Source organism: Microcella flavibacter (assembly GCF_012530535.1).
Lineage (GTDB): Bacteria > Actinomycetota > Actinomycetes > Actinomycetales > Microbacteriaceae > Microcella > Microcella flavibacter.
This window is the reverse complement of record NZ_CP051299.1, coordinates 677,348-789,433: the sequence shown is the minus strand read 5'-3', so window position 1 is coordinate 789,433 and position 112,086 is coordinate 677,348. Positions and strand designations below refer to the sequence as shown.

110 protein-coding genes, 3 tRNA genes and 1 pseudogene (2 of these 114 only partly in view) are annotated in these 112,086 nt (G+C 71.8%); 35 read left to right on the top strand and 79 right to left on the bottom strand.

Going from position 1 to position 112,086, the window contains the following annotated elements; translation table 11 throughout:
• A protein-coding gene (locus HGB54_RS03750) for a hypothetical protein (protein ID WP_168915266.1) crosses the window boundary here: on the bottom strand, positions 1-146 show its 5' portion. It extends 142 nt beyond the left edge of the window; 146 of the gene's 288 nt are visible here — the first part of the coding sequence; the start codon lies at positions 144-146; its stop codon lies off the left edge, out of view.
• Positions 147-175: 29 nt separating this feature from the next.
• Positions 176-889 carry a ferritin-like fold-containing protein gene (locus tag HGB54_RS03745; RefSeq protein WP_168915265.1) on the bottom strand — a complete coding sequence of 238 codons (714 nt, stop codon included), beginning with the start codon at positions 887-889 and terminating at the stop codon, positions 176-178.
• 125 nt (positions 890-1,014) lie between these two features.
• Here HGB54_RS03745 and HGB54_RS03740 point away from each other — a divergent pair, with 125 nt between their 5' ends.
• Both HGB54_RS03740 and HGB54_RS03735 read left to right on the top strand, forming a co-directional pair.
• Positions 1,015-2,481, top strand: coding sequence for a DEAD/DEAH box helicase (locus HGB54_RS03740; RefSeq protein ID WP_168915264.1), 1,467 nt, complete (start codon positions 1,015-1,017; stop codon positions 2,479-2,481).
• A gap of 148 nt (positions 2,482-2,629) precedes the next feature.
• Positions 2,630-4,144 carry an MDR family MFS transporter gene (locus HGB54_RS03735; protein WP_228545922.1) on the top strand — a complete coding sequence of 505 codons (1,515 nt, stop codon included), beginning with the start codon at positions 2,630-2,632 and terminating at the stop codon, positions 4,142-4,144.
• Positions 4,145-4,210: 66 nt separating this feature from the next.
• On the opposite strand, the gene HGB54_RS03730 is transcribed toward HGB54_RS03735, so the two are convergent.
• Positions 4,211-5,062 (bottom strand): PHP domain-containing protein, encoded by an 852-nt coding sequence (locus HGB54_RS03730; protein ID WP_168915263.1) that lies wholly within the window; start codon positions 5,060-5,062, stop codon positions 4,211-4,213.
• 263 nt (positions 5,063-5,325) lie between these two features.
• On the opposite strand from HGB54_RS03730, the gene HGB54_RS03725 reads away from it, so the two are divergent.
• Positions 5,326-6,330, top strand: a complete 1,005-nt coding sequence (locus HGB54_RS03725; protein WP_228545921.1) for an endonuclease/exonuclease/phosphatase family protein — start codon at positions 5,326-5,328, stop codon at positions 6,328-6,330.
• A gap of 68 nt (positions 6,331-6,398) precedes the next feature.
• Positions 6,399-7,994 (top strand): aminopeptidase P family protein, encoded by a 1,596-nt coding sequence (locus HGB54_RS03720; RefSeq protein ID WP_168915262.1) that lies wholly within the window; start codon positions 6,399-6,401, stop codon positions 7,992-7,994.
• A 2-nt stretch (positions 7,995-7,996) separates the two neighbouring features.
• Here the strand turns inward: HGB54_RS03720 and HGB54_RS03715 are convergent, their stop codons facing one another.
• From HGB54_RS03715 to HGB54_RS03675, 9 genes are all read right to left on the bottom strand, one after another.
• Complete coding sequence (locus HGB54_RS03715; RefSeq protein WP_168915261.1) at positions 7,997-8,146, bottom strand: hypothetical protein; 150 nt, start codon at positions 8,144-8,146, stop codon at positions 7,997-7,999.
• A 9-nt stretch (positions 8,147-8,155) separates the two neighbouring features.
• Positions 8,156-8,941 (bottom strand): LON peptidase substrate-binding domain-containing protein, encoded by a 786-nt coding sequence (locus HGB54_RS03710; RefSeq protein WP_168915260.1) that lies wholly within the window; start codon positions 8,939-8,941, stop codon positions 8,156-8,158.
• 137 nt (positions 8,942-9,078) lie between these two features.
• The gene (locus HGB54_RS03705; RefSeq protein WP_168915259.1) at positions 9,079-9,222 is read right to left on the bottom strand and encodes a GPGG-motif small membrane protein; all 144 of its coding nucleotides are present in this window, start codon (positions 9,220-9,222) and stop codon (positions 9,079-9,081) included.
• Between the two features lie 140 nt (positions 9,223-9,362).
• A complete protein-coding gene (locus HGB54_RS03700; RefSeq protein WP_168915258.1) occupies positions 9,363-10,019 on the bottom strand; it encodes a GNAT family N-acetyltransferase in 657 nt (218 codons plus the stop codon).
• Between the two features lie 135 nt (positions 10,020-10,154).
• A complete protein-coding gene (locus tag HGB54_RS03695) occupies positions 10,155-13,157 on the bottom strand; it encodes an alpha-mannosidase (RefSeq protein ID WP_168915257.1) in 3,003 nt (1,000 codons plus the stop codon).
• 24 nt (positions 13,158-13,181) lie between these two features.
• Entirely contained in the window at positions 13,182-14,075 is an 894-nt protein-coding gene (locus HGB54_RS03690; protein WP_168915256.1) for a carbohydrate ABC transporter permease, read from the bottom strand.
• The gene (locus tag HGB54_RS03685) at positions 14,072-14,989 is read right to left on the bottom strand and encodes a carbohydrate ABC transporter permease (protein ID WP_228546053.1); all 918 of its coding nucleotides are present in this window, start codon (positions 14,987-14,989) and stop codon (positions 14,072-14,074) included. Before HGB54_RS03685 ends, HGB54_RS03690 begins: the two co-directional genes overlap by 4 nt.
• A gap of 2 nt (positions 14,990-14,991) precedes the next feature.
• Positions 14,992-16,356: an extracellular solute-binding protein gene (locus HGB54_RS03680; protein WP_168915254.1), complete on the bottom strand. Its 1,365-nt coding sequence runs from the start codon at positions 16,354-16,356 to the stop codon at positions 14,992-14,994.
• A 106-nt stretch (positions 16,357-16,462) separates the two neighbouring features.
• A complete protein-coding gene (locus tag HGB54_RS03675; protein ID WP_168915253.1) occupies positions 16,463-17,677 on the bottom strand; it encodes an ROK family transcriptional regulator in 1,215 nt (404 codons plus the stop codon).
• A gap of 122 nt (positions 17,678-17,799) precedes the next feature.
• Here HGB54_RS03675 and HGB54_RS03670 point away from each other — a divergent pair, with 122 nt between their 5' ends.
• Positions 17,800-18,096 carry a hypothetical protein gene (locus HGB54_RS03670; protein WP_168915252.1) on the top strand — a complete coding sequence of 99 codons (297 nt, stop codon included), beginning with the start codon at positions 17,800-17,802 and terminating at the stop codon, positions 18,094-18,096.
• On the opposite strand, the gene HGB54_RS03665 is transcribed toward HGB54_RS03670, so the two are convergent.
• The 4 genes from HGB54_RS03665 to HGB54_RS03650 all read right to left on the bottom strand — a co-directional run bounded on the left by HGB54_RS03665 (position 18,093) and on the right by HGB54_RS03650 (position 20,450).
• On the bottom strand, positions 18,093-18,752 hold the full coding sequence (locus HGB54_RS03665) for a DUF2461 domain-containing protein (RefSeq protein WP_168915251.1): 660 nt from the start codon (positions 18,750-18,752) through the stop codon (positions 18,093-18,095). The genes HGB54_RS03670 and HGB54_RS03665 overlap by 4 nt on opposite strands.
• A complete protein-coding gene (locus HGB54_RS03660; RefSeq protein WP_168915250.1) occupies positions 18,749-19,345 on the bottom strand; it encodes a hypothetical protein in 597 nt (198 codons plus the stop codon). Before HGB54_RS03660 ends, HGB54_RS03665 begins: the two co-directional genes overlap by 4 nt.
• Positions 19,346-19,428: 83 nt before the next feature.
• Positions 19,429-19,860, bottom strand: a complete 432-nt coding sequence (locus HGB54_RS03655) for a DUF1761 domain-containing protein (protein WP_168915249.1) — start codon at positions 19,858-19,860, stop codon at positions 19,429-19,431.
• A 41-nt stretch (positions 19,861-19,901) separates the two neighbouring features.
• Positions 19,902-20,450, bottom strand: coding sequence for a DUF1697 domain-containing protein (locus HGB54_RS03650; RefSeq protein ID WP_168915248.1), 549 nt, complete (start codon positions 20,448-20,450; stop codon positions 19,902-19,904).
• A 41-nt stretch (positions 20,451-20,491) separates the two neighbouring features.
• Between HGB54_RS03650 and HGB54_RS03645 the strand changes: the two genes are divergently transcribed.
• Positions 20,492-20,809, top strand: a complete 318-nt coding sequence (locus HGB54_RS03645) for a YciI family protein (RefSeq protein ID WP_168915247.1) — start codon at positions 20,492-20,494, stop codon at positions 20,807-20,809.
• 41 nt (positions 20,810-20,850) lie between these two features.
• Entirely contained in the window at positions 20,851-21,150 is a 300-nt protein-coding gene (locus HGB54_RS03640) for a Dabb family protein (RefSeq protein WP_168915246.1), read from the top strand.
• 20 nt (positions 21,151-21,170) lie between these two features.
• Here HGB54_RS03640 and HGB54_RS03635 read toward each other — a convergent pair whose 3' ends face one another.
• The 3 genes from HGB54_RS03635 to HGB54_RS03625 form a co-directional block, all read right to left on the bottom strand.
• Complete coding sequence (locus HGB54_RS03635; protein ID WP_168915245.1) at positions 21,171-21,782, bottom strand: dihydrofolate reductase family protein; 612 nt, start codon at positions 21,780-21,782, stop codon at positions 21,171-21,173.
• Between the two features lie 98 nt (positions 21,783-21,880).
• Positions 21,881-22,201 (bottom strand): HigA family addiction module antitoxin, encoded by a 321-nt coding sequence (locus tag HGB54_RS03630; protein WP_168915244.1) that lies wholly within the window; start codon positions 22,199-22,201, stop codon positions 21,881-21,883.
• Complete coding sequence (locus tag HGB54_RS03625) at positions 22,176-22,457, bottom strand: type II toxin-antitoxin system RelE/ParE family toxin (protein ID WP_168915243.1); 282 nt, start codon at positions 22,455-22,457, stop codon at positions 22,176-22,178. Before HGB54_RS03625 ends, HGB54_RS03630 begins: the two co-directional genes overlap by 26 nt.
• Positions 22,458-22,529: 72 nt before the next feature.
• Between HGB54_RS03625 and HGB54_RS03620 the strand changes: the two genes are divergently transcribed.
• Positions 22,530-23,108 carry a 1-acyl-sn-glycerol-3-phosphate acyltransferase gene (locus HGB54_RS03620; protein WP_228545920.1) on the top strand — a complete coding sequence of 193 codons (579 nt, stop codon included), beginning with the start codon at positions 22,530-22,532 and terminating at the stop codon, positions 23,106-23,108.
• Positions 23,109-23,933: 825 nt separating this feature from the next.
• Here HGB54_RS03620 and HGB54_RS03615 read toward each other — a convergent pair.
• Positions 23,934-24,887, bottom strand: a complete 954-nt coding sequence (locus tag HGB54_RS03615) for a hypothetical protein (RefSeq protein WP_168915242.1) — start codon at positions 24,885-24,887, stop codon at positions 23,934-23,936.
• A gap of 111 nt (positions 24,888-24,998) precedes the next feature.
• On the bottom strand, positions 24,999-25,835 hold the full coding sequence (locus HGB54_RS03610; RefSeq protein ID WP_168915241.1) for an ATP-binding protein: 837 nt from the start codon (positions 25,833-25,835) through the stop codon (positions 24,999-25,001).
• Between the two features lie 274 nt (positions 25,836-26,109).
• Between HGB54_RS03610 and HGB54_RS03605 the strand changes: the two genes are divergently transcribed.
• Positions 26,110-26,201, top strand: a tRNA-OTHER gene (locus tag HGB54_RS03605).
• Entirely contained in the window at positions 26,175-27,116 is a 942-nt protein-coding gene (locus HGB54_RS03600; RefSeq protein ID WP_168915240.1) for a hypothetical protein, read from the top strand. Before HGB54_RS03605 ends, HGB54_RS03600 begins: the two co-directional genes overlap by 27 nt.
• Before the next feature lie 7 nt (positions 27,117-27,123).
• On the opposite strand, the gene ychF is transcribed toward HGB54_RS03600, so the two are convergent.
• On the bottom strand, positions 27,124-28,197 hold the full coding sequence (ychF, locus tag HGB54_RS03595; protein WP_168915239.1) for a redox-regulated ATPase YchF: 1,074 nt from the start codon (positions 28,195-28,197) through the stop codon (positions 27,124-27,126).
• Positions 28,198-28,305: 108 nt separating this feature from the next.
• On the opposite strand from ychF, the gene HGB54_RS03590 reads away from it, so the two are divergent.
• Positions 28,306-30,147: a gamma-glutamyltransferase family protein gene (locus HGB54_RS03590; protein ID WP_168915238.1), complete on the top strand. Its 1,842-nt coding sequence runs from the start codon at positions 28,306-28,308 to the stop codon at positions 30,145-30,147.
• A 270-nt stretch (positions 30,148-30,417) separates the two neighbouring features.
• Here HGB54_RS03590 and HGB54_RS03585 read toward each other — a convergent pair whose 3' ends face one another.
• From HGB54_RS03585 to HGB54_RS03565, 5 genes are all read right to left on the bottom strand, one after another.
• Positions 30,418-30,828 carry an SDR family oxidoreductase gene (locus tag HGB54_RS03585; RefSeq protein ID WP_168915237.1) on the bottom strand — a complete coding sequence of 137 codons (411 nt, stop codon included), beginning with the start codon at positions 30,826-30,828 and terminating at the stop codon, positions 30,418-30,420.
• A gap of 32 nt (positions 30,829-30,860) precedes the next feature.
• A complete protein-coding gene (locus HGB54_RS03580; RefSeq protein ID WP_168915236.1) occupies positions 30,861-31,373 on the bottom strand; it encodes a metallophosphoesterase family protein in 513 nt (170 codons plus the stop codon).
• 5 nt (positions 31,374-31,378) lie between these two features.
• Positions 31,379-32,434: an LLM class flavin-dependent oxidoreductase gene (locus HGB54_RS03575; protein WP_168915235.1), complete on the bottom strand. Its 1,056-nt coding sequence runs from the start codon at positions 32,432-32,434 to the stop codon at positions 31,379-31,381.
• Positions 32,435-32,492: 58 nt separating this feature from the next.
• Positions 32,493-32,999 carry a pyridoxamine 5'-phosphate oxidase family protein gene (locus tag HGB54_RS03570; protein ID WP_168915234.1) on the bottom strand — a complete coding sequence of 169 codons (507 nt, stop codon included), beginning with the start codon at positions 32,997-32,999 and terminating at the stop codon, positions 32,493-32,495.
• A gap of 268 nt (positions 33,000-33,267) precedes the next feature.
• A complete protein-coding gene (locus tag HGB54_RS03565) occupies positions 33,268-34,215 on the bottom strand; it encodes a DMT family transporter (RefSeq protein ID WP_168915233.1) in 948 nt (315 codons plus the stop codon).
• 67 nt (positions 34,216-34,282) lie between these two features.
• Between HGB54_RS03565 and HGB54_RS03560 the strand changes: the two genes are divergently transcribed.
• The gene (locus HGB54_RS03560) at positions 34,283-34,897 is read left to right on the top strand and encodes an exonuclease domain-containing protein (RefSeq protein ID WP_168915232.1); all 615 of its coding nucleotides are present in this window, start codon (positions 34,283-34,285) and stop codon (positions 34,895-34,897) included.
• 8 nt (positions 34,898-34,905) lie between these two features.
• Here the strand turns inward: HGB54_RS03560 and HGB54_RS03555 are convergent, their stop codons facing one another.
• From HGB54_RS03555 to HGB54_RS03545, 3 genes are all read right to left on the bottom strand, one after another.
• Complete coding sequence (locus HGB54_RS03555; RefSeq protein WP_168915231.1) at positions 34,906-35,484, bottom strand: OsmC family protein; 579 nt, start codon at positions 35,482-35,484, stop codon at positions 34,906-34,908.
• 173 nt (positions 35,485-35,657) lie between these two features.
• Positions 35,658-37,163, bottom strand: a complete 1,506-nt coding sequence (locus tag HGB54_RS03550; RefSeq protein WP_168915230.1) for a CoA-acylating methylmalonate-semialdehyde dehydrogenase — start codon at positions 37,161-37,163, stop codon at positions 35,658-35,660.
• Between the two features lie 151 nt (positions 37,164-37,314).
• A complete protein-coding gene (locus tag HGB54_RS03545) occupies positions 37,315-38,229 on the bottom strand; it encodes a LysR family transcriptional regulator (RefSeq protein WP_168915229.1) in 915 nt (304 codons plus the stop codon).
• A gap of 76 nt (positions 38,230-38,305) precedes the next feature.
• On the opposite strand from HGB54_RS03545, the gene rmuC reads away from it, so the two are divergent.
• Positions 38,306-39,637, top strand: coding sequence for a DNA recombination protein RmuC (gene rmuC / locus HGB54_RS03540; protein ID WP_168915228.1), 1,332 nt, complete (start codon positions 38,306-38,308; stop codon positions 39,635-39,637).
• A 10-nt stretch (positions 39,638-39,647) separates the two neighbouring features.
• On the top strand, positions 39,648-39,917 hold the full coding sequence (locus HGB54_RS03535) for a VOC family protein (protein WP_168915227.1): 270 nt from the start codon (positions 39,648-39,650) through the stop codon (positions 39,915-39,917).
• A gap of 15 nt (positions 39,918-39,932) precedes the next feature.
• Here the strand turns inward: HGB54_RS03535 and glpX are convergent, their stop codons facing one another.
• On the bottom strand, positions 39,933-40,925 hold the full coding sequence (glpX, locus tag HGB54_RS03530; RefSeq protein ID WP_168915226.1) for a class II fructose-bisphosphatase: 993 nt from the start codon (positions 40,923-40,925) through the stop codon (positions 39,933-39,935).
• A gap of 153 nt (positions 40,926-41,078) precedes the next feature.
• Here glpX and fbaA point away from each other — a divergent pair, with 153 nt between their 5' ends.
• A complete protein-coding gene (fbaA, locus tag HGB54_RS03525; protein WP_168915225.1) occupies positions 41,079-42,107 on the top strand; it encodes a class II fructose-bisphosphate aldolase in 1,029 nt (342 codons plus the stop codon).
• A gap of 19 nt (positions 42,108-42,126) precedes the next feature.
• On the opposite strand, the gene HGB54_RS03520 is transcribed toward fbaA, so the two are convergent.
• Genes HGB54_RS03520 through HGB54_RS03500 form a run of 5 tightly spaced genes read right to left on the bottom strand, consistent with a single transcriptional unit; the run spans position 42,127 to position 48,075 of the window.
• Positions 42,127-43,326 carry a hypothetical protein gene (locus HGB54_RS03520; RefSeq protein WP_168915224.1) on the bottom strand — a complete coding sequence of 400 codons (1,200 nt, stop codon included), beginning with the start codon at positions 43,324-43,326 and terminating at the stop codon, positions 42,127-42,129.
• Positions 43,323-44,528, bottom strand: a complete 1,206-nt coding sequence (locus HGB54_RS03515) for a sensor histidine kinase (RefSeq protein WP_168915223.1) — start codon at positions 44,526-44,528, stop codon at positions 43,323-43,325. Before HGB54_RS03515 ends, HGB54_RS03520 begins: the two co-directional genes overlap by 4 nt.
• Positions 44,529-44,573: 45 nt before the next feature.
• Positions 44,574-45,749, bottom strand: a complete 1,176-nt coding sequence (locus HGB54_RS03510) for a hypothetical protein (RefSeq protein WP_168915222.1) — start codon at positions 45,747-45,749, stop codon at positions 44,574-44,576.
• Positions 45,746-47,035, bottom strand: coding sequence for an ATP-binding protein (locus tag HGB54_RS03505; RefSeq protein WP_168915221.1), 1,290 nt, complete (start codon positions 47,033-47,035; stop codon positions 45,746-45,748). Before HGB54_RS03505 ends, HGB54_RS03510 begins: the two co-directional genes overlap by 4 nt.
• A 44-nt stretch (positions 47,036-47,079) precedes the next feature.
• Positions 47,080-48,075 (bottom strand): 4-hydroxy-3-methylbut-2-enyl diphosphate reductase, encoded by a 996-nt coding sequence (locus tag HGB54_RS03500; protein ID WP_168916781.1) that lies wholly within the window; start codon positions 48,073-48,075, stop codon positions 47,080-47,082.
• A 194-nt stretch (positions 48,076-48,269) separates the two neighbouring features.
• Here HGB54_RS03500 and xseA point away from each other — a divergent pair, with 194 nt between their 5' ends.
• From xseA to HGB54_RS03475, 5 genes are all read left to right on the top strand, one after another.
• On the top strand, positions 48,270-49,532 hold the full coding sequence (gene xseA / locus HGB54_RS03495) for an exodeoxyribonuclease VII large subunit (protein WP_168915220.1): 1,263 nt from the start codon (positions 48,270-48,272) through the stop codon (positions 49,530-49,532).
• A 1-nt stretch (position 49,533) separates the two neighbouring features.
• Positions 49,534-49,779 (top strand): exodeoxyribonuclease VII small subunit, encoded by a 246-nt coding sequence (locus HGB54_RS03490; RefSeq protein ID WP_168915219.1) that lies wholly within the window; start codon positions 49,534-49,536, stop codon positions 49,777-49,779.
• Positions 49,776-50,414, top strand: coding sequence for a DUF4245 domain-containing protein (locus HGB54_RS03485; protein WP_168915218.1), 639 nt, complete (start codon positions 49,776-49,778; stop codon positions 50,412-50,414). The genes HGB54_RS03490 and HGB54_RS03485 overlap by 4 nt, the downstream gene beginning before the upstream one ends.
• Positions 50,415-50,480: 66 nt before the next feature.
• Positions 50,481-51,125, top strand: a complete 645-nt coding sequence (locus HGB54_RS03480) for a carbonic anhydrase (RefSeq protein WP_228545919.1) — start codon at positions 50,481-50,483, stop codon at positions 51,123-51,125.
• 59 nt (positions 51,126-51,184) lie between these two features.
• Positions 51,185-52,588, top strand: coding sequence for a class II fumarate hydratase (locus HGB54_RS03475; RefSeq protein ID WP_407663497.1), 1,404 nt, complete (start codon positions 51,185-51,187; stop codon positions 52,586-52,588).
• A 27-nt stretch (positions 52,589-52,615) separates the two neighbouring features.
• On the opposite strand, the gene HGB54_RS03470 is transcribed toward HGB54_RS03475, so the two are convergent.
• The 5 genes and pseudogenes from HGB54_RS03470 to HGB54_RS03450 form a co-directional block, all read right to left on the bottom strand.
• Positions 52,616-53,827: a hypothetical protein gene (locus HGB54_RS03470; RefSeq protein ID WP_168915217.1), complete on the bottom strand. Its 1,212-nt coding sequence runs from the start codon at positions 53,825-53,827 to the stop codon at positions 52,616-52,618.
• Positions 53,824-54,156 (bottom strand): PadR family transcriptional regulator, encoded by a 333-nt coding sequence (locus HGB54_RS03465; protein ID WP_168915216.1) that lies wholly within the window; start codon positions 54,154-54,156, stop codon positions 53,824-53,826. Before HGB54_RS03465 ends, HGB54_RS03470 begins: the two co-directional genes overlap by 4 nt.
• Positions 54,157-54,264: 108 nt before the next feature.
• Positions 54,265-55,620, bottom strand: coding sequence for a PhoH family protein (locus tag HGB54_RS03460; RefSeq protein ID WP_168915215.1), 1,356 nt, complete (start codon positions 55,618-55,620; stop codon positions 54,265-54,267).
• Positions 55,621-55,802: 182 nt separating this feature from the next.
• Positions 55,803-56,453, bottom strand: a pseudogene (locus HGB54_RS03455) (ISL3 family transposase); the annotation flags it as partial.
• A gap of 674 nt (positions 56,454-57,127) precedes the next feature.
• Complete coding sequence (locus tag HGB54_RS03450; RefSeq protein WP_146357789.1) at positions 57,128-57,439, bottom strand: putative quinol monooxygenase; 312 nt, start codon at positions 57,437-57,439, stop codon at positions 57,128-57,130.
• A 107-nt stretch (positions 57,440-57,546) separates the two neighbouring features.
• Between HGB54_RS03450 and HGB54_RS03445 the strand changes: the two genes are divergently transcribed.
• On the top strand, positions 57,547-58,488 hold the full coding sequence (locus HGB54_RS03445) for a GlxA family transcriptional regulator (protein ID WP_168915214.1): 942 nt from the start codon (positions 57,547-57,549) through the stop codon (positions 58,486-58,488).
• Positions 58,489-58,895: 407 nt separating this feature from the next.
• Here HGB54_RS03445 and HGB54_RS03440 read toward each other — a convergent pair whose 3' ends face one another.
• The gene (locus HGB54_RS03440) at positions 58,896-60,023 is read right to left on the bottom strand and encodes an aminotransferase class V-fold PLP-dependent enzyme (RefSeq protein ID WP_168915213.1); all 1,128 of its coding nucleotides are present in this window, start codon (positions 60,021-60,023) and stop codon (positions 58,896-58,898) included.
• Positions 60,024-60,112: 89 nt separating this feature from the next.
• Positions 60,113-60,895, bottom strand: coding sequence for an isoprenyl transferase (locus HGB54_RS03435; RefSeq protein WP_168915212.1), 783 nt, complete (start codon positions 60,893-60,895; stop codon positions 60,113-60,115).
• Between the two features lie 86 nt (positions 60,896-60,981).
• On the opposite strand from HGB54_RS03435, the gene trhA reads away from it, so the two are divergent.
• The gene (trhA, locus tag HGB54_RS03430) at positions 60,982-61,716 is read left to right on the top strand and encodes a PAQR family membrane homeostasis protein TrhA (RefSeq protein WP_228545918.1); all 735 of its coding nucleotides are present in this window, start codon (positions 60,982-60,984) and stop codon (positions 61,714-61,716) included.
• Here trhA and HGB54_RS03425 read toward each other — a convergent pair.
• On the bottom strand, positions 61,660-62,010 hold the full coding sequence (locus HGB54_RS03425) for a hypothetical protein (RefSeq protein WP_168915211.1): 351 nt from the start codon (positions 62,008-62,010) through the stop codon (positions 61,660-61,662). The two genes, trhA and HGB54_RS03425, sit on opposite strands and share 57 nt — an antisense overlap.
• A gap of 239 nt (positions 62,011-62,249) precedes the next feature.
• Between HGB54_RS03425 and HGB54_RS03420 the strand changes: the two genes are divergently transcribed.
• Together HGB54_RS03420 and greA are read left to right on the top strand one after the other, a co-directional pair.
• A complete protein-coding gene (locus tag HGB54_RS03420; protein WP_168915210.1) occupies positions 62,250-62,573 on the top strand; it encodes a DUF4307 domain-containing protein in 324 nt (107 codons plus the stop codon).
• A 69-nt stretch (positions 62,574-62,642) separates the two neighbouring features.
• Positions 62,643-63,128: a transcription elongation factor GreA gene (gene greA / locus HGB54_RS03415; RefSeq protein ID WP_168915209.1), complete on the top strand. Its 486-nt coding sequence runs from the start codon at positions 62,643-62,645 to the stop codon at positions 63,126-63,128.
• A 315-nt stretch (positions 63,129-63,443) separates the two neighbouring features.
• Here greA and ilvA read toward each other — a convergent pair whose 3' ends face one another.
• From ilvA to HGB54_RS03385, 6 genes are read right to left on the bottom strand one after another with little or no spacing between them, the layout of a single operon-like run.
• Positions 63,444-64,727, bottom strand: a complete 1,284-nt coding sequence (gene ilvA, locus HGB54_RS03410) for a threonine ammonia-lyase (RefSeq protein WP_168915208.1) — start codon at positions 64,725-64,727, stop codon at positions 63,444-63,446.
• Positions 64,724-65,881, bottom strand: a complete 1,158-nt coding sequence (locus HGB54_RS03405) for an AI-2E family transporter (protein ID WP_228545916.1) — start codon at positions 65,879-65,881, stop codon at positions 64,724-64,726. The genes ilvA and HGB54_RS03405 overlap by 4 nt, the downstream gene beginning before the upstream one ends.
• A 9-nt stretch (positions 65,882-65,890) precedes the next feature.
• A complete protein-coding gene (locus HGB54_RS03400) occupies positions 65,891-66,979 on the bottom strand; it encodes an ABC transporter ATP-binding protein (protein ID WP_168915207.1) in 1,089 nt (362 codons plus the stop codon).
• The gene (locus tag HGB54_RS03395) at positions 66,976-67,785 is read right to left on the bottom strand and encodes an ABC transporter permease (RefSeq protein WP_168915206.1); all 810 of its coding nucleotides are present in this window, start codon (positions 67,783-67,785) and stop codon (positions 66,976-66,978) included. The genes HGB54_RS03400 and HGB54_RS03395 overlap by 4 nt, the downstream gene beginning before the upstream one ends.
• Complete coding sequence (locus tag HGB54_RS03390) at positions 67,782-68,717, bottom strand: ABC transporter permease (protein ID WP_168916776.1); 936 nt, start codon at positions 68,715-68,717, stop codon at positions 67,782-67,784. Before HGB54_RS03390 ends, HGB54_RS03395 begins: the two co-directional genes overlap by 4 nt.
• The gene (locus HGB54_RS03385; protein WP_168915205.1) at positions 68,707-69,837 is read right to left on the bottom strand and encodes an ABC transporter substrate-binding protein; all 1,131 of its coding nucleotides are present in this window, start codon (positions 69,835-69,837) and stop codon (positions 68,707-68,709) included. Before HGB54_RS03385 ends, HGB54_RS03390 begins: the two co-directional genes overlap by 11 nt.
• Before the next feature lie 191 nt (positions 69,838-70,028).
• Here HGB54_RS03385 and HGB54_RS03380 point away from each other — a divergent pair, with 191 nt between their 5' ends.
• Positions 70,029-71,249, top strand: a complete 1,221-nt coding sequence (locus HGB54_RS03380; protein WP_168915204.1) for a winged helix-turn-helix domain-containing protein — start codon at positions 70,029-70,031, stop codon at positions 71,247-71,249.
• A 28-nt stretch (positions 71,250-71,277) separates the two neighbouring features.
• On the opposite strand, the gene HGB54_RS03375 is transcribed toward HGB54_RS03380, so the two are convergent.
• Together HGB54_RS03375 and HGB54_RS03370 are read right to left on the bottom strand one after the other, a co-directional pair.
• On the bottom strand, positions 71,278-72,159 hold the full coding sequence (locus HGB54_RS03375) for a M48 family metalloprotease (RefSeq protein WP_168915203.1): 882 nt from the start codon (positions 72,157-72,159) through the stop codon (positions 71,278-71,280).
• Positions 72,160-72,206: 47 nt separating this feature from the next.
• Positions 72,207-72,773 (bottom strand): LemA family protein, encoded by a 567-nt coding sequence (locus tag HGB54_RS03370; protein ID WP_168915202.1) that lies wholly within the window; start codon positions 72,771-72,773, stop codon positions 72,207-72,209.
• A gap of 192 nt (positions 72,774-72,965) precedes the next feature.
• Here HGB54_RS03370 and HGB54_RS03365 point away from each other — a divergent pair, with 192 nt between their 5' ends.
• Positions 72,966-74,999 (top strand): Ig-like domain-containing protein, encoded by a 2,034-nt coding sequence (locus HGB54_RS03365; protein WP_168915201.1) that lies wholly within the window; start codon positions 72,966-72,968, stop codon positions 74,997-74,999.
• Between the two features lie 34 nt (positions 75,000-75,033).
• Here the strand turns inward: HGB54_RS03365 and HGB54_RS03360 are convergent.
• From HGB54_RS03360 to HGB54_RS03305, 12 genes are all read right to left on the bottom strand, one after another.
• Positions 75,034-75,110: transfer RNA gene (locus HGB54_RS03360), tRNA-Leu, on the bottom strand.
• Positions 75,111-75,206: 96 nt separating this feature from the next.
• Entirely contained in the window at positions 75,207-76,529 is a 1,323-nt protein-coding gene (locus tag HGB54_RS03355) for an NAD(P)/FAD-dependent oxidoreductase (RefSeq protein WP_168915200.1), read from the bottom strand.
• Positions 76,530-76,567: 38 nt separating this feature from the next.
• Positions 76,568-77,842: a S8 family peptidase gene (locus tag HGB54_RS03350; protein WP_168915199.1), complete on the bottom strand. Its 1,275-nt coding sequence runs from the start codon at positions 77,840-77,842 to the stop codon at positions 76,568-76,570.
• Positions 77,815-78,333 (bottom strand): DUF501 domain-containing protein, encoded by a 519-nt coding sequence (locus tag HGB54_RS03345; protein WP_168915198.1) that lies wholly within the window; start codon positions 78,331-78,333, stop codon positions 77,815-77,817. Before HGB54_RS03345 ends, HGB54_RS03350 begins: the two co-directional genes overlap by 28 nt.
• Positions 78,330-78,830 (bottom strand): FtsB family cell division protein, encoded by a 501-nt coding sequence (locus tag HGB54_RS03340; RefSeq protein ID WP_168915197.1) that lies wholly within the window; start codon positions 78,828-78,830, stop codon positions 78,330-78,332. The genes HGB54_RS03345 and HGB54_RS03340 overlap by 4 nt, the downstream gene beginning before the upstream one ends.
• A 73-nt stretch (positions 78,831-78,903) precedes the next feature.
• Positions 78,904-80,184, bottom strand: a complete 1,281-nt coding sequence (gene eno, locus HGB54_RS03335; protein WP_168915196.1) for a phosphopyruvate hydratase — start codon at positions 80,182-80,184, stop codon at positions 78,904-78,906.
• Positions 80,185-80,279: 95 nt separating this feature from the next.
• Positions 80,280-81,545, bottom strand: coding sequence for a histidine--tRNA ligase (gene hisS, locus HGB54_RS03330; protein WP_168915195.1), 1,266 nt, complete (start codon positions 81,543-81,545; stop codon positions 80,280-80,282).
• A gap of 50 nt (positions 81,546-81,595) precedes the next feature.
• Positions 81,596-82,195, bottom strand: coding sequence for a TetR/AcrR family transcriptional regulator (locus tag HGB54_RS03325; protein WP_168915194.1), 600 nt, complete (start codon positions 82,193-82,195; stop codon positions 81,596-81,598).
• Positions 82,196-82,767: 572 nt separating this feature from the next.
• Positions 82,768-83,850 (bottom strand): ABC transporter permease, encoded by a 1,083-nt coding sequence (locus HGB54_RS03320; RefSeq protein ID WP_168915193.1) that lies wholly within the window; start codon positions 83,848-83,850, stop codon positions 82,768-82,770.
• Complete coding sequence (locus HGB54_RS03315; protein WP_168915192.1) at positions 83,847-84,767, bottom strand: ABC transporter ATP-binding protein; 921 nt, start codon at positions 84,765-84,767, stop codon at positions 83,847-83,849. Before HGB54_RS03315 ends, HGB54_RS03320 begins: the two co-directional genes overlap by 4 nt.
• Before the next feature lie 5 nt (positions 84,768-84,772).
• Complete coding sequence (locus HGB54_RS03310) at positions 84,773-85,561, bottom strand: MazG family protein (protein ID WP_168915191.1); 789 nt, start codon at positions 85,559-85,561, stop codon at positions 84,773-84,775.
• 157 nt (positions 85,562-85,718) lie between these two features.
• Positions 85,719-87,176, bottom strand: a complete 1,458-nt coding sequence (locus tag HGB54_RS03305; protein ID WP_168915190.1) for an MFS transporter — start codon at positions 87,174-87,176, stop codon at positions 85,719-85,721.
• 117 nt (positions 87,177-87,293) lie between these two features.
• On the opposite strand from HGB54_RS03305, the gene HGB54_RS03300 reads away from it, so the two are divergent.
• Entirely contained in the window at positions 87,294-88,160 is an 867-nt protein-coding gene (locus tag HGB54_RS03300) for a CPBP family intramembrane glutamic endopeptidase (RefSeq protein WP_168915189.1), read from the top strand.
• Here HGB54_RS03300 and mfd read toward each other — a convergent pair.
• The 4 genes from mfd to HGB54_RS03280 all read right to left on the bottom strand — a co-directional run bounded on the left by mfd (position 88,157) and on the right by HGB54_RS03280 (position 93,741).
• Positions 88,157-91,690 (bottom strand): transcription-repair coupling factor, encoded by a 3,534-nt coding sequence (mfd, locus tag HGB54_RS03295; protein WP_168915188.1) that lies wholly within the window; start codon positions 91,688-91,690, stop codon positions 88,157-88,159. The genes HGB54_RS03300 and mfd overlap by 4 nt on opposite strands.
• 64 nt (positions 91,691-91,754) lie before the next feature.
• Positions 91,755-92,345 (bottom strand): aminoacyl-tRNA hydrolase, encoded by a 591-nt coding sequence (gene pth / locus HGB54_RS03290; protein WP_168915187.1) that lies wholly within the window; start codon positions 92,343-92,345, stop codon positions 91,755-91,757.
• Positions 92,346-92,386: 41 nt separating this feature from the next.
• Entirely contained in the window at positions 92,387-93,043 is a 657-nt protein-coding gene (locus HGB54_RS03285; RefSeq protein WP_168915186.1) for a 50S ribosomal protein L25/general stress protein Ctc, read from the bottom strand.
• Positions 93,044-93,195: 152 nt separating this feature from the next.
• Positions 93,196-93,741, bottom strand: coding sequence for a gluconokinase (locus HGB54_RS03280; protein ID WP_168915185.1), 546 nt, complete (start codon positions 93,739-93,741; stop codon positions 93,196-93,198).
• Positions 93,742-93,794: 53 nt separating this feature from the next.
• Here HGB54_RS03280 and HGB54_RS03275 point away from each other — a divergent pair, with 53 nt between their 5' ends.
• Entirely contained in the window at positions 93,795-94,508 is a 714-nt protein-coding gene (locus tag HGB54_RS03275; RefSeq protein ID WP_168915184.1) for a FadR/GntR family transcriptional regulator, read from the top strand.
• Positions 94,509-94,538: 30 nt separating this feature from the next.
• Here the strand turns inward: HGB54_RS03275 and HGB54_RS03270 are convergent, their stop codons facing one another.
• From HGB54_RS03270 to HGB54_RS03255, 4 genes are read right to left on the bottom strand one after another with little or no spacing between them, the layout of a single operon-like run.
• Entirely contained in the window at positions 94,539-95,591 is a 1,053-nt protein-coding gene (locus HGB54_RS03270) for a zinc-binding dehydrogenase (RefSeq protein WP_168915183.1), read from the bottom strand.
• A 24-nt stretch (positions 95,592-95,615) separates the two neighbouring features.
• Positions 95,616-96,386, bottom strand: coding sequence for an SDR family oxidoreductase (locus tag HGB54_RS03265; RefSeq protein ID WP_168915182.1), 771 nt, complete (start codon positions 96,384-96,386; stop codon positions 95,616-95,618).
• Positions 96,387-96,417: 31 nt separating this feature from the next.
• Entirely contained in the window at positions 96,418-97,824 is a 1,407-nt protein-coding gene (locus HGB54_RS03260; RefSeq protein WP_168915181.1) for a GntP family permease, read from the bottom strand.
• 20 nt (positions 97,825-97,844) lie between these two features.
• Positions 97,845-98,342 (bottom strand): gluconokinase, encoded by a 498-nt coding sequence (locus HGB54_RS03255; RefSeq protein ID WP_168916775.1) that lies wholly within the window; start codon positions 98,340-98,342, stop codon positions 97,845-97,847.
• Between the two features lie 258 nt (positions 98,343-98,600).
• Between HGB54_RS03255 and gndA the strand changes: the two genes are divergently transcribed.
• Positions 98,601-100,049, top strand: coding sequence for an NADP-dependent phosphogluconate dehydrogenase (gndA, locus tag HGB54_RS03250; protein WP_168915180.1), 1,449 nt, complete (start codon positions 98,601-98,603; stop codon positions 100,047-100,049).
• Positions 100,050-100,125: 76 nt separating this feature from the next.
• Here the strand turns inward: gndA and HGB54_RS03245 are convergent, their stop codons facing one another.
• Positions 100,126-100,680, bottom strand: a complete 555-nt coding sequence (locus HGB54_RS03245) for a hypothetical protein (protein WP_168915179.1) — start codon at positions 100,678-100,680, stop codon at positions 100,126-100,128.
• 20 nt (positions 100,681-100,700) lie between these two features.
• On the bottom strand, positions 100,701-101,999 hold the full coding sequence (locus HGB54_RS03240; protein WP_228545914.1) for an APC family permease: 1,299 nt from the start codon (positions 101,997-101,999) through the stop codon (positions 100,701-100,703).
• Positions 102,000-102,100: 101 nt separating this feature from the next.
• On the opposite strand from HGB54_RS03240, the gene HGB54_RS03235 reads away from it, so the two are divergent.
• The 3 genes from HGB54_RS03235 to HGB54_RS03225 all read left to right on the top strand — a co-directional run bounded on the left by HGB54_RS03235 (position 102,101) and on the right by HGB54_RS03225 (position 105,495).
• On the top strand, positions 102,101-102,475 hold the full coding sequence (locus HGB54_RS03235) for a hypothetical protein (RefSeq protein ID WP_168915178.1): 375 nt from the start codon (positions 102,101-102,103) through the stop codon (positions 102,473-102,475).
• Positions 102,476-102,719: 244 nt separating this feature from the next.
• Positions 102,720-104,138, top strand: a complete 1,419-nt coding sequence (locus HGB54_RS03230; RefSeq protein ID WP_168915177.1) for a transaminase — start codon at positions 102,720-102,722, stop codon at positions 104,136-104,138.
• A gap of 757 nt (positions 104,139-104,895) precedes the next feature.
• The gene (locus HGB54_RS03225; protein ID WP_168915176.1) at positions 104,896-105,495 is read left to right on the top strand and encodes a DUF305 domain-containing protein; all 600 of its coding nucleotides are present in this window, start codon (positions 104,896-104,898) and stop codon (positions 105,493-105,495) included.
• A 127-nt stretch (positions 105,496-105,622) separates the two neighbouring features.
• Here HGB54_RS03225 and HGB54_RS03220 read toward each other — a convergent pair whose 3' ends face one another.
• The 4 genes from HGB54_RS03220 to HGB54_RS03205 form a co-directional block, all read right to left on the bottom strand.
• On the bottom strand, positions 105,623-106,600 hold the full coding sequence (locus HGB54_RS03220; protein WP_168915175.1) for a ribose-phosphate diphosphokinase: 978 nt from the start codon (positions 106,598-106,600) through the stop codon (positions 105,623-105,625).
• Positions 106,601-106,662: 62 nt separating this feature from the next.
• Positions 106,663-108,114 (bottom strand): bifunctional UDP-N-acetylglucosamine diphosphorylase/glucosamine-1-phosphate N-acetyltransferase GlmU, encoded by a 1,452-nt coding sequence (gene glmU / locus HGB54_RS03215; protein WP_168915174.1) that lies wholly within the window; start codon positions 108,112-108,114, stop codon positions 106,663-106,665.
• Complete coding sequence (locus HGB54_RS03210) at positions 108,111-108,524, bottom strand: SRPBCC family protein (RefSeq protein WP_228545913.1); 414 nt, start codon at positions 108,522-108,524, stop codon at positions 108,111-108,113. Before HGB54_RS03210 ends, glmU begins: the two co-directional genes overlap by 4 nt.
• 14 nt (positions 108,525-108,538) lie before the next feature.
• Complete coding sequence (locus HGB54_RS03205) at positions 108,539-109,948, bottom strand: L-serine ammonia-lyase (protein WP_228545912.1); 1,410 nt, start codon at positions 109,946-109,948, stop codon at positions 108,539-108,541.
• Between the two features lie 324 nt (positions 109,949-110,272).
• Between HGB54_RS03205 and HGB54_RS03200 the strand changes: the two genes are divergently transcribed.
• Both HGB54_RS03200 and HGB54_RS03195 read left to right on the top strand, forming a co-directional pair.
• On the top strand, positions 110,273-110,761 hold the full coding sequence (locus HGB54_RS03200) for a hypothetical protein (RefSeq protein WP_228545911.1): 489 nt from the start codon (positions 110,273-110,275) through the stop codon (positions 110,759-110,761).
• 306 nt (positions 110,762-111,067) lie between these two features.
• The gene (locus tag HGB54_RS03195) at positions 111,068-111,463 is read left to right on the top strand and encodes a PPOX class F420-dependent oxidoreductase (RefSeq protein ID WP_168915171.1); all 396 of its coding nucleotides are present in this window, start codon (positions 111,068-111,070) and stop codon (positions 111,461-111,463) included.
• Between the two features lie 26 nt (positions 111,464-111,489).
• Here HGB54_RS03195 and HGB54_RS03190 read toward each other — a convergent pair.
• A tRNA-Gln gene (locus HGB54_RS03190) sits at positions 111,490-111,561 on the bottom strand.
• A 79-nt stretch (positions 111,562-111,640) separates the two neighbouring features.
• On the opposite strand from HGB54_RS03190, the gene HGB54_RS03185 reads away from it, so the two are divergent.
• Positions 111,641-112,086, top strand: the 5' portion of a protein-coding gene (locus HGB54_RS03185) for a MarR family winged helix-turn-helix transcriptional regulator (protein WP_168915170.1). 58 nt of this gene lie beyond the right edge of the window; only the first 446 of its 504 coding nucleotides appear in the window; it begins with the start codon at positions 111,641-111,643; its stop codon lies beyond the right edge, outside the window.

Genomic DNA, 112,086 nt, shown 5'->3' with positions numbered 1-112,086 from the left:
GCGTTGAGCAGCAGGAGCACGACGAACCCTCCGCTGCCGAGGATCGCGAGCAGCGGCGTGCTGATGACGCCGACGACGGCGCGCGCCGCGATCGACACGATGATCAGGATGAGCGCGGCGCGCCCCTGCGCGCTCTCGGGCTGCATCGGCCGGGGGCCGTCCCCTCCCCACGACATCAGGCGGTCAGCCCCAGCTTGTCCATGCGGCGCGTGTGCTCGGCGATGAGCTCGGTGAGCACGGGCTCGATCTGCTCCTCCTCGTCGCGGCCGTCGATCGTGACGGCGAGCGCCGAGCGGGCCTGCAGAATGGTGTCGCCGACCAGGCGGCGGCACCAGAGCGCGAGCCGGGAGGACAGCCGGGGGTTCGCCGCGATGGCGCGCTGCACGATGCGGTGCAGGGGGGCATCCAGCTCGCCGATGCGCAGCGCCTGCTCGACGCTCGCCCGCGCGTCCTTCGGCAGGCCGGCGGCGAGGCGCATCCAGAAGTCGGTGAGGAACCCGATCGTGACGTGGGCGCTCGCGACCTGCTCGTGCCAGTCGGCGCCCATCGTGCGGCGCTCGAACTCCTGCACGCCGTGCAGGTGCGGCTCCATGATCGACGAGCGGTCGAGCTTGCGGCGCTCCATCTCGGCGACGAGAGCCTCGTAGCGGCGCAGGGCCGTGCCGGCGACGACCGTGAGGGCGTCCTTATCGGCGATGCGGGGCGCGTTGGCGACCGCGTGGCTGAGCTGCTCGAAGAAGGTGAGGTGCAGCGCGGCGCAGTGCCCGAGGTACTGGTCGACGGGCGGCGTGAGGCGGTGCAGGTCGACCCGGGTGGCGGCCACGGCGGTGTCGCGCGGCGTCAGCGTGGGCGCTTTCACCCGCTGCGGGGACCGTCGGAACCATGCCACGGGCCTACTGTATGCGATGGATGCGCGGCCCTCCGGCGGCCGCTCGCGCGGGCCGCCCGCGCCTGCGGCCCCGCGGCGGCTAAACTGACGGGAATCCCATACCGCAGATAAGGCGAATCCTTCACGTGACTTTCACCGACCTGGGCATCGAGACCGATCTGGTCGATGCCCTCGCATCCCACGGCATCCTCTCGCCGTTCCCCATCCAAGAGCAGACGATCCCGCTCGCGCTGACCGGCCAGGACATCATCGGCCAGGCGAAGACCGGCACCGGCAAGACCTTCGGCTTCGGCCTGCCGCTCATCCAGCGGCTCGGCACCGACCCCGAGCCCGGCGTCAAGGCGCTCGTCGTCGTGCCGACGCGCGAGCTGTGCGTGCAGGTCACCGAAGACCTGGAGCTCGCCGCCAAGAACCGGCCGACGAAGATCGTCTCGATCTACGGCGGCAAGGCCTACGAGGGCCAGATCGAGCAGCTGAAGGCGGGCGCGCAGATCGTGGTCGGCACGCCCGGCCGGCTGCTCGACCTCGCCAGCCAGCGCCTGCTGAGCCTCGCCAACGTCGAGGTGATGGTGCTCGACGAGGCCGACAAGATGCTCGACCTGGGGTTCCTCAGCGACATCGAGCGGCTGTTCTCGCAGACGAAGCCGACGCGCCACACGATGCTGTTCTCGGCCACCATGCCGGGCCCGATCGTGGCCCTCGCGCGCCGCTTCATGACGCGCCCCATCCACATCCGCGCCACCGATCCCGACGAGGGCCTCACGCAGGCCAACATCGAGCACATCGTCTACCGGGCGCACGCGCTCGACAAGGACGAGGTCATCGGCCGCATCCTGCAGTCGGAGGGCCGCGGCAAGACCGTGATCTTCACGCGCACGAAGCGCGCGGCCGCGAAGATCGTCGAGGAGCTCACCGACCGCGGCTTCAGCGCCGGCGCCGTGCACGGCGACATGACGCAGGAGGCGCGCGAGCGCTCGATGGCGGCGTTCAAGGCCGGCAAGAAGGACATCCTCATCGCCACCGACGTGGCCGCCCGCGGCATCGACGTCAACGACGTCACCCACGTGATCAATCACACGGTGCCCGACGACCACGACGCCTACCTGCACCGCGTCGGCCGCACCGGCCGCGCGGGCAAGACCGGCATCGCGGTGACCTTCGTCGACTGGGCCGACATGCACAAGTGGGCGCTCATCAACAAGGCGCTCGAGATGAACATCCCCGAGCCCGTCGAGACCTACTCCTCCTCGCCGCACCTCTACACCGACCTCAACATCCCGGCCGGCATCAAGGGGCGCCTCAAGTCGACGCCCATCCCCAAGGTCGAGCGGGATGCCGCGCGCCCGCCGCGCGAGCGCACCCGCCGTGACGGTGCGGGCCGCAGCGGCGAGCGGTCGGGCGAGCGCTCGAGCGACCGCGGCGGCGAGCGCCGTGAGCGCGGAGCATCCACCGGCACCCCCTCGACCGACGGCACCGCCCCCGCCGCCGAGGGCGTCTCGACCGCGCCCCGTCGTCGTCGCCGTCGCCGCTCCGGCGGCTCGGGCGGCGCCGGTGCCGGCGGCCAGCAGAGCACGGCTCCCGCGGCCGACTGACTCCCGCGGAGCACCCGCTCCCGCACCTCGTCGTCGGCCCTCGGCGCATCGCGCGCCGGGGGCCGTCGTCGTCCCGCCGCCGACCGAGCCCGCTGCCGATCCCCCGCGCGTCGGGAATACTCGGAATCCTCAGGAGGTTCAGCCCGCTATGCCTCAGACTCCGCCCGCCCCGCACTCCCCCGCCGTCGACCTCTCCGGGCCGGAGCACAAGCGCAACATGGGCGTCATCCGCCTGCTGCTCGTCTCGGCCTTCGTCGTCATCCTCAACGAGACGCTCATGGGCAACGCGATCCCCCGCCTCATCGAGGATCTGGGCATCACCGCGACGGCCGCGCAGTGGCTGACGACCGCGTTCATGCTGACGCTCGCCGTCGTCATCCCCATCACCGGCTTCCTCATGCAGCGGTTCCCGACGCGCCCGATGTTCCTCGCGGCGATGAGCCTGTTCACGCTCGGCACCGTCATCGCCGCCGTCTCGCCCGGCTTCGAGCTGCTGCTCGTCGGCCGCGTCGTGCAGGCCAGCGGTACGGCGATCATGATGCCGCTGCTGTTCACCACCGTCTTCGCCCTCGTGCCGCCCGCCATCCGCGGCCGCGTCGTCGGCAACATCTCCATCGTCATCGCCGTGGCGCCGGCGCTCGGCCCGACCGTGTCCGGCGCGATCCTGCAGATCGCCGACTGGCGCTGGCTCTTCATCGTCATGGTGCCCTTCGCGATCGTCGCGCTCGCGCTCGGCGCCGCCCGCATCGTCAACGTGGGCGTCTACAAGCCCGGCCGGCTCGACGTGCTCTCGGTCGTCCTCTCCGCGCTCGGCTTCGGCGGCTTCGTCTACGGCCTCGCCCAGCTCGGCGAGGGCGGCGAGGGCGACGGCGGCAGCAGCATCCCGCTCATCGCCCTCATCGGCGGCGCCGCGATCATCGGCCTGTTCGTCTGGCGCCAGGTGCACCTCCAGCGCACCGACGCGGCCCTGCTCGACCTGCGCACCTTCGCCTCGCGGCAGTTCGCCCTGTCGATCGCGATCGTCACGATCGCCTCGATGGCCCTGTTCGGCGCCATCATCCTGCTGCCGCTCTACGTGCAGGAGGTGCTCGGCTACGACGCGCTCGCCGCGGGCCTCGCCATCCTGCCCGGGGCGCTCCTGCAGGGCATCCTCGCGCCGTTCATCGGCCGCCGCTACGACGCGGTCGGTCCGCGCGGCCTCGTGCCGCTCGGCTCGGTGCTGCTCATCGTGTCGCTCGCCGGCATGTCGATGTTCACCGAGGGCATGGCGCTGTGGCTCGTCACGGCCGCGCACATCGGCGTGAGCCTCGGCCTCGCGCTGCTGTTCACCCCGCTGCTCACCAACGGCCTCTCCTCGCTGCGGCCCGAGCTCAACGCGCACGGCAGCGCGATCGTCGGCACGATCCAGCAGGTGGCGGGGGCCGCGGGCATCGCCCTCTTCATCACCCTGTCGGCCGCCTTCGCCGGCCCCGCCGCCGAGGAGGGCGCCGCGATCACCGCGGAGGGCATCCGCGCCGCCTTCACCGTCGGCACCGGCATCGCGCTCATCACCCTGCCGCTCGTGCTCTTCGTGCGCCGCGTCACGGCGCCGAGCGCGGGCCCCGCGGCGGGTGCGGACTCGGACGCGGCGAGGGAGCAGCCGACGGCGCCGGTCGCGCACTAGCGCCCGGCCGCCCGCCGACGCGGCCCCTCGCGCCGGCAGGAGCGCGCGAGCGGCGCCCGGAGCAACCTAGTCGCGGACGGGCGCCGCGCCGCGCGTGCGCGCGATGAGGCGCTCGAGCGACTCGGGGCTCGTCGTGTTCTCGGCCAGCCGGTTCGGCTTGCCCTCGCCGTGGTAGTCGCTCGAGCCCGTCACAACGAGGTCGTAGCGCTGCGCCCACTTCTCGAGCAGTGCGCGGCCCTCCGGCGTGTTCTCGCGATGCCCGACCTCGAGCCCGGCGAGCCCCGCCTCGACCAGCTGCCGCAGCATGGGCTCGTCGATGACGGCCTCGCGCCCCCGGGTCGCCGGATGCGCGATGACGGGCGCCCCGCCCGCCTCGGCGATGAGCCGCACGCCGTCGAGCAGCGTCGGCGCCTCGTGCGGCAGGTAGTACCCGGCGCGGAAGTGCAGGATCGTCTCGAAGGCCTCGCTGCGCGTGCCGACGATGCCGCGGGCCACGAGCGCGTCGGCGATGTGCGGCCGGCCGATCGAGACGCCGCCCGACTGCGCCAGCACATCGCTCCAGGTCACGTCGTAGTCCTCGGCGATGCGCGTCACCATGCGCTCGGCGCGGTTGAGCCGGTCGTCGCGGATGCGCCCCGTCTCGGTCAGCAGCCGCTGGTCGTGCGGATCGAAGAGGTAGCCGAGCACGTGCACGCTGCGCCACTCGTGCCGCGTCGACAGCTCCATGCCGCGGATGATCTGCAGGCCCGTGCCGCGCGCCGCCGTGAGCGCCTCGTCCCAGCCCGCCGTCGAGTCGTGGTCGGTGATGGCCATGGTGTCGAGGCCCGCGGCGACCGCCGCGCGGACGAGCTGCGTCGGGGTCTCCGTGCCGTCGGAGACGCTGCTGTGGCAGTGCAGGTCGATGGCGGGCGCGGTCATGCCGTCAGCCTAGAGGCGAGGGGCTGGATGCCCGGCGCGGGCCGGCAGCGGCATCTACCCGCACGATCGCGCCGACGGCGCGACCCGAAGCCGGGCCTCGGCCCCCGGGAGGCGACCGGCGCCCGTCGAGGGGACCGCCCGACGGGCACGCGGCCAGGAGCTCAGGGTACGGAGCGCTGCCTGGGCATCGCCCCGCGTCGGCTGCACTCGCAGGGCATGCGCGCACCGGAGCCATAGGGCCGCGCTTGTAGGCTCGCCGGGTCATGGTTATCGTCCGAGTGCTCGCCGCCGCCGTGCTCGTGGCCATCGGTCTCGTGCTGCTGGTGCTGGCCTGGCCGAGCCTGTTCGACCTGGCCGGGGCGCCGATCGTGGCGCAGGTCGTGGCGCTGCGCGGCCTCACCTCGGTCATCGCGGTGCTCGGCGCGCTCGTCTTCGCCATCGTCGCCATCCTGTGGCGCGGCGGACGGCGGTTCTTCGCCTCGCTCGCCGTCATGGCGCTCGCGTTCACCGCCGTCAACGCCGCCGTGCTCGCGAGCCGCGGCTTCGGCAATGACGTGTCTCCCTCTCCGGTCGAGGGTGAGATCACTGTGCTCTCGTGGAACACGCTCGGGGACGCTCCCGGCGCCGACGGGATCGCCCGTCTGGTCGCAGAGAAGCAGGCCGACATCGTCGTCCTGCCCGAGACGAGCGCGGAGACTGCGGAGTCTGCGGCAGTCCAGCTGCGCGAGTCGGGCCGCCCCATGTGGGTGTACACGGTCGCCTTCGACCAGATCGCGAAAGCTCGCTCGACGAGCGTGCTGGTCTCGGCGGCGATCGGCGAGTACGAGATCGATCGCACGGTCGGGAACACTGCCGTGCTTCCGAGTGTCGTGCTCCGGCCACTCGGCCACGATGGACCGACGGTCATCGGCGTACATCCCGTCTCACCCGTCCCGGCTGAACTTCCCCGCTGGCGAGAGGATCTCGCGTGGCTGGATGACCGGTGCCAGGGCGAGCGGGTCATCATGGCAGGCGACTTCAATGCGACTGTCGACCACTTCACGGCGACGCCGGGGGGACCTGCTCTGGGGGCCTGCGTCGATGCCGCGGTCGTCGCCGGCAGCGGAGCGGTGGGGACATGGCCGACGTCGCTCCCGCCGATCCTCGGCGCGCCGATCAATCACGTTGTCACCACTCCTGACATCGCGGTGCTCGACTTTGATGTGATCACGACGCGCGATGACGCAGGCAGCGACCACCGGCCCGTGGTCGCGCGGGTCGTCCTCTAGGCGGGCGTCGGCCGGGCATCCCGCCCCGCCCCCTGCGCGCGGCACGGCGGAGTGCGAGGATGGAGGGCATGGCTGACACGACCGATGCAGATCTGACGAGCGCCGACACGACCGGCGCCGCCGCCCCCACCACCGAGACGGACGCCCCCGCGGTGACCGACGCGAAGGACGCCCCCCGCGCGACGGCGAACCGCTCGACGACCCCCGGCTCGGACGCCTTCAAGACCTACATCTCGCAGGGCTGGGCCGAGCGCCCCTCCCGCGGCGGCGCCGCCCGCCCGCAGGCCGCCCTCGCCGCCGAGCGCCGCGCCGCCCTCTCGGCCCTGTTCCCGGATGCTCGGCTCGTGATCCCCGCCGGCCCCGCCAAGCAGCGCTCCAACGACACCGACTACCCGTACCGCGCGCACTCCGCCTTCGCCCACCTCACCGGCTGGGGCAGCGACACCGTGCCCGGCAGCGTGCTCGTCATGACCCCCGGCGCCGCGGGCGGGCACGACGCCGTGCTGTTCTTCCGCGAGGCCGCCGGCCGCGACTCGGACGAGTTCTACGCGAACCCCGAGATCGGCGAGTTCTGGACGGGCGCGCGCCCCTCGGCCGACGAGGTCGCTGCCGACCTCGCGATCCTGACGCGGGGCCTCGGCGAGCTGGATGCCGCACTCGACGCCGCGGGCGAGACCGAGACGGTGCTCGTGCGCGAGGCCGACCCCGCGCTCACCGCCCGCATCGACGCCCAGCGGCTCAGCGTCGCCACCCCGGAGGGCGCCGACCTGCCCGCGACCGCCGTGGTCGACACCGCGCGCGACGCCCAGCTCGCGCGCGACGCGAGCGAGCTGCGACTCGTCAAGGACTCCTGGGAGCTCGAGCAGATGCGCCTCGCCGTCGAGGCGACCGCGCAGGGCTTCGACGACGTCGTCGCCGACCTCGCCGCGATCGTCGAGCACCCCCGCGGCGAGCGCCTCGTCGAGGGCACCTTCAACCGCCGCGCCCGCGCTGAGGGCAACACCGTCGGCTACGACACGATCGCGGCGAGCGGCCCGCACGCCTGCATCCTGCACTGGACCCGCAACGACGGCCCCGTGCTGCCGGGCGACCTCATCCTCATCGACGCGGGCGTCGAGCTCGACAGCTACTACACCGCCGACATCACCCGCACGCTGCCGGTGAGCGGCACCTTCACCGAGGTGCAGCGCCGGGTGTACGAGGCCGTGCGCGAGGCGGCCGACGCGGCCTTCGCGATCGTGCGGCCGGGCATCCGGTTCCGCGAGATCCACGCCGCCGCCATGGAGGTCATCGCCGCCCGCACCGCCGAGTGGGGGCTGCTGCCGGTGAGCGCCGAGGAGAGCCTGAAGCCCGAGGCTGGCTACCACCGCCGGTACATGGTGCACGGCACCTCGCACCACCTCGGGATCGACGTGCACGACTGCGCGCAGGCCCGCCGCGATCTCTACATCGACGGCGTGCTGGAGGAGGGCATGGTCTTCACGATCGAGCCGGGCCTGTACTTCCAGCCCGACGACCTCACCGTGCCCGAGGAGTACCGGGGCATCGGCGTGCGCATCGAGGACGACATCGTCGTCACGACCGACGGCGCCGAGAACCTGTCGGCGGGCATCCCGCGCACGGCGGACGAGGTCGAGGCCTGGATCGCGCGAGGGCGCGGCTGAGCTCAGCCCTCGTCGTCGTCGCGGTTCTCGCGGATGTACCGCACGGCCTGCCAGATGAGCACGCCCACGGTCGTGAGCGCCATGAGGCCGAAGATCGGCCCGGCCGCCGCGGCGGTGCCGGGGTCGGTCGGGATGGGGAGGGCGACGATCACGCGGTCAGGCTATCGCGGCGGGGTCGGGTCGCCGGGGGTGCCGTCGTCGCGGTTGTCGGCCTCGGGTGCCGCGGGCTCGTCGTCGTCGACGGTCGCCTCGGCGGCGGGCTCCTCGTCCGCGGGCTCCTCGTCCGCGGCGGGCTCCGCGTCGGCGAAGTCCTCCGGCCGCGGGAAGTCGTCGTCATCGTCCCAGCGCACGGTGAGCATCTCGGCGGCGCCCGTCGTCAGCTCGATGAGGTCGCGCAGCAGCTGCTCGGGGTCGGTCGCCCGCAGCAGCCTCACCTGGTCGAGCGGACCGAGCGGGGCGATGCCCGCCAGCTGCCAGAGGGCGTCGTGGGGGTCGTCAGCGAGCTCGATGTCGGCGCCCCACTGCTGCTCGACGAACTCGCTCGCCTGGGCGAGCGTGCGCCGCACGAGATGCTCGGCCTCGACGAACAGCGGTCGCAGCTCCTCGCGCCATTCGAGGTCGGGCACCTCGCGCACCTCGGCGCGCGGGTAGGGGTCGTCGGGCAGCCAGTCGACGACCTCGATGCGCCTGCCGCCCTGGGCGATGAGGCCGATGAAGCCCTCGCTCGCCTCCATCTGGCTGATCTCGGCGATGGTGCCGATGGGGAACCGGTGCTCGCCGCCGCCGACCTCGCTGCCGCGCTCGATGAGCACGATGCCGAAGCGGGAGGGGTCGTCCTGCAGCACCGCCGAGAGCATGACGATGTAGCGCTCCTCGAAGATGCGCAGGGCGGTCGGCATCGCCGGGAACAGCACGGATCCGAGCGGGAACATCGGCATCTCGGTCATGCGGGCAACCCTGGCACCGTTACCTGGGGATGCTCGGAGCCGACGCCGCGCTCCGAGCCGGGCATCCCGCACCGCAGGACGGCGCGGCACCCTTGAGGGGTGCCGCGCCGCGCGATCCTGCTCCCGGTCGGGAGGGATCAGGTGAAGAGGCTGACTCCGCCGGGACCGACGAGCAGCCCGACGACGATGAGCACGATGCCCCACAGGAGCTGTCGACGCACGAGGGCGACGATGCCCGCGATGACGAGGACGACGGCGATGATCCAGAGCAGTGTTGCCATGGTCTTCTCGATTCCAGGCCGGCGCGGCTTCCGCACGGGGGTGTTCGGGTCGTCTGCCCGGCCTGGGGCTCAGGTTAGACCCGCGCGGGTAACCGCGTCACGGGGTTGCGGGCGGGTGTCGTAAAGGGATAAGGCGGCGATCAGGGGCGCTGCAGGCTGAGCCAGCGCTCCTCGACGGCGAAGCCGAGGGCCCGCACCATGCCGAGGCTGCCGGAGTTCTGCGCTGCTCCCCCGGTGGCGAAGGTGCGCACGCCGTCGGCGGCGAGGGCGAGGATCCATGCGGCGACGACGCCCTTCGCGATGCCCTGCCCGCGGTGGTCGCGCGCGACGGAGACGAAGTCGTGGTCGCCGAGGCGCTCGCCGTGCTCGTAGGTCTCGCGGCCGACCGAGACGGCGACGAGGACGCCGTCGGGCGTGCGGGCGCCGAACGCGCGCAGGCCGCGGCGCGGCCATTCGTGCACCTCGTCGAGCTCGGGCGCGTGGTGCGCCGTCGCCGGCGTGTAGGGGTAGTCGGGCGTGGTCTGCCGTTCGAGGGCGACGATGTCGGCGGCGTCAGCGCCGGCTGAGCTTCCGGCGGCGGAGACCCCGCTCGCGGAGGGGTCGAGCTCGACGATGCGGACCCCGGCGGAACGGGCTTCCCGAACCGCGGTCTGCAGACGCCGCTCACCGGCCGCGTCGTGCCCCGCAGTGAGCCGCAGCCGCGCGCCCCACGATTCGCCGACGACGACGAAGCCGGCCCGCAGCAGACCGGGCAGGTCGGGGTCGTCGTCTTGCAGCACGTGGGTTTCGAGGAGCACGGAATCGAGCATAGGTCGAACCGCCGACATCGGAGTAGACCGCCCCGTCCACGGCGTCACGGTGCGTCATGCGGTTCCGCCGGGTCGCGGCGGGGGCGCGGGTGCGCGCCTTCGCCGGTCCCCCGCAAAGCGCACTCAGGCGATCGGGAGTTCGACACGGATCGTGACGATCTCGAACGGGCGCAGGGAGAGACGGATGCCGTCGTTCGAGTCGAACGCATCCTGACGGTCGCCGCGCGCCCGCTCGAGAAGATCGACGCATCGCGCGGCCGCCCACGGCATGACGAGCTCGAGCTCTGCGGTCGCTCGCGCTCCCGCTGCCTCGTAGAGCCGCACGATGAGATCACCCGAGCCGTCGTCGGCGAGCTTCACCGTCTCGATGACCGCCGTCGGCGACTCGAGCGAGACGAGTGCGTCGATCGGTCGGGCGCCGAGCACGGGGCGCGCCGGATAGGCGCGCCGGTATCCCTCCCGAACCGCGTCCATGATCGAGCGGGTGGGCCGCAGGGAAAGGGCGAAGTCGTGCTCGCCGCGATCGGTGTGCGGGTCGGGGAACTCGGGTGCGCGCAGCAGGGAGGCCCGCATCATCGTGCCGACGCCGCGCCCCTCGTGCTCGAGCCGCGTGATGTCCCAGCCGTAGGCGCTCGCGTTGGCGATCGCGACACCCGCCCCCGGCTCTTCGACGTGCACCCATCGGTGGGCCACCGTCTCGAACCGCGCGGCATCCCACGAGGTGTTGCCGTGGGTCGGTCGGTGGACGTGGCCGAAGAGCGTCTCCGCGGAGGCGCGATCGGCGAGCACGGCCACGGGGAGGGCGAGCTTCAGGAGGGTCTGCGACTCCCGCCAGTCCACGTGCACGTCGAGATCGAGCGCGCCGCCGTCGTCGCTCAGCGCCCAGCGGATCGTCGCGGTGGAGTCGCCGAACCGGCGACGGACCACGACGCATCCGCCCTCGTCGATCTCGACGTGCGCGTCGCCCTCGTCCTCCCGGCGCGTGCGGCGATAGTGCTCATCGATATCCCAGGCGTCCCACTGCGTCGGCCGGTCGCGGAAGAGTTGCAGCTCGCCCGCCGGGTGTCCCGGCACGATGAGCTCGAGCCCGGAATCCCGATCCACGAGCGACGAGACGCGACCGTGCGCATCGACGACCGCTCGCAACCGATCGCTCTCGAGAATGAACCCGTGCTCGCTGGATGCCGCTGAGCGATGAACCGGCGGCGAGGCGGGAGCGATCGCGAGGGCAGCAGGCGCGACGGGCGAGGCCTGAGCCTCCAGCTCTGCGTCGCCCTCCCCTGCGAGTGCCGCGAGCGCCCGTTCGATGAGCGAATCGAGAACACGCTCGACCTCGCGGTACCGCTCCTCCGCCTCCTCGTGCACCCACGCGATCGACGTGCCGGGCAGGATGTCGTGGAACTGCTGCAGCAGCACGGTGCGCCACGCTTCGTCGAGCTCGCGCTGCGGATACTCGGCCCCCGCACGAACGGTCGCCGTCGCGCACCACAGCTCGGCCTCGTGCAGGAGGCGCTCGCTGCGACGATTGCCCTGCTTCGTCTGCGCTTGGGAGGTGAACACGCCCCGGTGGAGTTCGAGGTAGAGCTCGCCCGACCAGACGGGCGGGCGCGCGAACTCGCTCCGTGCCTCCTCGAAGAACCGCGCGGGGCCTGCGAATTCGACGCGCGGGGACCCCTCGAGGTCGCCCTTGCGGCGCCCTGTCGCGAGCATCTCGCGCGTCGGCCCGCCGCCTCCGTCGCCCCAGCCGAACGGCACGATCGAGCTCGACCCGGTCGCCTTCTCGGCGTACTGGCGCTCGGCCTTCTCGAGGTCGGCGGCCCCGAGATCGCTCATGTAGCTGTCGACGGGCGGGAAGTGGGTGAGGATGCGCGAGCCGTCGATGCCCTCCCACGCGAAGGTGTGATGAGGCATCCGGTTGGTGTCGCTCCACGACATCTTCTGCGTGAGGAACGCCGTGGCTCCGACGCCCCGGAAGATCTGCGGCAGCGCGCCCGAGAACCCGAAGGAGTCGGGCAGCCACACGATGTCGCTCTCGACGCCGAAGGCATCGCGGAAGTACCGCTGGCCGAGGAGGAACTGCCGCACCATCGACTCGCCGCCGATCATCGTCGCGTCGGACTCGACCCACATACCGCCGACGGGCACGATGCGGCCGACTGCGACGGCCGCGCGCACGCGCTCGAACAGCTCCGGGTACTGCTCCTCGATCCACGCGTACTGCTGGGCCGACGACGCGGCGAAGACGAGCTCCGGATCCCGGTCGACGAGGTCGAGCACGTTGGAGATCGTGCGCGCGAACTTGCGCACGGTCTCGCGGGTCGGCCACAGCCACGCCGAATCGATGTGCGCGTGCCCCACGGCGATCGCGCGATGGGCGCTCGCGTGGGCGGGCTGAGCGAGCTGGTCGGCGAGGATGCGGCGCGCGCGAACCGCCCCCGCCGCAGCGTCGGTCGGGTCGATCGTGTCGACGACCCGAGAGAGCGCCTCGATGATGCGATGCCGACGCGGCTGCGACTCGGACAGGTGCTGTGCGAGGTCCCACAGCGTCGTCGCGTCGTACCAGAGCTCGACCACTTCCGGGTCGCGCACGACCGCGTCGAAGCGCCGCGCCGAGTAGAGCAGCGCATCCCCCGCCGTCGCCCGATGCCCGAGCGTCGTCGAACGGAAGCTGAAGTCGTCGGCGATGTTGGGGTTGGCGGCCGCCTCGATGTAGACCTCGATCGAGCCCGTTCCGCGCGCGAGCGGGACATGGCGGTTGAGCGGCTCGAGACCCTTGATCATGCGTCCGCTCGCGTCGTAGGCGATGCCCTCCGCCTGGAAGCCCGGGAGTCGCGAGGAGTAACCGAGGTCCACCTCGAGCTCCAACTCGCCATCCTCCCCCGCCCAGTCGCCGGGCAGCTCGCCCGTGACCCGGAACCAGACGGTGTCCCAGGCGCGGCCCCAGGCCGAGCCGGCGACGAAGGGTTCGAACCGCTGGTGAACCGCGTGCGCGAAGGGGACCGGCTCGCCGCCGACGACCCAGTGCTCCACGGTCAGCGGGCGGCGCGCGCGCACGCGCTGCGGCTCGAGCACATCGCGGAGGAACCTGTCGATGCGGGCCTCGGTGGTGCGGGTGGTGTCGTGCACGGAACTTCCTTTCGCGGTCGGACGTCAGCCCTTGACCGAGCCGGCCAAGGCGAAGGATCCGCCGATGAGTCGCGAGGCGACGATGTACAGGACGATGACCGGGATCGAGTACAGCATCGAGAACGCCGCCAGCTGGCCGTAGGCGATCGAGCCGAACTGCCCGAAGAAGGTGTAGATGCTGGTGGCGGCCGGTTGCTTCTCGGGCGAGTACAGCAGGACGAACGGCACGAAGAAGTTGCCCCACGCCTGGAGGAACACGAAGACGAACACCACGGCGATGCCCGGCCGCATGAGGGGCACGACCACCGTGCGCAGAGCGCGCATGGCGGATGCTCCATCGATCCAGGCGGCCTCCTCGAGGCTCACCGGCACGGAGTCCATGAAGTTCTTCGTCATGAAGACCGCCATCGGCAGCGACGACGCGGTGAGGAAGAGGATCGTGCCGATCATCGAGTCGAGGAGGCCGAAGAAGACGAAGAGGCTGTAGACGGGCACCATGATCGCGGTGATCGGCAGGCAGGTGCCGAACAGCACGCCGTACATGAATCCGCGGTGGAAGCGCGACCGGTAGCGCGACAGCGGGTACGCCGCGAGCAGTGCGGCGAGGACGGTGATCGTCGCCGTCGCGGTCGAGAGCAGCAGACTGTTCCCCAGGGGGATGAACGTCGTCTGCGGCGTGAGTACGGCTTCGAAGTTCTCGAACGAGACCTGCTCGGGTACGCGCGTCTGGTAGGTCGCCGAGGGGTCAAAGGCGGCGAGGACGAGCCACGCGAGGGGCACGAGGAAGGCGACGACGACCACCGAGAGGGAGATCGTCGCGAGGATGCGGGACGCCGAGCGACGCGGCGCGGCGACGCTCACGGGGCGGCCCGCGACCGCGACGACGGGAGCGGCGCGCGTGCCGGGATCGACGCTCATCGGTCCGCCTCCGCGGAGCGCAGGACGCGGATGTAGACGATGGAGAAGATGCCCCCGATGACCAGCATGACGGTCGCGATGGCCGTACCGAAAGCGACGGCGCCGAACCGGAAGGCCTCCTGGTAGGCGAAGACGGGGAGCGTCGCGCTCGCATTGCCAGGGCCGCCCGCCGTCATCACGTAGATCAGGGTGAAGACCGAGAGCGTCTGCAGCGTGACGAGCATGAGGTTCGTCGCGATCGTGCCGCGCAGCAGCGGGATCGTCACTCTGGTCAGCCGCTGCCACCCGTTCGCGCCGTCGATCTGCGCGGCCTCCGTCAGCTCCGGGGGAACCTCCGCGAGCGCCGCGCGGTAGACGAGCATCGAGAACGCGCACCCTCGCCACACGTTCGCCAGGATGATCGTCATCAGCGGGAGGGTGAAGAGCCAGTTGCCCCCCTCCAGGCCGATCAGGGCGAGGATCTGGTTGAGCGTGCCCTCTCTGCTGAAGAAGGCGTACGCGACGAAGGCCGCGACGATCTCGGGGAGCACCCACGCGAGGATGACGACGCCGCCTGCCATCGTCGCGACGCGCTTGTCGGTCCGCGTCATGGCGAAGGCGATCAGGAAGCCGAGCACGTTCTGCCCGATCACGGCTGACACCACGGTGAAGACCACTGTGAGCCACAGCGAGAGCGGGAAGTCGGGATCGGCGAGCAGCCGCTCGTAGTTGGCGAGGCCGACCCACTCGGGCGAGGTGGCGGAGGCGCCCGTGAGCGTCGTGTCGGTGAAGGATCCGACGATCGACCACACGATGGGCCCGAGCAGGAACACCGCGAGCAGGACGAGGGCGGGGAGGAGGGGCCCGGTGCGGGCCGCCGATGCTGCTGCTCGGCGGCCCGCGCTCGGCCCGCGTCGCCGCGAGCCGGTGATCACGGTCACTTCTCGATCACGCCGTCCGCGCCGACGATCGACTCGACCTCCTGGTCGTAGGCGGCAGCGGCTTCCTCCGGCGTCGCCTGCCCGGTGATGACCGCCTCCGTCGCGTTCTGCACGGCGGCGGAGATCTGGTTGTACTCGGGCGTGGCGGGCCGGAAGTTGGTGACCTCGACGAGCTCGGTCACGTCACCCACGAAGGGGTTCGACTCCAGGTAGCTCGACTCGGCCGCGACATCGGCGCGGACGGCGATCTGCGAGTTCTCCGTGACATAGGACAGCGAGTTGTCGAAGTCGAGCGCCATCGTGAGGAACTCGAATGCGAGGTCGGGCATGTCGCTCTGCGCGCCGACCGCGAGGGTCCATCCCCCCGACATGCTCACGCCGTCGGCGTCGCCGTCCTGCGTCGGGAACGCGGTCGCGCCCATCTGCTCGGCGTACTCGGGCCACTCGTACGATCCGCCCTCGACCCAGAACGAGGGCGTGTAGGAGCCCTCAATCGTCGCCCCGAGCCTGCCTTCGGGGAAGAGCTCGCCGAAGACGGACTGCCAGACGTTGGGGTCGAGCGCCTGATCGGCGGGGAGCGCGTATCCCTCGTCGTAGACGGTGTCGATGAACGCGAGCGAGTCGATGAAGCCCTGCGAGCCGACGACCCACTTGCTCGACTCCGAGTCGAAGAGCGCGTCGCCACCGAGCTCGGTGCCGTAGAGGAGCTGGTAGAAGCCCTGCATGTTCGACCCCTCCCCCGTCCCCGTGCCGGCGTAGATCATGAACGGCACGGCCTCGGGGTCGGATTCCTGCACAGCGGCGGCCATCTCGAGCACGTCATCCCAGGTCTCGGGGTTCCACGGCGTGGCGATTCCGGCAGCCTCGAGGACGGGGATGCTGTACCAGAGCGCGCGGGTGTCCGTGCCGAGCGAGACCGCGTACGTGCTGCCATCCGTACCGACCCCGGCTTGCTTCGCCGCGTCGCTGAACTGGTCCCAGTCGTCCCACTCCGCGACGTAGTCGTCGAGCGGCAGGAGGTAGCCCGCCTCGGCGTCGGCGCGCACGGTGGTCGTGTCCTGGTAGAAGACGTCGGGCGCCGTGTCAGCGGATCGGTGGGAGAGCGCGAGTCGGGTCTTGTAGTCCTCATCGCTCGCGGAGACGGGCTGGAGGTCGACCGTCACGTCGGGGTACTCGTCCTCGAACTGCGTCTTCACGGATTGGAAGAGCGTGTCGAGCGCCGTGAACGCGTCCGTGCGGATGTAGCTCACGGTGAGGGTCTCACCGTCGGCCTCCTCGCCGGCGGCACTGCAGCCGACGACTCCCAGGAGGGCTCCGATGGCGACGGCCGCCCCGGCCGTCGTGAGGGTAGTGCGCCGCATGCTGTGCTCCTTTGCTCCGCCGGTGCGCGGGACTTCGTCGTCCCGTGCGAGGAGTCGACCCCTGGTCGCCCCCCGGGGGTAAGTAAATCGAATGGACTAAACCCCGTCAAGGGGTCGATGCCGGAAGGAGCAGCGATTGCGTACGAGGAGAGAGCCCCCGCTCCAGGACGAGCGACGCCGCGCCGATCGCGACGACGTCCTGACCCGCGCCGGAGCCGACTACGCCGATCGGGTGGATGCTGCGGGCCGCGCGCATGCGATCGAGCTCCGCCGGCACGATCGTGAGGAACCGCTCGTCCACGCGATGCCAGAACGGGCCGCCCAGGATGACGCGGTCGACGTCGAGCAGGTTCGCGATCACGGCGAGCGCTCGGGCGATGCGGACGGCGCAGCGATCGATGACCTCGAGCGCCCCGGCCTCGCCCCGTCGAGCGGCGTCGCTCAGTCGGCTGAAGGCGGCGTCGATGCGGACGGTGTCCCACTCCTCGCCCGGGGCGGGACCGTCGACGAGGTGGGCGGCCTCCCGCACCATGGCCTCGGGCGTGCACGTGACGGCGACGCATCCGCGATTGCCGCACCAGCACTCCGGCCCGGCCGGGTCGACCACGATGTGCCCGATCTCACCCGAGTTGTCGAGACTGCCGCGGATGATCTCGTCATCGATCACGAGCCCCGCCCCCACGCCCGTTCCGAGATACAGGAAGACGAAGGAGCCCGGGTGGGCGGCGGCTCCGCCCGTCCAGATCTCGGCCACCGCAGCAGCGGTGACGTCCTTGTCGAGGATCGTGGGCAGTCCGAGGCGCTCGGCGAGAGCATCCCGCAGCGGAACGCGGTGCCAGCCGTGCAGGTGCGGAGGGTCGACGAGCGTGCCCCCGAGTGGGTCGATCGGGCCGGGGGCGGCGATGCCCAGCCCGCTGATGCGGTCGCGGTCGACACCGCTGGTGGCGATGAGCCCGTCGAGCGACCGTGCGATCGCCTCGATCACCTCCGCCGGCTCCTGCCCCAGCGGCGTCGCGATGCGGTCGTGCGCCACGACCGAGCCCACGAGGTCGAGCATGACGGTCGTCGTGATCGTCGGATCGAGGTGCACTCCGAGGGCGTAGCGCCCAGCTGGATTGAGGCGCAGCATCGTGCGCGGCTTGCCCGGACCGCTGACCTCGCGGCCGGCCTCGGCGACGAGATCCGCGTCGAGGAGTCGCCGCACGATGTTCGAGATGGTCTGCGCCGAGAGGCCCGTCGCCTCGGCGAGCTGCACCCGACTCAGCCCTGCCGGGGCGCGGCGCACCGTATCGAGGATCACCGACTGGTTGAAGTCGGCCATCGCGGGGAGATTCGTGCCCCGACGATGCGCTCCCTCGACGCGCGTCACTGACGTGCCGTCGCTGCGCCGCTCATGGTTGCACGATAGCGCGCGCGGACATCGCCGTCGGCTACCGTCATCGCATGACTCGTGCACGCCGCTTCCCGCGCGGGTTCGGCGTCGCCATGGCCGTGGGCGTCGGCCTCGTCATCACCGGCGTCATCCTCGTCCTGCGCCAGCCCGAGACGTCGTTCGGCTGGTTCGCCTACGCCCCGTTGACCGCCGGCAGCGTGGCGCCCGTGAGCTTCTTCCTCGGCCCGTTCGGCATCGCAGGCACCGTCGCGATCGGTCTCGGCATCGGCCTGGCCGCGTTCGCCAGCGGCTGGATGCTCGCCCGCCGCCGCCCGTCACGCGACCCCGACCGACCGGCCTCCGATTAGCGCCGCTGTGCCGGCAACACCGTCGGGCCGACGTTCTCGACGAGCCAGTCGTTCCAGATGCCGATCGTGCGCCAGCCCTCGCGCACGCGGTCGAGCGACTCGGGCCCGAACATCCAGGGCTCGACCGGGTGCACGCGGCGGATCGCGAGGTTGCGCAGACGCAGCAGGTCGATCTTGGGGTGGTCGACGGTGAAGCCGCGCGGAGCAGTGGTGAGAGCATCCTCGTCGAAGACCTCGAAGCCGGACTCGCCGACCTCCTCGATCGTCGCCTCGAGGTCGCCGACCAGGCGGTTGTCGTCGACGATCGCGCGGAACCGCTTGAGCTGGTCGGTCGCCGGCCGGTAGTAGCCGCCCGCGAGCATGAGCCCCGTCTGCGACAGCTGCAGGTACAGCGCGGTGCCGTCGGCGGGCGTCGTCACGAGCCCGAGGTGATCCTTGTAGGGGCGCTTGTCGGCGCTGAACCGCACGTCGCGGTACGGGCGGAAGATCTTGACCGGCCCGAACTCGGCGCCGAGCTGCTCGATGAGCGCATCGGCGGGTGCGCGCACGGCCTCGTCGTAGCGGCGCTTGTTCGCCAGCCACCACTCCTTGGTGTTGTGCTGCTCGAGCTCGGCGTAGAGGGCGGGCGCGTCGGGGTCGAAGCCGGTGAAGGTCACAGGGGATGCTCGCTCTCGGTCGTCGCGGCGGCGCCGCCGTCCTCGGCGGGGGTCTCGGTGTCGAGCGCGCCGGCGGCGGTCAGCAGCGCGAGCTGCTCGCGCTCGTGCAGGTAGTCGGCCAGCGGGCGCAGCGCGGAATCCGGGGCCGAGGTCATCCAGCGCACGAGCACGACGCCGTCGCGCAGCACGAGCGGGGCGACCTCGGCGCACATGGCCTCGGGGTCGTCGAGGGGCAGGAGGCGGGCATCCAGGTCGACGACGGCGCCCTCGTCGAAGCCGGCGCTCAACGCGGTCAGCCGCAGCGCGCGCCGCTGCTGGGCGCTCTCGGCCTGGTGGCCCGGCAGCTGCTGCCGCGTCGCGCGCACCGTCGTCGCGGGAGCCCAGGCGTCGCCCTCACGGGTGGTGATGAGCACGCCGAGCCGCCAGCCCTCCCCCGTGCGGCGCATCGTGGCCGAGCGCGGGATGACGCCGAGCACGCGGCGGGCGCCGACGGACGTCGCGAGCTGATCGGGCGCGATGCCGGCCGTCTCGAGCCGGGCCGCGGTGGCGGCGAGCGCCGCTCGGGCGTCGCGCAGGGCCTCGGCGTCGGTCATGGCTCCATGGTGCCGCACGCGGGTGGGCGGGCGCTCAGGGCCGAGCCGATGCCACGCCGGGCGCTGCGTGCCGGGATGCTCCGCTAGACGCCGATGAGCCCGACGACGAGCCCGGCGAGCGTCAGGCCGACGACGTCGCCGCCGACTTCGATCGCCCACACCCGGAACCCGTCGCCGCCGAAGAGCCGGTGCGAGAGCGAGCTCGCCGCCGCGAAGCCGATGCCGAGCAGCAGGCCGCCGAGCGTTCCGCCGAGCGCGCCGACCGGCTCGCCCGTCGCCTCGACGACGAACCACAGCACGATGGCGAGCGCCGCCACCTGCACGAGCGCGCCGAGCGCCGTCATGCCGAAGACGACGGCCATGCCGTGCGAGCCCTGGGGCTCGGCCGGGTCGAGGCCCTTCGCGCGCATCCAGGCCGGGTAGAAGGTCTTCGGCCCGAACCAGATCGCGCCGGTGATGAAGTAGACGGCGAAGCCGGCGAGCACGGCCAGCCAGTTGAGTTCGGTGAGCACCATGGGGCGAACCTAGCGCCGCGCGGGTGCGCCGGTAAGTGGACTCAGCGGGTGTCGGACGAGACGGTGCGCACGAGATCCACCAGGGCGACGATGGTGCGCGCATTGCGGGCGGTGGCGACGACGCCGAGGCGCCGCTCGAGGGTGGTGCCGAGTCGGGAGCTGCGAGAGGACTCGGCGAAGAGCATCCACGCCCCGCCCTCGACGACGACGATCTCATCACCGCCCCAATCGGCGGTGAGCACCGCCTGCACCGCGCTCGGGGCCGCTGCGTCGAAGATCGACGCGTGCACGAGCAGGGGGTCGGTCTCGGGCCACGGGTTCGCACCGTGCATCGCCTCGAGCTGCGCGAGCGTGCGCACGATCACGGGGATCTCGAGGCCCGTTTGATCGTGGATGCTGCGCGCGACCACCCCGCCGAGCGCGGCCGCATCGGCCGACGCCACCGCGAGGTTGCCCGACTGCAGGTGGTGGCGCACCGGCACCCCCAGCTCGGCCTCGAGGCTCGCCGCGAGCGCGCTCTGCGGAACCTTGTTGCGCGCCCCGAGGTTGACGCCGCGCAGCAGGGCGATGCAGGGTTCAGGGGCGGTCACCGGGGCACGCTACCGCGCTCGGCCCGCGACGAGGGGGAACCATGCGCCTCATGATCTCGGTGATCGACAGCCGCGCGAACTCGGGCACGCCCGACGAGATGGTCGCGATCGACGCCTTCAACGACCGCCTGACGGATGCCGGGCACTGGGTGCTCGCGGGCGGGCTCGCGGCCCCCGACCGCTCGGTCGTGATCGACGGCGCCGCGGGCTCCGAGCATGCCGGCCCGCTCGTCGAGGCGCCGGAGTGGGTCTCGGGCTTCTGGGTGATCGACGCGCCGGATCGCCCCGCGGCCGTCGAGCTCGCGCACGCCGGGTCGCGCGCCTGCGGGCGCCGGGTCGAGCTGCGCGAGTTCCTGTAACCGCCCCGGGGAGAGCGCGCGCCGGGCGTACTGTCATCGCCATGGCCATCCAGCACACCGTCGTGTTCCGACTCGTCCACCCCCTCGACTCCCCCGAGTCGGCCGCGTTCCTCGCGGATGCGCGCGAGCAGCTCACCTCCGTCCCCGGGGTTCAGCACTTCGCCGTGCACCGTCAGGTCAGCGCGAAGAGCGCGCTTGAGCACCAGTTCTCGATGGTCTTCGACGACGAGGCCGCCTACGAGGCCTACTCCGCGCACCCGACCCACACCGCCTTCGTCGCCGAGCGGTGGGTGCCCGAGGTCGCCGAGTTCCAGGAGTTCGACTTCGTCGACGCCGCCTGACGGCGAGGCGCGGCCCGCGCTCAGGCGGGGTCGACCCGCCAGCGCGTGAGCACGCTGCCCGACGCCTCCCAGGTCTGGGTCTCGAGCAGCTTCAGCGCCACCGGCGGCCGCGAGTCGAACAGCGGCACCCCCGAGCCGGCGATCAGCGGGAAGGTGGCGAGGTGCAGCTCGTCGACGAGGCCGGCGTGCATGAGGTCGTTCCAGAGCAGGCGGCCGAGCACGATCAGGATGCCCCCGCCGGTGCCCTGCTTCAGGCGGGCGACCTCGGCGCGGGCATCCCGAACCGGCACGATGCGGCAGTTCTCGTACGGTTCGAGATCCTGCTCGGTGATCGTGTCGGAGACGATCACCTTCTCGACGCGCGCGAACAGGGCGGCGTACTCGCGCCGGATCGCCGTCGCCGACGGGTCGTCGGGCACCGTCGCCCAGTAGCCGAGGTTGCCCAGCGCCGAGCGGCGACCGGAGAGCAGTACGGTGTCGGAGTCGCGCAGCAGGGCCGTCGTGTGGTGGTCGAAGTCGTCGGAGCCGCGGTAGTCGGGGTGCTGGTGCTCGAAGAGGGAGGCGATGTCGTGGTCGTCGTCCTCGTAGCGTCCGTCGACGGTGACGAAGTTGCAGACGGTCAGGGTGCGCATGCGGGCCAGGGTAGACCGCGGTCGGCGAGCCGCCGGGCGCGCCCATCACAGGGGGCGGGTCATCACCACACTGTCGTACGACGCGAGGCCGGGCCGGCTCACGCGACCTGCAGCGGCGTGATCGACGCCACCTTCTGCTGCAGCGCTTGCCGCCCGACGCGCAGCTCGTAGTGCGACTGCAGGTTCATCCAGAACTCCTCCGAGGTGCCGAAGTAGCGGGCCAGCCTGATCGCGGTGTCGGCCGTGATGCCGCGCTTGCCGTGCACGATCTCGTTGATCCGCCGGGGCGGCACGTCGATCGCGACGGCGAGCCGGTTCTGCGTGATGCCGAACGCCTCGATGAAGTCCTCGAGCAGGATCTCGCCCGGGTGGATCGGGGCGATCCTGCCGCTGTCAGCGGTAGTCGACGAGTTCGACATCCTCCGCGCCTCCTTCTCTCCAGATGAAGCAGATGCGCCATTGGGCGTTGACGCGGATGCTGTGCTGACCTCTGCGATCGCCCGCGAGCTTCTCCAGGCGATTGCCCGGTGGGACCCGGAGGTCCTCCACGTCGTGCGCCGCGTGGAGCAGCTCGAGCTTCCGCAGTGCCGCACGTTGGACCACGCGATCCATGCCCTTGACGTACTGCTCGTTCCAGATCCGCTCGGTGTCCTTGCTGCCGAACGACCTGATCACCGCGCCAGTGTATAACGCTCTGCGTCAATAACGCTAGGCGTCATGCCGATGCGCGGCGCGTACCCTTGTCACGTGCGCCTCCGTCGTCTCACTGCCCGGGCCTTCTGGGCCGTCAGCCGCTGGCGCCTCGCCACTGAGCCGGCGCCCGACCGCCCCACTCTGCTGATCGGCGCCCCGCACACCTCCAACTGGGATTTCGTGTTCATGCTCGCCATCACGTGGCGGCTCGGCATCCCCATCCACTGGCTCGGCAAGACGAGCCTCTTCCGCGGCTGGCGGGGCGCGATCATGACCCGCCTCGGCGGCATTCCCGTGAATCGGGATGCTCCGCAGAAGGTCGTCGCCGACGTGGTCGCCCGCATGCGCGCCGGAGAGGTCTTCAGCCTCGTCGTCACCCCCGACGGCACCCGCTCGGGCCACACCCACTGGAAGTCGGGCTTCTACCGCATCGCCCGCGAGACCGGCATGCCGGTGACGCTGGGGTACGTCGACCGCACGACGATGACGACCGGGCTCGGGCCGACTTTCGCGCTGACGGGCGATGTGGCCGCCGATATGGATCGCATCCGCGCGTTCTACGCCGACAAGGCGGGTGCCCGGCCGGAGCATCGGGTCGAGCCCCGGCTACGCGAGGAGTTCGCGGACGAGTAGCGGCGGCCAGGTGATGCGTGAAGGCCGAATTCCACCGCCTAGCGGCACGGATCTACTACTAGGCGAGCGGTCGAATCATGGGCTGGCATACACACCGTTATGGCACGAGCTTGAGCCCAGGTTTTGGCTCGGCCGCTAGGCCAGACCGTTTCGGTTCCGGCCAACTAGGCAGATCCAAAATGCCGCCTCCATACGCGAGCACAGTCTGCGACGCGAGGTCACAGCTGGCCTGCACGAAACCTTCGGCACCCATGAGGCGCATCGAGTTCTTCCCGTCCGCGAGCGGCCAGAGCGCGCCAGACTTATTCGAGACCAAACGGGGATCCTGACCGTGGTTCAGAAGATCTCGGAGCATCTTCATGTCACCGAGGTAGGCGTTGAGTTGTTGCGTTCCTGAGTAGACAACCCAGCGAGAGCGCCGGCCGGGTCGATCCTGAAGAAGTGCACGCGTTCGCACAGCCCAATCGTTCGTGAACAGTCGAACGTCCTGCTTTGCGCCTGCGTCACGGAGTCTGCCGGGGTTCAGAGGTATGACGCGAGTTTCGTCATCGCCCCTCAAGATGTCATTGAAGAATGCCTCAATCGCCCCATAGGCCATAGTAAATACCGCCCAACGCAGAGCGTGCTGCTTCTTCGACTGCCCGAGTCGATTGCCGCCATCGTCGTATAGCCGGTTGATATCGCGATGAAGCGTTATGAGACGACAAGGATCCTCAAGGCCACCAGCAAGATGGTGGGAAGCCGCAATCACGTTAGGCAACAGTACGTGCGCCCCCATAAACATACTCTTCCCGTTCGGAAACAATGACCGTACTCCGATTCGCCCTAACTCGGGTCGTCCTCCGCAAAAATTCCGTCCGGCAGAACATCTGCGTGGTGTTCACGCAAATACCGCTTGACGTCGAGGAGGGAAGCATCGTGCTGCAGGCCGCGCTTGTAGTAGAGCAGGCGCTGGTCCGCATTCTCGAGAATCTCCGACCAGCGTCGCACCCAGACCCGGTAGCGCAGCGGGGAGTTCGGATCGAGGTCCGATTCGTCGAGCAGACCTGACTCACGACCACGCTGGTTAATGTCGCGTCGCACGTCACTGTTGTAGTCGTTCACTACGAGCACGAAATCCCACACCGTGTTAGTGCCAGCAAACTGCGGATCCTCGACGATAGCGCGGGCGTAGCCTTTGATTTGGTTTGCTTCCTTGTACGACGCAACCACGGATGGGGCCTTCAGCTCCACTACTAGATGCCGCTTCGTCTCGTGCTCGGGTGCCGCGAGTGAGAACATCAGGTCAAGGCGGCCCTGGGTGCCATCTGTCTTGGTGACTTTCTGGATTGACTCTCCTTCGCGGCCAAGCGTGCTGAGGTGTTGCTCGAGCGCTCGGGTGAGACCGATCTCTGAACCCATCATGTTGAACTGCTCGCCGAAAAGCCAGCTTTCGCGCTCCAGGATCTTGTGCAGGTGGTCGCGCTCTTTCACGAGCCCTTTGGCTTCAGGATTGAAAACGATCTCGCGGAGAGCGCTCAGGAAATCTAGCCGGTCGGTTACATCGGTAGTCGCCCGTATAAGCCGCGAGAGCGGTGTGCGCTCAAGCAGCCGATCTAGCTCCTGGCTCTCACCCTCGGTGAGTCCTACGTAGTGATCCAGGAGCGTCTTCACGCCATCCGGATTCCGCTGGAGGGTGTCTTTGAGGAGCCCCAGCGTCAACTTCTCTTGGTCCCGCTTGTTTGGAATGTGCCGGCGTACCGCAGTAGCAATCACATCGAATGTGGCTCGTTCGACCACTTCTTCGTCTGAAGCCGGATCGCCCGCGTACGGGTATGTCTTCGTCTCTTTCCAGCGGTCGACGAGGTCGCGACGCTGCTCGGCGCGGCGAGCCTCAAAGTGGTCCTCAAGTTAGGCCTCGGCGACCTGCATCAGGGAACCCAGCAGTGAGGTCTCCTGCTCCAGATCGACGAGCATCGCTTCGTTCGCATGCTCAGCCATGTCGCCCCATAAGACGTAAGCAGCGAAGTTGAAGTCGGCGAAGCGCCTAATCGGTGTTTCTTCGATCGGAAGACCCTGCTCATCGCAGAGATACAGTGCCCGGCCTTTCACCTCTCGCCACTCGACGACCCTCAGGGTGGCCCTGCGCTCGACACCCCCGTACGACCAACTCAGATCGCGTAGCGTCTCACGTTCGATGCTTGCGGCGGGGTCGATCTTGACACCGTCGTACCGGACTTCGATCGTCGGGAAAGTGAGCAGATGCAGAGCGAGGGCACCGCCAATACGTGGCCGCGCGGCATCCCCCTCGAGCCGGCCGAGTGAATCTCTCCCTTCCGCACGGAACTCCGTGTAGGTCGGACCTTGAGCGTCGACAGGATCGGGGCCGGTGAAATCGTTGCGATTGTCAATAGTCGACGACAATCGCGTCTTTTTGAACGCACCCGTTGCGTCCTGACCGACGGTCTCCCACGTGACACGGGTCCCCAATGCGAAGGCCCTCAGACGCCCCTGACCGAGCCTGCCGTGCAGCGGTCGGTTCTCGCGTTCGGTAAAGCGCGCCCCAAGCTTCCAAGAGTTCCCCACCCACTTGAAATCCTGCTCGACACGCTCCGGGCTCATCCCGAGGCCGTCATCGCGCACAGCCACCCCGACAATGCCGTCGGCGACATTGCGGTCAAGAGTGACCGTCACCTTGTTGGCGTCAGCATCGAGGCTGTTCCAAATGAGCTCGATGACCGCTCGCACGGGATCAGTCTCGCCAGCGAGGCGCTGAACAAGGTCATTCCCAGCAGTGAGAGTAATCCGAGGCATGGCTTCAGTGTGCCAGCAGCCGGCGACAGTGGCTTCAAGGGTGACGAGGCGTGCAGTGCGCCGAATGCCATTGGTTACTCCCGCACCGCCACCGAGCGCAAGAAGCTAGACCAGCGGATGGATCAGGAAATCTGTCTGGAGCGGCGAATGCCCCCTGGGACGTACGTGAACGGCCACGACCTGCTTCTCGGCGGCTGTATGCTGAGGTTGCGCTGATGGTCTAATTGGCAAGATGGCAGCCTTCATCCGCCTTCGGGCTCCTAAGAGCTGCAGATGCTCGTTCAAATCGAGCCAGCGTACGTGGATCGTGAAAAGCTTGGAATCAGAACTACGCCAGCGCGTGTGGACTTCAAGCGAAATGCAGGACAAAACAATCATTTTGTCATAACCGCTCTTGTCGGTCTCGATGCAGTTCGACAAGGGAAAGCAGACCTTGGCTCCGAGTTCTCTACATCGTGGAGCCCAAAGGACGTGAAGCAGTCCTCGGTGCGCAGTCGCGAATACGTGTTAGTTACGTCACTTGCATGGATCACCGACCTTGTCGATGTTTACCGTAAACGAATCATCGAAATGCGCGCGGTTATAACGGAGCAAGATTCCATTCGCATAAACAAGCTGGATAGTCGAGGGCAGAAACTCACCGAGAGCGCCATGCATCTCGGCATCCCGGGGGATAGTCAGGACCTTTTGATGGTCCTGTTTGCTATCAAATGGCGCAACGCGATAGTCCACTCTGACGCAGAGCGCAGACTCGGAGCCAGCCTGAGAGCGGATTTAGTAAAGAAGCAGGTCGATATCGCTAGTTCACACAGAGGGCTCGACGTAAATCGCTCGATCGCCTCCTATGAAAGCGGGAAACCGCCGACCTTCAAGGAAGTTGCTTCATTTATTGCGGGGGCCCATTCACTGATCGCCTCTATCGACTCCAAAGCAATCGAGCAAATGGACGTTCAGGAACATGCCGAATCTTTGCTTCGCGAGCACTTCTCAGTCAAATTCGCTAACAATCGTCAGATTTTTGCTCAGTTCTGGCCAGGGGATCCCAAGAAGTCTCACAAACGGATCGGGACGCTACTAGTTCAACTCGGATTCACTGAAATCGATGCGAGGGCTTCTTTAGCTCCTGAATTTGTTGAATCGGTTGCAAGGTTGTCGGCAAGCGAAGCCCGCGGACGTTTTGAGGTGCACGCGACCGAACAAAACGACGCAAGCTGACAAGGCGCTACACGTTGAAGCGGAACTCCACCACGTCCCCGTCCTGCATGACGTAGTCCTTGCCCTCGATGCGGGCCTTGCCCTTGGCGCGGGCCTCGGCGATCGAGCCGGTCGCGACAAGATCGTCGAAGCCGATGATCTCGGCCTTGATGAAGCCCTTCTCGAAATCGGTGTGGATGACGCCCGCGGCCTGCGGAGCCTTCCAGCCCTTGCCGATCGTCCAGGCGCGGGACTCCTTGGGGCCGGCGGTGAGGTACGTCTGCAGGCCGAGCGTGTCGAAGCCGATGCGGGCGAGCTGGTGCAGGCCGCTCTCGGTCTGACCGGTCGACGCGAGCAGCTCCGCGGCGTCGTCGGCGTCGAGCCCGATGAGCTCGCTCTCGATCTTGGCGTCGAGGAAGACGGCCTGAGCCGGGGCGACAAGAGCCGCCAGCTCGGACATGCGCGCAGCATCCCCCAGCACCCCCTCGTCGACGTTGAAGACGTAGATGAACGGCTTCGCGCTGAGCAGGCCCAGTTCGCGGATGGGCGAGGCGTCGAAGCCGGCCGTCGAGAGGGTCGTGCCGCTCTCGAGGATCGTGCGGGCGGCGAGGGCGGCCTCGAGCACGGCGGGCTCGAGCTTCTTGCCCTTCACCTCCTTCTCGTAGCGCGGGATGGCCTTCTCGAGCGTCTGCAGGTCGGCCAGCATGAGTTCGGTGTTGATGATCTCCATGTCGCCGGCCGGGTCGACCTTGCCGGCGACGTGCACGACGTCGTCGTCGGTGAAGGCGCGCACCACCTGGGCGATCGCCTCCGCCTCGCGGATGTTCGCGAGGAACTGGTTGCCGAGCCCCTCGCCCTCGCTCGCGCCCTTCACGATGCCGGCGATGTCGACGAACGACACGGTCGCGGGCAGGATCTTCTCGCTGCCGAAGATGCCCGCGAGCACCTGCAGGCGCGGGTCGGGCAGCTCGACGATGCCGACGTTCGGCTCGATCGTCGCGAACGGGTAGTTCGCCGCGAGCACGTCGTTGTTGGTCAGCGCGTTGAACAGGGTGGACTTGCCGACGTTGGGCAGGCCGACGATGCCGATAGTGAGAGCCACGGGGGTCGAGTCTACCGGCGGGGTCGGGCGGGCCGGTTCGACGGCGGCTGCGCCGATGAGGGGCGATGGATGCTCAGGGCGGCCAGGCCGCCGGGTTAGCGTGGTGCGATGAGCACCGACGCCCACGCCGCCCCCGCCACCCCTTCTGCCTTCACGCCTCCCCCGGCCGACCTCACCCGCCCGGAGCTGCGCGGCACCTTCGGAATGGCGGCGAGCACGCACTGGCTCGCCACCGCCACGGCCCAGTCGGTGCTCGAGCGCGGCGGCACGGCCGTCGACGCCGCCGTCGCCTGCGCCTTCGTGCTGCACGTCGTCGAGCCGCACCTGAACGGCCCCGGCGGCGACCTCACCGGCATCATCGCTCCCGCGGGCGAGGCGCCCATCGTGCTCGCCGGCCAGGGCGCGGCCCCCGCCGCCGCGACGATCGAGCACTACCGCTCGCTCGGGCTCGACGAGGTGCCCGGCGCCGGCGTGCTGGCCGCGGCCGTTCCCGGCTCGGTGGTCACGTGGCTGCAGCTGCTCGCCGACCGCGGCACCTGGGAGCTGCGCGACGTGCTCGCCCCGGCCCTCGGCTACGCGAAGAACGGCCACCCCGTCCATCCCGCCGTCGTGCGCACGATCGCGGCCGTCGCGCCGCTGTTCGAGCAGCACTGGCGCACCTCCTACGACCAGTGGATGCCCGAGGGGCGCATCCCGGAGGCGGGCGACATGATCCGCAACGAGCCGTGGGCCGCGACGCTCACGCGCCTCATCGGTGCGGGTGAGTCGAACGCGACGCGCGAGGAGCGCATCCATGCTGCGATCGGAATGTGGAGGGCGGGGCCGATCGCGCAGGCGGTCGAGGAGTTCGTGCAGCGACCGAGCTGGCACTCGACGGGCGGCGACCACGCGGGCGTCATCACGGCGGCCGACATGGCCGGCTTCGCGCCCCGCTTCGAGCCGCCGATCTCGCGCACCTTCCGCGGCGTCGACGTACTGAAGGCCGGGCCCTGGACGCAGGGGCCGGTGATGCTGCAGACCCTCGCCATCCTGGAGGCGCGCGCGGCGACGCACGGCGACGAGGTGCTCGACCCCTCGACCGAGCTCGGCGTGCACACCATCACCGAGGCGCTGAAGCTCGCGATGGCGGATCGCGACGCCTGGTACGCCGACCCCGACGTGGTCGACGTGCCGCTCGACGCCATGCTCGAGCGGTCGTACGCGGCCGAGCGCGCCGCCCTCATCGGCGAGACCGCGTCGCACGAGGTGCGTCCCGGAGCCCCCGGCGGGCGCACGCCCTGGCAGCCGCCGATCGTGCTCAAGGACGCCGTCGCGGCCGTCGCCGGAGCGGGCGAGCCGACGATCGACCGCTCGGGCCGCACCCGCGGCGACACCTGCCACCTCGACGTCGTCGACCGGTGGGGCACGCTGATCTCGGTGACGCCCTCCGGCGGCTGGCTGCAGTCGTCGCCGTTCATCCCCGAGGTCGGGTTCTGCCTGGGCACGCGCGCGCAGATGATGTGGTTGGACACGTCGTCGCCGTCAGCGCTGACGCCCGGCGTTCGGCCCCGCTCGACGCTGTCGCCGACGATGCTGGCGCGCGAGGGCATCCCGTTCGAGGCTCTGGGCACCCCGGGCGGCGACCAGCAGGACCAGTGGCAGCTGCTCTACGTGCTGCGCCGCATCGTCGGCGGCTATGCGCCGCAGGCGGCGATCGATGCGCCGATGTTCCACACGGACTCGCTCGTGGCGTCGTTCCAGCCGCGCACGGTGCAGCCGGCGTCGCTGACGGTCGAGTCGCGGCTCGGTTCCTCGGTCATCGAGGGGCTGCGGTCCCGCGGGCACGACGTGACGGTCGCCGGGCCGTGGACGCTCGGACGCCTCAGCGCCGTCGGCATCGAGCGCACGCGCGGCTGGATGTACGCGGCGGCGAACTCGCGCGGGGCGCAGGGGTACGCGGCCGGGCGGTAGGGATGCGCGGCGCGGGTCGCGCGCCTCGGGCGAGCCGCGCGCCGCTGGCCGTTAGGGCTTGCGGCCTCACCCTGCCGAGTTGCACGTTCCGCGTCGAGATGCGCCTTCGAAAGCCTCCACTCGGCAGGAATCCGCAATTGGGCGAGAGCGGAACGCGTTTCGGCTCGCTGGGCGGGTCTGTTCTCCGCGCCCCTTCCACAACCACGGAACGGCCGAGTCCGTCTCACTCACTCCGCAGTTGTGGAAGGCGCCGAGGAGGGGAACCGGCCGTCAGACCGAGAAGCCGCCGTCGCTGGTGAGCAGCTGCCCCGAGATCCAGCGGCCCTCGGGCGAGAGCAGGAAGTCGACGAGTCGCGCCGCATCCTCCGGCGTGCCGAGCCGACCGGTCGGCTGACGCGCGGTCAGGTGCTCGCGCACCTCGTCCGTCATCCAGCCGGTGTCGACCGGTCCGGGGTTGATGAGGTTCGCCGTCAGCCCGAGGTGCCCGAGCTCGCGCGCCGCCGCGATGACGATGCGGTCGAGCGCGCCCTTGCTCGCGCCGTAGGGCAGGTTGTCGACGACGTGGTCGCTCGTGAAGGCGACGATGCGCCCCTCCCCCTCGGGCACCTGCCGCGCGACCGCCGCGAGTCGGCCGACCCCGGTGATGAGCACGGGCGCGGACTGCGTCGGTGAGGAATCCATCGAGGAAGGCTAGCCGAGCGTGGAGCAAGGCCTCAGCGCGGCGTCGGCACCAGCTCGACCGAGTGCAGCCGCCCGCCCGAGACCTCGGCGGTCATGACCGTTCCGACGGGCTGACGCCGGCGGTCGGTCGGGCTGCCCGGGTTGAGCAGGCGCAGTCCGCCCGGGGTGGTCGAATCCCAGGGGATGTGCGAGTGGCCGAAGACGAGCACGTCGGCCGGAGCATCCACCGACGCACCGAACTGAGCATCGCAGCGCCGTTCGCGTCCTGCCGCGGCGCCCGTCTCGTGGATGACCGCGATGCGCACCCCGTCGACCTCGACCCGCGCGACCTCGCCGAGGCGCGCATGCAGCTCGGGGCCGTCGTTGTTGCCCGCCACGCCGACCAGACGCCGGGAGCGCGACGACAGCTCGTCGAGCGTCGCCACGTCGACCCAGTCGCCCGCGTGGATGACGAGGTCGGCCTGCTCGACCAGCTCCCACACCTGCGGCTGCAGCACCTTCGCGCGCAGGGGCAGATGGGTGTCGCTGAGCAGGAGGAGGCGCACGAGAGCTAGGCCAGCGACGGCGCCCGCGCCGCGTCGACGACCGGCATGACGTCCCGGGCGAGAGCGCCGAGCATCCGCGCGTTGATGTCGACGCCGAGCTGGTTCGGCACGGTCACGAGAAGGGTGTCGGCGGCCTGCACGGCGGCGTCCTGCGCGAGCTCGGCGGCGATCTGCTCGGGCGTGCCGATGTAGCTGCGGCCGAAGCGCGAGCGCGAGCCGTCGAGGATGCCCACCTGGTCGCGCTGCTCGGCCTGCGCGTGCAGCGCGAACCAGTGCGCCGTCTCGTCGTCGATGATCGGCAGGATGCTGCGGCTCACCGACACGCGCGGGGCGTGCGCCCATCCGGCCGCCCGCCAGGCCTCGTGGAACAGTGCGATCTGCTCGGCCTGCAGCTCGTCGAAGGGCACGCCCGTGTCCTCCGTCAGCAGCGTGGAGCTCATGAGATTCATGCCCTGCTCCGCCGTCCAGACGGCGGTGGCCCGGGTGCCGGCGCCCCACCAGATGCGCTCGTCGAGCCCGGGGGCCTGCGGCGTGATGGGCAAGGGCCGGTCGCTGTCGACCATCTGCGGGTTGCCGGGGGCGATGAGCTCGCCGGCGATCGCCGAGCGGAACCGCGCCGTGTGGCGGCGGGCCATGTCGGCGTCCGACTCGCCCTCGACGGCGCCGAGGCCCGTGCCGGGCACGTTCCCGAAGTGCTCGTAGCCCGCCACCGAGGTCTCGGGTGATCCGCGGCTGATGCCGAGCTGCAGCCGGCCGCCGCTGATGAGGTCGGTCGCGGCCGCGTTCTCGGCCATGGCGAGCGGGTTCTCGTAGCGCATGTCGATGACGCCGGTTCCGAGCTCGATGCGGCTCGTGCGCGCCGCGGCGGCGGCGAGCAGCGGCCACGGGCTCGAGTGGTTCTTCGCGAAGTGGTGCACGCGGTAGAAGGCGCCGTCGACGCCGGCCTCCTCCGCGGCGACGGCGAGCTCGACGCCCTGCAGGAGCGCGTCGGCGCCGGTGCGCACCGCGGAGCCGTGGCCGGGCATCCAGTTGCCGAAGGAGAGGAAGCCGAGACGGGTCATGCTCTTCTCAAGCGCCGACCCGCCCCGGCCATTCCCTGCAGCGCCGGAGCCCGGAGAGCTAGAGCTTGACGGTGCCGTGGTCGCCCATGTCGGGCTCGTGGTCGCTCGTCAGGCCGCGCACGAACTCGACGGCCTTCGCGAGGGCGGGCTTGTCGGTGTCCCAGTACTCGGCGGCGGCGAGGTCGACGCGGATGAGGGCGACGCTCGGGTCGGTCTTGCCGCCCTCGAACCAGGCCTCGGCTCCCGGGTTCCACAGCTCGTCGATGAGGGCCGGGTCACGGGTGACGCTCGCGCTGCCGGTGAGCGAGAGGTAGCCCTTCGACTCGCTGATCGACACGTTGACGAACGGGAACGCGGCGAGCTCATCGGTCTTCTCGCTCGGGTGGCCGGTGAAGAAGTAGAGGGCGCCGGGCTCGGAGTCGCGCGTGACGATCGCGAGCGGGCGGGCGTGCAGCGACCCGGAGGAGGTCTGCGTGGTGAGCATGGCGATCGACGCGCGCCCGATGATCTCGTGCACGGTCTCGCGGCGGTCCTGCAGGCTGGAGTCAGAGGTGTTCTCGGTCATCCCTCGACGGTGCCACGCCCGGCCCGCGCGCGGGGGATCCGCTCAGCGCGCATCCAGGTCGCGGCGCGGGTGCGGTCTCCGACCGGGTCGGGCGAGCACGCCGAAACGACGGTTCGCGTCGAGACGCCTCGACGGAAGCGTCGTTTCGACGCCGACCGTCGTCTCGCCGCGATCAGGGCGACTCGCGAGCATCGAGTTGCGCCTTCTCGGCCGAGATGAGGGTTCCGTCGGCGCAACTCGCCAGGAACCCGCAACTCGGCGGCACCCGTTACGCGGGTGGGCGCTCCCCCGACGCGGAGCCCGATTCGGAGACGAAGGCGCCCGGAGGAGCGGACGCGCCGGGCCCGGCCCGCGTCGCCCCGGGCCGCGTCGTCAGCGACACCCCCGCGAGCACGATGAGCCCGCCGACGACCTGCCCGATCGTGATGACGTCGCCGAACAGCAGCGCGATGAGCGCCGTGAACACGGGCAGCAGGTTGAGGAAGACGCCCGTGCGCGAGGGTCCGAGCGTGCTGACGGCGATGTTCCAGAACAGGTAGGCGAGCGCCGAGGGGAACACGATGATCCAGGCGAGCCCGAGCCAGCCGGAACCGCTCGGCGTCGCGCCGAACCCGACGATCGCGACGACGGGGCCGAGCAGCAGGATGCTCATGCCGGCCTGGATCGCGGTGGCCGTGATCGGCGGCGTGCGCACCGTGCGGCCGAGGATGACGTAGGCCGTCCACACCGCGATCGCACCCAGCATGAGCAGGTCGCCGGAGCTGAACGCGAGCTCTCCCCCGCCCTGGCCGGTGAGCACCACGACGAGCACGCCCGCGAACGACACCACGATGCCGGCGATGCCGAGCGCCATGATGCGCTCGCCGAGCACGATCACCGCGGCGATCGCGATGACGGCCGGGTTGATGGCGCTGATCACCGAGGCCGTGACGGGCGAGGTCGTCGCGAGCGCCGCGTAGAGGAAGAGCGTGTACCCGACCATGCCGAGCGCGGCCTGCAGCAGGTGCCGCGGCCACTCGCGCAGGGCATCCCGCCACCGGGGGCGCTCGAGCAGCTGCGCGAGCACGAGCAGGATCGGCAGGGCGCCGACCCAGCGCAGGAAGGTCAGCTCGAGCGGGCTGAACTCGTCGACGACGATCGCCGCGACGACGAAGTTCGACGCCCAGAACAGCTGGGCGAGCACGGGCGGGCTGTAGCGGCGGAGGGCGACGGGCACGCCTCAACGGTAGGGCCGACCGGCGTGGGCGGCGAACGCTGTCGGGGGCGCATGCGAGCATCGGACGGTGCCCCTGAACTTCACCGCCATCGACTTCGAGACCGCCAACAACCACGCGGCCTCGGCCTGCTCGGTGGGGCTCGTGAAAGTCGCCGACGGCCGCGTCGTCGACAAGACCGGCTGGCTCATCCGCCCGCCGATGGGCTTCGATCACATGCTCGAGTGGAACACGCGCATCCACGGCATCACCGCCGCCGACATCGTCGACGCCGCCCTGTGGGCCGATCAGCTGGATGCCCTGCTCGACTTCGTCGACGACGACGTTCTCGTGGCCCACAACGCGGGGTTCGACATGGGCGTGCTGCGCGCCGCCACCGAGGCGAGCGGGCTCGCGGTGCCGAGCCTGCGCTACGCCTGCAGCCTGCGGGTCGCCCGCAAGACCTACCACCTCGACTCGTACCGGCTGCCCGTCGCGGCGATGGCGGCGGGCTTCGAGGACTTCGCGCACCACGACGCGCTCGCCGACGCCGAGGCCTGCGCCGCGATCATGGTGCACGCGGCGAAGCGGCACGACGCCTCCGACGTGGCCGAGCTCGCCCGCATCTGCGGCACGCAGCTCGGCGCGATCGGCCCGGCCGCCGAGGCCGAGGCGGCCGACCGTCGACCCGCGGTGCTCGGCTAGAGCGAGCCTCAGCCCTTGCGCACGACCGCGCTGACGGGCGTCGGGTTGGCGAAGAGGTCAAGCACGGGGCAGTGCGCGTCGACGGCCTCGCGCAGCTCCTGGTAGCGCTCGTCGGTCTCGGGCCCGGTGAGGGTGATGACGAGGCGGATGTCGCTGAAGCCGGCCCGCACGCTCTCGTCGATGCCGAACAGCTTGCGCGCATCCAGGTCGCCCTCGGCGGCGATGTCGATCTCGTCGACGCGGATCCCGAGCGCCTGCGCGTAGAGGCGGTAGACGACGACCTGGCAGGAGATGAGCGCGCCGAGCGCGTACTCGACGGGGCTCGCGGCGACGTCGTCGCCCGCGAGGGCGCCGGGCTCGTCGACGAGGAAGACGTGCTTGCCGGCGCGGATGCTCGTCGCGACCGAGCCCTGCCCCTCCCCCGAGACTCGGTAGGTGAGGTGGGCGGTTCCCGGGTCGGCGGCGATGCGCTCGGCCCAGGCGGTGCCGGCGGCCGTGAGGCGGTCGGCGCGGTCGGCGGCCTCGGCCGACTCGGCCGTCGAGGCGGCAGCGGTGGATGCGGGCTGGGTGTCGGTGAGAAGCGTCATGCCCGGAACGCTAGGCGCGCGGCACGGGGTCGTCGAGGGCGGGCGTCACAGAGCGTCTCCGGCCGTCACACGGGGTCGCGGAGCGTCGCGCGGCGTCACAGACCGGGGACGGGAACGGGGCCCGCGCATCGCGCGGGCCCCGCATCCATTCGCCTCGTCAGGGGGACGAGCGTCTAGCCGTTCTGCGGGAAGCCCAGGTTGAGCCCGCCGTGGCTCGGGTCGAGCCAGCGCGAGGTGATCGCCTTCTCGCGGGTGAAGAAGTGGATGGCCTGGCTGCCGTAGGCCTTGGTGTCGCCGAAGAGCGAGTCCTTCCAGCCGCCGAAGGAGAAGTAGCCGACCGGCACGGGGATGGGCACGTTGATGCCGACCATGCCGACGGTGACCTCGGTCTGGAAGCGGCGGGCCGCCCCGCCGTCGTTGGTGAAGATCGCCGTGCCGTTGCCGTAGCGCGAGCCGTTGATGAGGGCGAGGCCCTCCTCGTAGCTCTGCACGCGCACGACCGAGAGCACGGGGCCGAAGATCTCGTCGGTGTAGACGGCCGAGTCGGTCGGCACCTTGTCGATGAGGGTGGGGCCGAGCCAGAAGCCGTTCGCGTCGCCGTCGATCTCGATGCCGCGCCCGTCGACGACGATCTCGGCGCCATCGGCGATGGCGGTGTCGAGGTAGCCGGCGACCTTGTCGCGGTGCTCCTTCGTGATGAGCGGGCCCATGTCGCAGTTTCGCGTGCCGTCGCCGACCTTCAGGGTGCCGACCCGCTCGGTGATCTTGGCGATGAGCTCGTCGGCGACGGGCTCGACGGCCACGACGACCGAGATGGCCATGCAGCGCTCGCCGGCCGAGCCGAAGCCCGCGTTCACGGCCGAGTCGGCGACGAGGTCGAGGTCGGCGTCGGGCAGCACGAGCATGTGGTTCTTCGCGCCGCCGAGGGCCTGCACGCGCTTGCCGTTGGCGGTGCCGCGCTCGTAGATGTACTTCGCGATCGGGGTCGAGCCGACGAAGCTGATCGCCGCGACGTCGGGGTTGTCGAGCAGGGCGTCGACGCTCTCCTTGTCGCCGTTGACCACGTTGAGCACGCCGTCGGGCAGGCCGCACTCGGTGAGCAGCTCGGCCATCCAGATCGCCGCCGACGGGTCCTTCTCGCTGGGCTTGAGCACGACCGTGTTGCCGGCCGCGATCGCGAGCGGGAAGAACCACAGCGGCACCATCGCCGGGAAGTTGAAGGGGCTGATGATGCCCACGACGCCGACCGGCTGCTTGATCGAGTACACGTCGACGCCGGTCGAGACCTGCTCGCTGTACTCGCCCTTGAGGAGCGAGGGGATGCTCGTCGCGAGCTCGACGACCTCGAGGCCGCGCGCGATCTCGCCGAGGGCGTCGCTCGTGACCTTGCCGTGCTCGGCGGTGAGGATGGCGGCGAGCTCCTCCTTGCGGGCGTTGAGCTTCTCGCGGAAGGCGAACATGATCTGCTGGCGCTTGCCGACCGGAGTGGCGGCCCAGGCGGGCAGCGCGGCCTTCGCGACGGCGACGGCCTCGTCGAGGTCGGCCTTCGTGGCGAGCGAGACCTCGCGGGCGACGACGCCGAGGGCCGGGTTGTAGACGGGCGCGGTGCGGGTGCTGGTGCCGGCGAAGCTCGCGCCGCCTACCCAGTGCTCGACGGTGCGGGAGGTGGTGATCGTCATGCGGGGGCTCCTCGGTGAGTCGGTCGTCCTGCGCGCCGACGGCCTGCGGGCCGGGGCGCTCGAGGCTCAGTCTGCGGCCTCGCCGATCTGCGATCAAGCGACGATGACGCACACGGCATGTGCAGGAATGCACAGGCGCTCGACGGGGGCGTCAGGAGCCCGGCAGCAGCTCCGGGCGGCGCCGGGCGACCTCGTCGAGCAGCGCGGCGCGCACGATGCCGACGGCATCGACGGCGGGGCTGTCGGGGCGCGTCGAGAGGGTGAACTGCAGGCGCAGGTCGACGATGTCGGGCAGCACGGGCGCGAGAGCGGCATCCCGCTCGCCCATGAAGGCGTGCAGCAGGCCGATGCCCGCGCCCACTCGCGCGGCCTCGAGCTGCGCGAACACGCTCGTCGAGGCGAAGCCGGTGCGCATGCCGCCGAGCACGGGCGCGAGATCGAGCTCGGGAACCGTCAGCAGCGCGTCGACGTAGAAGATGAGGTCGTGGCCCTCGAGGTCGGCGAGCGCCGCGATCGGCGCGTGCCGGGCCAGGTACTCGGGCGCGGCGTAGAGGCGCAGGGCGTACTCGGTGAGCGGCTCGGCGCGCACCCGGGCTCCGGCGGCCGAGCCGATCGTGACGGCCAGGTCGAAGCCCGAGGCGCGCAGGCTCAGCGGGCGGGTGGAGGTCACCAGCTCGACGGCGATGCCGGGATGCTCCCGCCGCACCCGCGCGAGCGCCGGCGCGACGAACGTCGCCCCGAAGCCCTCCGGTGCCGCGACCCGCACCGTGCCGCGCACGGCGCCGTCGCCCGACGCCGCCGCCACCACCTGCTCGACCATCCCCTCGAGCGCGGAGGCCCGCTCGACCACCTCGCGCCCGATCGCCGTGAGCGCCCAGCCGTCGACCCCGCGATCGAGCAGTCGCGCGCCGAGCGAGGCCTCGAGCCGGTCGAGCCGGCGCCGCACGGTCGTGTGGTCGACGCCGAGCAGGGCCGCGGCCGAGGTCATGCGCCCGGCCCGCGCGACGGCGAGCAGGTACCGCAGGTCGTCGGTGCTCACGTCCTGGGGGCGCGGAGCGGGCGGCATGCTCCACACCCTACGGCGAGCGCCCCGACCAGGATGCCCGGCCTCGGTGTCGGCGGCCCCTGCCAGACTCCCCGCCATGGACTTCCTGCTCCCCCTCCTCATCGGCCTCGTGGTCGGCATCGTGCTCGGCGCCGTGGTCGGGCTGCTGCTCGCCCGCCGGCAGGGCGCCGGCGTCGAGAACCCGGCGCTCGTCGAGGCCCGGCACCAGGCCCTGCTCGCGCAGGTGCGCGCCGAGGAGCAGGAGCTGCGCGCGCAGCTCGTCGCCGAGAACTCCGGCCTGCGCGCCACGGCCGCGGGTCTGCGCGAGCAGGCCGCGCAGCAGGAGGAGCGATACCGCGACCACGTCGCCCGCGCGCAGGCGGAGCAGCGCGCCCGCGAGGAGCGCGAGCGCGGCGAGAGCCGGGTGCTCGAGAAGCTCGCCCCCGTGCAGGAGCTGCTGCGCACGATGCAGGAGAAGGTCACCGAGCTCGAGGGGCAGCGCAGCCGGCAGCACGGCGAGATCTCGCAGCAGCTGCGCCAGGCGACGGAGGCCGAGGAGCGCCTGCGGGCCACGGCCGAGTCGCTCGCGAGCGCGCTGCGCAACAACGCCACCCGCGGCGTCTGGGGCGAGACGCAGCTGAAGACGCTCGTCGAGAGCGCGGGCCTGCTCAACCGGGTCGACTTCCTGCTGCAGGAGAGCATCGACGCCGACGGGGCGGCCCGCCGGCCCGACATGGTGCTGCGGCTGCCCGGCGGCAAGGCCATCGCCGTCGACGCGAAGGTGCCGTACAACAGCTACATCGAGGCGAGCGCCATCCCCGCGACCGCGACGGGCGCGGAGGAGGCGCGGCGCAACGACCTGCTCGCCGAGCACGCCAAGCGGGTCAAGGCCCACGTCGACGCCCTCGCGGCGAAGAACTACTGGACGGGGCTCGACTCGAGCCCCGAGTTCACGATCGCCTTCATCCCCAACGAGCCCCTGCTCGCCGCGGCGCTCGAGAAGGATCCCGCGCTGCTCGAGTACGCCTTCGGCAAGCGCATCGCGCTCGCGAGCCCGGTGAGCTTCTGGGCGGTGCTGAAGACGGTCGCCTTCACCTGGCAGCAGGACGTCCTCACCGACGAGGCGAAGATGCTCTTCGACCTCTCGAAAGAGCTGTACGCCCGCATCGGCACGCTCGCGACGCACGCCGACGCGCTCGGCGGCACGATCGAGCGCAGCGTGAAGGCCTACAACCAGTTCGCGAGCTCGCTCGAGACCCGGGTGCTCGTGACCGCCCGCCGGCTCGACGGCCTCGACGAGAGCAAGGTCGTGCCGGCGCCGCGCACGATCGACGAGCAGCCGAAGCAGCTCACGGCGGCCGAGCTCACGGAGTCGATGGGCTTCGACGACGGACGAGTCGGGCTATCGGCCGGCGGGGGCGCGGAATAGCCTGCCGCGCATGATCACCCACACCTTCGCCTTCAGCGGCTTCGCGGTGCCCGACATCGAGGTCGACGACATCGACCGCGCCGTCGACGAGCTCGAGGCCGCGGGCGTCGAGCTCGCCCGCTACCCCGGCATGGTGCAGGATGCCCGCGGCATCGCACGGGGCATCGCGCGGGGCATCGCCACGGGCGAGGGGCCCGACATCGCCTGGTTCACCGACCCGGCCGGCAACATCCTCTCGGTGCTGCAGAACCCGCCCGCGCCCGCGCCCGCGGGCGACTGACGGGCGGCGCCGTCGTCAGGCGTCGAGCCACTTCGAGGCCTGGTGGTCGGCGACCACGCGCCGCACGGTGCCCGAGCGCGACCGCAGCACGATCGACTCGGTCGTGATGATCTCGCCCTCGCGGCGCACGCCGCGCACGAGCTCGCCGTCGGTGACGCCCGTGGCCACGAAGAAGGTGTTGTCGCTGCGGACCATGTCGTTCGCCTCGTAGACGTGGTCGAACTTGAGGCCCGCCGCGAGGCCGCGCTGCTTCTCCTCCTCCGAGGTCGGCGCGAGCCGGCCCTGGATGAAGCCGCCCAGCGCCTTGATCGCGCAGACGGTCGCGACGCCCTCGGGGCTGCCGCCCGTGCCGATGGCCATGTCGATGCGGCTGTCGTGGCGGGCGGCGTTGATGCCCGCGGCGACGTCGCCGTCGAGCAGGATGCGGGTGCCGGCGCCGACGGAGCGGATGTCCTCGATGAGCTGCTCGTGGCGGGGCCGGTCGAGCACGGCGATGCGCATCTCCTCCACGGGCTTGCCCTTGGCCTTCGCGAGCGCGCGGATGTTCTCGGCCACGGTCATGCGGATGTCGCAGACCCCGATGCCCTCGTGCCCGGTGACGATCTTGTCCATGTAGAACACGCTCGAGGCGTCGAGCATCGAGCCGCGGTCGGCGACGGCGAGCATCGAGATCGCGTGGCCGCGGCCGGCGGCGGTGAGCGAGGTGCCGTCGATGGGGTCGACGGCGATGTCGCAGGCGGGGCCCTGACCGTTCCCGACCTCCTCGCCGTTGAAGAGCATGGGCGCTTCGTCCTTCTCGCCCTCGCCGATGACGACGACGCCGGCGAAGTTGACCGTTCCGAGGAACTTGCGCATCGCATCCACTGCGGCCCCGTCGGCGGCGATCTTGTCGCCCTTGCCGATGAACGGCGTCGCGCGGATGGCGGCGGCCTCGGTGGAGCGGACGAGCTCCATCGCGAGGTTGCGGTCGGGCTGGAGGTACAGGGCTCCGGTCTGCATGGTCACCATGGTGGCGTCCTCATTCCTGGTCGGTCGAGCGGGCGGAAGGACGCGCCGGGTGGTAGACGACGCTGCCGTCAGCCTAGCGAGTGCCGCCCTCGTCGCGGGATGCCCGCTGGATAGACTGACCGCGTCCTGCCCCACCAGACGCCAAGGAGCACCATGCCCATCGCCACTCCCGAGCAGTACGCCGAGATGCTCGACAAGGCCAAGAAGGGCGGGTTCGCCTACCCCGCCATCAACGTCTCGTCCTCGTCGACGATCAACTCGGTGCTGCAGGGCCTCAGCGAGGCGCAGTCCGACGGCATCATCCAGGTCACCACCGGCGGCGCCGACTTCTTCGCCGGCCAGAGCGTCAAGGCCCGCGCCTCGGGCGCCCTCGCCTTCGCCGCCTTCGCGACCGAGGTCGCCAAGAACTACCCGGTCACCGTCGCGCTGCACACCGACCACTGCCCGAAGGACGCGCTCGACGGCTTCGTCATGCCGCTCATCGAGGCGAGCGAGGCCGAGGTCAAGGCGGGCCGCAACCCGATCTTCCAGTCGCACATGTGGGACGGCTCGGCCGTGCCCCTCGCGGAGAACATCGAGATCGCGCGCGAGCTGCTGCCGCGCATGAAGGCCATCCACTCGATCCTCGAGGTCGAGATCGGCGTCGTCGGCGGCGAGGAGGACGGCGTGCAGCACGAGGGCTCGAACGACGCCCTGTACACGACGCTCGGCGACGTGACCCAGGCCGTCGAGGCCCTCGGGCTCGGCGACCAGGGCCGCTACATGGCGGCCCTCACCTTCGGCAACGTGCACGGCGTGTACAAGCCGGGCAACGTGAAGCTGCGCCCCGAGCTGCTCAAGGAGATCCAGGACGGCATCCAGCAGAAGTACGGCACCGGCGCCCTCCCCCTCGACCTCGTCTTCCACGGCGGGTCGGGCTCGACCGACGCCGAGATCGCCGAGGCCGTGCGCAACGGCGTCATCAAGATGAACATCGACACCGACACGCAGTACGCCTTCAGCCGCTCGGTCGCCGACAGCGTGCTGAAGAACTACGACGGGTTCCTCAAGGTCGACGGCGAGGTCGGCAACAAGAAGGTCTACGACCCGCGCGCCTGGGGCAAGACCGCCGAGACCGCGATGGCGGCCCGCGTCGTCGAGGCCACCCGCCAGCTCGGATCGGCCGGCCACTCCGGCCGCTAGACGACGGGCCCGCCGCGCCTCAGTCGCGCGGTCGGGCCGGGATCGGGGCGGGCGCCCGTTGCACGAGCGACGGGCGCCCGCCGTCGTTCCCGGACACGTCGAACTCCGCCTCGAGGTGGGCGCCGTTGCGCCACCGGATGGAGCGGACGGTCGACTGGAGGGTGACGTAGTAAGGCGCGAGGAACGTGACGCGGCGCCCCTCCGGCAGGGTGCTCGAGAGCCGCACCCCCACGGCCACCGAGCGGCCCTCGGCGGCGACGAGCTCGATGCGCGCCGAGACGAAGCCCGAATCGGGTTGCGCGAGCAGGGCATCCAGCAGCGCGCGCAGCGCCACCCGCTGCGGCAGGGAGAGATCGTCGGCCAGCCGGTCGGGGTCGTCGACGTCGACCGGGTGCCCGTCGACCACTCGCTGGAGCCAGGTCTGGTCGGCGACCGCGACGAGCTCGGCGCGCAGGGCCTCGCCGAGCTCGCGCGCGCGACGGCGGTCGTCGGCCGTGATCTCGTTCCGGTCGACGAGCTCGTGCAGGAACGCCCGAGCCGGGGCGATGCGCCGGGCGGCCGCCGCATCGACGGACGCGGCGAGCTGCGCCTCGGCGTGCCGCGCGCCCGCGTCGGCGGGCGGTACGGCGATCGGCCGCTCGCTCCACCGGGTGATGCGGTACGAGACGGTGCCGCTGAAGACGACGCTCGCGACGAGACCGATCGTGACCGGCGTCGCCGCGATCAGCACGACCGTCAGCAGGGGCCAGCCCTGCTCCTCGGGCGAGACGAGGCCCACGGCGATGAGGACGGTCGCGACGAGGAGGACGGCGCCGTAGCGCAGGAGCTGCAGCACGGTGGAGTACGGGGCGAGACCGACGAGCAGCATGGCGAGGCCGACCGTGGCCCACCACTGGCCGAGCGAGAAGGGCTGGCCGCCGTAGGCGAGCGCCGAGAGCAGCAGCGCCGTAGCGCCGGTCGCGACGATGACCCACGCCCACCGCTCGATGAACGGCGCACGGATCGGGCGCGTCAGGACGTGCAGGCCCAGGTGCCCGACGAGGAGCATGAGCACGGCGGGCAGCTGCGGCAGCGCGCTCGCCGGGTCGGCCTCGCGGCCGAGCTCGATGACCGCGTACGAGGCGGAGGCCAGGGCGACGGCCGCCGGCAGGCTGGTCGTCGTGATCCAGCTGAGCGGATCCGCCGACCACGGGGCGCGGCGGAGCGCCTGCGGCATCATGGGCGCGCCCCCGAACCATCGAGCTCGGCGGGCTCGAGCGGCACGCTCATCATGACCGTCGTACCCTCCGGGCCCGACCACAGCCGCACCGAGCCGCCGACGGCCTCGACGCGCGTGCGGATCGAGCCGCGCACGCCGAGACGGTCGGCGTCGACCGCGTCGAAGCCCCGGCCGTCGTCGACGACGAGCACCGCGAGGGTCTGATCGCGCACGCCGACGACGACCTCGGCGTTGTCGGTCCCCGCGTGGGCGACGACGTTGTCGAGCGCGGCGCGCGCGGCGCCCATGACGGCGCCGGCGCGCCGGTCGTCGATGGGATGCCCCGCGAGCGTCTCGACGCCGCTCAGCTGCACCGTCAGCCCCCGCCACGCGTACTGGCCCGCGAGCTCGAGCAGCTCGGCCGAGAGCTGATGGGGCGGGAGGGACCCCGAGGGCTCCTCGGCGATCGCCACCGGCCGCCCGGCGAGCGCGAGGTCGGAGCGCAGGGACGCGCGCAGCCGGTCGTCGATCGGCCCCGAGCGGGCGGCGACCGCGGCGAGGTCGGCGAGCACGGTGTCGTGGATGACCGCCGCGGAGCGGGCCTCGAGGGCGCCGCGCCGCTCGGTCGCCTCGAGGTCGCGCTGCAGTGCGTCGAGGTCGGGGATGCGGCGCTTGGCCTGCACGCGCGCGATCGCGAGGACGACGTACACGAGCACGAGCACGAGACCCGTGAGCACGGGGCCGAGCCCGACCTCGACCGGCCGGTCGGCGATGAGCAGCCCGAGGGCGACGCTGCCGTGGCCGACGACGGTGCCGGCGATCGTCCAGAGGATGCCGCTGCGGGCGCTGCCGCGCACGGCCCCGACGAGGGCGATGCCGGTGCCGATCCGGTTGAGCAGGTAGGGCGAGGGGTCGTCGAGGCTCGGCAGCGCCTGCATGCCCAGCACGACGTACGCCGTCGAGGCGACGCCCGCTCCGCCGAGGAAGAGCGCGGCCGTCGCCAGCCCCGGCCGCGCGAGCAGCAGCAGCGAGAGCAGCAGCGCCGTCAGGATCGGCGCGAGCACGAGCGGCAGCGCGGGGCCGGCGCCCCGGTCGACGAACACGTCGACGGTGAGCGCGGCGGCGGTCAGCTGGCCGGCCACGAGCACCGCGCGGCCGGCGGTGGCGACGCCCCTCACGATGGTCGATGCGGCGACGTCGCGGGGCAGGGTGATCGAGGCCACGGTCGCCGCTCCTCCCGCTCCCGCCCGTGCGGGCGCAGGTGCAGACTAGCGGCGCGGCGGGCCCGCGGGCGCCCGCGGCGTCGGCCCCGTCGAGGGCGCGGCCACGTCGGCGTCGAAGGCGACGTGCAGCGACTCGCCGTTGCGCCACTCGACCCGCGGCACGACCGACTTCACGGTCAGGTAGTACGGGGTCAGCACCGAGGTGCGCCGGCCCTCGGGCAGCGAGAGCTCGATCGTGAGCGCGACGGCGACGGTGCCCTCGCGGCGCCGCGCGAGCGCCAGCCGCGCCGACCGCACGCCCGCCTGGGGGTCGGAGAACAGCCCGTCGAGGAGCGCGATGAGGGCGCCGCGCTGCTCGACGGTGATGGTCTCGGCGAGCCGCTCCGGGTCGTCGACGAGGACGGCGCGGCCCGCGATGAGCGAGGTGAGCCAGCTCTGCTGGTCGCGCTGCACGAGGTCGCCGCGCAGGCGCTCGGCGAGCATCCCGGCCCGCACGCGGTCGGCCTCGACGATCGCGCCGCGCTCGGCGACCCCCTGCAGGAACACCATGACCTCCGAGCTGAGGCGGTGGTCGGTGACCTCGTCGATGACGGCGAGCACCCGCTCCGAGTCGCCGAGCAGCTCGGCGGTCGTGCGACGATCGGCGCGCCACCCCTCGACGCCGAGCACGAGGGTCGAGGTGAGCACCGACCCGCCGATGAGCGCGAACATCACGGTGGAGGTGGCGATGACCGTGTCGGCGACCGGGGTCGGCGATCCGGCGGCGACGGCGACGAGCGTCGAGGCCGCCGCGGTCACGACGATGACGCCGAGCGAGCCGGGAACGTAGATGCGGCCGGGCACGACCGGGCTGATCGACATGAGAACGAGGGCGGCGCCGAGCGGCGCCCACCAGAGCTCGGCGGTGACGGCCGTGCCCGCGTAGCCGAGGGCGGAGACGACGACGGCGACCGCGACGAGCACGAACACCCCGACCGTCAGCGGGCCGGCCAGCGCGTGCCCCCGCGGCTGGGAGGCGCCGTGGATGAGCAGCGCCGACGACGCCATGACGACGATCGCGAGCACCTGCAGCTCGGGCGCGGGGCCGGCCTGCCCGCCGAGCGAGATCGAGACGACGCCGTGCACGAGGATGAGGCCCGCGACCCAGGCGATGACGATCGAGCTCGTCAGCCAGCCGAGCGTGTCGACCTCGAGGGCCGAGCGCTGCCACCAGGCGCTCATGCCGGGCCGCCGCTGCGCGGTGCGGGGCGGGATGCCGCGCTCGAGCCCGGCTCGGCGCCCGGGCCGCCCGCCGCCAGCGGCAGCGAGAGCACGACCGTGGTGCCGGTCTCGCCCGAGAAGATGCGCACGCGGCCGCCGAGCCGCTCGATCCGCCCGACGATCGACTCGCGCACGCCCAGCCGCTCGGCCGCGACGTCGTGCGGGTCGAAGCCGTGCCCGGTGTCGACGATCATCACCGTCACCGCACGCTCGCTCGTGCCGATCGTGACCTCGGCGCTCGCCGACCCGGAGTGCCGCGCCACGTTGTCGAGCGCGGCGGCGACCGCCTCGACGAGGGCCTCGGCGACGTGGCGGTCGAGCTCGGGCACCGCGTCGACGCCGGAGACGTCGACGCGGAGGCCGCGCCACCGGTAGCCCTCGGCGAGCTCCACGAGGCGCAGCGGCAGCAGGTCGGACGAGGTCGACGCGGTGCCCGCGGCGGTCACCTCGGCGGTGCCGACCACGCGCAGGTCGCGGCGGATGACGCGCTCGAGCCGGGCATCCACCGGACCGTCGAGCGCCCGCGCGACGAGGGTGAGGGAGGAGAGGAGGGTGTCGTGCACGACGGCCGCGGCGGCGCGCTCGCGCAGTCGGCGCGCATGCGCCTCGCGGGTGGCGCGCTCCACCTGCGGCAGGGCCGGCAGCCGACCGCGGGTGCGGCGCCAGCCGAGCGCGACGACGAGGTACGCGACGATGACGATGCCGCCGTCGACGAAGCGGTCGGGCGAGAGTGCGGCGGGAGCGCCGACGGCGAGCGCGCCGAGCACGAGGCCGAGGGTGCCGACGACGAGGCCGAGCACCGACCACCGCACGCCGCTGCGGGCCGTGGGCTGCACCGCGCCGATGAGGGCGAGCGTCCAGGCGGTCGACTCGATCAGGAACGCACCGTGCGCCTCGTCGGCGCTCGAGCGGGCGAGCAGGGTCGCCGACCAGCCGGCCGTGCTGAGCAGCCCGACGACGAGCACGAGCGCGCCGGAGCCGATGCGCGGGCGCAGCAGGTGCAGCACGGCCGTGATGAGCAGCGGCAGCAGCCACACCGTGAGCAGCAGCCCGGTGAGCGCCCCCCGCTCGCCGCCCTGGCGCAGCGAGAGCTCGAGCACGAGGCCCAGGGTCAGCACGAGCGAGGCGATGCCGATGATGCGCTCGGCCGTCGCGAGGCCGCGCGTGAGCGAGGCCGCCGTGAGGTCGCGCGGCGGCGGGAGGGACGACAGCGCCGCCGAGTCCTGACGGGAGCTCGGCGCGGTCATGGGGGGATGGTACGCCCTGGCCCCCCGCGCGCCCCGTGCCGGGGTCAGGTGCGGGTGCGGCCGCCGAGCGCGCGCTCGTCCTGCTTGCCCGACTTGTCGGTGCGCAGCTCCTTCGGCAGCGAGAACATGAGGTCCTCCTCCGCCGTCTTCACGATCGTGACGTCGGCGAAGCCCGCGTCGGCCAGATCGGCCAGCACCTGCTCGACGAGCACCTCGGGCACCGAGGCCCCCGAGCTGACGCCGACGGTCGCGACGCCCTCGAACCAGGCCTGCTCGATCTCGCTCGCGTAGTCGATGCGGTACGCGGCCTTCGCCCCGTACTCGAGCGCGACCTCGACCAGGCGCACGCTGTTGGAGCTGTTGGCCGAGCCGACGACGATCACGAGATCGGCATCCGGCGCCACCTTCTTGATCGCGACCTGGCGGTTCTGGGTCGCGTAGCAGATGTCGTCGCTCGGCGGATCCTGCAGGTGCGGGAACCGGGCGCGCAGGCGCCGCACGGTCTCCATCGTCTCGTCGACGCTCAGCGTGGTCTGCGAGAGCCAGATGAGGGGCTCGTCGGCGGGCACCTCGACGGTGTCGGCCTCCTCGGGCGTGCCGATGAGGATGGTGCGGTCGGGCGCGTGGCCCATGGTGCCCTCGACCTCCTCGTGGCCCTCGTGGCCGATGAGCAGGATGCGGTACTCCTGCTTGGCGAAGCGCACGGCCTCGCGGTGCACCTTGGTGACGAGCGGGCACGTGGCGTCGATGGCGGCGAGGTCGCGGTCGGCGGCGCCCTGCACGACGGCGGGGCTCACCCCGTGGGCGGAGAAGACGATGTGCGAGCCGTGCGGCACCTCCTCGACCTCGTCGACGAAGATCGCGCCGGCCTTCTCGAGCTCGCTCACGACGTGCACGTTGTGCACGATCTGCTTGCGCACGTACACGGGGGCGCCGTACTGCTCGAGCGCCTTCTCGACCGCGATGACCGCGCGGTCGACGCCGGCGCAGTAGCCGCGGGGCGCGGCGAGGAGCACCGAGCGCGGACGGTCGACGGGCATGGGAGTGAGGCGCTCGCGGCGCTCGGGGATGACGGGCGTGGTCAACGTGACGCCGAGGGCGCCGTTCGTGATGGTGCTCACGCTCCCCAGTGTAGGCGGGGGGCCTGGGCGACTCCCCCGATGCGGGCGGCCCGGGCGGCCGCGTCGGTGGCGCCCAGTAGCCTGGCAGCGACCCCTCGAAGGAGCATCCCGTCGTGACCGAGTTCGCCGCACCGTCGACCGACGGTCCCGCCACGGCGGAGTCGCCGTGGCCGGTCGCCGAGCTCTCGCAGAAGATCAAGGGGTACATCGACCGGCTCGGCAGCGTCTGGGTCGAGGGCGAGATCACCCAGTGGGGCGTGTCGGGCGGCAACGTCTACGGCAAGCTCAAAGACCTCTCCGTCGACGCGACCGTCTCGTTCACCGTCTGGTCGTCGGTCAAGGCCAAGCTGCCGGCCGGCCTCGCGCAGGGCGACCGCGTCGTCGCCCTCGTCAAGGCCAACTGGTGGGTCAAGGGCGGCAGCCTCACCATGCAGGTCTTCGACATGCGCCGCGTCGGCCTCGGCGACCTGCTCGAGCGCCTTGAGCGCCTGCGCCAGCAGCTGCGCGGCGAGGGGCTGTTCGACGCCGCCCGCAAGCAGCGGCTGCCGTTCCTGCCGCAGTGCATCGGCCTCGTGACGGGCAAGGACAGCGACGCCGAGAAGGACGTGCTGCGCAACGCGCAGCTGCGCTGGCCGAACGTGCGGTTCCGGGTGCACCACGCGGCCGTGCAGGGCGACCGCGCCGTCGGCGAGCTCGTGGCGGGCATCCGCGCGCTCGATGCCGACCCCGAGGTCGACGTCATCATCGTCGCCCGCGGCGGCGGCGACTTCCAGAACCTGCTGCCCTTCAGCGACGAGGCCGTCGTGCGCGCCGCCGCCGCCGCGACGACGCCGCTCGTGAGCGCCATCGGCCACGAGAACGACCGCCCGCTGCTCGACGACGTCGCCGACCTGCGCGCCTCGACCCCGACCGACGCCGCCAAGCGCGTCGTGCCCGACGTCGGCGAGGAGCTCGCGACCATGCAGCAGGTGCGCTCGCGCATGCTCACGCGCGTCACGGGGGCCATCGCGACCGAGGTCGACCGCATCGCGGCCATCCGCTCGCGCCCCTCGCTCGCCTCCGGCGCCTGGATCGTCGACAGCCGGGCCGACGAGCTCACCCGCATGGTCGCCCGCGGCGCCGAGCTCACTGCGCGGCTCGTCGAGCGCGCCCACCTCGACCTCGGCGAGCGCCGCCGGCAGCTGCGCGCTCTCTCGCCGCAACACACCCTCGACCGCGGCTACGCGATCGTGCAGCGGGCCGACGGCGCCGTACTGCGCGGCCCCGCGGGCGTCGTCGCCGACGAGCCGCTGCGCCTCACCCTCGCCGAGGGCCGGCTCGACGCCCGGGCGGATGCCCCGGCACCTCCCACCCCCGATGCAGAGACGGATTCGTAGCATGGCTGATGTGATCACCCCCGACCTCCCGGCGATCGCCGACCTCGGCTACGAGCAGGCGCGCGACGAGCTCGCCCGCGTCGTCACCGAGCTCGAGCAGGGCGGCGCGACCCTCGAGCAGTCCATCGCCCTGTGGGAGCGCGGCGAGGCGCTCGCCCGCCGCTGCGAGGACTGGCTCATCGGCGCGAAGGAGCGCCTCGACGCCGCCCGCGCGGCCACCGGCGCGAGCCCGGGCGGCTCGTCGTGACCGACCCGGTCACCGGCCGGCCGATCGTCGCCGAGCTCGGGCGCCCCGAGACGCCGCAGGAGAAGGCCGACCGCATCGCCGAGAACCGCCGCAAGCGCCGCGCGAACCAGACGACCCGCAACCTCGTGCTCTCGCTCGTCGCCTCGATGGCGATCGTCATGTTCCTCGTCGTCGTGACCGTGCGCGAGGAGCCCGACGACCTGCTGATCGACTACCGCGCGAGCGCCGTCGAGGCCGAGGGCGGGCTCGGGCAGCAGGTGCTCGCGCCCGACGTGCCCGAGGACTGGGTGAGCAATCGGGCCGACCTCAGCGGCGACGCGACCGTCATCGAGTGGTACATCGGCTTCATCACCCCCGGTGAGCGGTTCCTGGCCCTCGTGCAGGGCTTCGACGCCAACCCGACGTGGCTCGCCGACGAGCTTCGGCAGCCGCGGTCGTCGGAGGAGGTCGAGATCGGCGGCGTCGTCTGGAGCCTCTACGATCGACGCGGGAACGAGGCCGTCGGCAACCGCCAGTACGCCCTCGTGACCGAGACCGCCACGAGCACCGTCGTGCTGTACGGCACGGCGACCGAGGCGGAGTTCGCGCAGCTGGCGACCGCCGTGGCCGCCGAGCTGCCCGAGCCCGCCGAGTAGCCCGCGCCCCGCGCGGGCGCGCCGCGCGCGGCTCGACGATCGACGCGACCGCAGGAGGCAGGCACCATGCCCGAGCAGAACCAGAAGCGCACCCCGGCCGAGGTCTGGCGCGAGATGGAGCGCGGCAACGAGCGCTTCGTCGCCGGCACGCCGCGGCACCCCCGGCAGGACGTCGAGCGCCGCACCGAGCTCGCCGGCTACCAGGCGCCCTCGACCGCCCTGTTCGGATGCTCCGACTCGCGCCTCGCCGCCGAGATCATCTTCGACAAGGGCCTCGGCGACCTCTTCGTCGTGCGCAACGCGGGGCAGGTCATCAGCGACAGCGTCATCGGCTCGCTCGAGTACGCCGTCGCCGTGCTCAAGGTGCGCCTCATCGTCGTCCTCGGCCACGACGAGTGCGGGGCCGTGCGCGCCGCCATCGACTCGCGGCAGCCCGACCCCGCGCCGCTGCCCACGCACATCGCGGGCCTCGTGGCGCGCATCCACCCCGCCGTCGACCGCTGCCTGCTCGCGACCGGCGGCACCGACGTCGGCTCCCTCGACGCGATGGACGTCGGGCGCGAGCACCTGCGCGACACCGTCGGTGAGCTGCTCGCCGCGAGCGAGCTCATCAGCGAGGCGGTCGCCGCGGGTACCCTGGCAGTCGTCGGCGCCAATTACCGCCTCGCCGAGGGCCGTGTCGAGCCCGACGCCGTCGTCGGGCAGATCTGACCCGCGAACCCTCCCCCGATCCCACCGATCCGCACCGTCTGCAAAGGAATCACATCGCCGTGAGCACGCCCACCGAGTCCGACTTCCGCATCGAGCACGACACCATGGGCGAGGTGCGCGTGCCGCGCACGGCCCTCTACCGCGCGCAGACGCAGCGCGCCGTCGAGAACTTCCCGATCTCCGGATCGGGCCTCGAGCCCGGGCAGATCGTCGCCCTGGCGCAGATCAAGCGGGCCGCGGCGATCGTCAACGCCGAGCTGGGCATCCTCGACGGCGCCCTCTCGCAGGCGATCGTCGGCGCCGCCGACCAGATCATCGGCGGGCAGCACCACGAGCACTTCCCGGTCGACACGTACCAGACGGGCTCGGGCACGAGCTCGAACATGAACATGAACGAGGTGCTCGCGACCCTCGCCTCGACCGAGGCGCTCGCCGTGCACCCCAACGACCACGTCAACGCCTCGCAGTCGTCGAACGACGTGTTCCCCACCTCGGTGCACCTCGCCGTCACGCAGGCGCTGCTGAGCGACCTCATCCCCGCGCTCGAGCACCTCGCCGCCGCGCTCGAGGAGAAGGCGGAGCTCTGGAAGACCGCGGTCAAGGCCGGTCGCACCCACCTCATGGACGCGACGCCCGTCACCCTCGGGCAGGAGTTCGCCGGCTACGCCCGGCAGATCCGCCTCGGTACCGCCCGCGTGCGCGGCACCATCGAGCGCGTCGCCGAGGTGCCCCTCGGCGGCACCGCGACGGGCACCGGCATCAACACCCCGCTCGGCTTCTCGCAGAAGGTCATCGCCGAGCTCGCGACCTCGACCGGCCTGCCCATCACCGAGGCCGAGGACCACTTCGAGGCGCAGGGCGCCCGCGACGGCCTCGTCGAGGCGAGCGGCGCATTGCGCGTCATCGCCGTCTCGCTGACCAAGATCTGCAACGATCTGCGCTGGATGGGCTCCGGCCCCAACACGGGCCTCGGCGAGCTGCGCATCCCCGACCTGCAGCCCGGCTCCTCGATCATGCCCGGGAAGGTGAACCCCGTCGTGCCCGAGGCCGTGCTCATGGTGAGCGCGCGCGTCATCGGCAACGACGCCACCATCGCCTGGGCCGGCGCCTCGGGCTCCTTCGAGCTCAACGTCGCCATCCCCGTCATGGGCACCGCGCTGCTCGAGTCGATCCGCCTGCTGTCGAACTCGATGCGCGTCCTCGCCGACAAGACCGTCACCGGCCTCGAGGCCGACCTCGACCGGGCGCGCGCGCTCGCCGAGTCCTCGCCCTCGATCGTCACCCCGCTCAACCGCGTCATCGGCTACGAGGCCGCGGCCAAGGTCGCCAAGCACGCCGTCGCGCAGAGCATCACCGTGCGCGAGGCGGTCGTCGACCTCGGCTTCGTCGAGCGCGGCGAGATCACCGAGCAGCAGCTCGACGAACTGCTCGACGTGCTCTCGATGACCTCGCCCGGCCTGTAGGGGCCCGGGGGCGGGCATCCCTCGCCGTCAGCCCAGCGGCGGGTACGCCCGTCGCAGGTCGCGCGACGCGGCCGCGCGCACGGGGGCGCTGCCGCTCGTGCGCGCCGTCGGGGCGAGGGCGAGCAGCAGCCCCGTGAGCGCTGCGATGGTGCCGACGGACGAGTACGCGAACCACAGCGTCGAACGGCTGCCCGTGTACGGCGGCAGGGTGTCGGCGATCGACATTCCGATCGAGAAGGTCGCCCAGCCCTGGAAGAACACGGTGGCGCCGACGCCGAGCAGGCCGAGGACGCCGACGAGCCGGGTGACGGCGGCCTCGGCCTCGCCGCGGACGAGCGCGCGGTGCCGCACGAGGATCAGCACGAGCGGCCCGACGCTCGCGATCGCGGCCCACACCAGCACGTTCGCGATCCCGTACACCCGGTCGAGGTCGGTGAGCGCCGCGTAGACCGCCGCGGCCGGGATCCCGCCCGCTTGGTCCTGCACGCCCCACACGAGCCCCTCGACGAGCCCGAGCACGATGACCCCGACCATCGCGAGGGACGCCGCGAGCGTGACGGGACCGGAGCGCCCCGGACGATCCGACGCGTCCCGGGGAAGCGGTCGCCACTTCTCGGCGGGCGTCGCGCCCCACACGACGAGCGCCCCGATCGCGCCGAGCACGAGCAGCAGCGCGCCCCCGCCGAGCAGGGTGCTCGCGAGCGGATCCGGACGATCGATGGCGACGGGCCAGAGCGCGATGAGCACCGACCCGGCCGAGAGCGCGAGGACGACGAGCAGCGACATCGGGTGGATGCGCGGCCGCCGCAGCACGGCCGCCCACAGCAGGGCGATGCCCGCAGCCGCCGCGCCGACCACGAACAGGACGGGCGCGAGCCCGACGAGCGCGAGAGCCGGATGCACGGCCGCGAGCGGCCCGAGGCCGGCCAGGCCGCCGAAGCCGAGGAACCCGACGGTCGAACCGACCGCGGCGGTGCCGATGAGCGCGCCGCCCCAGCGCGCGAGGTGCCAGGACTGCCGCTCGAGCTCCGCGGGCTCGGCGCCGTGCGGGCCGAAGCGGCTGAGGGCGGCGAACCGGAGTGCTCCCCAGGCGATGGAGGGGCCCGGCACACCGAGCTCGTCGGCATCGCGGAGGTCGGCCGACCACTGCTCGTCGTAGCGCTCGCGGAGCGCGGCGGGAAGCAGACGGCGGGCGAGCGCGAGCCGGCGGGAGCCGACGGAGCGGGCGGACCCGCTCACGACGCGAACCCCGGCCGCAGCGCGGGCGCCGCGTTCGTGCGCCGCGAGGCGGCCCGCGCGCGGAACTCCCCCACCGTCCGTGCCGCCTGCACCGCCCCGTCGCCGGTGAGCCGGTAGTACCGCCGGCGAGGGCCGGGGCGCTCGTCATCGCGCTCCCACTCCGAGGTGATCCACCCCGCGCGCTCGAGCCGGTCGAGCACGGGGTAGACGGTGCCGGCGGGGCGGCCGCTGCGCTTGATGGCGAGCAGACCCCAGCAGCCGTCGGGGTGCTCGAGCAGGGCATCCAGCACGTCGACGGTCGCGGCGGTCACGCGCGAGAGGGGTTCCATGCGTCGAAATCTACCTATATCGAGATAGCGATGCAAGAGGGATGCTCGACTCCCGCACGACGAGGGGCGGCCGGGCTCCCCCGACCGCCCCCGCGCACCACGTGCGGCTCAGGCCAGCTCGTTGCCCTCCAGCAGATCGGTCACGAGCGCGGCGATCGCGCTTCGCTCGGAGCGGGTAAGGGTGATGTGCCCGAACAGCCCGTGCCCCTTGAGGGTCTCGATGACGCTCGCGACGCCGTCGTGGCGGCCGACCCGCAGGTTGTCGCGCTGGGCGACGTCGTGCGTGAGGACGACCTTCGAGTTCTGGCCGATGCGGCTGAGCACCGTGAGCAGCACGTTGCGCTCGAGCGACTGCGCCTCGTCGACGATCACGAAGGCGTCGTGCAGCGAGCGGCCGCGGATGTGCGTGAGCGGCAGGATCTCGAGGATGCCGCGGTCGATGACCTCGTCGAGCACGTTCTGCGAGACGACGCTGCCGAGGGTGTCGAAGGTGGCCTGCGCCCAGGGGTTCATCTTCTCGCTCGCGTCGCCGGGCAGGTAGCCGAGCTCCTGACCGCCGACCGCGTACAGCGGGCGGAACACCATGATCTTGCGCTGCTGCTGCCGCTCGAGCACCGCCTCGAGCCCGGCGCAGAGGGCGAGCGCCGACTTGCCGGTGCCGGCGCGGCCGCCGAGCGAGACGATGCCGATCTGCGGGTCGAGCAGCATGTCGATCGCGAGGCGCTGCTCGGCCGAGCGGCCGTGCAGACCGAAGACGTCGCGGTCGCCGCGCACGAGGCTGATGCGCCCGGGCTCGGAGACCCGGCCGAGGGCCGAGCCGCGGTCGGAGTGGATGACGAGGTTGGTGTTGATCGGCACGTCGCGCACGGTCGAGGTCTCGATCGTCTCGCGGTCGTAGAGGGTCGACATCTGCTCGCTCGAGAGGCGCACGTCGTCGGTGCCCGTCCAGCCCGAGTCGACGGCGAGCTCGGCGCGGTACTCCTCCGCGGCGAGGCCGATCGACGAGGCCTTCACCCGCATCGGCAGATCCTTCGAGACGACGACCACGTGCAGTCCGTCGTTGGCGAGGTTCATCGCCACGGCGAGGATGCGCGAGTCGTTGTCGCCCAGCTGCAGCCCCGAGGGCAGCACCGACTGGTTGGAGTGGTTGAGCTCGACGCGGATCGATCCGCCGGCATCCCCCACCGCGATGGGGAAGTCGAGACGCTCGTGCAGCACCCGCAGCTCGTCGAGGTTGCGCAGCGCCTGCCGGGCGAAGTACCCGATCTCGGGATCGTTGCGCTTGGCCTCGAGCTCGCCGATGACGACGACGGGGATGACCACCGCGTGCTCGGCGAAGCGGAACAGGGCCTTCGGATCGCTCAGCAGCACGGAGGTGTCGAGCACGTAGGTGCGCTGTGCCACCCCCTGCTCGGTCGTCTGAGCGGAAACTGCCTGGCGGGAGGTGTCGGAAGCGGCCACCATTGCTCCATATCCCGGGGAGCGCGGGCGCGACCCGGACCGTTGTCTCGCGACGCGTCGGCCGGGATTCGCGGACGAGTCATGGCCGTCGCGATCAGGCGGGCTGCCTGATGCGGCTGACGCTAGACCCGACGAGCGCTCGGGTCGACAGCGACACGCCCGGCGTCACACGCGGGTAACCGGGCTCATCCCAATCGGGGGTGTAGAAGTTGGGGTCTGAAGCCGCCGGTCTCGAGCAGGCCTCGGGCGATGTAGTTGGTCAGGTTGCGGAACCCGAATGCGGAGCCGCGCAGGTGTTCGAGCCGTCCGTTGAGCGCCTCGGTCGGCCCGTTGCTGGTACCGGGTCGTTCGAAGTAGGCGAGCACGTCAGCGGCTCGCTTCTTCAGGGTCCGGCCCAGGGTGGTGAGCTCGGTGAGCACCTTGGGGACGCCGGCGCTGAGATCGGTGATCAGCTTCTCCATGAGCTCGCGGCCACGTTGCCGGTCCTCGTGGCGATAGGCGGCGATCATGCGCTGGTAGACACCCCAGGTCGCCTCGACCTCGACGTGAGCGTCATCAACGAACAGCGCGCGTAGCCTGTCGCTCTGCTTGTCGGTGAGCAGGTCCGCGCCGGTGTGCAGCGTGCGCCGCGACGTGTAGAGCGGGTCGTCCCTGAACCCACGGTACCCGTGGATCGCGAGTTGGACCCGGCGCCGGCACCTGACGAGGGCGTCACCGGCCAAGCGCACGACGTGGAAGGGATCCATCACCGTGACCGCGTCCGGGATCTCCTCTGCAGCGGCGGTCTTGAACCCGGTGAAGCCGTCCATCGCGACCACCTCGACCGCGTCACGGAAGCGATAGACGCAAAGCCGACGTGATTAGGTCGTCGGTTCGATTCCGACAGGCGGCCCTGGCGAACAGCCCCTGACCTGCGGAAACGCAGTGCAGGGGCTGTTCGGTTCTGGTGGTCGCGCGATGCGCTGGCCTCACGGCTGTGCCCGACACCGACGTCGCTCTCCTCTGCGACGGACCCCTCCCCGGCTGAGCGCTCGCGGCCGGCATCCTGTCCGTGTGCCGATAGGCCTCGCTCCGCTCGGCAACGCGGCGTGGCGTTGTTCGCGACCTGGACGTGCGAGGTGTCAACGGTGCGTCGGCGCAGCGATCGTTGTGTGCGCAGCGAGATGTTCCATGCCGCACGGGCGACGCGCACGAACGCAAAGCCCCGGAACGCCAACGACCCGTCATCGCTGCGACGCGCAACGCGTCTCCCGTCACGGCAACGGATCGCAACCAAGACCCGCCCACGGCGCCTAGCGGGACGGAGGGCAAGTTGACACAGTTGCGCTGCCATGGAACCGCGCTGGCTCTCTCGATGACCACCGGTGAACCAGTGCCGCTCCAGGCTTGCGCCTGGTGTTGCCTGGCCCCCCTCGTGATCGGCCCGTCGGGGATCGTCAACGTGGTGCGGGTGTCGAGGCGGTCGGGTCCGACGGCTCGGCGGGGCGCGATCGTCTCGTGCGTTGGCGGACTACGGGAGCTTGGACGCGAGGACGTCGGCCGCCAGGATCTCGGGTGCTGCGCCGAGGAGGTGCTGGTTGGCCATCAGGGCTGCGACGATGGCGCCGTTGGCGTGGGCGTCGCGAGCGGCCTCGTCGGGGAATGCATCGAAGATCCAGAAGGTGTCGGCGTGGGTCCTGACCGCGAACCAGACAATCGTTCCTACTTCTTCGTTGGCGAGTGCGACAGCGCCGGCGAGCAGATCGGCGAGCGCGTCGTGCTGTCCATCGGCCGCGACGATCTTGGCGACGAAGGCATACGGAAGTGATGAGGGTGTGGACATGAGGGACTCTCCTTGACGTCGGTGTTCTTCGTGGGACGAATTCAGCCTATGACGAGCGAGGGCCGGTGGGGAGTGGCGTATACGGCAGTATTGCTATTGTTTACGTCATGCGTATCGGACTGATCGCGATCGACGGCTGCCTCGGTTCGGCGGTCGCGTCGGTCATCGACATCGTGCGGGTGGCCGACGGAGCCCGCGGCGATGTCGACCCGCGGATCGACCCGATCGAACTCGCCATCCTCGGACCGAAACGGCGAGTGACCACGACGGCATCGATGACCCTGTCGGTGGACCACCCGCTGTCGGAGTCCGGAGAGTTCGACGTGGTCGTCGTCCCTGCGCTTGGAACCCTTACGGCCGCCGCTACCAACGACGTCCTCCAGAGCCGAGATGCTCGTTCGGTCATCGCCTCGCTCGGGCGCCTCGACGAGGCGACCACCCGGATCGCCGCGGCGTGCACCGGCGTGTTCGCTGTCGCCGAGACCGGACGGATGCATCATCGGAGGGCGACGACCAGCTGGTTCCTGGGGCCGGAGTTCCGGAAGCGCTATCCGACCGTCGCCCTCGATCTCGACACCATGGTCGTGGTCGACGGGAACCTCGTCACCGCCGGCGCCGCGTTCGCCCACATCGACCTCGCGCTCTCACTCGTGCGATCGATCAGCCCCGACCTGGCCCAACATGTCGCCAAGCTCCTCATCATCGACGAGCGTCCGTCGCAGGCGGCCTTCGTCGCCTACGAACATCTCCGGCACGAGGACCCGATCGTCGTCGAGTTCGAACGCTTCGTGCGCGCCCGCCTGGACGAACCGTTCAACGTCGCCTTCGTCGCGCAGTCGCTCGGCACCAGCCGGCGCACCCTCGAACGACGAGTCCGTGCGGCGCTCAACCTCACTCCGCTCGGCTTCGTCCAACGGCTTCGCACCGAACGAGCTCGACACCTCTCAGCAACCACGGACCTCACCTCCGCCGAGATCGCGCTACGGGTCGGCTACGCGAACGCCGAGACTCTGCGCTCCCTCCTGCGCAGGGAGCGACGCCGTTCCTGACCTATCGCCATGCCTGTAGCTTGTGTCCTAGCGCTCGGTTGGAACCACCTCTCAGCACGTCGCGTCGACGCTCCTGCGTCGCCCCTGGACGACCCACTCGACACGCCCGCAGCACAGCCCATGTGACGTGCCCCGGCTTCCCGGACGGTCGGAGTTGGGTGGCTGTGATGTCGCTGCGTTCTCGTCGAGAGGGTCAGCAGACCCGATCAGAGCCGATTGGGATGAGCCGCGAAGGCGGTCAGGTCAGGGCGGCCGAAGCCGGCCGACGGGGTAGCGTCGGGCACGTCGAGGTCTTTCGGATGGATGGCGTAGGAACCTCCGTCGTCGGGAGACCTCGACGTCTATCTGCGGACCGACGCGCCCGGCCGACCTACACCCTCATCTGGGAAGAGCCGGTAACCGGGTGTTCAGATGCGGGTGCCGGCCTGGTACTCGGCGAGGCTCTCGCGCAGCAGCTCGAGCGTCTCGTCGCTCGTCGAGGCGTGCGGGGCGAAGCGCACCCGACCCCCGCGCGCGGTGACGGTGACGCCGTGGTTGTGCAGGGCGGCGGTGAGGATGCTCAGCTGCTCCGGTGCCGGCTCGGCGACGACGATCCCGGCCCGTTCGGCGTCCTCCCGCGGCGACACGACGGGCAGGCCAACCTCGTCCAGCAGGTCGACGACCCGGGAGGCGCGCTCGAGCACCCGCTCACGCAGCACCCCCACGCCCACGTCCAGCACCTCCTCGACGGCGACCGCCAGTCTTCCCTGCGCCGCGGGGTCGGCGAAGCCGACGCGGAACGCGCGCGCATCCGGCTGCGGCGGGCGGATGTCGTGATCGGGCCCGTCCGGCAGCTCGCCGACGGCCGTCCAGCCCGACCACACCGGCGTGAGCTGCTCGCGCGCGCGGTCGCTCATCGCGAGGAACCCCGTGCCGTACCCGGCCCGCAGCCACTTCTGCCCGCCGGACGCGATGACGTCGGCGACCCCCCACGGCGCCTCGACGACGCCGACGCCCTGGATGGCGTCGACGATGAGCAGCCGGTCGCCGATCACCTGGCGGATGCCCTCGAGGTCGACCAGGTGCCCGGTGCGGTAGTCGACGAGGCTCACGCAGACCGCGACGACGGAGGAGGCCATCTGGTCGCGCACGACGGCCGGGGTGATGCGCTCGTGCTCGGGGGTGATGGCGTGCGGCACGAGCACGCCGAGCGCCTCGGCCGCACGGGCGGCGGCGTAACCGACGGAGGGGAACTCCCCCGCGCTCAGCGCGAGCCCGCCGGTGAGCCCGAACATGACGTGCATGAGCGCCTGGCTCGTGCTCGGCTGGAAGACCACCTGATCCGGCCGGAACCCGAGCAGCGGGGCGACGGCCGCATCCACCCGCTCCTCCTCCCCGAGCACGTCGGGCAGCGAGCCGAAGCGGGCGCGCGCGAAGATCTCCGACTGCGCGCGCATCTCAGCGACGACGGTGTCGCCGACCGGACCGGCGCTGGCGAAGTTCAGGTAGCCCGGGTCCTCGCGGAACCGGGCGGCGTACTCATCGATCGAGATCACGGGATGCGCGCTCCTTCGAGGCGGTGGGGTGGAGCGCGCGGGTCGCGCTCGCGGTGCAGCGGGTGGGGCGGGGTCGGGTGGGCGGCCGCTCAGGCGCCGAAGCGGCGCTGGCGGCGGGCGAAGTCGCGGAGAGCGCGGAGGAAGTCGACCTCGCGCAGGTCGGGGCCGAGCGCCTCGACGAAGTAGAACTCGCTGTGGGCGCTCTGCCACAGCATGAAGTCGCTGAGCCGCTGCTCGCCGGAGGTGCGGATCACGAGGTCGGGGTCGGGCTGGCCGCCGGTGTAGAGGTGCTCGGCGATGCGCTCGGGGGTGACCTGCTCGGCGAGCTCGTCGAGGGTTCCGCCGCGCTCGGCGTGGTGGTGCACGATCGAGCGCACGGCATCGGCGATCTCGCGCCGGCCGCCGTAGCCGACGGCGAGGTTGATGTGCAGGCCGCGGTTGTCGGCCGTGCGAGCCTCGGCGTCGTCGAGGTGCTGCAGCAGGTTCTCGCTGAGGCCGTCGCGGCTGCCGACGTGCTGCACGCGCCAGCCGGGCTGGCGGGAGAGCTCGTCGGCCAGTTCGGCGATGATGCGGGTGAGGCCGGCCAGCTCGTCGGCGTGGCGACCGGCAAGATTGTCGGTCGAGAGCAGGTAGAGGGTGACGACGCCGATGTCGGCCTGGTCGCACCAGGAGAGGAACTCGCGCATCTTGTCGGCGCCGGCACGGTAACCGTGGTCAGTGGTGCCGCCGTACTGACGAGCCCAGCGCCGGTTGCCGTCGATGATCATGGCGACGTGGTGGGGGTGCGTCGTGCCCGCCAGGCGCCGCCGCAGGCGGCCCATGTAGAGCTGGTAGAGCAGCCCGCTGCCGAGCGGGGTTCGCTTCGAACGCACAGACTCACGGTAGTGCACACCGCAGCGCTTGTCCGCGGAGGCCAAAGGATTCCGCGGCGGCGGTGCGCCGACGTAGGGTCGGAGCCGTGACCTCACCCGACTCGGACGTCGAGCGCGAACCCGCCGCCGACCTGCCCAACGTTCCCCTGCTCGAGGAGTCGATCGAGTACGCGCAGCTCGATGCCAAGCCGACCTGGCGCGGCTGGATCCACGCCGGCACCTTCCCCGTCGCGCTCGTCGCCGGCATCGTGCTGCTGCTCGCCGCCGACGGCGCCGCGGCGACGTGGTCGAGCGCGGTCTTCATGACCACCTCGCTGCTGCTCTTCGGCATCTCGGCGACGTACCACCGCTTCACGTGGAGCGAGCGCACGCGCATCCTGCTCAAGCGCCTCGACCACGCCAACATCTTCCTGCTCATCGCGGGCACCTACACGCCGCTCGCGGTGCTCGCGCTGCCGCCCGAGAAGGGGTACCTGCTGCTCGGGCTGGTCTGGGCGGGCGCCGCGCTCGGCATCGGGTTCCGCGTGTTCTGGATCGGCGCGCCCCGCTGGGCGTACGTGCCGCTGTACCTGCTGCTCGGCTGGGCCGCCGTGCTCTACATGGGCGACCTGTTCGCCGCCGACGCGGCCATGATGGTGCTCGTCATCGCGGGCGGGCTCGCCTACACGGCCGGCGCGATCATCTACGGCATGAAGAAGCCGAACCCGGTGCCCGGGGTCTTCGGGTTCCACGAGATCTTCCACGCGCTCACGGTGATCGCGTTCCTATGCCACTGGACGGGGATCCTGCTCGTCGCCGTCGACCCGCCGTTCGGCGCCTGAGCCGGTCGCCGCGTCGGATCCGGTCGCCGCGTTGGATCCCGTCGCCCCGTCCTGCTCCGCCTGCTCGGCGGCCAGCCGCTCGCGGATCTCGCCGCGGTACCGCACCCGGCGCATGCGGCGCATCATGTCGACGATCAGCAGAACGACGACGATCGTGACCACGGCGGTCGCAATGAATCCGGAGACCCCCGGAGTGACGAGGTTGGGGTCGATCTCGATGGACGGAATGAGTGGATCATCTACCGGGGTGGGCCCGAGACCCTGAGGCATCAGGGCGGACGGCAACCACGTCACGAGCAACTCCATTGCGGTTCGGGGCCACCGAGAATTTGATCTCGGGGCCGGACGGTGAGCACGCGCACAGCAGCGCGCGCTACGGTCATCGAGACTAACCGCCGTCTCCTGTGGAATCGATCGAGCGCCGAATCATGTCCCTTTCCCGCACCCGCCCTGCCGACACGCCGTCGTCACGGCTCGACCAGCGGTACGGCCGGACGCCGCGCGATGGCCGCCGCGTGCGCACTGTCTCGATCATGAGCGCGGTCGCCTTCGTCGGCGTCTTCGCGGCCTGGGTCGTCTGGGGCGGCCTCTCCGGCACGAGCTCCACGCTGGAGGTCCGCGAGCTCGGGTATCTCGACGTCACCGAGTCGAGCGTCACCGTTCAGTGGGAGGTCAGTGTCGAGCCGGGCGTCGAGGTGAGCTGCGCGCTGCAGGCTCTCAACGGCAGCTTCGGCATCGTCGGCTGGCGAATCGTCGAGCTCGGCGCGTCGGAGCAGCGCACGCGGCAGTTCGCCGAGTCGCTGCGAACCTCCGAGCGGCCCGTGACGGGTTTGCCGTACCGCTGCTGGCTCCCGTAGCCTCGACGGAATCGATCACGGAACCGGCCGACCTTCGGCCGGTTCCGTTCTGTCAGGAGGCGATGACCGATGAGCAGCGAGACCCCGTGGCTCTCCCAGGACGCGTACGACCGGCTCACCGCTGAGCTGCACACCCTCGAGACCGAGGGCCGCTCCGAGATCGCGAAGCGCATCGAGACGGCGCGCGACGAGGGCGACCTCAAGGAGAACGGCGGCTACCACGCCGCGAAGGACGAGCAGGGCAAGATGGAGGCCCGCATCCGCCAGCTCACCGAGCTGCTGCGCACCGCCACCGTCAGCGAGGCGCCCGAGTCGCACGGCGTCGTCGAGGCCGGCACCGTCGTCACCGCTCTGGTGTCGGGCGACGAGGAGAAGTTCCTGCTCGGCAGCCGCGAGATCCTCGCCGCCGGCAGCGATCTCGACGTCTACAGCGAGAAGAGCCCGCTCGGCGAGGCCATCCTCGGCCTCAAGATCGGCGAGAAGACCAGCTACGAGGCGCCGACCGGCGCGAGCATCAGCGTCGAGATCCTCGACGTCGAGAACTACACGCCGTAGTCCGGACGCGTCGCGGCCGGACGGCGAAGACCCTGGCCGTGCCGCACGATCGTGGCCTCCTGACGGGGCGGGCCCGCCCTCGCCGAGGTGATGGTCTCCCGCTGTCGCTCCTTCCACTCTGCAGGAGTCAGTGGAGCATCACTCGCGAAAGTCCTGCAGAGTGGAAGGTGCACGTGCGACGCACGTGATCGCGGCAGCGCGCGTGCTCCGCACGCGATGCACGGGTCCCCGTCACCGTGCTCGAGGCCCAGCGGAGGGCAGTCCCTCAGCCGGGCGACGAGGGTCTCTCGTGAGCAGCCGCGCCTGCGCCGCTCCTCAGACGCTGATGGAGCGCGGCGCGTAGCCGTGCGCGCGCAGCGCGTGCAGCACCTGCTCGGCGTGCTCCGGCCCGCGGGTCTCGATGTGCAGCTCGAGCTCCACCTGGCTGATCTGCAGGCCCGAGCCGTGGCGGGTGTGCAGCACCTCGACGACGTTCGCGTTCTGCTCCGCCACGATGCGGCTCGTCTCGGCGAGCTGGCCGGGGCGGTCGGGCAGCGGGATGCGCAGCTTGAGGTAGCGCTCCGACGCGGCGAGCCCGTGGCTGATGACGCGCTCCATGACGAGCGGATCGATGTTGCCGCCCGACAGCATGACGACGGTCGGGCCGGAGGCGCGCACGCGCCCCGTGAGGATGGCCGCGACTCCGACCGCCCCGGCCGGCTCGACGACGAGCTTGGCGCGTTCGAGCAGCACGAGCATGGCCCGCGCGATGTCGTCGTCGTCGACCGTGACGACCTCGTCCACGGCATCCTTGATGATCGCGAAGTTGAGCTTGCCCGGCTTCGAGACGGCGATGCCGTCGGCGATGGTGGGGTGCACGACGACCTCGGTGGGCGCGCCGGCCGCGAGGCTCGCGGGGTAGGCGGCCGCCTGCGAGGACTGCACGCCGATGATGCGGATCTCGCGCCCGAGCTCGGCGGCCTTGCGCTTGAGCACGCTCGCCATGCCCGAGATGAGCCCGCCGCCGCCGATCGGCACGATGATCGTCTCGAGGTCGGGCACCTGCTCGAGCACTTCGAGCCCGAGCGTGCCCTGGCCGGCGATGACGTCGGGGTGGTCGAAGGGCGGGATGTAGACGGCACCCGTGTCGGCCGCGTGGGTCTGCGCGGCACGCAGCGGCTCGGCCACGGTGTGGCCGACGAGCACCACCTCGGCGCCGTAGTGGCGGGTCGCCTGCAGCTTCGGCAGGGCGACGCCGATCGGCATGAAGATCGTGGCGCGGATGCCCAGCTCGCGCGCGGCGAAGGCGACGCCCTGAGCGTGATTGCCGGCGCTCGCGGCGACGACGCCGCGCGCCTTCTCGGCGTCGCTCAGCCGCGACATGCGGTTGTACGCGCCGCGGATCTTGTACGAGCCGGTGCGCTGCAGGTTCTCGCACTTCATGTGCACGGGCACGCCGAGGATCTCGCTGAGGTGCCGCGAGGTCTCCATCGGCGTGATCTCGGCCACCGCGCGCACGACCTCGCGCGCCGCCTCGACCTCGGCCAGGGTCGGCCCGGCGAGGTCCGCGAGCGCCGCGCGCGGCTCGGGAACCGGCGTCGTCACCACCGTGTCGGTCATCTCTTCTTCTTCTGGCGACTCTCGTCGACGTCGGTGATGGCCGCGAGATCGGCCATGGTCGGGCGGGGGCGGGTCTTCCACGCCCCGCTCGCAATGTACCGGATGGAGACATTGAGGAACGCGACGATGGGCACGGCGAAGAGCGTTCCCGGGATGCCGGCGAGGAACCCGCCGGCCGCCACCGCGAGCACGACGGCCAGCGGGTGCACCCGCACGACCGAGCCCATGACGAGCGGCTGCAGGATGTTGCCCTCGATCTGTTGCACGAGCAGAACGATGCCGAGCATGATGAGCGCCTGCACCGGGCCGTAGAAGACGAGCGCCACGACGACGGCGAGCGCGCCCGTCACGACGGCGCCGATGATGGGGATGAAGCTGCCGAGGAACACCGCGACCGCGATGGGCAGGGCGAGCGGCAGCTGCAGGATGACCGCACCGAGCCCGATGCCCACGGCGTCGACGAACGCGACGAAGATCTGCACCTTGGCGAAGTTCGTGACGGTCAACCAGCCGGCGGTCGCGCCGCCGTCGACGGCCTTGCGCGACTGCTTCGGCAGGAGCCCCAGCACGAAGCTCCAGATGCGGCGGCCGTCGAGCAGCAGGAAGAGCAGGGTGAACAGCGCCAGCACGGCGCCCGTCAGCACCTCGCCGACCGTCGAGCCGACCGAGAGGGCGCCGCTGACGAACCAGTCGTCGGTGAGATCGAACTGCCCGAGGGTGTCGTCGATGACCGTGCCGATCTCGTCCTCCGAGATGCCGAAGGCCGTGCTGATCTGCCCGACGACCTCGTCGAATCGCTCGACCGCGCGCTCCTCGAGCGCGGGCAGCCCGCTGCGGATCTGCGAGACGACGAGCCATACGAGCCCGGAGACGGCGCCGATGAGCGCGAGCATCGAGGCGGTGACGCTCAGCCACTTCGGCCAGCCGATCCTCTGCAGCCAGCCGTTGAGCGGCTGCAGCAGCGCCGCGAGCAGCACGGCGATGAAGATGGGGATGACGAGCAGCGCGAGCTGCATGACCAGGAAGATGACGACGCCGATGACCGCGGCGATGGCGAGCAGGCGCCAGGACCACGCCCCCGCGATGCGCATGCCCGGGGGCACGCCGTCGGTCAGGGGGGCGTCGGGCTCGGCGGATCGGTGGCGACGGAGCATCGCCACAGTCTACGAGCGCGGCTCGGCCGGCGAGGTCGACACTGCGCGCCCGCTGAGCGTCACGCCGACGCGGTCGCCGGGGCGGGCGGGCAGTGCGACGTCGTGCTGCACCACGAGCTCCTCCCCCCCGTCGAGGCGCACGCGGGTGCGGCGCAGCGAGCCCAGGAACGAGCTCGTCAGCACGGTGCCCGCCGCACCCGCGCCATCGGCCCCGAGGCGGATGTCCTCCGGTCGGACGAGCGCCCGCACGGCGGCGCCGTGCTCGGCGGGGGCCAGCAGGGGCAGCCGCTGCCCGAGCACGACCACGGCCTCGCCGTCGACGGTGCCGGCAAGCCGGTTGCTGAGGCCCACGAACTCGGCGACGAAGGCCGAGGCGGGCCGAGTGTACAGCTCCTCGGGCGTGCCGATCTGCTCGATGCGGCCCGCGCGCATGACGGCGACGCGGTCGGCGACGGCGAGCGCCTCCTCCTGGTCGTGCGTGACGAAGACGGTCGTGATGCCGAGCTCGGTCTGGATGCGGCGGATCTCGTCGCGCAGCTGCACGCGCACCTTCGCGTCGAGCGCGCTGAGCGGCTCGTCGAGCAGGAGGACGCGGGGGCGGGTCACGAGCGCGCGAGCCAGGGCGACTCTCTGCTGCTGGCCGCCGGAGAGCTGGTGCGCGTAGCGCGCTCCGTGGTGGTCGAGGCCGACCAGGTCGAGGGAGTCCTGCGCGCGGCGTCGGCGGTCCGCCGCGGGCACGCGGCGCATCCGGAGCCCGAATTCGACGTTCTCGAGAACGGTCATGTGCGGGAACAGCGAGTACGACTGGAACACCATGCCGATGTCGCGCTTGTTCGTGGGCACGCGGGCGACGTCCTCGCCGTCGATGAGGATGCGCCCCTCGTCAGCCGGCTCGAGCCCGGCGAGCACGCGCAGGGCCGTCGTCTTGCCGCAGCCGGAGGGGCCGAGCAGGGCGACGAACTCGCCCGGGGCGAGGTCGAGCGAGACGCCATCGAGCGCGGTGAGCCCGGGGAAGCGCTTGACGACGCCCTCGAGGGCGACGGGCGCGGAGACGCGGCCGGGGCCCGGGACGGTGGACGGAGCGGTCGTGTCGGTCATGATTCCTTCCGGGTGCGGCCCCGCCCGACGCGCCCGATGACGAGCAGCAGCACGAAGGCCAGCAGGAGCGCCAGCAGTGCGAGCACCACGGCGATGTAGGGGTCGTCCTTGCTCACGACGACGAGGGCCGTCTGCAGGTTCTGCCGGTTGAGCAGCGAGGCGATGGTGAACTCGCCGAGCACGACGGCGATCGAGATGAAGGCCGCGGCGAGCAGCCCGCGGCGCAGGTTCGGCAGCAGTACGCGCACGATGGTGACGGGCCAGGAGGCGCCGAGCGAGCGCGCCGCCTCGGTCAGGGTCGCGACGTCGAGCGCGTCGAGGTTCGACTGCACGGCGCGGTAGGCGAAGGGCAGCACGATGATGCCGTAGGCGAAGGCGAGGGTCCAGACGCCGCTGCCGAACAGGCGGGCGACGACGCTGTAGACGGGCGCGAGTCCGACGACGAGCACGATCGCCGGGATGCTGATCGGCAGCAGGCAGACGAACTCGAGCGCCCGGCGCAGCTGCGGCAGTCGCAACTGCACGAGCACCATCGTCGGCACGAGCAGCACGAGCACGACGAGCACGGTCACCGCCGCGAGGGCGAGCGAGTTGCCGATCGCCTGCCCGAGCGGCCGGTAGGCGGGGCCGAGATCGCCCGTGAGCACGGTGATCCAGCGGCTGAGGTCGTAGCCGCCCTCGAGCCCGCGGCGCAGCGTGAACTCGACCATCGCCACGATCGGGATGGCGAACAGCACGCCGACGATCGTGAGGATGCTGCGGCGGGCGAGCGCGCTCGGGGCGGGGATGCCCGCGCCCGCGCTCATCGCCGCCACCGGTCGGCCCGGCGCTGCAGCAGGGCGTACAGCGTCATGACGACGACCATCACGACGATCATGCCGAGCGCGAGCGCGCCGGCGAGGTTCTCGCGCCCGAGCAGGGTCTCGCTCGTGAGCGCCGCCCGGATCTGCAGCGGCACGATCGATTGCCCCTGGCTCGTGAGGGCCGCGGCCGTCGCGTAGGAGGAGAAGGCGTTGGCGAAGAGCAGCAGCAGAGAGCCGAGGAAGGAGGGCCAGAGCACGGGGATGCCGATGCGCCACCAGAAGGTCGCGGTCGTGCCGCCGAGGGTCGCGCTGGCCTCGGCCCACTGCGGCTTGAGCGACTCGAGCGCGGGCAGGAAGACGATGATCATGAGCGGCACCTGGAAGTAGACGTACGGCAGGATCAGGCCGGGCGACTCGTAGAGCCAGACGCCGTCGGCGAAGATGTCGATGCCGGCGAGGTCGCGCAGCAGCACCGTGACGCCGCCCTGGATGCCGATCGTCGCGATGAACGCGAAGGCGAGCATCACGCCGCCGAACTGGGCGAGCACCCCGCTCGCGGCGTCGATCACCGAGCGGAGCATCCCCTCGGGGCGGGCCGCGACGATCGCATAGCTGACCAGCGCGCCCAGCAGGGCGCCCACGACGGCGGTGAAGGCCGAGAGCGCGATCGAGGTGCCGAAGCCGGAGAGCACGAAGGGGTCGCCGAGCGCGGCGATCGTGTCGAGCGTGAACGCTCCCTCCTCGTCCACGAAGCCGGTCGCGAGGGCGATGCCGGTCGGCAGGGCGAGGAAGAGGGCGATGTACAGGGCGAAGGGCGCCACCCCCCAGGCGGCGGCGCCGCGGGTGCGGCGGGGCCGGACGGGGCGGGTCGAGCCCCGGGGCGCTGTTGCGCTCCGGGGCTCGACCGCGGGGGTGACGACCGTGCTACTGGACAGCGGTCGCCCAGCGCTCGCCGAGCAGCGTCGCCGCGGCGTCGCTCTGCTCGGCCGAGGGCACGACCGTGTCGGCCGGGGCCTCGGGCAGCGCGGCGTACAGCGCCTCGTCGATCTCGCCGGCCTCGACCATGGCCTGCTCGAGCACGGGGCGGGCGCCGCCCTTCAGCCACAGGTTCTGCACCTCGGGGCTGTAGAGGAACTCCATCCAGAGGCGCGCGGCGGCCGGGTTCGGGGCGTCGACGTTGATGGCCTGGTTGTAGTAGCCCGCGTAGCCGGTGCCCTCGAAGACCACGACCTCCCAGTTGCGCTGGCCGTCGAGCTCGGCGGCGTAGCCGTTGTTCAGGTAGTCCCAGTCGAAGACGACGGGGGTCTCGCCCGAGGCGACCGTGGCGGGCGTGGGGTCGATCTTGACGAAGTTGCCCGCGGCGTTGAGCTCTTCGAAGAAGTCGATGCCGGCCTGGAAGTCGTCGAGGTCGCCGCCGTTCTGCACGGTGGCCATGCCGACCGCCGCGAACGCCGCACCGGCCTGGGTCGGGTCGCCGTTGATGGCGACCTTGCCGCGGTACTCCTCGCCGAGGAGGTCGTCGAGCGACTCGGGGGCGGGCACGGCGTCGGGGTCGTAGCCGACCGCCATGTACCCGCCGTAGTCGCCGACGAACAGGCCCGACTCCTCCTTGAGGGCGTCGGGGATGTCGTCCCAGCGCTCGACCTTGTAGGGCGCGAAGTAGTCGGTGCTCGTGAGCGCGACGGCGAGGCCGAGGTCGAAGACGTCGGGGGCGGTGTCCTGGCCGCGCAGGTTCTCGGCGGCCTGGATCTCCTCGGCGCTCGAGGCGTCGGGCGAGGCCTCGGTGATGGTGATCTCGGGGTAGCGCTCGGCGAAGAGGTCGATGATCTCGCCGTAGTTGGCCCAGTCGCGGGGCAGCGCGATGACGTTGAGGGCGCCCTCGGCCTTCGCGGCCTCCTCGAGGTCGGCGAGCGTGCCGAAGTCGGCGAGGCTCGTGGCGGTCGAGGCGTCGACGCCGCCGGCCGCGGTGGGCTCGGCGTCGGTGGCGCAGGCGGTCAGGGAGAGGGTCGCGACGGCGGCGAGGGCCGCGCCGGCGAGGAGTCGAGAGCGAATCACAGGGGTGTCCTCCGGGGAAGGGCGCGGCGGCTCGTGCTGTGGTCGAGCTCAGGGGGTACCGCGCTGATCGCACGCTAAGCAGGCGACATGTCGCACTCGGTGCACCCCGGCGGCGGCCGGGTGAACGACGGGTGAACGAGGGGGCCTCAGGATGCTCCGGCGATGTCGCCCGTGCCCGATAGCGTCGAGGCGTGCCGCACCTGACCGCCCCCGCCGCGCGCCGGCTCGCGCTCGCCGCGCAGGGTTTCGGGCGTCGGAACGTGGGGCGCGGGCATCCCGACGCCGTCACCCCGCGCCGCCTCGCCGCGGCCGTCGACCGGCTCGGCGTGCTGCAGCTCGACTCGGTGAGCGTCTTCGCCCGCTCGCACTACCTGCCGCTGTTCGCCCGCCTCGGCCCCTACGACCCGGCCGCGCTCGACGCGCTGCTGTTCGCGCGGCGCGGGCGGTACCACGAGTACTGGGCGCACGAGGCGGCGGTCATCCGGCGCGAGGACTGGCCGCTCTGGCACTGGAAGCGCGAGCTGCTGCGCGGGCGCGACCCCGTCAAGCACGCCTGGGTGCGCGAGCACGGCCCGATGCTCGAGTGGCTGCTGCAGGAGCTCGCCGTCACCGGCCCGGTCACGGCGGGCGAGATCGAGCACGAGGCGAACGTGCGGCGCGGGCCCTGGTGGGGCTGGAGCGACGTCAAGCACGGGCTCGAGTTCCTGTTCCGCTGGGGCGACGTCGTGAGCGCCGGGCGGCGCGGGTTCTCGCGCGTCTACGCCCTGCCCGAGCAGGTGGGGCTCGCCGCTCTGCACGCGCAGCGGGTGCCACGGGCCGAGGCGATGCGCGCCCTCGTGCACCGCGCCGTCGTCGCACTCGGGGTCGGCGCGGTCGGCGACATCGCCGACTACCACCGCCTGCCCGTCGCCGACACACAGGCCGCGCTGCGCGAGCTGCACGAGGAGGGCATCGTCGAGCCCGTGACGGTGGAGGGGTGGATGCGCGGCGCGCGCCCGCTGCCCGCCTGGCGCGACCCGGCCGCGAGCATCCCCCGGCGCATCGAGGCGACCGCCCTGCTCTCGCCCTTCGATCCGGTGGTCTGGTACCGGGATCGCGCGCTGCGCCTCTTCGACTTCCACTACCGCATCGAGATCTACACGCCGGCGGCGAAGCGGCGGTACGGGTACTACTCGCTGCCCGTGCTCGTCGACGACGCGCTCGCCGGCCGGGTCGACCTCAAGAGCGATCGGAAGGCCGGCGTGCTGCGCGTGCAGTCGGCCTGGGCCGAGGACGGCGTGCCGCACGGCGCGCTCGCCGAGCGCCTCGCGCCGCTGCTGCGCTCGGCCGCCGCCTGGCAGGGCCTCGACGACGTGGAGGTCGCGGGGCCCGGCGATGCCGCCGCGGAGGTGCGGGCGGCGCTCGCCCGCTGACGTCGCCGCGACCGACCGCGGTGGCGCTCTAGAAGCGGTTCGAGTTCTGGATGAGGCGTTTGACCCGCTCGGCGATCGGCGGGTGCGTCTGGAACATGCGGTCCATCACGCCCGGCTTCATCGGGTCGCTGATCCACAGGTGCGCCATCGTCGAGTTCTGCTTGCGCATCGGCCGGGCGTAGTCGCCGAGCTTCTGCAGCGCGCTCGCGAGCGCCTCGGGGTCGCGGGTGGTCAGCGCGCCCGTGGCGTCGGCGAGGTACTCGCGCTGCCGCGACACGGCGGCCTGGATGAGCGCGGCGACGAGCGGGGCGACGAGCATCGCGACGAGGCCGAAGACGAGCACGATCGGGTTGCCGCCGTTGTTGTTGCGGTTGCCGCCGAAGAAGGCCATGCGGGCGAGCACGTCGGCGATGAGGCCGACCGCGACGGTGAGCCCGAAGACGATGGTCGAGACGCGGATGTCGTAGTTCTTGACGTGCCCCAGCTCGTGGGCCATGACGCCGGTGAGCTCGCGGTCGGTCATGAGCTCCATGAGGCCCGTCGTGGCGGCGACGCTCGCGTGCTGCGGATCGCGGCCCGTGGCGAAGGCGTTCGGTGCGGGGTCGTCGACGACGTAGACCGCCGGCATGGGCATCCCCTCGGTGATGGCGAGGTTCTCGACGATGCGGTACAGCCGGGGGTTGTCGGCCTTCTGGATCTGCCGCGCGCCCGCCATCGACAGCGCCTGCCGCCCGGCCGCGAAGTACTGGAAGAGCGTGTACGCGGCCGCGCCGATGAGGGTGCCGATGAAGATGCCGAAGCCGCCCCCGTAGAGGTAGTCGGCGACGAGCCCGAGCGCCCCGATGAGCACGAAGAACGCGAGCATGATGAAGATGGTGTTGCGCTTGTTCGCGGCGATGGCGCGGTACACGGATGCCCTCCTGGGGCGAGGTCAGGGGATGCTCGGCGAGCGGTCGGCTAGAACTGCACGCGCGGCGGCTCGGCGATCGCGGCCGAGTCGGCCACCTCGAAGAAGTCGCGCTCGGTGAAGCCCAGGCCCCGCACGAAGAGCGTGTTCGGGAACTGCTTGATCTTGACGTTGAGCTCGCGCACGCCGCCGTTGTAGAAGCGGCGGGAGGCCTGGATCTTGTCCTCGGTGTCGACGAGCTCGCCCTGCAGCTGCAGGAAGTTCTGGCTGGCCTGCAGCTGCGGGTAGGCCTCGGCGACGGCGAAGATGCTCTTCAGCGCCTGCTGCATGTGCCCCTCGGCGGCGGCGGCATCGGCCGGGCCCTGGGCGCTCAGCGTCTCAGCACGGGCGCGCGTGACGCTCTCGAACACCTGCTTCTCATGCGCGGCGTAGCCCTTCACCGCCTCGATGAGGTTGGGCAGCAGATCGGCTCGGCGCTTGAGCTGCACCGTGATGTCGCTCCACGCCTCGTCGACGCGCACGTTGAGCGTCACGAGGGAGTTGTAGGTCGACCAGAGGTAGATGCCGACGATCACGGCGAGGAGGACGATGACGCCGATGACGATCAGGAGTTCCATGCGGTCAGTGTAGGGCGGGGGTGCGCTCGCCGACAGGGATGCGCCTGCGCTGCGGCTATGGGTGCGCCGACACCCGATGTCACGTCGCGGTCGACATGAGGGATACCTGGGATGATGGCGGCAGCGATCCGAGGTCGCGGCATCGCCGCCCCGCTCGGACCGATGACGCGCAACGGACGGGGAGGGGGCCTCATGCGCCGCACCCGACTCGTGACCGCCGCGCTCGGCCTGCTCGCCGTCGTCACCGTCGCCGCGGGCGTGCTCGTGCCGGCGGCCCCCGCCTCGGCGGCGGTGACATTCACCGCCCCCGAGGGTGGCTTCGTCGGAACGGCGTCGTTCACCGTGTCGGGCACGAAAGGGGCCGGCTCGAGCCTCGTCCTGAGCTCCGACGACCGCATCCTGTGCGAAGTCGCCGCTACGGAGGAGACTGCGTGGAGCTGCCCCGGGGTGTCGCTCGCGAACGGCGTGTGGGATCTCGCCGCGGTGGAGACGCTGTCGGACGACTCCGAGCAACCACCCGTCCCCTCCCGGGTCCGGGTTCTCGGGCCACCGACGATCGACGGCGCGGGAACCGTCATGACGACGGGCCTGTTCACGGGTGTCGGTGCGCCGGGGACTCGGGTCGAACTACTCGTCGACGGCACTCCCGTCACGGGCGCAGAGGAGTGCCCTGCCACAATATCGAGCGGATTCTGGTCGTGCCGTCTGGTCGTCCCCACTGGCACCTACCAGGTATCGGCTCGGCAGATCGACGCCGCCTTTCCCGATCGAGCGAGCTTTCCGTCGTCCGCCGTTCGTGCCACCGTCGATCGTGACATCCCGGCATCGCCCGTCGTGACCTCCCCCGAAGCGGGCACGCGGACGACCGACGGCCGGCTCGAGACGCGCGGCACCGGCGAGCCCGGAGCCACGGTGCAGGTCTTCGCGAGCGGTTCGCTGCTCTGCGAGACGACGGCGGCCGGCACCGGCGCCTGGAGCTGCCCGATCGGCCTCCCCTCCCCCGGCGAGTGGAGCATCCAGGTGTTGCAGATCGACCCCGCCGGCAACTTCAGCGCGCCCATCGCGCCGCTCAGCGTGCTCGCGGGCCCGGCGGGCGCGACTCCGACGCCGCGACCGACCGCACCCGGAGCTCCCTCCCCGCCCGCCGACTCCCCCACCCCCTCACCGACGCCGGGGCCGGACGGCACTCCCTCCCCCAGCCCCTCGGCTCCCCACGATGGCGATGCCTCGCCCCGCCCGAGTACCGGACCGATCACCCCGACCCCGGCGCCTCCGGGGTCCGTCGCCACCAACTGGGGAACGCCGAGCGGATTCGGCAACGCCCTCCCGACCCTCGCCCAGGTCGCCGAGCGGGGCGGGCTGCTGCTCGGCCTGCTCGTCGCGCTCGGCTACCTCCTGCTCATCGCGCTGCCCATCCGCGCCTTCTCGACCGCGGCGCTGCCGCGCCTGCGCTCCCGCGGACCGCGCATGCTGGGCCGCAACCGCCCCGCCGTCGTCGACACCGAGCCGCTGCTCTCGCCGACCGTCACCGCGGTCGCCGTCTTCGGCGTTGCCGCTCTCCTCGCCGCCCTATCCGGCAGCGTCGCGTGGGAGGTGCGCTACCTGCGCCTCACCGCGGCGATCGGCCTCGGTCTCCTCGTGCTCAACGCGGTGGGGGTGTCGCTGCCTGCGCGGCTGGCCGGCCGCACGTGGCGGGCACCGGTGACCGTGCAGCTGCTGCCGGGCATCCTGTTCGCCGCCGCCGCGGCCGCCGTGCTGACCCGCTTCGGGGAATTGCGGCCCGCCCTGCTGATCGGCGTCGTGCTCGTCGCGTCGGCCGCCGGGACCGTGCGGATGCGCGCGCGGGTCGGGGTCGCCTCGGCGCAGCTCGGCGGGGTCGCAGTGCTCTCGCTGCTCGCGTGGGCGGCGCACGACCTGCTGACCCCGAGCACCGGGTTCTGGATGAGTCTGTGGAGCGAGACCGCCGCCGCGGTCGCGCTGGGCGGTCTCGGGTCGCTGCTGCTCCTGCTGCTGCCGGTGGGGCTGTACCCGGGTCGCGCGCTCTACGCGGTCTCGCGACCGCTCTGGGTGGTCGCCGCGCTGCTCGCCGGCGCCGTCGCGGGAGCGATCTTCGCCGCAGGGGCCAACTTCCCGCTGCTGCTGCTCACGCTCGTCGCCGCCGCGGTCGCCGCCGTGCTCATGGCGATCACCGCCTGGGTGCGCTGGGTGGAGCCGTCGCTGCGCTGATGCCGTTGCTGCGCCGAGCCGTCACGCGCGTGAGTGGTACCCCGGGTGGGACTCGAACCCACACTGGGCCGATTTTAAGTCGGCTGCCTCTGCCGATTGGGCTACCGGGGCGCAGCCCCCAGCCTAGGTCGGCGGCCGCGACCGTGCAGCACGACGCCCCTGGCGCGCAGGGCGGCGGGGGCGTCGTGGCGATGCGGGATGCGGCGCTCAGGCCTTGGGGCGCGAGGCGAACTCCTGGAAGTACGCCTGGGGCTCCTCGCGGGCGGTGAGGCTGACGTTGTCGCGACCGAGCACGAGGTTCCAGGCCCAGCCGCTGAAGACGCGCAGCTTGCGCTCCCACATGGGGATCGCGAGGCCGTGGTAGCCGCGGTGCATGACCCAGCCGACGACGCCCTTGATGGCGATGCGGCCCGACTGGAACACGCCGTGGCCGAGGCCGAGGCCCGCGACGGCGCCGAGGTTCTTGTGCTCGTAGTCGACCGGCTCCTCGTCGCGCAGCACGGCGACGAGGTTCTTGGCGAGGCGCTTGCCCTGGCGCACGGCGTGCTGCGCGTTGGGCACGCAGAAGCCGCCCACGCCGCCGCCGGAGAGGTCGGGCACCGCGGAGACGTCGCCCGCGGCCCAGGCGCCCTCGACGATGGCGCCGTCCTCGGTGTGCACGCGCAGGTCGGCGCGGGTGCGGATGCGGCCGCGCTCCTCCAGGGGCAGGTCGGTACCGCGCACGACGGGGTTGGCCATGACGCCGGCCGTCCAGATGATGAGGTCGCTCTCGAAGCTCTCGCCGGTCGACAGCTCGATGACGCCGTCGACGGCGCTCTTCAGCTGCGTGTCGAGGTGCACGGTCGCCGCGCGCTGGGCGAGGTTCTTGAGCACCCAGTGGCTGGTCTCGAGCGAGACCTCGGGCATGATGCGGCCCATCGCCTCGATGAGGTGGAACTGGGTGTCGTCGATCGTGAGGTTCGGGTAGTCCTTCAGCAGCGCGCTCGCGAGGGCGCGCAGCTCGGCGAAGGTCTCGATGCCGGCGAAGCCGCCGCCGACGACGACGACGGTGAGCAGGCGGTCGCGCGCGGGGCCGGCGGGCAGCAGGGCGGCCTTGGCGAAGTTGTCGAGCAGGCGGTCGCGCACGGCCACGGCCTCCTCGATCGACTTCATGCCGATCGCGTTGTCGGCGACGCCGGGGATGGGGAAGGTGCGCGAGACGGCGCCCGCGGTGACGACGACGTGGTCGTACTCCATCTGCCAGGGCTCGCCGACCTCGGGAGTGATCGTGGCGGTGCGGTTCGCGTGCTCGATGCCGGTGACCTTGGCCGTGATGACGGTGGTCTTCTTCAGGTGGCGGCGCAGCGAGACCACCGAGTGGCGCGGCTCGATCTGCCCGGCGGCGACCTCGGGCAGGAACGGCTGGTAGGTCATGTACGGCAGCGGGTCGACGACGACGACCTCGGCCTCACCCTTGAGCAACCACTTCTCGAGCTTGAGAGCGGTGTAGAAGCCGGCGTAGCCGCCACCGACGATCAGGATTCTGGGCACGGTGGTAGCTCTCCTTGCTGGTGGTGGTCGACCACAATCTACAGCGTGCGCCGTGGGCGGGCGAAACCGACGACGGCGGCGGTGAGGCACCCGATCACGAGCAGCATCCCGACGTACAGGGCGATGGCGAGCGGCACGAGCGGCTCGGCCGCGATGGCCGTCGCCCGCAGCACGTCGCCCGTGGTCACCTCGGGCGCTTCGGCCTCCCTGCCGAGCGATTCCTGCGGCGCGGGGATCTCGAGCACCGTCGACCCGGAGTCGGCGCGCCGGTTGACCGCGATCCAGCGCTCGAGGCTGCCGAGCGGGTTCGCGGTCACGGCGGGCTCGGCGGCCCGCACGGCGGCCTCGGCATCGATGTAGCCGAAGCCGTACAGCGGGTCGGGAACGGCGGCCGTCACCGGGCGCGCGGTGCCGATCATGCGCTGGATGACCTGCGCGGCCGTCTCGTCGGGGTGCGCGGCGCGCACGAGCGCGGCGATGCCCGCGACGATCGGTGTCGCGCCGCTCGTCCCCTGCCAGAGCACGTGCCCGCCGCCGGGCACGGATCCGACGAGCTGCTCGCTCGGGGCGACGACCGAGATCGAGATGCCCTGCGAGGAGGCCTCGTCGCTCGCGCGGCCCGCGCGGGTGACCCCGCCGACGGTGAGCACGCCGGGGATGGTCGCGGGCGCTCCGACCTGGTCGGTGCCGCTGCCGCGGTTGCCGGCTGCGGCGACGACGACGACGTCGTTGCGCTCCGCGTAGAGGAAGGCGTCGTCCCAGCTCTCGGGCCAGTCGACGGTGTTGCGGGTGAGGGAGAGCGAGATGACGTCGGCACCGGCATCCACCGCCCAGCGCACCGCCTCGGCGACCTGGGCGTCACCGTCGCGCGCGCCGGCGCCGAAGGCGAGCGAGGCGCTCAGCAGGTCGGCCTCGGGCGCGGCGCCGATGACGCCCGCGTCGGGCCCGCTGCCCCGCCCGGCCGCGAGCGAGGCCACCATCGTGCCGTGGTCGGGGCGCTCGGCGCCGACCGGGCGCGTGCCGTCGGCCGCGCCCTCCCCCGACACGTCGGTGCCGCCGATCACCGCCCCCTGCAGATCGGGATGTCCGTCGTCGACGCCCGAGTCGATGATCGCGATCGAGACGCCCGCACCGCGCGTCACCGCCCACGCCGCACGGATGCCGTAGTCGTCGAGCCAGTACTGCCGGTCGCGCACGGCGTCGGCCGCCGCGGAGGGCGCGGGCAGCACGGTCGCGCCCGCGCCGGTGGCCGCGCCGCCGAGGAGGGCGGCGGCGAGGAGCAGGCTCAGGCTCCGCGCTGATCGGGGGCGCATGCGCAGACCTCCGGGCTCCAGTCGCCCTCGTCGAGGGCGCGGTCGCCGATCGGGTTGACCCCGCGGCCCGCGGCGAGGGCGTGGCCGAGCAGCGCGTGCAGGCACTTCACCCGGGTGGGCATCCCGCCGGCCGAGTAGCCCTCGACCTCGGGCACCGGCAGGATCGACTCGCGATCGGCGAGGTACTGCTCGTGGGCGGCGGCGTACTGCGCCGCGAGCTCGGCGTTCTCGCCCAGCTCGGCCTGCCAGACGGCCATGATGCCCGAGGCCTCGAGGCGCGAGGCCGAGGCCGTCGCCCCCGGGTGGGTCAGGTAGTACAGCGTCGGGAAGGGCGTGCCGTTGCCCAGCCGGGGTCGCGTGGCGACGACGGTGGGCGCGCCGCAGACGCAGCGGGCCGGGATGCCGATCACATCGCGCGCCGGACGCCCCAGCTGCGCGCTGACGATCTCGACGTCCCGCTCGGTGAACGGGGCGAACGGCGGCCGGCTCACGGGGCCTCCCCCGGAGCGGGCAGGAGCTCCACGGCCGGCAGCTCGGTGAGCCCGGCGACGAGGAGCGAGTCGAGCACGGCGCGGCTCCAATCGATGCGGGTGGTCTGGATGTCGTCGCTCACGGGCTGCTCGACGTACGACTCGACGGTCGCGCCGTCGTCGATGACCAGGTACGAGATGTCGCCGGGCTTGACGTAGAGCAGGCGGTCGCGGGCCTGCGACTCGATGAAGGCGGGGTCGGCCCAGCGGTCGATCTCCTCCTCGAGGCCGTCGACCGAGGCCTCCTGGGCGGCGACGCGCGCCTCGAGCTCGGCGATCTCCTGCTGCTGCTCGACGAGCACGCGCAGCGACGGAGCGAGCACCACGAGGGCGCCGACGATGAGCAGGAAGACGGTGACGGTGAAGCCGGAGACCTGCAGATTGCGGAACCACGCGCTCGTCGCCGGCGCGTCGGCCGGGAGGGCGACGGGCAGCTCGGTGGACGGTCGGCGGGCCATGCCCCCAGCGTAGGCGACGGGCCCGCCCCCTCCCCGAAGGGAGGACGGCGGGCCCGTCGATGGAGAGGTGCGGCTACGCGGTGAAGCGCGGGAAGGCCGAACGACCGGCGTACACCGCGGCCTCGCCGAGCTCCTCCTCGATGCGCAGCAGCTGGTTGTACTTCGCGACGCGCTCGCTGCGGGCCGGGGCGCCGGTCTTGATCTGGCCGGCGTTGGTCGCGACGGCGAGGTCGGCGATCGTGGTGTCCTCGGTCTCGCCCGAGCGGTGCGAGAGCACGGCGGTGTAGCCGCTGCGCTGCGCCAGCGAGACGGCGTCGAGGGTCTCGGTGAGCGTGCCGATCTGGTTGACCTTCACGAGCAGCGAGTTGGCGGTGCCGCGCGCGATGCCGTCGGCGAGGCGCTTGGGGTTGGTGACGAACAGGTCGTCGCCGACGAGCTGCACCTTCCGGCCGAGCTGCTCGGTGAGGGCCGCCCAGCCGTCCCAGTCGTCCTCGTCCAGCGGGTCCTCGATGGTGACCAGCGGGTAGGAGGCGACGAGCTCGGCGTAGAACGCGCTCATCTCCTCGGCCGAGCGCGCGGTGCCCTCGAACTGGTAGGCGCCCTCGCGGAAGAACTCGGTCGCGGCGACGTCGAGGCCGAGCGCGATGTCCTTGCCCGGGGTGAAGCCGACCTTCTCGATGGCCGCGACGAGGAAGTCGAGGGCGGCCTTGGTGCCGGCCAGGTCGGGGGCGAAGCCGCCCTCGTCGCCGAGGCCCGTGGCGAAGCCGCCGGCCTTCAGCTCGCCCTTGAGGGCGTGGTACGTCTCGGCGCCCCAGCGCAGCGCCTCGGTGAAGCTCTCGGCACCGATCGGCAGGATCATGAACTCCTGCACGTCGACGCCGGTGTCGGCGTGCGCGCCGCCGTTGATGACGTTCATCATCGGCACGGGCAGCACGTGGGCGTTGGGGCCGCCGACGTAGCGGAACAGCGGGAGGTCGGCCGAGTCGGCCGCGGCCTTCGCGACGGCGAGCGAGACGCCGAGGATGGCGTTGGCGCCGACCTTGCTCTTGTTGTCGGTGCCGTCGATCGCGATGAGCTCGGCGTCGATGAGGCGCTGGTCGCTGGCGTCGAGATCCTCGATGGCCGGGCCGAGCACGTCGAGCACGGCGTCGACGGCCTTCTGCACGCCCTTGCCGAGATAGCGGCCCTTGTCGCCGTCGCGCAGCTCGTAGGCCTCGAACGCTCCGGTCGACGCGCCCGAGGGCACGGCCGCGCGCGAGACGGTGCCGTCGTCGAGCAGCACCTCGACCTCGACGGTGGGGTTGCCTCGCGAGTCGAGGATTTCACGGGCTCCGACGGCCTCGATAGCTGCCACTGGTCAGTCTCCTTCAAAGTCTGGACGTGCGGGGGTGGTGATGTCCGCAGGCGATCCTACTCGCGGGCGGCGACGCCCCGGAGAGCGCGACGGCGTCAGGCGCTGCGCTCGAGGGGCCGCCAGTCGAGGGCGTCGGGATGCGCGGGGGCGTCCGATCCGACGATGGCGAAGCGGCCGAAGCCGTCGGCGGCGAGCTGGTCGAGGGCTCCGCGCAGGTTCTTCGGCTTGGCGGCGAGCCGCACGCGCACGCCCTGCTCGATGAGGAGCGACTTCAGCGCCATGAGCCGCGCCGGGTCGACGCCCTTCTCGTGCAGGAGAGCGGCATCCCCCTCGCCCGTCGACGGCGCCGGCGGCACGAGGTCGATGAGGCGCTCGAAGCCGAGCGAGAAGCCGGTGGCCGGCACCTCGGCGCCGAGGAAGCGGCCGATCATGCCGTCGTAGCGCCCGCCGCCGCCGAGCGAGTAGCCGAGCTCGGGGTGCGCGACCTCGAAGATCGGGCCGGTGTAGTAGCCCATGCCGCGCACGAGGAACGGGTCGAAGACGAGCCTCGCGCGGGGGCCGACCGCGGCACGAATCGCTCGAAGGTCGGCCGCCGCCTGGCTCGACGACCATGCTTCCGACTCCAACATCGCCCAGGAATCGTCGCCATCGCCCTGGCTCAACTCCATGAACGCCAGCATCGAATTCACGTGCACGAGACCCATCGACGCGAGCTCTGCAGCCACGCCACTGACCCCGATCTTGTCCAACTTGTCCAGGATGATGAGCGCGCGAGGATGAAGCGATTCGGGAACGTCGTGCGCATCGAGCCACGAGGTCAGCAGCCGGCGGTCGTTGAGGCGGATGCTGCAGCCGCGCAGCCCCAGGGCCTCGAGCGCCTCGCTCGTGGCGGTGATGAGTTCGATCTCGGCGAGCACGCCCGGCTCGCCGATGATGTCGATATCGCACTGCACGAACTGGCGGTAGCGGCCCTTCTGCGGACGCTCGGCCCGCCACACGGGCGCGATCTGGATGGAGCGGAACACGCCCGGCAGCTTCGCGCGGTTGCTCGCGTAGAAGCGGGCGAGCGGCACGGTGAGGTCGAAGCGCAGCCCGAGATCGGCGAGGTCGAGGGGGCGCTCGGCCGCCTGCAGATCGTCGACGGTGAGGGCGCGCTTCATGACGGCGTAGGCGAGCTTCTCGTTGTCGCCGCCCAGCCCGGCGTGCAACCGGCTCGAGTCCTCCATGACGGGCGTCTCGATCTCGTCGAAGCCGTGCGCGCGGTACACGCCCCGGATGAGGCCGAGCACGTGCTCACGATGGGCCTTGTCGGCGGGCAGGAGGTCGCGCATCCCGCGGGGCGGGGTCACCGGGCTGGCCATGCCCCGATTCTGTCACGGCACCCGGGTGCGGCCCGCGCCGCGGGCGGGCGTCAGGAGGTCGCGGCGAGGTGCGCGGCGAGACGCTCGCCGTACGACTGAAGGGCGATCTCGAAGGCGCGGGTCGCGCGCACCTCGTCACCGCTCACGATGAGATCGAACTGGAAGCCGTAGATCTGATCGACGAGCACACGCGATTCGAGCTCGGCGATCTCGCGTGGAAGGCCCAACCGCTCGACGGCCTCCGCGCCCCACTCGACCCATCGGCCGTGGATCGCCAGACCTCCGGCGTCGAGCTCCTTGTCGGTCACCTCGAGGAGGGCCGCCTCGAACTCGAGTCGCAGCAGCGACCGGGGGACCGGATGGAGGAAGTGCTGCCACGAGGCCCTCGTCGCCGCGAGGTGCGCATCGAGCGAGGGGTCGACGTCGAGCTCGGCCTGGATGACGCGATCCTGCCGCGCACCGATCGACCCGATGATCTCCGCCATGAGCTCGCGACGCGTACCGAAGTGGTAGACGAGAGTAAACGGACTGACCCCGAGCGCCTCGGCGAGCGAGCGGAACGTGATCGTCGCGAGGGGACGCTCGCGGAGGTGCTCGAGGATCTCGAGCAGCAGCAGCGGCTTGCGCGCCGGGTCGTTGCGAGGAGACATGGCGCTAACATAACAAATGTTTGCTATTTGTACATACGTTATGTAGCCTGAGCCAGGCGCCGCTCGGATCGGGGGATCATCGAGCGCTGCGCCTGCTGCTGGGATCGGCGGGGACGCCGATCCGACCTGCTCGGTCGAGTCCCTTCGGGTGGGACCCGGCCGATGTGCGCGGCCCCCGTCGCTCCGACAGGGCCGCGCGCGAGCGCCTCGCATTCGGGTTGCGGGGCGCTCGCCTCTCCGCTGCGTCTGGGCTCTCGCCGACGGCGTTCGCGACGCGCCCTGGGCTTCCTCAGCCGCGCGGCCGAGCGCGCCGCTACGCTCGTCGTCGGGGATGCTCACGCATCGGCGCTCGCCGATCGATGCTCCCCGGGGGATTCACGACTGGTCGCGGGCATTCGGGTTGCACGCGGCCGGGACGGCGGCCCGGCTACGGTCCGCCGCCGTCGGTGCCCTCGGCATTCGGGTTGCCGGGGGCGCCACTCCTCGCCCCGTCGAGCGGCTCGGGCGCACGACGCCCGCGCGGCGGAACGATCCTCCGAGCCGAGCCCCGCCGCCCCGTTCCCGTCATCGGCTCAGGCGATGCGGCTGCCGCGCGCGAGGCGCACCGCCGGCGTGCTCGTGCGGCGCACGGCGCCGAGCAGCAGCCCCGCCGCGAGCAGCAGGTGCAGGCCGAGGCCCACGAACCAGGTCGGCACGGTCGAGGCGATGACCTCCTCCGGCGTCTCGTAGTCCTCCGGGAACGCGCCCTGGTAGCGATCGCCCGTGCAGTAGTCGTCGGTGCGCTCGAGCTCGACCGGCACCTGCGCCGAGCGCGCCGCGAAGGCGATCTGCCCGAAGAGGTCGAGCGGGGTGCCGTTGCGGTCGAACGAGGCGGGCGCGGCATCGGCGAGCATCACGTAGGGGTTCGCGGCGAGGAAGCCCCAGACCTGGTCGGTGCGCGGCACCGTGTAGGTGTACTCGTTCGTGATGCAGGTCGGCGGCCCGTCGAAGAGACCCGTCTCGGGGTCGGCCTGCGCGTAGTCGGGCTCGATGCTGGTCACCCGCACCTCGGACTGCGCGGCGAGGGATCCGAGGCCGAAGACGATGAGGGTTCCGACGCTGAGGGCGGCGACCACGAGGTACGTCGTGACGACGGAGAACAGCGGGCGCGAGATGAGGCCGCTGAGGCCGACGCCGACGGCGGCGACGACGCCGAGCTCGAGGACGAGCATCCCGAACGAGGCCAGGAGGGTGTCGAGGCGCACCCCTCCCCCGATGACGGCGAAGGCGAGCGACGGCAGGCTCGCGGCGAGGAAGGTGAGGCCGACCGTCCAGGCGGCGAGGAACTTGCCGAGCACGATCTGGCTCGTGCTCGCGAGCGTCACCTGGGTGGTGGCGAGGGTTCCGGCGTCGCGGTCGCCGTTGATGGCGTTGCCGCTCATCGCGGGCGCCACGAGCGTGCCGATGAGCAGCACGAAGAAGATGATCGACGAGTAGACGCCGCCGCTCGAGGCCGCGTCGCCGCCGAAGGCCGAGAGCGAGAACCACAGCAGCACCGAGACGACGACGACGAGCACGAAGACGATGCTGATGAGCACGACCCAGGCGACCGAGCGGATGCGCTGTCGCAGCTCGAGCCGCACGATCGTGCCGAGGCCGTCGAGGTAGCGGTTCACGAGCGGCCTCCCTTGGCCAGGTCGAGGAAGGTGTGCTCGAGGTCGCCGACAGCGGGGCCGAAGGCGCTGATCGCGACGCCGCGCTCGACGAGCCGGGCGAGCAGCTGCGCCGCCTCCGCCTCGCCCGCGACGGGCACGAGGGCGCCCAAGTGGTCGACGTCGGTGGGGCGCTGCCCCAGCTCGTCGAGCGCCGCCATGAGCGCGGGCCGGTCGAGGGCCCGGATGCGCCAGTCGCGCATCGTCGTGCGGGTGGCCGCGATGCTCTCGGCCGAGGCGGTGACGCCGCCGTCGACGTAGACCGCCGCATCGGCCATCTCGTCGAGCTCGGAGAGCACGTGGCTCGAGACCAGCACCGCGGCGCCCTCGGCGGCGAGCCAGCGCACGAGCACGCGCAGGTCGACGCGCGCGGCGGGGTCGAGGCCCGAGGCGGGCTCGTCGAGCAGCAGGATGCTCGGCCGATGCACGAGCGCCCGCCCGAGGCTCAGCCGCTGCTTCTGCCCGCGGCTCAGCACGCGCGTCGGCGCATCGGCGAGCGGCTCGAGGCCGACGAGCTGGATCAGCTCCGCCGCCCGCTGCCGCGACTGCTCGAGGCCGAGCTCGTAGAGCCGCCCGGTGGTGACGAGCGTGTCGCGCACGGTCATCGAGCTCCACGAGCCGAGCACGTCGGGCATCCAGCCCATCGCCGAGCGCACCGCGCGCGGATCGGCGACGGGGTCGTGCCCCGCCAGGCGGATCGTGCCGGCGTCGGGAGCCAGCAGCGTCGCGAGCATGAGCAGCAGCGTGGTCTTGCCCGAGCCGTTGGGCCCGATGAGGGCGGTCACGCTGCCGGCGTGGGCCTCGAAGCTCGCGTCGCGCACGGCGTGCACCTCGCCGAACCGACGGGACACCCCCTCGACGCTGATGGCGGGTGCGGTCATGAGCGTCAGTCAACCACGCCGCTGCGGCGTTCGGCCTCAGCCGATCGGATGAGTTCCTCGTAGTCCCTCAGTGCCGTTCGGAGGGCGCGCTCCGCGTCCAGTCCGCGGGCGCGCGCCGCCGTGGCGAGGGCGAGCAGGTGGATGCCCAGCGCGTGCTCGTCGGCGAGCATCCCCTCGTCGATCGCGGCCGGGGACGCAGGGGCCGCGACGCCCAGATCGGCGGCGCGCCCGGCGACCTTCTCGGCACGGGCGAGGGCGGGCAGGCCGGCGGGGATGCCGTCGAGCACCGAGGTGCGGGCGGGCTTCTCCGCGGCCTTCCAGCGCTGCCAGTTGGCCGAGACCTCGGCGGCGGTGTCGGCCGTCACGCCCTCGCCGAAGACGTGCGGGTGGCGGCCGACCATCTTCGCCATCGAGCGCGCGGCGACGTCGTCGATCGTGAAGGGCTCGGTCGGGTGCGCCGCCGCGAGATCGGCGTGGAACAGCACCTGGTAGAGCACGTCGCCGAGCTCCTCGAGCACGTCGTCGCGCGTGCCGTGCTCGATCGCGTCGACGAGCTCGTGCGACTCCTCGATGAGGTACGGCGTCAGGCTCTCATGGGTCTGCTCGGCATCCCAGGCGCAGCCGCCGGGGCCGCGCAGGCGCGCCATGACGCCGATGAGCGCGTCGAGGGCGGGATGCGGCTCGACGGGGGTTCCGGCGGGGGCGGCGGTGGCGGCGGGGTGCGGTGCCGGGTGCGGTGCCGGGTGCGGTGCCGGGTGCGGTGCCGGGTGCGGTGCCGGGTGCGGGTCGGTCATGCCGTCATCCTCGCAGGGCGGGGTCTACGACGGGGCGGGATGCTCGGCTCAGGCGCGCGCAGGCTCGCGCTCGGCGAGTTGAGCCTTGCTGCCGAGCTGCGGCTTTCGAACCCGCATCTCGAGCGCGAACCCGCAACTCGGCGGCGGGATGCTCGGCTCAGGCTCGCGCGGGCTCCGAGGCGTCGGCGGCGTCGGCGGGCTCGGCTGCCGGAACGGGCGTGCGCGGCATGGCGGCGGCGAGCGCCGCGGTCGCGAGCGCGGCGACGAGGGTGGCCGCGAACACCGCCGCGGAGGCGTCGACGATCTGCTCGGGTGCGACTCCGGCGGCCGGCCCCGCGCCCTCGCGGCCGATGATGCCGTTGGCGATGGCGCCGAGGATCGCGACGCCGACGGCGCTGCCGATGCTGCGGGCGAAGAGGTTCGTGCCGGTGACGACGCCGCGCTCGTTCCACGGCACGCTCGCCTGCGCCGCGATGAGCGAGGGCGTGGCGACGAGGCCGAGCCCGAGGCCGACGAGGAAGCAGGCGATCGCGACGACGAGCACTGAGGGCGTGCGGGCCGACAGCGCGAGTACGAGCGATCCGCCGACGACGGCGATCATGCCGAGCAGCACCGTCGTGCGGAACCCTAGCCGCAGGTACAGCCGGCCCGAGAGCGAGGCAGAGATCGGCCAGCCGATCGTGAGGGCCGCGAGGGCGAGGCCGGCGACGAGCGGGCTCGTGCCGATCGAGCCCTCGAGGAAGGTGGGCACGTAGCTCGTCAGCCCGAACAGCACCGCGCCCACGCCCGTGGAGACGAGCGTCGTGGTCAGCAGCAGGCGCCGCGAGAACACCCAGGTGGGGAGGATGGGCTCGGCGGCGCGCCGCTCCGCGAGCGCGAACGCCGCGAGCAGCACGGCGCCGCCGCCGAAGGCGACGACGCTCTGCCAGGACGCCCAGGCCCAGGCCTGCCCGCCCTCGAGCACGCCGAGCAGCAGCAGGATGAGCGAGGCCGTGAGGAGGGCTCCGCCGAGGTAGTCGACCTTGTGGGTGCGGCGCTCGACCGTCTCGTGGAACGTGCGGATGAGCATCCACCCCGCTAGGAGGCACAGCGGGATGTTGATCAGGAAGATCCAGCGCCAGGCGTCGAGCTCGGCGAACAGGCCGCCGAGGGTCGGGCCGATGACGGCCGAGGCCGCCCAGACGCTCGCGATGTAGCCCTGCACGCGGGCGCGCTCGGCGACGGAGTAGATGTCGCCCGCGATCGTGATCGCCATGGGGCCGACCGCGCCGGCGCCGAGGCCCTGGATGGCGCGGAAGGCGATGAGGGCGGGCATGCTCCAGGCGAGCGCGCACAGGATCGAGCCGAGCAGGAACAGCCCGATGCCGATGAGGATGATCGGCTTGCGCCCCACGACGTCGCTGAGCTTCGCGTAGATCGGCACCGAGACGGCCTGGGCGAGCAGGTAGATCGAGAACAGCCACGGGAACTGCTCGAAACCGCCGAGCTCGTCGACGAGCGTCGGCACGGCCGTGGCGAGGATGGTGGCGTCGATCGCGACGAGGCCCGTCGTCACCATGAGCGCCAGCAGGATGGGGCCGCGGGCGGAGCGCAGGCCGACGTCGCTCGTGCTCATCGGTCTCCCCATCGTCCGGTCGGGTGGTGCTCGCCGGACGCGATCGGCGCGGCTGGCCTCGACCCTGGCACCCGTTCTCGACAGTTCGCCCCGATTCGGCCGTGACAGGCTGGGAGCGTGATCCCCGAGCTCGACTGGCCCGCCCGGCTCGCCGCCGCGGCGCTCGCCCTCGGCGTCGTCGCCCTGCACGGCTGGCGCGCGGCGAGCAAGGACCGCCGCGAGTACCGCCGGTTCCGCCGCTACCGCTCCACCGCGCGGCGCCAGGCCGCGATGCGGCGCTGGCTGCTCGAGTCGTTCCTGCTGCTCGGCGGCTCGGCGGTCGTGGTGCTCGCACTCGTGCATCCCGTCGTCGCGCCGCTGCTGCGCGCGGCCCAGGCGCTGCCGGGAGTGGGCGCGGTGCGGGATGCGCTCGGCTCGGGCTTCGGCATCGGCGCGCTCGCGGGCGCCGTCCTCGGCCTGATCGCCGTCACGGTCATCGGCATCCGCTCGGCGCGGCGCGAGGGCGGCGTCGTCATGATCGGCGACATCGCCGCCCTCCTCCCCCGCAACCGCCCCGAGCTCGCTCTCGGCGCCGGCCTCTCGATCAACGCCGGAGTGGTCGAGGAGCTGCTGTTCCGCCTCGCCATGCCGGCGCTGCTCGTGCTCGTCACCGGCGAGCCCCTCAGCGCGTTCCTGCTCTCGGCGCTGCTGTTCGGGCTGCTGCACGCCTACCAGGGGCCCGTGGGCGTCGCGGGCGCCACGGCGATCGGGCTGGTGCTCACCGTCGTCTACGTGCTCAGCGGCAGCATCCTGCTCGTCATCGTGCTGCACCTGCTGCTCGACCTGCGCACCCTCGTGCTCATCCCGGCGACCGTGTACGGGGTGCATCGCGTGCCGGGGTCGGTGCGGATGCCGCCGGTGCTGCGTCCTCTGCCTCCGCCCGCGGCGGTGGATGCTCCCGCCGAGGCCGCGCCGACGGGCACGCCGCGCGCGCCGACGCCCTAGACCGCGGGCGCCGTCGCCTCGTCGAGCTCGTACAGCGCGCCGAGCGCCTGCGTCGTCCAGTCGAGGATGAGCGCGTCGTCGGCGTCCTTCGGCAGGGGCAGCGTCACGGTGCGGGTCTGGGCGAAGTACTTCGAGCCCGGGTAGAGGCGCTGCAGGCGCATCTGCCGCGACTCGGACAGCTCGCGGCCGACGATGCGCAGGTTCGAGCCCATGACGACGACGTCGCTCAGGCCGATCTTCTGCGCGGTGCGGCGCAGCTGCGAGACGCGCATGAGCGTGAGCACGGGCGCGGGCGGCTCGCCGTAGCGGTCGGCGAGCTCGTCGAGCACCTCGCCGAGCGCCTCGTCGTTGCTCGCCGGCGCGGCCGCCGTCGAGAGCTTCTGGTACGCCTCGAGGCGCAGGCGCTCGCTCTCGACGTAGTCCTCGGGGATGTGCGCGTCGACGGGCAGCTCGAGCCGCAGCTCGGTCTGCTCGTTGGCCGCGTCGCCGCGGAAGACGCTCACGGCCTCGCCGATCATGCGCAGGTACAGGTCGAAGCCGACGCCGGCGATGTGGCCGGCCTGCTCGGCGCCGAGCAGGTTGCCGGCGCCGCGGATCTCGAGATCCTTCATCGCGATCTGCATGCCGCCGCCGAGGTCGCTGTGCGCGGCGAGGGTCTGCAGGCGGTCGTGCGCCGTCTCGGTGAGCGGCTTGAGCTCGTCGTAGAGGAAGTACGCGTAGGCGCGCTCGCGGCTGCGGCCCACGCGCCCGCGCAGCTGGTGCAGCTGGCTGAGCCCGTACTTGTCGGCGCGGTCGATGATGAGCGTGTTGGCGTTGGCCACGTCGAGTCCGGTCTCGATGATCGTCGTCGAGACGAGCACGTCGAAGCGGCGCTCCCAGAAGTCGACCATCACCTGCTCGAGGGCCGCCTCGCCCATCTGGCCGTGCGCGACCGCGATGCGCGCATCCGGCACCAGCTCGGCCAGGTGCGCCGCCACCCGGTTGATGCTCGACACGCGGTTGTGCACGTAGAACACCTGGCCCTCGCGCAGCAGCTCGCGGTGGATCGCGGCGGTCACCTGCTTGTCGCTGTAGGGGCCGACGAAGGTGAGGATCGGGTGGCGGTCCTCGGGCGGGGTCGCGAGGGTCGACATCTCGCGGATGCCCGTCACGGCCATCTCGAGGGTGCGCGGGATGGGCGTGGCCGACATCGCGAGCACGTCGACGTTGTGCTTGAGCTTCTTCAGGGCGTCCTTGTGCTCGACGCCGAAGCGCTGCTCCTCGTCGATGATGACGAGGCCGAGATCCTTGAAGGCGACGCCCTGGCTGAGGATGCGGTGCGTGCCGATGACGACGTCGATCGTGCCGCGGGCGAGCCCGTCGAGGGTCTCCTTCGCCTCCTTGTCGGTCTGGAACCGGCTGAGGGCGCGCAGGTGCACGGGGAACCCGGCGAAGCGCTCGGTGAAGGTCTCGAGGTGCTGCTTCACCAGCAGCGTCGTCGGCACGATCATCGCGACCTGCTTGCCGCCCTGCACGGCCTTGAAGGCGGCGCGCACGGCGACCTCGGTCTTGCCGTAGCCGACGTCGCCCGCGAGCAGGCGGTCCATCGGGATGGGCGACTCCATGTCGCGCTTGACCTCGTCGATGGTCGTCAGCTGGTCGGGCGTCTCGGCGTAGGGGAACGCCTCCTCGAGCTCGCGCTGCCAGGGTGTGTCGGGCTCGAAGGCGTGGCCGCGGCTCGACATGCGCGCGGAGTACAGCTTGACGAGCTCGACGGCGATGTCGCGCACCGCGCGGCGCGCCTTGCCCTTGGCCGCCGACCAGTCGCTGCCGCCCATCTTGCTGAGCGCGGGCGCCTCGCCGCCGACGTAGCGGGTGAGGAGGTCGAGCTGATCGGTGGGCACGTAGAGCTTGTCGCCCGGGAACCCTCGCTTGGATGGCGCGTACTCGATGACGAGGAACTCGCGCGTGCTCTTCACCGCGTTGCGCCCGCCGGTGGAGACCTCGCGCTGCACGAGCTCGAGGAACCGGCCGATGCCGTGGGTCTGGTGCACGACGTGGTCGCCGGCGACGAGCTGCAGAGGGTCGACGACGTTCTTGCGGCGGCTCGCGAGCTTCTTCGGCGCGCGGGAGTCGTAGCCGACGGTGCGGCCGTAGAACTCGGCTTCGCTCAGCAGCCCCAGTCGGATCTCGGGCAGCTCGAAGCCGTGCTCGACGGCGCCGCGCACGAGGTAGACGATGCCCGAATCAAGCTTCGCGGGCAGCTCGTCGACGGCGCGCGCCGCGACCTCCTGCTCGCCGAGCACGACGCCCGCGCGCTCGACCAGGCCCGCGCCCTGCGCGACGACGATCATCGTCCAGCCCGCGCGCACGCGGTCGACGACGTGGTCGACGGCCCCGCCGGCCCGGCCGGCGAACGTCGGCGGCTCGTCGGCCTCGATGCGCAGGATGCCCGGGTCGTCGGCGTCGAACGAGCTGACGGTGAACCAGTCGCGCTCCCCCGCGGCCTCGTGCAGGCCCTCGACGGTGAGGAAGTCGCCGGCGTCGAGGTCGATGGGCGCCTCGGCCCCCGCGGTGGCCGCGTGCCAGGCCGCCGTGAGGAACTCGCGGTTCGTCTCGACGAGGTTCTTCGCCCGGCCGGCGACGCGCTCGGGGCTCAGCACCGCGATCGCGGCGCGCTCGGGCAGGTAGTGGGTCAGCGGTACGAGCCGGTCGACGAGCGCGGGCGCGAGGCTCTCCATGCCCTCGACGGGGATGCCCTCGGCGATCTTCGCGAGCATCTGCTGCATGCTCGGGAACTCGTGCACCATCTCGGCGGCGCGCTGCCGCACCCCGTCGGTGAGCAGCATCTCGCGCGTCGGCGGCAGCTCGATGCCGGGCAGCTCGGTGGGCAGCGAGCGCTGGTCGGCGACGGAGAAGTCGCGCAGCTGCTCGACCTCGTCGCCGAAGAACTCCACCCGCACGGGGTGCTCGGCGACGGCGGGGAACACGTCGAGGATGCCGCCGCGCACCGCGAACTCGCCGCGGCGGGTGACCATGTCGACGCGCGTGTACGCGAGGTCGACGAGGCGGCCGACGACGGCCGTGAGATCCTGCCCGCGCGCTCCGCGGGTGAGCACGACGGGCTCGATCTCGGTGAGCCCCGTGGGCAGCGGCTGCAGCACCGCGCGCACCGAGGCGACGACGACGAGCGGACCGGAGGGCTCGGCCGCCCACGCCTTGAGGGCGCGCAGCGTGCGGATGCGGCGGCCGACGGTCTCGGCGCCGGGGCTCAGGCGCTCGTGCGGCAGGGTCTCCCACGCGGGGAGATCGAGGATCGTCGCGGCCGGCGCGAGCGTGCGCAGGGCATCCTGCACCTGCTCGGATTCGCGCCCCGTCGCCGTGATCGCGAGCAGGCACTGCGGGCCCTCGCGGCGCTCGAGCATCGCGGCGAGCAGGGGAACGCGCAGGCCCTCGACGACCGAGAACCCGGTCGGCTCGGCGGCGTGATCGAGCGCGCCCGCGATCGTTCGGGCGCGCGACAGGGCCGGGATCAACCGCTCGAGACTCACCCCGGAATCCTACGCGGGGCTCGCTGGGTGCACCGCGGGGCGGGGGCGGTTCGGGATGCTGCGCTCAGGCCCGGGGCGCGTGCCAGCGCTGCTGCGCCGCCGTCAGCCCGTCGTCGATGACGTCCTGCACCGCGTCGGCGGCGTCGCCCAGCACGATCGACAGGCGGGAGCGCTCGGCGGCGGCGAAGTCCTTCAGCACGTAGTCGGCCGGATCCTGCCGACCCGGAGGGCGGCCGATGCCGATCCGCACGCGCAGGAACTGCGGGGTGCCGAGGGCCTTGATGACGTCGCGCACGCCGTTCTGGCCGCCGTGCCCCCCATCGGCCTTGAGGCGGATCGTCTCGAAGGGCAGGTCGAGGTCGTCGTGCATGACGATCGTGCGCTCGGGCGGGATGCCGAAGTACTGGGCGGCGCTGGAGACCGGGCCGCCCGAGGTGTTCATGTAGCTCATCGGCTTGATGAGCACGAGCTTCGGCCCACCGGGGCGCAGACGGCCCTCGGCGAGCATCGTGGTGGTGCGGTGACGGCTGAAGCGCGCACCGACCTGGTCGGCGAGCTCGTCGAGCGCCATCTGCCCGACGTTGTGGCGGTTGCCGGCGTAGCCGGGCCCGGGATTCCCGAGCCCGGCTACGAGCCACACGTTCTCCTCGGCCATGGGCCGATCCTCCGTGCGGCGCCGGATTCCGAAGATGGTGCCTACTCGGACTTCTCGTCGTCGCCGGCGGCGTCGTCGCCCTCAGCCGACTCGCCCTCGGCGCCCTCGGCCTCGTCGCCCTCAGCGGTCTCGTCGCCCTCGGCGTCGGAGGTGAGGTCGAGCTGCGGCACGGTGATGTTGATGACGAGCGCCTCGGGGTCGGTGACGAGCGTGGTGCCCTTGGGCAGCTCGACCTGGCCGGCGAGGATCTGCGTGCCCTCCTCGAGGCCCTCGACCGAGACGGTGAAGGACTCGGGGATGTGGGTGGCCTCGGCCTCGACGCTGAGCGTCGTGGTGTCGAGCATCGCGACGGTGCCGGCGAACGACTCGCCCTCGACGTGGATGGGGACGTCGACGACGACCTTCTCGCCCTTGCGCACGACGATGAGGTCGATGTGCTCGATGAGCTGGCGCACCGGGTCCTTCTGCACGTCCTTGACGAGCGCGAGCTGCTCGTCGCCCTCGATGTCGAGCGTGAGGAGGAGGTTCGACTTGCGCAGCAGGAGCGCGGTCTCGTGGCCGGGCAGCGCGATGTGGCGCGGCTCGGTGCCGTGGCCGTAGATGACGGCGGGGATCATGTGGGTGGCGCGCAGCTTGCGGGCCGCGCCCTTGCCGAAGCTCGTGCGGACCTGCACGGAGAGGCGGTTGGACTCGGACATGGTGATGCTCCTTGACTCTGGGGGCCTTCAGGCCCGGTCGTGTGTGTCAACTCGAACGCTGGATCGCGTGAGGAAAGACCTGGTGCCTAACCCACCGCGTCGATTACGAAGAGCGCGGACGCGCCCTTCCTCGCCGAAGTTCAGCCGTCAGTCTAGCCGACGGGGGCGCCGGGCGCGTCGGGCGGCTGCGGCGCATCGGGCGCCTCGGCCATGAGGGCCGCGACCTGCTCGGCGAGCTCCGCGATCGTGCGCTCCCCGTCGAGCACGACGATGCGCTCGCCCTCGCCCGGCGCCTCGAGGGTCGCCAGCTGCGAGTCGAGCAGGCTCGGCGGCATGTAGTGCCCCTCGCGCTTCGCGATGCGCTGCTCGAGCACGGCGCGGGGCACGTCGAGCAGGGCGAAGATCGTGCCGGGCGCGAGCCCGCGCAGCCGGGCCCGGTAGGCCCGGGTCAGCGCGCTGCACGCCACGATGCACGGCGCCGCCGCCCGCAGCTCGCCGCCGACGGCGTCGAGCCAGGGCGCGCGGTCCGCATCGTCGAGCGGGATGCCGCGGGCCATCTTCTCGACGTTGGCGCGCGGGTGCAGGTCGTCGGCGTCGAGGAAGGGGATGCCCGCCAGCGCGGCGGCCTCCCGGCCGACGACCGTCTTGCCGGCGGCGGAGACGCCCATGAGCACGAGCGGGGGACGGGAGCCGGGCATCCCCCCACCGTAGCGAGCGGTCCTGCCCGCGGCCTGCGCGGTATCGTTCGACCATGCCGTCGAGCCTCCACCGCCGCCTGCTCGACGACCTCGGATCCTCCATCGTCGCCGGGCGGCTCGCCCGCGGCGAGGTCGTGCAGGCCGGGGAGCTCGCGCAGCGCTACGAGGTGAGCCTGTCGGTCGTGCGCGAGGTCATCCGGGCCCTGCAGACGAACGGCCTCGTCGAGTCGGTCAAGCGGCTGGGCGTGCGCGTGCTCGGTGCCGAGCGGTGGAACGTGTACTCGGCCGACGTCATCCGCTGGCGCCTCGACGGCCCCGATCGCGCCGTGCAGCTGCGCTCCCTGACCGAGCTGCGGGCGGCGGTCGAGCCCCTCGCCGCGGATCTCGCCGCGCGCCACGCCCCCGCCGCCGTGCGCGAGGAGCTCATGACCATCGCCGCCCGCATGCGCGAGCTCGGGCGCGCCGGGGATCTCGAGGGCTTCCTCGAGCTCGACATCGCCTTCCACGCCCTCGTGCTGCGCGGATCGGGCAACGAGATGCTGGCCGCGCTCGACGGCGCCGTCGCCGCCGTGCTGCGCGGCCGCACCGAGCACGGCCTCATGCCGACGCACCCGCACGAGGAGGCCCTGCAGTGGCACGTCGACGTGGCCGACGGCGTGCAGGCCGGGCGGCCGGAGCGGGCCGCCGACGCCATGCGCTCCATCCTCGGCCGCACCGCCGACGAGGTCGCGCCGATCTGGGACGGTACGGAGCGCGCGGCCCGCTGACCGGGTCCCCGACCGCGGCCCGCTGACCGGCTAGAGCTGCCCCGCCCCGGCGAATCGCAGCAGCACCTTGCCCGAGCGGGCGGGATCCGCGGCGACCGCGAAGGCCTCGAGCGCGTCGTCGGCGTCGAACTCGTGGGTGACCACGCCCGCGGCGTCGAGCGAGCCGTCCGCGAGGGCCGCCACGACCGCGTCGATCTCGCCCGCGAATCGGAACGACCCGCGCAGCTCGAGCTCACGGGTGATCGCGAGGGAGATGAGGGCGGGCTGCTCGCCCGAGGGCAGCAAGCCGACCATGACGACCGTGCCGCCGCGCGTCGTGCCGCGCACGGCCGAGGCGAGGCCCCGGTGGTTGCCGCTCGACTCGAAGCTCACGTCGGCGTCGACGGCGGCGATCGCCTCGGCGTCGTCGGCGAGCAGCGCCGCATCGGCGCCGAGCGCGAGCGCGGCATCCAGCGCCCGCGGCACCAGGTCGACGACCGTGATGTGCGCCGCGCCCGCCCGGCGAAGCACCGCCACGATGAGCGCGCCGATCGGGCCCGCCCCGACGACGAGCGCGTGCCGGCCCGTGACCTCGCCGGCGCGCGCGACCGCGTGCCACGCCACGCTCGCGGGCTCGATCACGGCGGCGGCGCGCAGGGACAGGCCCTGCGGCAGCGGACGGAGCATGCGGCTGGGCAGCGCGACCCGGTCGGCGAAGGCCCCCTCGGTGTGGGGCACGCGGGCCGCACTGCCGAGGTAGGTGCCGCCGGGCGCGAGGTTCGGCCGATCGGCGGGGTAGCGCGAGCCGTCGCCGGGCAGCTCGGTCGCGGGATGAACGGCGACGGCCGTTCCGACGGCGGGGCCGGACCCGTCGGCGGCCGCGTGCTGCACCACCCCGACCACCTCGTGGCCCAGCACCATGGGCGCGCGCAGGATCGACTCCCCCGCGGCGCCGTGGCGCCAGTAATGCAGGTCGCTGCCGCAGACTCCGCCGAACGCGATCGCGATCACGGCCTCGTCCGACGCCGCATGGGGTTCGGGACGCGTCTCGATGCGAAGGTCGTCGGCCGCATGGGCGACGACGGCGCGGTTGCTCGGGGTCATGGGATCTCCTCGTCGGTCGATGGGTCAGACGACGGCGGTCATGCCGCCGTCGATGAAGAGCACCTGGCCCGTGACGAAGTCGGAGGCCGAGGATGAGAAGAACACCGCGGGCCCGACGATGTCGTCGGTCGTGCCCCAGCGGCCGGCGGGCGTGCGCCCGAGGATCCAGCCGTTGAAGGTCTCGTCGTCGACGAGCGCCTGCGTCATCTCCGTGTGGATGTAGCCGGGCGCGATGGCGTTGACCTGCACGCCGTCGCCCGCCCATTCCGCGGTCATCGCGCGGGTGAGATTGCGGATGCCGCCCTTCGACGCCGTGTAGGCGCCGATGGTGGGACGCGCGAGGTCGGTCTGCACCGAGGCGATGTTCACGATCTTGCCGCGCCCGCGCGCCACCATCCCCCGGGCGACCTCGCGGCCGACGAGGAAGGCGCTCGTGAGGTTGGTCGCGATGACGCGATCCCAGTCGGCGAGCGCGATGTCGAGCAGAGGCTCCCGGTGCTGAACGCCCGCGTTGTTGATGAGCACGTCGATCGGCGGGGCATCCGCCTCGATGCGATGGATGCCCGCCGCGACCGCCTCGGCGTCGGTGACGTCGAAGGCGGCCGCGGTGATGCGCTCCTCGCCGAAGCGCGCGGCGAAGTCGGCCCGGGTCGCCTCGAGACGGTCGGGATCGCGGCCGTGCAGCACGAGCACCGCACCCGCCTCGGCGAGGCCCGCGGCGATCGCGCGGCCGATGCCGCGGCTCGATCCGGTGACGAGGGCCCGTCGGCCGCTGAGGTCGAATGCGGTACTCATGCTGCTCCTCCTGATGCTCGGGGTCGCGCTGCTAGATCAGGCTCGCGAGCCCGAAGATGCCGAGCGCGATCGCGAAGCCGATGATGCCGATGAGCGCCTGCCCGACCGTCCACGTCTTCAGCGTCGTCTGCGTGTCCATGCCGAAGAAGCGGCTGACGAGCCAGAAGCCGGAGTCGTTGACGTGCCCGGCGAACACCGAGCCGGCCGCGAGGGCGAGCACGATCGCGGCGACCTCGATCGAGTTGAAGCTCGTGTCGGCGAGCACGACGGGCTGCACGAGCGCCGCCGCCGTGGTGAGGGCGACGGTGGCCGAGCCCTGCGCGACGCGCACGATCGCGGCGATCACGAAGCCCGCGACGATGATCGGCAGGCCGATCGCGTCGAGCGAGTCGGCGATCGCATTGCCGATGCCGGTGGCGCGCAGCACCCCGCCGAACATGCCGCCGGCACCGGTGATGAGGATGATCGCGCAGACCGGGCCGAGGGCGCTGTCGGTGATCGTCTCGATGAGCGAGCGCTGCTTCTTCGGCTTCCAGCCGAGCAGGGCGATCGCGACGAGCACGGTGATGAGCAGCGCGATGGGCGTCTCGCCGATCAGGCGCAGCACCTGGATGCCGGTGTCGTCGAGCGAGACGAGCCCGGCCGTGGCGGCGGCGTTGAGCCCGGTGTTGAAGGCGATGAGCACGAGCGGCAGCGCGAGCAGGAAGACGATGGTGCCGAGCTTCGGGGTCGAGCGGAACAGGTCGCCCGACTCGTCGTCGGGCCGGCCGGCGAGGATGTTCGGCACGGCGATGTCGTAGCGGCGGCCGAGGTGGCGCCCGAACAGGTAGCCCACGATGTACCAGTTGGGGATGGCGACGAGGATGCCGAGCAGGATGACGAGGCCGACGTCGGCGCCGAGGAGCCCGCTCGCGGCCACGGGGCCGGGGTGCGGGGGCACGAAGATGTGCATGACCGAGAAGGCGACCGCGGCCGGGAACGCGTAGGTCAGCAGCGATCCGCCGAGGCGGCGGGCGACCGCGAAGATGATCGGCAGCATGACGACGAGGCCCGCGTCGAAGAAGATCGGGAAGCCCATCAGCAGCGAGGCGATCGACAGCGCGAGCGGCGCCCGCTTCTCGCCGAAGCGGCGGATCATCGCGTCGGTGAGCACCTTCGCTCCCCCGCTCGCCTCGATGAGCCGGCCGAGCATCGCCCCGAGCCCCACCAGCAGCGCGACGGTCGCGAGCGTCGATCCGAAGCCCGAGGTGAGGGTCGACACGATCGACCCGGGGGCGATGCCGGCGGCCACCGCGGTGAGCGCGCTGACGATGATGAGCGCGAGGAAGGCGTGCAGCCTCGCGACGATGATGAGCACGAGCAGCAGCGCGATGGCTCCTGCGGCGAGGAGGAGCAGACCCGCGGTGGGCAGCTCCCAGAGGAACGGTGTCTCGGTCATGTGTCGCGCAACCTCTCTGTTCAGCGTGACGTGCCGGCCGGGCGGCCGATCGATTCGGTGACCCGGCGGACGATCTCCTCCGGGGTCAGCGCAGGGTCGACGAGCACGGCGCGCTCGTCCTCCTGCAGGGGCTCCAGGGTCGCGAACTGCGAGTCGAGCAGGCTGGGGGGCATGTACTCGTGCTGCCGGTGCGCCTGGCGGTCGGCGATGAGGGCGCGGTCGCCGGCGAGGTGCACGAACACGGTCTCGGGGGCGTAGGAGATCAGCTGGTCGCGGTAGCGGCGGCGCAGGGCCGAGCAGGCCACGACGATCGAGCGGCCATCGGCGCGCTCGGCCCCGATGCGCTCGGCGATGATCTCGAGCCACGGAGCGCGGTCCTCGTCATCCAGCGGGATGCCAGCGGCCATCTTCTGCTTGTTCGCCCGGGGATGCAGATCGTCGCCGTCGATGAACTCGACCTGCAGCGCCGCGGCCAGCGCCGCACCGATGGTCGACTTGCCGGATCCGGAGACGCCCATGACGATGAGCGGCGGCGTGGGTTCCACAGTGACTCCCGAGTGATCAGACGCGTCTTTACATCTGATTTAGCCATCATGCATTGGCAATAAAGCAGATTTGATTGCCGATGCTATGCGGGGGCGTCACGCTCGTCAACCCCGACTGCCGCTGAGAGCCGGTGCGCATCCCGCGAAGGGCGCGCAATAGGCTGGAGCTGAACCCACCCGCTCCCGGCAGTCGATCCCGGCTCCGCGACGCCCCCTCTTCAAGGAGTTCCCGTGACCCAGCCCCAGGCCAACATCGGCGTCGTCGGATTGGCGGTGATGGGCTCGAACCTGGCCCGCAACCTCGCCAGTCGCGAGGGCAACACCGTCGCCGTGTACAACCGCTCGTACGAGAAGACCGAGACGCTCATCACCGAGCACCCCGAGGCCGGCTTCATCGCCACGAGCACCTACGAGGAGTTCGCCGCCGCGCTGCAGAAGCCGCGCACCGCGATCATCATGGTGCAGGCCGGCCGCGGCACCGACGCCGTCATCGACGCGCTCAGCGCCGTGTTCGAGCCGGGCGACATCATCGTCGACGGCGGCAACGCGCTGTTCACCGACACCATCCGCCGCGAGGCCGCCGTGCGCGCCACCGGCATCAACTTCGTCGGCGCCGGCATCTCGGGCGGCGAGGAGGGCGCGCTCAACGGCCCCTCGATCATGCCCGGCGGCTCCGTCGAGGCCTGGGAGACGCTCGGTCCCATCCTGCGCTCGATCGCCGCCGTCGCCGAGGGCGAGCCCTGCGTCACCCACGTCGGCACCGACGGCGCCGGCCACTTCGTCAAGATGATCCACAACGGCATCGAGTACGCCGACATGCAGCTCATCGCCGAGGCCTACGACCTGCTGCGCCGCGTGGGCGGCCTCGAGCCGGCCGAGATCGCCGAGGTCTTCGCCGAGTGGAACACCGGCGAGCTCGAGAGCTACCTCATCGAGATCACCGCCGAGGTGCTGCGCCAGATCGACGCCGAGACCGGCAGGCCGCTCGTCGACGTCATCCTCGACCAGGCCGGCGCCAAGGGCACCGGCGCCTGGACGGTGCAGACCGCCCTCGACCTGGGCGTGCCCGTCAGCGGCATCGCCGAGGCAGTGTTCGCGCGCTCCCTCTCCTCCAAGCCCGCCCAGCGCGCCGCGGCGACCGATCTGCCCGGTGCCGCCGCCGAGTGGGCTCCGGATGACCGCACGGCCTTCATCGAGGACGTGCGCCGCGCGCTCTACGCCTCGAAGATCATCGCCTACAGCCAGGGCTTCGACGCCATCGTCGCCGGCGCCGAGGAGTACGACTGGGACATCAAGAAGGGCGAGATCGCGAAGATCTGGCGCGCCGGCTGCATCATCCGCGCGCAGTTCCTCAACCGCATCACCGAGGCCTACGCCGCCGACCCCGACCTCGTGGCGCTCGTCACCGCGCCGTACTTCACCGAGGCCGTCGCCGGCTCGCTGCCGTCGTGGCGGCGCATCGTCTCGGGCGCGGCGCTCGCGGGCATCCCGACGCCGACCTTCGCGTCCTCGCTGTCGTACTACGACGGCCTGCGCGCCGACCGGCTGCCGGCCGCGCTCGTGCAGGGGCAGCGCGACTTCTTCGGCGCGCACACCTACAAGCGCGTCGACCGCGAGGGCACCTTCCACACGCTGTGGAGCGGCGACCGCACCGAGATCAGCGCCACCGACGCGCACTAGCCGCGACGACGACGAGCGGCCCCCTCGAGCGATCGAGGGGGCCGCTCGTCACCGGAGTCGTCGGCCGAGGCACCGCTCAGCCGCGCGGCGCGCGGGATGCCCGGATCGCGCGGCCGAGGAACGGCGGCAGCAGCGCGAGCACCGTCGGCAGCAGCACCTGGACGAGGCCCGCCCCCGAGGCGGTGATGATGAGGCTGAAGAGCAGCGCGTCGTCGCCGAAGGCGGTGCCGGCGGCGGCGCTGGATGCTCCGGCCGCGGCCAGCAGGTGCGCGAGCGACCCGGCCAGCACGCTGAGCACGAGCGTCGGCAGCAGGGCGAGGCGGCTCGGCAGCATCATCCACACGCCGGCGAGGACGATCGCCTGCGCGACGGCGCCGACCGCCCAGTGCCCGGCCGTCCACCAGGACGCGCCGAGCGGCGGCTCGCCGAGGATCGCGGCGCCGACGGTCTCGATGAGGCCCTGCGACGCCCAGACGAGCAGGCCGCTCAGGGCGGCCCAGATCAGCAGGCGGCGGCGCGGGAAGGCGCCGGCGGTCGGCATCGCTCGGGGTGCGGCCTCGCGGTCGTCGTCGCCCCAGCCGGCGGGCCCGTCCTCGTCGTCGGGCGAGCGGTCGTGCGCGGAGTCGGCCATGCGCCCATTCTGCCGGTCGGTCAGCGCGGCGCTCCCCCGGCCGATGCCCGGCGGCGGGCGAGCAGCAGCGCGAGGGCGCGCAGCAGCAGCCCGGTCGCCAGCAGCACGGCCGTGCCGAGCAGGGACACGGGCGGCAGCGCGACGACGAGCACGACGCAGCCCACCAGCCCGGCGCCCGCGATGACGCGGCTGCCGCGCCAGCGGTGCTCGGCCTCCTGCCGCAGCGCCGAGAGGTGCGCGATGGCGTAGTAGAGCAGCACGGCGGCGCTCGAGGCGGCGACGAGCTGGGCGGGCTCGAGCAGCACGACGATGACGGCGGCGGCCGCGGCGATGATCGCCTCGGCGACGACGGGCGCCTTCGTGCGCGCGCTGACGCGGGCGAGCGGCCCGGGCAGGTCGCGCTCGCGCGCCATCGCGAGGCTCGTGCGACTGAGACCGGCCAGGATGCCCGCGAGCGAGCCGAGGCAGGCGATGCCCGCCAGCACGGCCACCGCCGGCCGCGCCTCGTCCGGCAGCAGCGCGGCGAGCGGCGAGTCGCTCGCCGCGAGCCCGGCCGGCCCGAGGCCGGCGAGGAGCACGGCGGCGACGAGCGCGTACAGGCCGAGCACGATGCCCAGCGCGAGCAGGATCGCGCGCGGCAGCGTTCGGCGCGGGTCGCGCACCTCCTCACCCAGGGTCGCCATGCGCGCGTAGCCGGCGAAGGCGAAGAAGAGCAGCGCGGCGGCCTGCAGCACGCCCGGCACGGTCGCGTCGTCGAGCGCGAGCGGAGCATCCACCGGGGCGGCGCCCCCGACGGCCGCCGTGACCAGCACGATCGCGAGCCCCGTCAGCACGACGATCACGATGACCATCGAGACCCGCACGGTGGTGCGCACGCCCGAGGCGTTGAGGGCGGCGAGCAGCACGACGAACCCGGCGGCGAGGGGCGTCGGGTTCGCCGGCCACAGGTAGGCGGCGGCGACGGAGGCGATGGCCGCGGCCGAGGCGGTCTTGCCGGTGACGAAGAGCCAGCCGGCGATGAAGCCCGTCCACGGCCCGACCCAGCGGCGGCCGAAGGCGTAGGCGCCGCCCGCGACGGGGTGCGCCATGGCGAGCTGCGCCGAGCTCGCGGCGTTGAGGGCGGCGATGACGGCGGCGATGAGGAGGGCGGGCAGCAGTCCCCCGGCGCCGGCGGCCGCCGCGGCGGGAGCCCAGACGAAGAAGACGCCGGCGCCGATCATCGAGGCGAGCCCGATGCCGACGGCTCCGACGAGGCCGATGCGTCGGGCGAGCGCCGGCGTGGGGGCGGGCGGGCGGTCGGGGGCGGCGGCCGGGGTCACCCGGGCACCTTATCCGGCGCGGGTGACGGGCGAGCGGCGCGGGCGGCGCCCCCGCTCCCGCGCCCGCCGCCCGCCGAGGCGCCCGTGCGACACTGGAGGCGATGGACGACGACCCCCGCGAGCTGCGCGACGACGGCTTCGACGACGACCTGCTCGACGAGCTGGAGTCGGCGAACCGTTTCGAGCGCCGCCGCCGCGTCATGAAGTGGGTCGCCATCGCGACCATGCTCGCCATGGTCGTCCCCGGGGTGCTCACGACGTTCGGCATCGCGCAGTCCACGGCCGCCCGCTCGTGCCGCCTGGCGGTCGACCTCGCGGCGAGCGAGCGCACCACCGCGCGCGCCGCCTTCGAGCTGACGAACCTCGAGACCATCGGCTGGAACTGCTACGCCGTCACCGCCGCGGGCGAGGTGCGGGTGGCGATGCTGGGGCTGATCCCCGGGCCGCCGCGCCTCGTGCCGGCCGTCTCCAGCTGACGCCCGGCCGCCCCGCGGGCATCCATTCGATGCGGGATGCCCCGCCGCACTATCGCGAACGGCCGACGCCTTGCGAGAATGAGGCGTTCCGTGCCGCGGAGTCGCCCACCCCGGGCGATGCGACCCGTCGAGGAGCGGTGGTTGCCTTCATCGCTTCCGGTCACCTCCTCCGCGCACCCGCACGGATCCGGTCGCGCGCATCGTCGATGATGCGCCGCGCCGTCGACGAATACCGGAGGATCTCATGACCGACACCGCCATCCCCGCGACCACCGCTGCGGCGACCACCTCGTACGCCACGATCGATCGCGACCGGCTCGCCGCCCTGACCGCCCGCGAGCAGGAGGCGTTCATCGCCGCGCGGCCCCGCTCGAAGGCCGCGTACGAGGGCGCCGAGCACCTGTTCGGCCGCGTGCCGATGACGTGGATGAACAAGAAGGCCGGCGGGTTCCCGATCTACCTCGACCGCGCCTCGGGCAACCGCGTCACCGACATCGACGGGCACGAGTACATCGACTTCGCGCTCGGCGACACCGGCGCGATGGCGGGGCACTCGCACCCGGCCGTCGTCGCGGCGATCACCGCGCGGGTGGGCGACCTCGGCGGGCTCACCACCATGCTGCCGACGGAGGACGCCGAATGGGTCGGCGCTGAGCTGGCGCGGCGCTTCAAGATGGACCGCTGGAGCTTCTCGCTCACGGCGACCGATGCGAACCGCTGGGCGATCCGGCTCGTGCGGGCGCTGACCGGCAGGTCGAAGATCGTCTTCCACTCGTACTGCTACCACGGCTCGGTCGACGAATCGCTCGTCGTCGTCGGCCCCGACGGCGAGAGCGCCTCGCGGCCCGGCAACGTCGGCGCGCCGGTCGACGTCACCGAGACCTCGCGCGCGGCCGAGTACAACGACCTGCCCGGCCTCGAGCGGGCGCTCGCGCACGGCGACGTCGCCGCGGTGCTCATCGAGCCCGCGCTCACCAACATCGGCATCGTGCTGCCCGAGCCCGGCTACCTCGAGGGCGTGCGCGCCCTGACCCGGCAGTACGGGGCGCTGCTCATCATCGACGAGACCCACACCTTCTCGGCCGGGCCCGGCGGCATGACGACGGCCTACGACCTCGAGCCCGACATCGTCGTCATCGGCAAGGCGATCGGCGGGGGCATCCCGACCGGGGCCTACGGCCTCTCGGCCGAGTTCGCCGACCGCGCCCTCGCCCGCGACGACCTCGATCTCGTCGACATGGGCGGCGTCGGTGGCACCCTCGCCGGCAACCCGCTCTCGGTCGCCGCCATGCGCGCGACCCTCGAGCACGTGCTCACCGACGAGGCGTTCGCGCACATGATCGACACGGCGACCTACTTCACGCAGGGCGTCGACGCGCTCTTCGACCAGCACGCGCTGCCATGGTCGATCAACCAGCTCGGCGCGCGGGCCGAGTACCGGTTCGCGCGGCCGTACCCGCTGAACGGCACGCAGGCGGCCCTCGCCGCCGACGGCGAGCTCGAGGACTTCCTGCACCTCTACCTCGCCAACCGCGGCATCATGCTCACCCCGTTCCACAACATGGCGCTCATGTGCCCGGCGACGACCCGCAGCGATGTGGATGCTCACCACGCGGTGTTCGCGGAGGCCGTGCGGGAACTCGTCACGGACGGGACCGTGTGACCGCAGCTGGTCGATGGACGCCCGGATCCACTCTCAGCTCGCCCACGGGACACGCATAGCTCCCTGGCAAACCGTTTCCAGACTCGATCCGGGTCGTGGCCGTACGGTGAGGGTGTTAGCCCTCGGCGGTTTTGGTGATTCGTCGTTCCTCCGCGGGAAGAGTGAGCGTCGAGCAGCGAAGGGCAGCGGGTGTGAGACTTTCGGGAGGGCGCCGTCTGTGGCGGCGCGTGCTCATCGCGACGATCGGCTTCGCACTCTTCATGGCCCTCGGAGCCACTCATACGGGCGCCAGCGGAGCACCCCACGTTCCCGTGGGGTCGACAGCGCTGACGGCGAACGGCGATGGTCAGAGTGATCCGGCGTTGGTCGCCCCGGCGGTTCCCAGCAGCACCGGTGCGGGGGAGACCGCACTGTCGGCACCGGCTGCCGGGGACGGCGTCTCAACGGCCGCCGCGTCAGCCGCCATCGCCATGGCTCTGATCTCCTGCCTGCTGGCGCTGACGACGGCGGGCCGTGTCCGTCGCTTCCAGGCCACCGTCGCACGAGGAGCGCTCCGCTCGTCTCCTCCCCGACGTCCGCCTTCTGATCGTGTTCGATGGTCGAATCTGACGACGTTGGATCGGCTGGGCGTGCTGAGGCTGTGATCAGGTCGGCACGCGGATCATCAGTTCGGCGAGATCTTCGTGCATGCTGACCACCGCCGGGCGCGCGCATTGCGCCACCATGACAACCACCAAACCGTAGAAGGAAAAACACCATGAAGAAGTCCACAGCCTTTGCAGGCGCCTCTCTCGCCCTGGCAGCAGCACTCACGCTCGGAGGATGCGCGTCCACGGACGGCAGCATGCCCGGCATGCCCGGCATGAGCGAGTCGGAGATGCCCGAGACGTCAGCGGAATTCAACGCTGCCGACGAGATGTTCGTCACCATGATGATCCCGCACCACGAGCAGGCGGTCGAGATGTCCGACATGCTGCTCTCGAAGCCGGACCCCGATACGCGCGTCGCCGATCTCGCTCAGCGGATCAAGGATGCGCAGGGACCGGAGATCGAGACCATGAGGGAGTGGCTCGACGACTGGGGGGTCGACTACGACGAGTCGATGTCGGGTATGGACATGGGATCCGACATGGGCATGTCCGAGAGCGACATGCAGGCACTCGAATCGGCGACCGGCCCGGAGGCGGATCGTCTGTTCCTCGAGCAGATGATCGTCCACCACCAGGGTGCGATCAGCATGGCGGAGACGGCCCTCGAGTCCGGTCAGAACGAGGACGTGCTCGAGCTCGCCGACCAGATCATCGCCGACCAGACAGCGGAGATCGCCGAGATCGAGGATCTCCTCGCCGCCCTCTAGGCGATAGCGCGGAAAGAGCCCCCTGACCGGTCGCAGCGCCGGTCAGGGGGCTCCGCCGTGTCGGCCCTCCGTCACGCGAGCGCAACGTGCGTCGAGGCATCACGAAGCGCCAATCGGCGCGCTGCCCTCAAGCCGCACCATCGAACATGCTCGTCACCGAGCCGTCGTCGAAGACCTCGTGGATCGCGCGGGCGATCAGCGGGGCGATGGGGAGGACGGTGAGGCGATCCCAGCGCTTGTCGTCGGGCACCGGCAGGGTGTCGGTGACGACGACGCGGTCGATCGCCTCGGCCTGCAGGATGTCGAAGGCCGGGTCGCTGAAGATGGCGTGGGTGGCAGCGACGACGACGCCGATGGCTCCGGCCTTCTTGAGCGCCTCGGCGGCCTTGACGATGGTGCGGCCGGTGTCGATCATGTCGTCGACGAGCAGGCAGACGCGGCCCGAGACGTCGCCGACGATCTCGTGCACCGAGACCTGGTTCGGCACGAGCGGGTCGCGGCGCTTGTGGATGATGGCGAGCGGGGCGCCGAGCTTGTCGCTCCAGATGTCGGCGACGCGCACGCGGCCCATGTCGGGCGAGACGACGGTGAGCGTCGAGGCGTCGAGCTGCTCGCGGAAGTGCTCGAGCAGCACCGGCATGGCGAACAGGTGGTCGACGGGGCCGTCGAAGAATCCCTGGATCTGCGCGGCGTGCAGGTCGACGCTCATAATGCGGTCGGCGCCGGCGGCCTTGAACAGGTCGGCGACGAGGCGGGCGGAGATCGGCTCGCGACCCCGCCCCTTCTTGTCCTGCCGCGAGTAGGGGTAGAACGGGGCCACGACGGTGATGCGCTTCGCCGAGGCCCGCTTGAGGGCATCCACCATGATGAGCTGCTCCATGAGCGCCTCGTTGATGGGCCGGGCGTGGGACTGGATGACGAAGGCGTCGCAGCCGCGCACGCTCTCGTCGTAGCGCGCGTAGATCTCGCCGTTGGCGAAGGTGCGGGCGTCGGTGTGCACGACGTCGGTCTCGAGCTCGGCGGCGATCTGGTGCGCGAGCTCGGGGTGGGCGCGGCCCGTGACGAGCACGAGCTTCTTCTGGCCGGTGATCTTGATGCTGGCCATGGATGCCCTGCTCCCTGTCGCCGCGGCGACGCTGGTGTGGTGTTCCGGTTGTCGTGCCGGCCTTACGGCGCGGGCGTCTCGTTCGCTTCGTGCTGCGTCGCGGCGGCGGCGGCCTCGGCCGCTGCCGTGCCCGGCCGGTTCGTCGCCACCCAGCCCGCGAGGTTGCGCTGCGGGGCCACGTTCAGCGCCAGCTCGCCCGCCGCGACGTTCTTGCGGATGACGGTGCCGGCTCCGGAGTACGCGCCGTCGCCAATCCTAACGGGGGCGACGAAGACGTTGTGCGAGCCGGTGCGCACGTGCGATCCGACGACGGTCGTGTGCTTGTTGACGCCGTCGTAGTTGGCCGTGATGGTGCCCGCGCCGATGTTCGAGCCCTCGCCGACGGTGGTGTCGCCGATGTACGAGAGGTGCGGCACCTTGCTGCCGGCGCCGAGGGTCGTGTTCTTCGTCTCGACGAAGGTGCCGACCTTGCCCTTCTCGCCGATGACGGTGCCGGGGCGCAGGTAGGCGAAGGGGCCGACGGATGCTCCCGCCCCCACGACGGCGAGCGTCGCGTCGGTGCGGCTCACGCGGGCGCCCTCCCCCACCTCGGTGTCGACGAGGGTCGTGTCGGGGCCGACGACGGCGCCGGAGGCCACCGAGGTCGCGCCCTTCAACTGGGTTCCGGGCAGGATCTCGCTGTCGGCCTCGAGGGTGACGGTGCGGTCGATCCAGACGCTCGCCGGGTCGCTGATGGTGACGCCGGCGAGCTGCCAGCCGCGCACGATCATGGCGTTGAGGCGCAGGGCGGCGTCGCTCAGCTGCACGCGGTCGTTGATGCCGGCGACGAGCCAGCTCTGGCCGGCGGGCAGGGCGGCGACGCCGTGGCCGTCGCCGCGCAGCAGGCCGATGACGTCGGTGAGGTACTTCTCCTGCGCGGCGTTGTCGGTCGAGACGAGCGCGAGCGAGCTGCGCAGCGGCGCCGCGGTGAATACGTAGGTGCCCGAGTTGATCTCGGTGAGGGCGCGCTCGGCGTCGGTGGCGTCCTTCTGCTCGACGATGCGGTCGAGGCCGCCGTCCTCGGCGCGCACGATGCGGCCGTAGCCGGTGGCGTCGTCGAGCACGGCGCTGAGCACGGTGGCGGCGGCGCTCCGGCTGCGGTGCTCGGCGACGAGGTGCGCGAGCGTCTGCGCATCGAGCAGCGGCACGTCGCCCGAGACGACGAGCACGTCGCCCTCGAAATCGGCGGGCAGAGCATCCAGCGCCGCTTCGACGGCTCGGCCGGTGCCCGGCACGGAGTCCTGATCGGCGATGAGCGCCTCGGCGTCGAGGTCGAGGATGGCGGCCGCGACGGTGTCGCGCTCGTGCCGCACGACGGCGACGACGTGCGCGGGCTCGAGGGCGCGGGCGGTGGCGAGCACGTGGCCGATGAGGGGCACGCCGGCGAGCGGGTGCAGCACCTTCGGCAGGCGCGACTTCATGCGGGTGCCCTGGCCGGCGGCGAGCACGATGACGGCGAGACGGGGGTCGGTCATGCGTCCATCCTGGCGCACAGCGCGGCGAGGCGTGACAGGTCGGCCCGCACGGCGGCCTCGTCGGCGGCGAGCTCGGCGTCGGTCATGCCGGGGCGGCGCACGAGCGTGAAGACGGCCTCGCTCGCGTCGCCCGCGGCCTCGATACGCAGGCGGTTGTGCACGATCCCGCCGTCGGGCATGGTGACGTCGTGATCGAGGATGCCCCGCTCGACGTCGACCTGGAACCGCGCCCGCACGGTGCCGAACGGCGCGTCGACGAGCCACACGTCGGTCTCGGCGGGGTCGGGCCGCGCCGAGGTCGCGAAGCCGGATGCCCACTCGGGCAGCCGCGCGAGATCCGCGGCCACGGCCATCGCCTCGGCACGAGTCGCGGCGATGCGCTGCCGCACGACGATGGTCTCGGGTTGCACTTCCCGGGGCTCCATCAGCACTCCACGTAGTTCACGGCGAGCCCGCCCTCGCTGGTCTCCTTGTACTTGCGCGACATGTCCTCCCCCGTCTGGCGCATGGTGCGGATGACGGTGTCGAGCGAGATGAGGTGCGTGCCGTCGCCGTGCATGGCCATGCGCGCGGCCGCGACGGCCTTGCCCGCGCCGATGGCGTTGCGCTCGATGCAGGGCAGCTGCACGAGGCCGGCGACGGGGTCGCAGGTGAGGCCGAGCGAGTGCTCCATGGCGATCTCGGCGGCGTTCTCGACCTGCTCGGTGCTGCCGCCGAGCAGGTGCGCGAAGCCCGCGGCCGCCATGGACGCGGCGGAACCGACCTCGCCCTGGCAGCCGGCCTCGGCGCCCGAGATGCTCGCGTTCGACTTGATGAGCGCGCCGACGACCCCCGCCACGAGCAGGAACTGCCGCGCCGCCTCGGCCTCATCCCCGCCCGGCAGCTGGTGGCGCGGGATGACGTCGAGAGCGTGCCGCAGTACGGCCGGGATGATGCCGGCCGCCCCGTTCGTCGGCGCCGTGACGACCCGCCCGCCCGCCGCGTTCTCCTCGTTGACGGCGATCGCGTAGGCCTGCAGCCACTCCAGGGTGCAGTCGCGCTCGTTGGCCTCCTGGATGCTCCGCAAGCGCTCGGCCATGGCCGCAGCCCTCCGCGGAACACGCAGGCCCCCGGGCAGCACGCCGCTGCTCGACAGCCCCGCGTCGAGGCACGCCGACATCGCGGCCCAGATCTGGTCGAGAGCGGCATCCGTGTCGGCGGGGGTGCGCACCGCGGCCTCGTTCTCGCGCGCGATGCCGGAGATGCTCAGCCCCGTCTCGCGGCACAGCGCCAGCAGCTCGTCGGCGTGGTCGAAGCGGTGCGGCACGACGACGCCCGAGCCGGGTGCGACGACGTCGCCCTCGCGCTCGACGAAGCCTCCGCCGATCGAGTAGTAGGTCTCGCTCGCGAGCTCGTGCCCGTCGGCGTCGCGCGCGACGAGCGTGAGGGCGTTCGGGTGGCGCGGCTTGATCTCGCGCGGGGCGAAGCGCAGCCAGTCGTTCGTCAGCGCGATGGGGTGCCGGCCGTCGAGAGGCAGGGCGCCGGCATCGGCCGCCGCGCGGGCCCGCTCGACGTCGTCGCGGGTGACGGTCTCGGCGCGGTGGCCGGCGAGGCCGGCGAGCACGGCATCGGGGGTTCCGTGGCCGACGCCGGTGGAGCCGAGCGAGCCGAAGAGGGTGCACTCGATGCTGGTGACGGCGGCCGGGTCGGACAGCCCGGCGGCGAAGGCCGCGGCGGCGCGCAGCGGGCCGACGGTGTGCGAGCTGCTGGGCCCGATGCCGGGCTTGAACAGGTCGAGCACGGAGATGAAGGCGCGGTCGGCGAGCGGCACGCGCAGACTCAGGGGCAGGCTCACGGGCGACGCTCCGATCGGTCGGGGCCGGTGTGGGGCCCTGGATGACGTGCGGCACGGCGGAGCCCGTTGTGCGGGCGCCGATGAACCGCTGAGAGACATCATGGCGGTGAACCGAGGCCCGTGGGGCCGGATGCTCGGATGGGGCGTCGCGCTGCCACCGGATCCGTCCAGGACCAGCGAATCCAACACGCCCGCAGCGACCACCTCCGCTAACAGGATCCGGCACGCTGCATACGGGCCAGGCGCCCGAAGTGGGGGCACGGGAACGCGCTCACTCCCAGTACCCTGATAAAGATTCACTCAGGAATGATCATCGGAGTACACGTGAAGCTCGCCCGCACTTCCCTCTCGACCTTCGCAGTGCTCGCCTTGGCGATAGCGCTATCCGCGTGCTCCTCTCCGTCGACCTCCAACACCGATGGCAGGGCTGCATCGAGCGGCGCACCCGCCGACGTGCCCGTCGAGGAGACAGAGGCTCCGGCACCCGCCGATCTCGTAGGTGAGTGGATGCAGACGAACAGCAATGCAGAGGACAGCTATCAGACTGCGACGATCACCGCGGACTCGATCGAGGTCTACTGGGTCAGCGATGGCGGAGACACGAAGTCTCTGTACTGGGCTGGAACCTATGTGCCCCCTACCGAGCCCGGCGACCACGCTTGGGACTCCGCGAACGACGTCGAGAAAACGTCCACGGCAATCCTGGCGTCGCCGAGCCCCACGAAGACGTTCACCCTCGAGGGGGATGAGATCAGCTACGAAGTCACCGCCCTCGAGACGACGATGACCGTGCGTCTCGGTCGCGACGGCTGACTAGTCCGCAGACGGGCCCGCATTCCGAAGAGGCCCAACGTGCCATTTGGAGCAGCGCGTCCCCGAGCACCGCGTTCGTAGTGACGCGAACGAGGACTGGTGCAGTCTCCTGCGCTTCGCGCCAATCCGCGATCCAGTCCAGGGGCGTCGCTCCGTCCGCCCGCTTCGTGGATGTCCGGCACGCTCACTCGCGCCGGGCGGAATCGCGACCTTCGAAGTTGAGCACCCCGCCGACAGGCATCCGCTCGCGCGACGGCGTAATCTCGCGGCTGAAACCTCTCATCAGCAGATCGGAACTACTTCGCTTTGGACACGCCGCTGACGGATGCCGCGCTCGAGTTCCTCACCGAGCGGCACCTCGCGACGCTCTCCACCCTCGGGCGCGACGGCCGCATCCACTCGGTGCCCGTCGGCATGACCTACCGCGACGGCGTCGTGCGCGTCATCGGCAGCGGCGGCTCGCAGAAGTTCGTCAATGCGCAGCGGTCGGGCCGGGCATCCCTCAGCAGCGTGGACGGGGCGCGCTGGATCAGCTTCGAGGGGCCCGGCGTCGTGAGCGACGACCCGGAGCGGGTCGCTCTCGCCGTCGAGCTCTACGCCGCGCGGTACCGGCAGCCACGACCGAACCCCGAGCGGGTCGTGCTCGAGCTCGCGGTCGAGCGCGTGCTCGGCTCGAGCGGCATGCGGCCCGCCCGCGACTGAGCGCCGTTCGCGACCGACGGCCGCCGCTCCGCCTCCAGGATTCGAACCTGGTCCTAACAGCTCCAAAGGCTGTCGTGCTGCCGTTACACCAAGGCGGAACGCGCCCTGCGGCGCCGCTCAAGTCTGCCAGACGGCACCCGGCGCATCCCGGGCCACCGCCGCACCGATAATGGAGCCATGACCGCCCCCGCGGATGACGTCGACCGCATCGTCGACGCCTGGCAGCGCGAGCGGCCCGACCTCGACTTCGCTCCGCTGCACGTGCTCTCGCGGCTCGGACGCATCGCCCGCCACCTCGACCGCGCGCGCAAGGCCGCTTTCGCCGTCAGCGGGCTCGAGTCGTGGGAGTTCGACGTGCTCGCCGCCCTGCGCCGCGCCGGCACCCCCTACGAGCTGAGCCCCACCTCGCTGCTGCGCCAGACCATGGTGTCGAGCGGCACCATGACGAACCGCATCGACCGGCTCGCCACCCGCGGCCTCGTCGAGCGCCGCACCGACCCCAACGACGGCCGCGGCATCATCGTGCGCATGACCGCGCAGGGCACCGAGCGGGTCGACCGCGCCATCGACGAGCTCGTCGTCGCCGAGGCGCGCTTACTCAGCGGCCTCGGGCGGGCCGAGCA

Coding starts and splice junctions, on each gene's coding strand:
- HGB54_RS03675 (WP_168915253.1), bottom strand. CDS start 17,677: ATGGCCGACTTCAACCAGTCGGTGATCCTCGATACGGTGCGCCGCGCC.
- HGB54_RS03510 (WP_168915222.1), bottom strand. CDS start 45,749: ATGAGCGCCTGGTGGCAGCGCTCGGCCCTCGAGGTCGACACGCTCGGC.
- HGB54_RS03735 (WP_228545922.1), top strand. CDS start 2,630: ATGCCTCAGACTCCGCCCGCCCCGCACTCCCCCGCCGTCGACCTCTCC.
- HGB54_RS03590 (WP_168915238.1), top strand. CDS start 28,306: ATGAGCACCGACGCCCACGCCGCCCCCGCCACCCCTTCTGCCTTCACG.
- HGB54_RS03725 (WP_228545921.1), top strand. CDS start 5,326: ATGGTTATCGTCCGAGTGCTCGCCGCCGCCGTGCTCGTGGCCATCGGT.
- HGB54_RS03405 (WP_228545916.1), bottom strand. CDS start 65,881: ATGCTCCGTCGCCACCGATCCGCCGAGCCCGACGCCCCCCTGACCGAC.
- HGB54_RS03370 (WP_168915202.1), bottom strand. CDS start 72,773: ATGGAACTCCTGATCGTCATCGGCGTCATCGTCCTCCTCGCCGTGATC.
- glpX (WP_168915226.1), bottom strand. CDS start 40,925: ATGGTGACCATGCAGACCGGAGCCCTGTACCTCCAGCCCGACCGCAAC.
- HGB54_RS03635 (WP_168915245.1), bottom strand. CDS start 21,782: ATGCGCACCCTGACCGTCTGCAACTTCGTCACCGTCGACGGACGCTAC.
- HGB54_RS03535 (WP_168915227.1), top strand. CDS start 39,648: ATGATCACCCACACCTTCGCCTTCAGCGGCTTCGCGGTGCCCGACATC.
- HGB54_RS03705 (WP_168915259.1), bottom strand. CDS start 9,222: ATGGCAACACTGCTCTGGATCATCGCCGTCGTCCTCGTCATCGCGGGC.
- HGB54_RS03575 (WP_168915235.1), bottom strand. CDS start 32,434: ATGACCCGTCTCGGCTTCCTCTCCTTCGGCAACTGGATGCCCGGCCAC.
- ilvA (WP_168915208.1), bottom strand. CDS start 64,727: ATGACCGACACGGTGGTGACGACGCCGGTTCCCGAGCCGCGCGCGGCG.
- pth (WP_168915187.1), bottom strand. CDS start 92,345: ATGGCCGAGGAGAACGTGTGGCTCGTAGCCGGGCTCGGGAATCCCGGG.
- HGB54_RS03465 (WP_168915216.1), bottom strand. CDS start 54,156: ATGGAACCCCTCTCGCGCGTGACCGCCGCGACCGTCGACGTGCTGGAT.
- HGB54_RS03220 (WP_168915175.1), bottom strand. CDS start 106,600: ATGGCCAGCATCAAGATCACCGGCCAGAAGAAGCTCGTGCTCGTCACG.
- HGB54_RS03350 (WP_168915199.1), bottom strand. CDS start 77,842: ATGCGCCCCCGATCAGCGCGGAGCCTGAGCCTGCTCCTCGCCGCCGCC.
- glmU (WP_168915174.1), bottom strand. CDS start 108,114: ATGACCGACCCCCGTCTCGCCGTCATCGTGCTCGCCGCCGGCCAGGGC.
- HGB54_RS03640 (WP_168915246.1), top strand. CDS start 20,851: ATGGCCATCCAGCACACCGTCGTGTTCCGACTCGTCCACCCCCTCGAC.
- HGB54_RS03670 (WP_168915252.1), top strand. CDS start 17,800: ATGACTCGTGCACGCCGCTTCCCGCGCGGGTTCGGCGTCGCCATGGCC.
- HGB54_RS03255 (WP_168916775.1), bottom strand. CDS start 98,342: ATGGGCGTCTCCGGATCCGGCAAGTCGACCATCGGTGCGGCGCTGGCC.
- HGB54_RS03325 (WP_168915194.1), bottom strand. CDS start 82,195: ATGTCTCCTCGCAACGACCCGGCGCGCAAGCCGCTGCTGCTGCTCGAG.
- HGB54_RS03400 (WP_168915207.1), bottom strand. CDS start 66,979: ATGACCGACACGACCGCTCCGTCCACCGTCCCGGGCCCCGGCCGCGTC.
- HGB54_RS03730 (WP_168915263.1), bottom strand. CDS start 5,062: ATGACCGCGCCCGCCATCGACCTGCACTGCCACAGCAGCGTCTCCGAC.
- HGB54_RS03260 (WP_168915181.1), bottom strand. CDS start 97,824: ATGACCGAGACACCGTTCCTCTGGGAGCTGCCCACCGCGGGTCTGCTC.
- HGB54_RS03550 (WP_168915230.1), bottom strand. CDS start 37,163: ATGACGATCACCACCTCCCGCACCGTCGAGCACTGGGTAGGCGGCGCG.
- HGB54_RS03660 (WP_168915250.1), bottom strand. CDS start 19,345: ATGACCGACGCCGAGGCCCTGCGCGACGCCCGAGCGGCGCTCGCCGCC.
- HGB54_RS03245 (WP_168915179.1), bottom strand. CDS start 100,680: ATGGCCGACTCCGCGCACGACCGCTCGCCCGACGACGAGGACGGGCCC.
- HGB54_RS03275 (WP_168915184.1), top strand. CDS start 93,795: ATGCCGTCGAGCCTCCACCGCCGCCTGCTCGACGACCTCGGATCCTCC.
- HGB54_RS03630 (WP_168915244.1), bottom strand. CDS start 22,201: ATGTCGAACTCGTCGACTACCGCTGACAGCGGCAGGATCGCCCCGATC.
- HGB54_RS03655 (WP_168915249.1), bottom strand. CDS start 19,860: ATGGTGCTCACCGAACTCAACTGGCTGGCCGTGCTCGCCGGCTTCGCC.
- HGB54_RS03555 (WP_168915231.1), bottom strand. CDS start 35,484: ATGACGCTTCTCACCGACACCCAGCCCGCATCCACCGCTGCCGCCTCG.
- HGB54_RS03310 (WP_168915191.1), bottom strand. CDS start 85,561: ATGACCGACCCGCACCCGGCACCGCACCCGGCACCGCACCCGGCACCG.
- HGB54_RS03505 (WP_168915221.1), bottom strand. CDS start 47,035: ATGACCGCGCCGAGCTCCCGTCAGGACTCGGCGGCGCTGTCGTCCCTC.
- HGB54_RS03460 (WP_168915215.1), bottom strand. CDS start 55,620: ATGGTGGCCGCTTCCGACACCTCCCGCCAGGCAGTTTCCGCTCAGACG.
- HGB54_RS03230 (WP_168915177.1), top strand. CDS start 102,720: ATGACCGACACCGCCATCCCCGCGACCACCGCTGCGGCGACCACCTCG.
- HGB54_RS03645 (WP_168915247.1), top strand. CDS start 20,492: ATGCGCCTCATGATCTCGGTGATCGACAGCCGCGCGAACTCGGGCACG.
- HGB54_RS03490 (WP_168915219.1), top strand. CDS start 49,534: ATGGCTGATGTGATCACCCCCGACCTCCCGGCGATCGCCGACCTCGGC.
- HGB54_RS03445 (WP_168915214.1), top strand. CDS start 57,547: ATGCGTATCGGACTGATCGCGATCGACGGCTGCCTCGGTTCGGCGGTC.
- HGB54_RS03520 (WP_168915224.1), bottom strand. CDS start 43,326: ATGATGCCGCAGGCGCTCCGCCGCGCCCCGTGGTCGGCGGATCCGCTC.
- HGB54_RS03315 (WP_168915192.1), bottom strand. CDS start 84,767: ATGACCGCACCCGCCATCAGCGTCGAGGGGGTGTCCCGTCGGTTCGGC.
- HGB54_RS03270 (WP_168915183.1), bottom strand. CDS start 95,591: ATGACCCCGAGCAACCGCGCCGTCGTCGCCCATGCGGCCGACGACCTT.
- greA (WP_168915209.1), top strand. CDS start 62,643: ATGAGCAGCGAGACCCCGTGGCTCTCCCAGGACGCGTACGACCGGCTC.
- HGB54_RS03235 (WP_168915178.1), top strand. CDS start 102,101: ATGGACGACGACCCCCGCGAGCTGCGCGACGACGGCTTCGACGACGAC.
- HGB54_RS03500 (WP_168916781.1), bottom strand. CDS start 48,075: ATGCCCGTCGACCGTCCGCGCTCGGTGCTCCTCGCCGCGCCCCGCGGC.
- hisS (WP_168915195.1), bottom strand. CDS start 81,545: ATGGCCAGCCCGGTGACCCCGCCCCGCGGGATGCGCGACCTCCTGCCC.
- HGB54_RS03395 (WP_168915206.1), bottom strand. CDS start 67,785: ATGAGCGCGGGCGCGGGCATCCCCGCCCCGAGCGCGCTCGCCCGCCGC.
- HGB54_RS03690 (WP_168915256.1), bottom strand. CDS start 14,075: ATGAGCGTCGATCCCGGCACGCGCGCCGCTCCCGTCGTCGCGGTCGCG.
- HGB54_RS03480 (WP_228545919.1), top strand. CDS start 50,481: ATGCCCGAGCAGAACCAGAAGCGCACCCCGGCCGAGGTCTGGCGCGAG.
- HGB54_RS03585 (WP_168915237.1), bottom strand. CDS start 30,828: ATGGATTCCTCACCGACGCAGTCCGCGCCCGTGCTCATCACCGGGGTC.
- HGB54_RS03545 (WP_168915229.1), bottom strand. CDS start 38,229: ATGCCGCCCGCTCCGCGCCCCCAGGACGTGAGCACCGACGACCTGCGG.
- HGB54_RS03680 (WP_168915254.1), bottom strand. CDS start 16,356: ATGCGGCGCACTACCCTCACGACGGCCGGGGCGGCCGTCGCCATCGGA.
- HGB54_RS03225 (WP_168915176.1), top strand. CDS start 104,896: ATGAAGAAGTCCACAGCCTTTGCAGGCGCCTCTCTCGCCCTGGCAGCA.
- HGB54_RS03420 (WP_168915210.1), top strand. CDS start 62,250: ATGAGCGCGGTCGCCTTCGTCGGCGTCTTCGCGGCCTGGGTCGTCTGG.
- HGB54_RS03305 (WP_168915190.1), bottom strand. CDS start 87,176: ATGAGCACGAGCGACGTCGGCCTGCGCTCCGCCCGCGGCCCCATCCTG.
- HGB54_RS03450 (WP_146357789.1), bottom strand. CDS start 57,439: ATGTCCACACCCTCATCACTTCCGTATGCCTTCGTCGCCAAGATCGTC.
- HGB54_RS03570 (WP_168915234.1), bottom strand. CDS start 32,999: ATGACCGAGAACACCTCTGACTCCAGCCTGCAGGACCGCCGCGAGACC.
- HGB54_RS03720 (WP_168915262.1), top strand. CDS start 6,399: ATGGCTGACACGACCGATGCAGATCTGACGAGCGCCGACACGACCGGC.
- fbaA (WP_168915225.1), top strand. CDS start 41,079: ATGCCCATCGCCACTCCCGAGCAGTACGCCGAGATGCTCGACAAGGCC.
- HGB54_RS03285 (WP_168915186.1), bottom strand. CDS start 93,043: ATGTCCGAGTCCAACCGCCTCTCCGTGCAGGTCCGCACGAGCTTCGGC.
- HGB54_RS03280 (WP_168915185.1), bottom strand. CDS start 93,741: ATGCCCGGCTCCCGTCCCCCGCTCGTGCTCATGGGCGTCTCCGCCGCC.
- rmuC (WP_168915228.1), top strand. CDS start 38,306: ATGGACTTCCTGCTCCCCCTCCTCATCGGCCTCGTGGTCGGCATCGTG.
- HGB54_RS03710 (WP_168915260.1), bottom strand. CDS start 8,941: ATGACCGAGATGCCGATGTTCCCGCTCGGATCCGTGCTGTTCCCGGCG.
- HGB54_RS03265 (WP_168915182.1), bottom strand. CDS start 96,386: ATGAGTACCGCATTCGACCTCAGCGGCCGACGGGCCCTCGTCACCGGA.
- HGB54_RS03340 (WP_168915197.1), bottom strand. CDS start 78,830: ATGGCCCGCCGACCGTCCACCGAGCTGCCCGTCGCCCTCCCGGCCGAC.
- HGB54_RS03600 (WP_168915240.1), top strand. CDS start 26,175: ATGCTCGTTCAAATCGAGCCAGCGTACGTGGATCGTGAAAAGCTTGGA.
- HGB54_RS03365 (WP_168915201.1), top strand. CDS start 72,966: ATGCGCCGCACCCGACTCGTGACCGCCGCGCTCGGCCTGCTCGCCGTC.